This window comes from Geodermatophilus sp. SYSU D00691 (assembly GCF_054050275.1).
Map to the genome: position 1 here is coordinate 1 of NZ_JBJGYZ010000027.1, position 88,323 is coordinate 88,323.

General features: G+C 74.4%; 100 protein-coding genes. 48 read left to right on the forward strand and 52 right to left on the reverse strand.

What is annotated here, in order from left to right:
• Positions 1-169 precede the first annotated feature (169 nt).
• Positions 170-802: a TasA family protein gene (locus ACI797_RS18505; protein WP_456860209.1), complete on the reverse strand. Its 633-nt coding sequence runs from the start codon at positions 800-802 to the stop codon at positions 170-172.
• A 421-nt stretch (positions 803-1,223) separates the two neighbouring features.
• Here ACI797_RS18505 and ACI797_RS18510 point away from each other — a divergent pair, with 421 nt between their 5' ends.
• From ACI797_RS18510 to ACI797_RS18520, 3 genes are all read left to right on the forward strand, one after another.
• Entirely contained in the window at positions 1,224-1,574 is a 351-nt protein-coding gene (locus tag ACI797_RS18510) for a hypothetical protein (protein WP_456860210.1), read from the forward strand.
• Positions 1,575-1,871: 297 nt separating this feature from the next.
• Positions 1,872-2,711 carry a trypsin-like serine protease gene (locus ACI797_RS18515; RefSeq protein WP_456860211.1) on the forward strand — a complete coding sequence of 280 codons (840 nt, stop codon included), beginning with the start codon at positions 1,872-1,874 and terminating at the stop codon, positions 2,709-2,711.
• Between the two features lie 564 nt (positions 2,712-3,275).
• Entirely contained in the window at positions 3,276-3,488 is a 213-nt protein-coding gene (locus ACI797_RS18520) for a hypothetical protein (RefSeq protein WP_456860212.1), read from the forward strand.
• Positions 3,489-3,511: 23 nt separating this feature from the next.
• Here ACI797_RS18520 and ACI797_RS18525 read toward each other — a convergent pair whose 3' ends face one another.
• A complete protein-coding gene (locus ACI797_RS18525; protein WP_456860213.1) occupies positions 3,512-3,820 on the reverse strand; it encodes a hypothetical protein in 309 nt (102 codons plus the stop codon).
• A 166-nt stretch (positions 3,821-3,986) separates the two neighbouring features.
• Between ACI797_RS18525 and ACI797_RS18530 the strand changes: the two genes are divergently transcribed.
• The gene (locus ACI797_RS18530; RefSeq protein ID WP_456860214.1) at positions 3,987-4,940 is read left to right on the forward strand and encodes a patatin-like phospholipase family protein; all 954 of its coding nucleotides are present in this window, start codon (positions 3,987-3,989) and stop codon (positions 4,938-4,940) included.
• Positions 4,941-4,973: 33 nt separating this feature from the next.
• Here the strand turns inward: ACI797_RS18530 and ACI797_RS18535 are convergent, their stop codons facing one another.
• Complete coding sequence (locus ACI797_RS18535; RefSeq protein ID WP_456860215.1) at positions 4,974-5,387, reverse strand: hypothetical protein; 414 nt, start codon at positions 5,385-5,387, stop codon at positions 4,974-4,976.
• Positions 5,388-5,487: 100 nt separating this feature from the next.
• Here ACI797_RS18535 and ACI797_RS18540 point away from each other — a divergent pair, with 100 nt between their 5' ends.
• Positions 5,488-6,363, forward strand: coding sequence for a hypothetical protein (locus tag ACI797_RS18540; protein WP_456860216.1), 876 nt, complete (start codon positions 5,488-5,490; stop codon positions 6,361-6,363).
• Positions 6,364-6,376: 13 nt separating this feature from the next.
• On the opposite strand, the gene ACI797_RS18545 is transcribed toward ACI797_RS18540, so the two are convergent.
• The 3 genes from ACI797_RS18545 to ACI797_RS18555 all read right to left on the reverse strand — a co-directional run bounded on the left by ACI797_RS18545 (position 6,377) and on the right by ACI797_RS18555 (position 8,336).
• On the reverse strand, positions 6,377-7,720 hold the full coding sequence (locus tag ACI797_RS18545) for an adenylate/guanylate cyclase domain-containing protein (RefSeq protein ID WP_456860217.1): 1,344 nt from the start codon (positions 7,718-7,720) through the stop codon (positions 6,377-6,379).
• 25 nt (positions 7,721-7,745) lie between these two features.
• A complete protein-coding gene (locus ACI797_RS18550) occupies positions 7,746-7,898 on the reverse strand; it encodes a hypothetical protein (RefSeq protein ID WP_456540696.1) in 153 nt (50 codons plus the stop codon).
• Between the two features lie 243 nt (positions 7,899-8,141).
• Entirely contained in the window at positions 8,142-8,336 is a 195-nt protein-coding gene (locus tag ACI797_RS18555) for a hypothetical protein (RefSeq protein WP_456540695.1), read from the reverse strand.
• 173 nt (positions 8,337-8,509) lie between these two features.
• Between ACI797_RS18555 and ACI797_RS18560 the strand changes: the two genes are divergently transcribed.
• A complete protein-coding gene (locus tag ACI797_RS18560) occupies positions 8,510-9,331 on the forward strand; it encodes a class I SAM-dependent methyltransferase (RefSeq protein WP_456860218.1) in 822 nt (273 codons plus the stop codon).
• Here the strand turns inward: ACI797_RS18560 and ACI797_RS18565 are convergent.
• Both ACI797_RS18565 and ACI797_RS18570 read right to left on the reverse strand, forming a co-directional pair.
• Positions 9,328-9,528 (reverse strand): DUF6186 family protein, encoded by a 201-nt coding sequence (locus tag ACI797_RS18565; protein WP_456860219.1) that lies wholly within the window; start codon positions 9,526-9,528, stop codon positions 9,328-9,330. The two genes, ACI797_RS18560 and ACI797_RS18565, sit on opposite strands and share 4 nt — an antisense overlap.
• On the reverse strand, positions 9,525-9,908 hold the full coding sequence (locus ACI797_RS18570) for a hypothetical protein (protein ID WP_456860220.1): 384 nt from the start codon (positions 9,906-9,908) through the stop codon (positions 9,525-9,527). The genes ACI797_RS18565 and ACI797_RS18570 overlap by 4 nt, the downstream gene beginning before the upstream one ends.
• Before the next feature lie 2 nt (positions 9,909-9,910).
• On the opposite strand from ACI797_RS18570, the gene ACI797_RS18575 reads away from it, so the two are divergent.
• The gene (locus tag ACI797_RS18575; protein WP_456860221.1) at positions 9,911-10,675 is read left to right on the forward strand and encodes a CPBP family intramembrane glutamic endopeptidase; all 765 of its coding nucleotides are present in this window, start codon (positions 9,911-9,913) and stop codon (positions 10,673-10,675) included.
• Here the strand turns inward: ACI797_RS18575 and ACI797_RS18580 are convergent.
• The 5 genes from ACI797_RS18580 to ACI797_RS18600 all read right to left on the reverse strand — a co-directional run bounded on the left by ACI797_RS18580 (position 10,611) and on the right by ACI797_RS18600 (position 15,592).
• Positions 10,611-11,171: a hypothetical protein gene (locus ACI797_RS18580; protein WP_456860222.1), complete on the reverse strand. Its 561-nt coding sequence runs from the start codon at positions 11,169-11,171 to the stop codon at positions 10,611-10,613. The genes ACI797_RS18575 and ACI797_RS18580 overlap by 65 nt on opposite strands.
• Positions 11,172-11,225: 54 nt before the next feature.
• Positions 11,226-12,428, reverse strand: a complete 1,203-nt coding sequence (locus tag ACI797_RS18585; RefSeq protein WP_456860223.1) for a hypothetical protein — start codon at positions 12,426-12,428, stop codon at positions 11,226-11,228.
• A gap of 107 nt (positions 12,429-12,535) precedes the next feature.
• Complete coding sequence (locus tag ACI797_RS18590) at positions 12,536-13,222, reverse strand: PilZ domain-containing protein (protein ID WP_456860224.1); 687 nt, start codon at positions 13,220-13,222, stop codon at positions 12,536-12,538.
• Between the two features lie 87 nt (positions 13,223-13,309).
• Positions 13,310-13,996 (reverse strand): PilZ domain-containing protein, encoded by a 687-nt coding sequence (locus ACI797_RS18595; protein WP_456860225.1) that lies wholly within the window; start codon positions 13,994-13,996, stop codon positions 13,310-13,312.
• Positions 13,997-14,140: 144 nt separating this feature from the next.
• Positions 14,141-15,592 (reverse strand): protein adenylyltransferase SelO, encoded by a 1,452-nt coding sequence (locus ACI797_RS18600; RefSeq protein WP_456860226.1) that lies wholly within the window; start codon positions 15,590-15,592, stop codon positions 14,141-14,143.
• A 116-nt stretch (positions 15,593-15,708) separates the two neighbouring features.
• On the opposite strand from ACI797_RS18600, the gene ACI797_RS18605 reads away from it, so the two are divergent.
• A complete protein-coding gene (locus ACI797_RS18605; protein ID WP_456860227.1) occupies positions 15,709-16,377 on the forward strand; it encodes a hemerythrin domain-containing protein in 669 nt (222 codons plus the stop codon).
• Between the two features lies 1 nt (position 16,378).
• Here the strand turns inward: ACI797_RS18605 and ACI797_RS18610 are convergent, their stop codons facing one another.
• Positions 16,379-19,660, reverse strand: a complete 3,282-nt coding sequence (locus ACI797_RS18610; protein ID WP_456860228.1) for a BTAD domain-containing putative transcriptional regulator — start codon at positions 19,658-19,660, stop codon at positions 16,379-16,381.
• Between the two features lie 64 nt (positions 19,661-19,724).
• Positions 19,725-20,402, reverse strand: coding sequence for a hypothetical protein (locus tag ACI797_RS18615; protein WP_456860229.1), 678 nt, complete (start codon positions 20,400-20,402; stop codon positions 19,725-19,727).
• 77 nt (positions 20,403-20,479) lie between these two features.
• Here ACI797_RS18615 and ACI797_RS18620 point away from each other — a divergent pair, with 77 nt between their 5' ends.
• Complete coding sequence (locus ACI797_RS18620) at positions 20,480-20,827, forward strand: putative quinol monooxygenase (protein ID WP_456860230.1); 348 nt, start codon at positions 20,480-20,482, stop codon at positions 20,825-20,827.
• Here the strand turns inward: ACI797_RS18620 and ACI797_RS18625 are convergent.
• The 7 genes from ACI797_RS18625 to ACI797_RS18655 all read right to left on the reverse strand — a co-directional run bounded on the left by ACI797_RS18625 (position 20,800) and on the right by ACI797_RS18655 (position 25,922).
• Positions 20,800-21,957 carry a YihY/virulence factor BrkB family protein gene (locus tag ACI797_RS18625; protein ID WP_456860330.1) on the reverse strand — a complete coding sequence of 386 codons (1,158 nt, stop codon included), beginning with the start codon at positions 21,955-21,957 and terminating at the stop codon, positions 20,800-20,802. The two genes, ACI797_RS18620 and ACI797_RS18625, sit on opposite strands and share 28 nt — an antisense overlap.
• Before the next feature lie 71 nt (positions 21,958-22,028).
• Complete coding sequence (locus ACI797_RS18630) at positions 22,029-22,361, reverse strand: DUF6221 family protein (protein ID WP_456540681.1); 333 nt, start codon at positions 22,359-22,361, stop codon at positions 22,029-22,031.
• 73 nt (positions 22,362-22,434) lie between these two features.
• Entirely contained in the window at positions 22,435-22,719 is a 285-nt protein-coding gene (locus ACI797_RS18635; RefSeq protein WP_456860231.1) for a DUF4287 domain-containing protein, read from the reverse strand.
• An 83-nt stretch (positions 22,720-22,802) separates the two neighbouring features.
• Positions 22,803-23,402, reverse strand: a complete 600-nt coding sequence (locus tag ACI797_RS18640) for an ATP-dependent Clp protease proteolytic subunit (RefSeq protein WP_456860232.1) — start codon at positions 23,400-23,402, stop codon at positions 22,803-22,805.
• Between the two features lie 183 nt (positions 23,403-23,585).
• Positions 23,586-24,140 carry a cysteine hydrolase family protein gene (locus ACI797_RS18645; protein ID WP_456860233.1) on the reverse strand — a complete coding sequence of 185 codons (555 nt, stop codon included), beginning with the start codon at positions 24,138-24,140 and terminating at the stop codon, positions 23,586-23,588.
• Between the two features lie 74 nt (positions 24,141-24,214).
• A complete protein-coding gene (locus ACI797_RS18650) occupies positions 24,215-25,234 on the reverse strand; it encodes a hypothetical protein (RefSeq protein WP_456860234.1) in 1,020 nt (339 codons plus the stop codon).
• A 178-nt stretch (positions 25,235-25,412) separates the two neighbouring features.
• A complete protein-coding gene (locus ACI797_RS18655) occupies positions 25,413-25,922 on the reverse strand; it encodes a DinB family protein (RefSeq protein WP_456860235.1) in 510 nt (169 codons plus the stop codon).
• Positions 25,923-26,059: 137 nt separating this feature from the next.
• Between ACI797_RS18655 and ACI797_RS18660 the strand changes: the two genes are divergently transcribed.
• The gene (locus ACI797_RS18660; protein WP_456860236.1) at positions 26,060-26,890 is read left to right on the forward strand and encodes a nuclear transport factor 2 family protein; all 831 of its coding nucleotides are present in this window, start codon (positions 26,060-26,062) and stop codon (positions 26,888-26,890) included.
• Here the strand turns inward: ACI797_RS18660 and ACI797_RS18665 are convergent.
• Positions 26,874-27,494, reverse strand: coding sequence for a DUF1989 domain-containing protein (locus tag ACI797_RS18665; protein WP_456860237.1), 621 nt, complete (start codon positions 27,492-27,494; stop codon positions 26,874-26,876). The genes ACI797_RS18660 and ACI797_RS18665 overlap by 17 nt on opposite strands.
• A gap of 114 nt (positions 27,495-27,608) precedes the next feature.
• Between ACI797_RS18665 and ACI797_RS18670 the strand changes: the two genes are divergently transcribed.
• The 4 genes from ACI797_RS18670 to ACI797_RS18685 all read left to right on the forward strand — a co-directional run bounded on the left by ACI797_RS18670 (position 27,609) and on the right by ACI797_RS18685 (position 31,748).
• A complete protein-coding gene (locus ACI797_RS18670) occupies positions 27,609-29,018 on the forward strand; it encodes a TonB-dependent receptor (protein ID WP_456540672.1) in 1,410 nt (469 codons plus the stop codon).
• Positions 29,019-29,456: 438 nt separating this feature from the next.
• Positions 29,457-29,822 carry a group I truncated hemoglobin gene (locus tag ACI797_RS18675; RefSeq protein ID WP_456540670.1) on the forward strand — a complete coding sequence of 122 codons (366 nt, stop codon included), beginning with the start codon at positions 29,457-29,459 and terminating at the stop codon, positions 29,820-29,822.
• Between the two features lie 19 nt (positions 29,823-29,841).
• Positions 29,842-30,981: a globin domain-containing protein gene (locus ACI797_RS18680; protein ID WP_456860238.1), complete on the forward strand. Its 1,140-nt coding sequence runs from the start codon at positions 29,842-29,844 to the stop codon at positions 30,979-30,981.
• Positions 30,978-31,748: a DivIVA domain-containing protein gene (locus ACI797_RS18685; protein ID WP_456860239.1), complete on the forward strand. Its 771-nt coding sequence runs from the start codon at positions 30,978-30,980 to the stop codon at positions 31,746-31,748. The genes ACI797_RS18680 and ACI797_RS18685 overlap by 4 nt, the downstream gene beginning before the upstream one ends.
• A gap of 7 nt (positions 31,749-31,755) precedes the next feature.
• Here ACI797_RS18685 and ACI797_RS18690 read toward each other — a convergent pair whose 3' ends face one another.
• From ACI797_RS18690 to ACI797_RS18700, 3 genes are all read right to left on the reverse strand, one after another.
• Complete coding sequence (locus ACI797_RS18690; protein ID WP_456860240.1) at positions 31,756-33,087, reverse strand: multicopper oxidase family protein; 1,332 nt, start codon at positions 33,085-33,087, stop codon at positions 31,756-31,758.
• 112 nt (positions 33,088-33,199) lie between these two features.
• Complete coding sequence (locus ACI797_RS18695) at positions 33,200-33,649, reverse strand: hypothetical protein (RefSeq protein WP_456860241.1); 450 nt, start codon at positions 33,647-33,649, stop codon at positions 33,200-33,202.
• 119 nt (positions 33,650-33,768) lie between these two features.
• Entirely contained in the window at positions 33,769-34,158 is a 390-nt protein-coding gene (locus ACI797_RS18700; protein ID WP_456860242.1) for a VOC family protein, read from the reverse strand.
• Positions 34,159-34,307: 149 nt separating this feature from the next.
• Here ACI797_RS18700 and ACI797_RS18705 point away from each other — a divergent pair, with 149 nt between their 5' ends.
• From ACI797_RS18705 to ACI797_RS18720, 4 genes are all read left to right on the forward strand, one after another.
• Positions 34,308-34,928 carry a hypothetical protein gene (locus ACI797_RS18705; protein ID WP_456860243.1) on the forward strand — a complete coding sequence of 207 codons (621 nt, stop codon included), beginning with the start codon at positions 34,308-34,310 and terminating at the stop codon, positions 34,926-34,928.
• 59 nt (positions 34,929-34,987) lie between these two features.
• Positions 34,988-35,398 carry a response regulator gene (locus ACI797_RS18710; RefSeq protein WP_456860244.1) on the forward strand — a complete coding sequence of 137 codons (411 nt, stop codon included), beginning with the start codon at positions 34,988-34,990 and terminating at the stop codon, positions 35,396-35,398.
• Positions 35,399-35,459: 61 nt separating this feature from the next.
• Positions 35,460-36,446: an LLM class flavin-dependent oxidoreductase gene (locus tag ACI797_RS18715; protein ID WP_456860245.1), complete on the forward strand. Its 987-nt coding sequence runs from the start codon at positions 35,460-35,462 to the stop codon at positions 36,444-36,446.
• A 68-nt stretch (positions 36,447-36,514) separates the two neighbouring features.
• On the forward strand, positions 36,515-37,519 hold the full coding sequence (locus ACI797_RS18720) for an adenosine deaminase (RefSeq protein WP_456860246.1): 1,005 nt from the start codon (positions 36,515-36,517) through the stop codon (positions 37,517-37,519).
• On the opposite strand, the gene ACI797_RS18725 is transcribed toward ACI797_RS18720, so the two are convergent.
• From ACI797_RS18725 to ACI797_RS18735, 3 genes are all read right to left on the reverse strand, one after another.
• On the reverse strand, positions 37,510-37,776 hold the full coding sequence (locus tag ACI797_RS18725) for a hypothetical protein (protein WP_456860247.1): 267 nt from the start codon (positions 37,774-37,776) through the stop codon (positions 37,510-37,512). The two genes, ACI797_RS18720 and ACI797_RS18725, sit on opposite strands and share 10 nt — an antisense overlap.
• A complete protein-coding gene (locus ACI797_RS18730) occupies positions 37,757-38,371 on the reverse strand; it encodes a hypothetical protein (protein WP_456860248.1) in 615 nt (204 codons plus the stop codon). Before ACI797_RS18730 ends, ACI797_RS18725 begins: the two co-directional genes overlap by 20 nt.
• A 125-nt stretch (positions 38,372-38,496) precedes the next feature.
• A complete protein-coding gene (locus ACI797_RS18735; protein ID WP_456540659.1) occupies positions 38,497-38,883 on the reverse strand; it encodes an MmcQ/YjbR family DNA-binding protein in 387 nt (128 codons plus the stop codon).
• A 106-nt stretch (positions 38,884-38,989) separates the two neighbouring features.
• Between ACI797_RS18735 and ACI797_RS18740 the strand changes: the two genes are divergently transcribed.
• Positions 38,990-41,281 (forward strand): putative bifunctional diguanylate cyclase/phosphodiesterase, encoded by a 2,292-nt coding sequence (locus ACI797_RS18740; protein ID WP_456860249.1) that lies wholly within the window; start codon positions 38,990-38,992, stop codon positions 41,279-41,281.
• A 4-nt stretch (positions 41,282-41,285) separates the two neighbouring features.
• Here ACI797_RS18740 and ACI797_RS18745 read toward each other — a convergent pair whose 3' ends face one another.
• The 5 genes from ACI797_RS18745 to ACI797_RS18765 all read right to left on the reverse strand — a co-directional run bounded on the left by ACI797_RS18745 (position 41,286) and on the right by ACI797_RS18765 (position 46,055).
• Complete coding sequence (locus tag ACI797_RS18745) at positions 41,286-41,819, reverse strand: PaaI family thioesterase (RefSeq protein WP_456860250.1); 534 nt, start codon at positions 41,817-41,819, stop codon at positions 41,286-41,288.
• Positions 41,809-42,321: a winged helix-turn-helix transcriptional regulator gene (locus tag ACI797_RS18750; protein ID WP_456860251.1), complete on the reverse strand. Its 513-nt coding sequence runs from the start codon at positions 42,319-42,321 to the stop codon at positions 41,809-41,811. The genes ACI797_RS18745 and ACI797_RS18750 overlap by 11 nt, the downstream gene beginning before the upstream one ends.
• Before the next feature lie 280 nt (positions 42,322-42,601).
• Positions 42,602-43,393, reverse strand: a complete 792-nt coding sequence (locus ACI797_RS18755) for a succinate dehydrogenase/fumarate reductase iron-sulfur subunit (protein WP_456540744.1) — start codon at positions 43,391-43,393, stop codon at positions 42,602-42,604.
• A gap of 2 nt (positions 43,394-43,395) precedes the next feature.
• Positions 43,396-45,342, reverse strand: a complete 1,947-nt coding sequence (locus ACI797_RS18760; protein ID WP_456540654.1) for a fumarate reductase/succinate dehydrogenase flavoprotein subunit — start codon at positions 45,340-45,342, stop codon at positions 43,396-43,398.
• 8 nt (positions 45,343-45,350) lie between these two features.
• Entirely contained in the window at positions 45,351-46,055 is a 705-nt protein-coding gene (locus ACI797_RS18765) for a succinate dehydrogenase cytochrome b subunit (protein WP_456860252.1), read from the reverse strand.
• A 147-nt stretch (positions 46,056-46,202) separates the two neighbouring features.
• Here ACI797_RS18765 and ACI797_RS18770 point away from each other — a divergent pair, with 147 nt between their 5' ends.
• Genes ACI797_RS18770 through ACI797_RS18780 form a run of 3 tightly spaced genes read left to right on the forward strand, consistent with a single transcriptional unit; the run spans position 46,203 to position 48,684 of the window.
• The gene (locus tag ACI797_RS18770; protein ID WP_456540653.1) at positions 46,203-46,811 is read left to right on the forward strand and encodes a sulfite oxidase-like oxidoreductase; all 609 of its coding nucleotides are present in this window, start codon (positions 46,203-46,205) and stop codon (positions 46,809-46,811) included.
• Positions 46,804-47,520, forward strand: coding sequence for an FAD-binding oxidoreductase (locus tag ACI797_RS18775; protein ID WP_456860253.1), 717 nt, complete (start codon positions 46,804-46,806; stop codon positions 47,518-47,520). The genes ACI797_RS18770 and ACI797_RS18775 overlap by 8 nt, the downstream gene beginning before the upstream one ends.
• Positions 47,521-47,556: 36 nt before the next feature.
• Entirely contained in the window at positions 47,557-48,684 is a 1,128-nt protein-coding gene (locus ACI797_RS18780) for a serine hydrolase domain-containing protein (protein WP_456860254.1), read from the forward strand.
• On the opposite strand, the gene ACI797_RS18785 is transcribed toward ACI797_RS18780, so the two are convergent.
• The 3 genes from ACI797_RS18785 to ACI797_RS18795 are packed head-to-tail and all read right to left on the reverse strand — an operon-like array spanning position 48,681 to position 51,065.
• Positions 48,681-49,103 (reverse strand): protein-tyrosine phosphatase family protein, encoded by a 423-nt coding sequence (locus tag ACI797_RS18785; protein ID WP_456860255.1) that lies wholly within the window; start codon positions 49,101-49,103, stop codon positions 48,681-48,683. The genes ACI797_RS18780 and ACI797_RS18785 overlap by 4 nt on opposite strands.
• On the reverse strand, positions 49,100-49,798 hold the full coding sequence (locus ACI797_RS18790; protein ID WP_456860256.1) for a monooxygenase: 699 nt from the start codon (positions 49,796-49,798) through the stop codon (positions 49,100-49,102). The genes ACI797_RS18785 and ACI797_RS18790 overlap by 4 nt, the downstream gene beginning before the upstream one ends.
• Positions 49,799-49,808: 10 nt before the next feature.
• Positions 49,809-51,065, reverse strand: a complete 1,257-nt coding sequence (locus ACI797_RS18795) for a BtrH N-terminal domain-containing protein (protein WP_456860257.1) — start codon at positions 51,063-51,065, stop codon at positions 49,809-49,811.
• A 246-nt stretch (positions 51,066-51,311) separates the two neighbouring features.
• On the opposite strand from ACI797_RS18795, the gene ACI797_RS18800 reads away from it, so the two are divergent.
• Genes ACI797_RS18800 through ACI797_RS18810 form a run of 3 tightly spaced genes read left to right on the forward strand, consistent with a single transcriptional unit; the run spans position 51,312 to position 53,810 of the window.
• Positions 51,312-52,133 (forward strand): formate/nitrite transporter family protein, encoded by an 822-nt coding sequence (locus ACI797_RS18800; protein ID WP_456860258.1) that lies wholly within the window; start codon positions 51,312-51,314, stop codon positions 52,131-52,133.
• 49 nt (positions 52,134-52,182) lie between these two features.
• Positions 52,183-53,085, forward strand: a complete 903-nt coding sequence (locus ACI797_RS18805; RefSeq protein WP_456860259.1) for an ABC transporter ATP-binding protein — start codon at positions 52,183-52,185, stop codon at positions 53,083-53,085.
• The gene (locus tag ACI797_RS18810) at positions 53,082-53,810 is read left to right on the forward strand and encodes an ABC transporter permease (RefSeq protein ID WP_456860260.1); all 729 of its coding nucleotides are present in this window, start codon (positions 53,082-53,084) and stop codon (positions 53,808-53,810) included. The genes ACI797_RS18805 and ACI797_RS18810 overlap by 4 nt, the downstream gene beginning before the upstream one ends.
• Here ACI797_RS18810 and ACI797_RS18815 read toward each other — a convergent pair.
• A complete protein-coding gene (locus tag ACI797_RS18815) occupies positions 53,807-54,343 on the reverse strand; it encodes a DUF1990 family protein (protein ID WP_456860261.1) in 537 nt (178 codons plus the stop codon). The two genes, ACI797_RS18810 and ACI797_RS18815, sit on opposite strands and share 4 nt — an antisense overlap.
• 36 nt (positions 54,344-54,379) lie before the next feature.
• Between ACI797_RS18815 and ACI797_RS18820 the strand changes: the two genes are divergently transcribed.
• From ACI797_RS18820 to ACI797_RS18835, 4 genes are all read left to right on the forward strand, one after another.
• Positions 54,380-55,237: a HipA family kinase gene (locus ACI797_RS18820; protein WP_456860263.1), complete on the forward strand. Its 858-nt coding sequence runs from the start codon at positions 54,380-54,382 to the stop codon at positions 55,235-55,237.
• Positions 55,234-55,626 carry a DUF3037 domain-containing protein gene (locus tag ACI797_RS18825; protein WP_456860265.1) on the forward strand — a complete coding sequence of 131 codons (393 nt, stop codon included), beginning with the start codon at positions 55,234-55,236 and terminating at the stop codon, positions 55,624-55,626. Before ACI797_RS18820 ends, ACI797_RS18825 begins: the two co-directional genes overlap by 4 nt.
• Before the next feature lie 125 nt (positions 55,627-55,751).
• A complete protein-coding gene (locus ACI797_RS18830; RefSeq protein WP_456860267.1) occupies positions 55,752-57,683 on the forward strand; it encodes a PhoX family protein in 1,932 nt (643 codons plus the stop codon).
• A gap of 76 nt (positions 57,684-57,759) precedes the next feature.
• Positions 57,760-58,134 carry a VOC family protein gene (locus ACI797_RS18835; RefSeq protein ID WP_456860269.1) on the forward strand — a complete coding sequence of 125 codons (375 nt, stop codon included), beginning with the start codon at positions 57,760-57,762 and terminating at the stop codon, positions 58,132-58,134.
• Here ACI797_RS18835 and ACI797_RS18840 read toward each other — a convergent pair.
• The 6 genes from ACI797_RS18840 to ACI797_RS18865 form a co-directional block, all read right to left on the reverse strand.
• Complete coding sequence (locus ACI797_RS18840) at positions 58,131-58,427, reverse strand: 4a-hydroxytetrahydrobiopterin dehydratase (RefSeq protein ID WP_456860271.1); 297 nt, start codon at positions 58,425-58,427, stop codon at positions 58,131-58,133. The genes ACI797_RS18835 and ACI797_RS18840 overlap by 4 nt on opposite strands.
• Before the next feature lie 52 nt (positions 58,428-58,479).
• A complete protein-coding gene (locus ACI797_RS18845) occupies positions 58,480-59,190 on the reverse strand; it encodes a phosphoadenylyl-sulfate reductase (protein WP_456860273.1) in 711 nt (236 codons plus the stop codon).
• Entirely contained in the window at positions 59,187-59,357 is a 171-nt protein-coding gene (locus ACI797_RS18850; protein WP_456542938.1) for a hypothetical protein, read from the reverse strand. Before ACI797_RS18850 ends, ACI797_RS18845 begins: the two co-directional genes overlap by 4 nt.
• Positions 59,354-61,027 carry a nitrite/sulfite reductase gene (locus ACI797_RS18855; protein ID WP_456860275.1) on the reverse strand — a complete coding sequence of 558 codons (1,674 nt, stop codon included), beginning with the start codon at positions 61,025-61,027 and terminating at the stop codon, positions 59,354-59,356. Before ACI797_RS18855 ends, ACI797_RS18850 begins: the two co-directional genes overlap by 4 nt.
• A 237-nt stretch (positions 61,028-61,264) precedes the next feature.
• Positions 61,265-61,795 (reverse strand): adenylyl-sulfate kinase, encoded by a 531-nt coding sequence (gene cysC / locus ACI797_RS18860; protein WP_456860277.1) that lies wholly within the window; start codon positions 61,793-61,795, stop codon positions 61,265-61,267.
• A gap of 34 nt (positions 61,796-61,829) precedes the next feature.
• Complete coding sequence (locus ACI797_RS18865) at positions 61,830-62,306, reverse strand: RrF2 family transcriptional regulator (protein ID WP_456860279.1); 477 nt, start codon at positions 62,304-62,306, stop codon at positions 61,830-61,832.
• Positions 62,307-62,365: 59 nt separating this feature from the next.
• Here ACI797_RS18865 and ACI797_RS18870 point away from each other — a divergent pair, with 59 nt between their 5' ends.
• Complete coding sequence (locus ACI797_RS18870; protein ID WP_456860281.1) at positions 62,366-63,124, forward strand: (deoxy)nucleoside triphosphate pyrophosphohydrolase; 759 nt, start codon at positions 62,366-62,368, stop codon at positions 63,122-63,124.
• 110 nt (positions 63,125-63,234) lie between these two features.
• Positions 63,235-64,128 (forward strand): endonuclease domain-containing protein, encoded by an 894-nt coding sequence (locus ACI797_RS18875; RefSeq protein ID WP_456860283.1) that lies wholly within the window; start codon positions 63,235-63,237, stop codon positions 64,126-64,128.
• A 64-nt stretch (positions 64,129-64,192) separates the two neighbouring features.
• Here ACI797_RS18875 and ACI797_RS18880 read toward each other — a convergent pair whose 3' ends face one another.
• Positions 64,193-64,363: a CsbD family protein gene (locus ACI797_RS18880; RefSeq protein ID WP_456860285.1), complete on the reverse strand. Its 171-nt coding sequence runs from the start codon at positions 64,361-64,363 to the stop codon at positions 64,193-64,195.
• Between the two features lie 364 nt (positions 64,364-64,727).
• Here ACI797_RS18880 and ACI797_RS18885 point away from each other — a divergent pair, with 364 nt between their 5' ends.
• The 7 genes from ACI797_RS18885 (at position 64,728) to ACI797_RS18915 (ending at position 72,379) form a co-directional block, all read left to right on the forward strand.
• Positions 64,728-66,467 carry an ABC transporter family substrate-binding protein gene (locus ACI797_RS18885; protein WP_456860287.1) on the forward strand — a complete coding sequence of 580 codons (1,740 nt, stop codon included), beginning with the start codon at positions 64,728-64,730 and terminating at the stop codon, positions 66,465-66,467.
• A 247-nt stretch (positions 66,468-66,714) separates the two neighbouring features.
• Positions 66,715-67,704 (forward strand): ABC transporter permease, encoded by a 990-nt coding sequence (locus tag ACI797_RS18890; RefSeq protein WP_456860289.1) that lies wholly within the window; start codon positions 66,715-66,717, stop codon positions 67,702-67,704.
• A 29-nt stretch (positions 67,705-67,733) separates the two neighbouring features.
• Positions 67,734-68,699: an ABC transporter permease gene (locus ACI797_RS18895; RefSeq protein ID WP_456860291.1), complete on the forward strand. Its 966-nt coding sequence runs from the start codon at positions 67,734-67,736 to the stop codon at positions 68,697-68,699.
• A gap of 11 nt (positions 68,700-68,710) precedes the next feature.
• On the forward strand, positions 68,711-69,985 hold the full coding sequence (locus ACI797_RS18900) for an ABC transporter ATP-binding protein (protein ID WP_456860293.1): 1,275 nt from the start codon (positions 68,711-68,713) through the stop codon (positions 69,983-69,985).
• The gene (locus ACI797_RS18905) at positions 69,982-71,043 is read left to right on the forward strand and encodes an ABC transporter ATP-binding protein (RefSeq protein WP_456860295.1); all 1,062 of its coding nucleotides are present in this window, start codon (positions 69,982-69,984) and stop codon (positions 71,041-71,043) included. Before ACI797_RS18900 ends, ACI797_RS18905 begins: the two co-directional genes overlap by 4 nt.
• A gap of 47 nt (positions 71,044-71,090) precedes the next feature.
• The gene (gene mshB, locus ACI797_RS18910; protein WP_456860297.1) at positions 71,091-71,978 is read left to right on the forward strand and encodes an N-acetyl-1-D-myo-inositol-2-amino-2-deoxy-alpha-D-glucopyranoside deacetylase; all 888 of its coding nucleotides are present in this window, start codon (positions 71,091-71,093) and stop codon (positions 71,976-71,978) included.
• A complete protein-coding gene (locus ACI797_RS18915; protein ID WP_456860299.1) occupies positions 71,975-72,379 on the forward strand; it encodes a hypothetical protein in 405 nt (134 codons plus the stop codon). The genes mshB and ACI797_RS18915 overlap by 4 nt, the downstream gene beginning before the upstream one ends.
• Positions 72,380-72,391: 12 nt before the next feature.
• On the opposite strand, the gene ACI797_RS18920 is transcribed toward ACI797_RS18915, so the two are convergent.
• Positions 72,392-75,274: an EAL domain-containing protein gene (locus ACI797_RS18920; protein WP_456860301.1), complete on the reverse strand. Its 2,883-nt coding sequence runs from the start codon at positions 75,272-75,274 to the stop codon at positions 72,392-72,394.
• A 145-nt stretch (positions 75,275-75,419) separates the two neighbouring features.
• On the opposite strand from ACI797_RS18920, the gene fdxA reads away from it, so the two are divergent.
• From fdxA to ACI797_RS18935, 3 genes are read left to right on the forward strand one after another with little or no spacing between them, the layout of a single operon-like run.
• Positions 75,420-75,746, forward strand: a complete 327-nt coding sequence (gene fdxA / locus ACI797_RS18925) for a ferredoxin (protein ID WP_456542027.1) — start codon at positions 75,420-75,422, stop codon at positions 75,744-75,746.
• A 32-nt stretch (positions 75,747-75,778) separates the two neighbouring features.
• The gene (gene dapC / locus ACI797_RS18930) at positions 75,779-76,864 is read left to right on the forward strand and encodes a succinyldiaminopimelate transaminase (protein WP_456860332.1); all 1,086 of its coding nucleotides are present in this window, start codon (positions 75,779-75,781) and stop codon (positions 76,862-76,864) included.
• Positions 76,861-77,751, forward strand: coding sequence for an aminoglycoside phosphotransferase family protein (locus ACI797_RS18935; RefSeq protein ID WP_456860304.1), 891 nt, complete (start codon positions 76,861-76,863; stop codon positions 77,749-77,751). The genes dapC and ACI797_RS18935 overlap by 4 nt, the downstream gene beginning before the upstream one ends.
• Before the next feature lies 1 nt (position 77,752).
• Here the strand turns inward: ACI797_RS18935 and ACI797_RS18940 are convergent, their stop codons facing one another.
• Entirely contained in the window at positions 77,753-78,418 is a 666-nt protein-coding gene (locus tag ACI797_RS18940; protein WP_456860306.1) for a hypothetical protein, read from the reverse strand.
• Positions 78,419-78,539: 121 nt separating this feature from the next.
• On the opposite strand from ACI797_RS18940, the gene ACI797_RS18945 reads away from it, so the two are divergent.
• Positions 78,540-79,646 carry an alpha/beta fold hydrolase gene (locus tag ACI797_RS18945; protein ID WP_456860308.1) on the forward strand — a complete coding sequence of 369 codons (1,107 nt, stop codon included), beginning with the start codon at positions 78,540-78,542 and terminating at the stop codon, positions 79,644-79,646.
• 57 nt (positions 79,647-79,703) lie between these two features.
• On the opposite strand, the gene ACI797_RS18950 is transcribed toward ACI797_RS18945, so the two are convergent.
• Both ACI797_RS18950 and dapD read right to left on the reverse strand, forming a co-directional pair.
• Complete coding sequence (locus ACI797_RS18950) at positions 79,704-81,071, reverse strand: TrpB-like pyridoxal phosphate-dependent enzyme (RefSeq protein ID WP_456860310.1); 1,368 nt, start codon at positions 81,069-81,071, stop codon at positions 79,704-79,706.
• Between the two features lie 90 nt (positions 81,072-81,161).
• Positions 81,162-82,145: a 2,3,4,5-tetrahydropyridine-2,6-dicarboxylate N-succinyltransferase gene (dapD, locus tag ACI797_RS18955; protein ID WP_456860312.1), complete on the reverse strand. Its 984-nt coding sequence runs from the start codon at positions 82,143-82,145 to the stop codon at positions 81,162-81,164.
• A 73-nt stretch (positions 82,146-82,218) separates the two neighbouring features.
• On the opposite strand from dapD, the gene dapE reads away from it, so the two are divergent.
• From dapE to ACI797_RS18975, 4 genes are read left to right on the forward strand one after another with little or no spacing between them, the layout of a single operon-like run.
• Positions 82,219-83,325, forward strand: coding sequence for a succinyl-diaminopimelate desuccinylase (gene dapE / locus ACI797_RS18960; RefSeq protein WP_456860314.1), 1,107 nt, complete (start codon positions 82,219-82,221; stop codon positions 83,323-83,325).
• Complete coding sequence (locus ACI797_RS18965) at positions 83,322-84,170, forward strand: LOG family protein (RefSeq protein WP_456860316.1); 849 nt, start codon at positions 83,322-83,324, stop codon at positions 84,168-84,170. The genes dapE and ACI797_RS18965 overlap by 4 nt, the downstream gene beginning before the upstream one ends.
• 1 nt (position 84,171) lies before the next feature.
• Positions 84,172-84,531, forward strand: coding sequence for a DivIVA domain-containing protein (locus tag ACI797_RS18970; RefSeq protein ID WP_456860318.1), 360 nt, complete (start codon positions 84,172-84,174; stop codon positions 84,529-84,531).
• Positions 84,524-84,982 (forward strand): SRPBCC family protein, encoded by a 459-nt coding sequence (locus ACI797_RS18975; RefSeq protein WP_456542036.1) that lies wholly within the window; start codon positions 84,524-84,526, stop codon positions 84,980-84,982. The genes ACI797_RS18970 and ACI797_RS18975 overlap by 8 nt, the downstream gene beginning before the upstream one ends.
• 20 nt (positions 84,983-85,002) lie before the next feature.
• On the opposite strand, the gene ACI797_RS18980 is transcribed toward ACI797_RS18975, so the two are convergent.
• From ACI797_RS18980 to ACI797_RS18990, 3 genes are read right to left on the reverse strand one after another with little or no spacing between them, the layout of a single operon-like run.
• On the reverse strand, positions 85,003-85,497 hold the full coding sequence (locus ACI797_RS18980) for a Clp protease N-terminal domain-containing protein (protein WP_456860322.1): 495 nt from the start codon (positions 85,495-85,497) through the stop codon (positions 85,003-85,005).
• A 14-nt stretch (positions 85,498-85,511) separates the two neighbouring features.
• A complete protein-coding gene (locus ACI797_RS18985; protein WP_456860324.1) occupies positions 85,512-85,730 on the reverse strand; it encodes an RNA polymerase subunit sigma-70 in 219 nt (72 codons plus the stop codon).
• Between the two features lie 10 nt (positions 85,731-85,740).
• On the reverse strand, positions 85,741-86,388 hold the full coding sequence (locus tag ACI797_RS18990; RefSeq protein ID WP_456860326.1) for a TetR/AcrR family transcriptional regulator C-terminal domain-containing protein: 648 nt from the start codon (positions 86,386-86,388) through the stop codon (positions 85,741-85,743).
• 37 nt (positions 86,389-86,425) lie between these two features.
• Between ACI797_RS18990 and ACI797_RS18995 the strand changes: the two genes are divergently transcribed.
• The gene (locus tag ACI797_RS18995; RefSeq protein WP_456542040.1) at positions 86,426-87,445 is read left to right on the forward strand and encodes an ATP-binding cassette domain-containing protein; all 1,020 of its coding nucleotides are present in this window, start codon (positions 86,426-86,428) and stop codon (positions 87,443-87,445) included.
• Positions 87,442-88,290 carry an ABC transporter permease gene (locus ACI797_RS19000; RefSeq protein WP_456860328.1) on the forward strand — a complete coding sequence of 283 codons (849 nt, stop codon included), beginning with the start codon at positions 87,442-87,444 and terminating at the stop codon, positions 88,288-88,290. The genes ACI797_RS18995 and ACI797_RS19000 overlap by 4 nt, the downstream gene beginning before the upstream one ends.
• The last annotated feature ends 33 nt before the right edge of the window (positions 88,291-88,323 follow it).

Below are 88,323 nucleotides of genomic sequence, written 5' to 3' on the forward strand. Positions count from 1 at the left end.
GCCAACCGCCTCGTCGGCATCCTCCACGGCTGCCTCAAGACCACAACCACATACGACGAGAGCACCGCTTGGCCCGAGGTCACGACCGCGGCGGCTTGACCCGAGGAACCATGGGATGTCTGAGCCCCTCGCGGACAGAGGTATGTCGGCGGGGGGCTCAGCGCGCCTCTCAGCGAGCGGTGCCGGCCGCTTGGACTCCGGTGAAGCCAAGGTTCACGTTCGCGGTCAGGCCCTGCATCGCGTCGATCGCTCCAGCGCTGGTGGGTAGGGAGATCGTGAAGATCATGTTGTCGGTACCACCCGGCTGCAGGCTGTTCGGCGACGGCAACGCCGCCGTGCTGAGGATCGGTCCGGAGTACAACGTCCGTTGCGTGCCGTCGCAGGTGTAGGTCGGTAGCTGATCGGTGCCGCCCCGCGTCCAGGCCCGGGAACACTGCTGCAGGGTGAGTTGCAGCCCGTTGATTCGGTCGGTAGTGAGTGCGCTCGAGGAGCCGGCGGTGGTGGCCAGGTTGACCGAGGACAAGGCCACGGTGCCGTCGTTCTCGAGGTTGAGTGCCCGGGTGAGAGAGTCGCCCGGCACGAACCCGGTCGTGGACACCGGAATGGTTTGCGGGATGCCGCCCGGCGCGCCTACGTCGAGCGACAGGATGCCCGACTGCACGGTCGTGGCGACTGAGGTGCTGTCAGTGAAGGCGCCGTAGGTGGCCAGTCCGGCAACAGAAGCGGCAACCCCGACGGCGGCCAGAACGGCGAGGACCTTACGGGTCTGACGGCGGTGAGCGCGCCTTGTCTGGACGGTCACGGTGCTCCCCTCGGGCTGGTCCGGCCTCTCCGGCGCCAAGGTCAACCGTGAGGCCGAGGACGCACGCCGAGCGCCACGAAACCGCAAGAGATCCTCAACAACCCGGGTGGACAGTTCTGACTGGTCTCCCCGGGTCTAGTCACGCGTGGAGCAGGGGGGCGGGCCTCGTCCGGTTGCGCCCGGACGGGGCCGTCTCCGTTTCAGAACTTGTGTAGCAGGTGGCGGCTCGGCGTTCGCCGATGGCACATCCATGGCACAGGACGTCGATAGATCGCGGGAAGCGATGACAACTGCCGGAAGGGGTTCACCCAGGTCAGCGGGCCCCTACGAGAGTTCGCGCAGTTCAGTGACCTGGGGTGATCAGTTCCGCTTCAACGTCTGACGGCGGGGCATCCATGATCCGGCGGGACGGAGGTCGTCGATGGTGGAGGACGCCGCGCGGCGCCGGGCCGAGCAGTCGGAGCGGGCCGCGCACCACGCGCAGGCGCAGCGCCGCCGTGAGCAGGAGGAGTCGGACGAGGCCCAGGTCCTGATCGACCGGTCCGTCGAGCAGGTGCAGCAGATGGGCCTCCCGACCGAGGAGCTGACCGCCCGCCCATGGTCGGGCGTCGGCCGCCACAGCACCGGCGTCGTCGGCTGGTACCTCAAGCGCTACTGCTCCGTCGGCATCGACACCGACGGCAGGCTCCACGTGCTCAACGTGCCGCCGGTGCAGTTCGGCCGCTGGCGGACGGCGCACGTCCACCCGGCACCCCCCGCTGGTCGTCGGTAGGGGAGCCGGGGACGGCGAGGTGTTCGACCTCGACGTCCTGCTGCGCCGGCGACTGGAGTGGCGCGCTGCCGGAGCGGGCTGACAGAGCCGGAAGCGGCGGCCGCGTCACCGTCGGTGAACGACGCGCGTCGCTCGTGCCCACGCCCCTGAGGGGTGGTCCGTCCCCCCGGCGCGTCGCGTGCTTCTCCGGCTTACCGTGCGCCGGGCTGCGGCGGCTCGACCGCCGTGGCCCGTCTACTCCGTCGCGACTGGAGCGAAGGGCGTCCGGGCGGGCGGCTGATCTCGAGGGGGAGATCCATGCGTCGATTGCTCGTACCGGCCATTGCAGGAGCGGCCCTGCTCGTCACCGGCGTCATTCCGGCAGCCGCGGTGGTCGGAGGTCAGCCGGACGGCGAGGGCCATCCGTACAGCGGCTTGGTGCTCGTTCCCGGAGTGGGCTTCTGCTCGGGCACGCTCATCGACGAGGACGTCGTCCTGACCGCAGGGCACTGCACCGACTTCTTCGACGAGGAGAACGTGGGCACGGTGTACGTCACCTTCGACACGGAGGCGGCGGTCGACCTGGAGACGTGGGAGATCATCGAGGGCGAGGGCAACTGGTACACCTCGACGGACTGGGTGACTCACCCCGAGTACGTGGAGGAGGAGTGGCCGTTCACCTACGACTACGGCCTCGTGTTCCTCGACGAGCCGGTCACCGGCATCGAGCCGGCCGACCTGCCCGAGCCCGAAGTGGTCGACGAGCTGATCGGCACCACCGGGCAGACGGCCGTCCGGTTCAATGACGTCGGTTACGGGGTGAACGGCAAGGCCCACATCGGCAACGGATTCGACCCGACAGTCGACTTCGTCCGCCGGGTGTCGACGCAGCGCTACAACCCGAGCCGCGGTGCGGTCGGCACCCTCGACCCGCTGTGGCTGATCCTCGGGCAGGCGCCGTCGCCCACCAAGGGCAGCGGTTGCCCTGGCGACTCCGGGTCGGGGATCTTCGTGGCGGAGACCGACACGATCGTGGCGGTGCACACCGGTGGCTACGGAGTCGGTTTCGAGGGCAACCTCTGCGGTCGGATCACGTCGCTGAACCACCGCATCGACGTGCCCGAGGTCCTCGACTGGATCAGGTCGTACATCGACTGACCGAAGGTCGTTCCAGCAAGGTGGCGGGCCGGCTCGGGCCGGCCCGCCCCCGTCCGGCAGGCGCTGCCTGTCCACGCTGAGGACGTTGCCCTTGATGGGCTGATTCGTGCGGGCCTCTCCCAACCGCGAGCCGGCGAAGAGCATGGCGTAGCCCCAGCGGCGGTACGTGGAGTCCTCCAGGGCAGCCCTGGATTCGGTGAGGGCAGGGACGGTCGGGTGCGCTGTGGGCGAGGACGAGTCCACCACGGAGCGGTGTAGTTGCACGGCGAACTCCTGAGCCGGGTGACATGCAGGACGGCGACGTCGTGGACGTGGTCGTCCCTCAGCTCACACGCCATGCCTCCGCAGTCGACCGGTCCCCGCCGTCGGCGACCGACCGGACGCGGTTGCGTCACCACTCGGCCCGGTGCCGGAGCAGGTCGCGGTGGGGGGCGCCGGCGGCAGCCGGTCACCGTCGAGCGCTCGATGGGGTGAACCGGTGCGCGGTCCGCAGCAGGCGGACGCCCCTACGGCGATGCTCGTCCGACCGGGACGACCGACGCACGACCGAGGAAGGCGTACTCCATGAGCGAGGCGAAGCGCAGGGCGCAGGACGCGTTGTTCACCGCGATCGCGGGCCAGGCGGAGACGAACATGAAGGCTGCCATGCGGCCGGGCGAGAAGGCCGCGCTCCTGCACGAGCTGGCCGAGGCGTACCGCTTGACGGCCGGCACCAGCTCCGTGCCCAACGTGTGGACCGCACGCAGTGGTCAGCCTGCGGGCGACGCGGAGAGCTAGGCAGCGGCCGTGGCGGGGCCGGCCTACGACGCCGGCAGGCCCGGCCCGAACAGCCGGGGCAGGAGCGCGGAACCCCAGCGGGGCCGTCGGTGCCGAGGCCCTGCGGTCGGCGGCGCGCCGCCCACCTCGGGCGCCCGGACGCCCCGCGAGACGGTCAGCGGCGGCTTGGGGAGCGCCACGTCGAGCGCGATCGTGTCCGGGACCCCGCCGTCGACCTCCTCCGTGGCGGTGGCGCTCGCGATGTGCGCCTTCGCCAGCTCGTAGCCGTGCTGGATCGCCGCCAGCTGGGGCTCCTCGCCGTCCTGGGTGCTGCCCCACGTCTGATCCGGCATGCGTGCCCTCCCTGAGTCGGTCAGCTCTCCTCCCGTCATCCCCTCCGAGCGCCTCAGGGGTCCGCCGGTCGTCACTCCCGCACCACTGGACCCACACGTCCCGGGGTGGAGCTGTCACCCTGGCGGGGTGACGCCTGCCGAGACCGTGCAGGACAGGGTCGGCGCCGTGCCCGCACACGGAGCCGTCCCGCGCCGCCCACGCGTCGCCGTGGCGCTCGGCGGCGGGGGCGCCCGGGGGTTCGCCCACATCGGGGTGCTCCAGGTGCTGGAGGACCGCGGCTACGACGTCGTCAGCGTCGCCGGCAGCTCCATGGGCGCCCTCGTCGGGGGCGTCTACGCCGCCGGCACCCTCGACGGGTTCGCGGCCTGGGTGCGGAGCCTGACGCACCGCGACGTGCTGCGCCTCTACGACCTCGCCCCCGGCGCGCCGGGTGCCATCCGGGCCGGGCGGCTCTTCGCCAAGCTGGGCGACTTCACCGGCGACGCGCGGATCGAGGACCTGCCGGTCGCGTTCACCGCGGTCGCGACCGACCTCCGGACCGGCGAGGAGCGGTGGTTCCGGGACGGCCCGCTCGACGCCGCCCTGCGTGCCTCCGTCGCGCTCCCGGGTTTCATGACCCCGGTGGTCGTGGACGGCCGGGTGCTGGCGGACGGCGGCCTGGTGAACCCGCTGCCCATCGCGCCCACCCTCGCGGCCCGGGCGGACCTCACCGTGGCGGTCGCGGTGACCGGCGCGCACCGCGTCCCCGCGGAGGTGCCGCACGCGGCCCCCCGGCGCCGGAACGGCTCCCGCCGGGACGTCGTCCGCCCCTGGCGCACGTCCCCGCCCGACCGGGCCGCGAGCGAGGCGACGGGCCCCGTCGCCGACGCGCTGCCCCCCGGGCTGCGGACGCTCGACGTGATCGAGCTGTCCCTGAACGCCCTGCGGACGACGGTGCTGCGGCACACGCTCGCCGCCCACCCGCCCGACGTCCTCGTCAGCGTCCCCCGGTCCGCCTGCCGGACCCTCGACTTCCACAAGGCCGGGGAGCTGATCCGGCTCGGCTCCCACCTCGCCGCCGAGGCCCTCGACCGCCTCGAGGGCCGATCGGTCACCTACGCCGCGGGTGAGGGGTCCTGACGTTCCCGGCATCCGCTCGCGCCCTGCACCTCGTCAGGCGACCAGCAGGCCGATCCCGAGGGTGATCGCCCCCACCGCGAGCACGGCACCTCCTGCGTACACGAGCGCGATCGCACCGTTCGGGCGCTGCGCATCGGGGGAGGTGACCGAGAGGAAGAAGCCGAGCGGCATCAGGATGGGGGCGGCCGCGAAGCAGATCCGCACCACCCAGGCCAGTCCTGACCCGAGGTCTGCCTGGTCGACGTAGAGCATCGCCACCAGCGCCAGCACGATCCACACCCCGGCGTGCGCGTGCCCGGCGCGGAACATCCCCTGCCGCAGCGGGTTGCCGACGAAGCCGGGATCGCGGCGCGTGAGCATGGCCAGCAGCGCCAGACCGCCGAGCTCGACGGTGGGGACGGCGATCAGGAGGACCGCGGCGAGGATCCGTGACTCGGTGGACAGCATGGGCGTCCCTCCCGGAGATCGGCCCCCGCGGTTCCGCATGATGCCGCCGCACCCGCCGGTGCGACACCCTGATGAGCCCGACCCGACTGGACGGCGTGCGATGGCTGATGCGGCCGCGGCAGCGACCCGGGCCGTGGCGCGGGTCCGGGACGAGCCGGCCGGCCGGTACGAGGTCGCGGCGCGGTTCTACCGGGACGCCTCCGGGCCGCGGAGACGGTATGCCGCGGCCGAGCTCGGTTTCCTGCGGTGGGAGTTGAGCAGGGGCGTGCTCGCGCCGGTTGCCGGCCGGCGGCCGGGCAGCCCCTGGTGGCGGGCGGTCAACGACCGGTTGCTGCGGGACAAGGTGGAGGCCGACCTGCTGACCGCCGGCGCACCCGGGACACCGAGCGCGGTCAGCGTCGAGCTGTGGGGACGGTTCCTCCGTGCCCCTGGTCCCGCGGCCTGGTACCGCGCCCACAACGCCAGCATCGTGGGCGCCTACCTGGCGCACGAGGACCTCGCGGCGGCCGAGCTCCCGGCGGAACGCTTCATGATGAACGTGGCCCTGCTGCGCGTCCTCTACACCCACGCGCTCGTGGCCCGACCGCGTCTCGCCCTGGGGCCCCTGGCGGCTCTGGGACCGGTGCTGGCCGATCCGCGCGGGCCCACCGTGTGCCTGTTCCTCGACCTGCGCCGCTCCTTCCCGAGCTCGTACCCGCTGCAGGTGCCGCTGACGGACGCGATCGCCCGCGAGCAGCCCCTGGCCCGCGCGCTGGACTACGGGGCGATCGCGCCCCGGCTCCCGGACCTCTACGAGTTCTCGGCCGCCGCGTTGGGGGAACCGGGGCTGACCGACCTGCTGGACGACGGGGCGCCGGCGTACGCCTGGCCGCACGCCGAGCGGGGGGTCTGGAGCGAGGGCGTCACCGGGCGGCACCTCCGGGTGGTCGCCGCTGTGACCGGGGTCCGCGAGGCGTTCGACCGGCAGTTCGGCTGAGGCCGAGCGCGGATCAGGACGCGACGGAGAACAGCTCCCACTCCTGCGGCACGCCCTTCAGCGCACGCCGGCCCCGTTCGTCGAGGACGATGCCGGATCCGACGAGCACGTCGCGCACGGTCCGCGAGACCAGGATCTCGCCGGCCCCGGCCGCCTGCATGACACGTGCCGCGATGTGCACGGCGATCCCGCCGATGCCGGGCCCCCGCAGCTCCACCTCGCCCGTGTGCACGCCGATCCGCACGTCCAGGCGCAGTTTGCGCCAGGCATCGCGGAGGGCGAGGGCGGCCTCGATCGCGCGACCGGGACCCGGGAAGGTGGCCAGCACACCGTCGCCGGCGGTCTCGACGAGCCGGCCGCCGAATGCCGTCACCACCTGCCGGGCGGTGTCGTCGTGCCGGTCGAGCAGTTCGCGCCACCTCTGGTCCCCGAGACGGTCCGCGATCCCCGTCGAGCCGACGACGTCGGTGAACACGATGGTCAGGAGGGCCCTCTCCGCCGAGGTGCTGCCGCGTGCGCCGGTGAGGAACTCCTCGATCGCGTCCACCGCCGCCTCGGGGTGCTCCCAGGCCAACGGACCGTCGCGGCCCGGGAGCTCGACGAAGGTCGCGCCGGCGATGGTGTCGGCCAGGTACCGGCCATGCTCGATCCGGTACATGGCGTAGTCCCTGCGGTGCATGACGAGGGTCGGCACGCGGACGCTGCCCAGCGCGGGGCGCGCGTCCACCTCCAGCATCGCGGTCAGGTACGCGCGGACGGCGCCGGGGCTGGCGATGCTGCGGGTGTAGCGGGCGAACCACCGGCGGAACCGCTCGTCGGAGGACCGGCTGGGCACCTGGAGGTGCACCTGCTCCTCGGACCCCCACGTGGCGGCCACCTGGTCGACCACGGCGGCGGCGCGCTGCGGATCGGTGCCGATGGGGTAGTCGTCGGAACGGAGGATCCGTGCGGCGGTGTTCGCGAGCACGAGCGCGACCGTCCGGTCGGGGTGCGTGGCGGCGAACAGGGCCGCCATCGGGCCGGCGTCGAACACGCCCATCACGGCCGCCCGGCGTGCGCCGACGGCGTCCATGACCGCGAGGACCTCCTCCGTGTACGACTCCCAGGGCGGCAGGGAGCGCAGTGGCAGCGGATCCGAGGCACCCGAGCCGCGGCGGTCGAACCGGATCAGCCGGCAGAACCGGCTCATCCGGTGGTACATGGCGGCCGTCGCCGGGTCCTCCCAGTCCAGGTCGATGCTGGTGAAGGTCCCTGCCGACAGGACCAGGTCGGGCGGTCCACTGCCCACCACCTGGTACGCGATGCGTTCGGCGCCGAGGCGCGCGTACCGCGTGTCGGGTTCCTCGGGGACGCTCACGGGTGGCGGACCGACGGCCGGTCGGTCAGCTCTGCTCGAGGACGTGCAGGTGGCGCACCCTCAGGTCGTCGATCTCGAGCGAGCCCACCCTCATCCGCTCGATCGCGAGCCTGCGGATCGCCAGGTGCCAGATCGCCACGGCGCCGAAGGCCGAGGCCCCCGAGGCGAGGGCGAGCACGGACGCGAAGGCGATGCTCCGGGCTCCTGTCGCCGATGCCCCGGTCGCGGTGGCTCCCGTGGCTGCCGGCCGGACGGCTCGAGACCTCATGGCGTTCCTCCTGGAGAGGTGCCCGCGCCCCTGCCGGATCGGGGGCCGAGGGAGGTCCATGATGCCTCCGCGGCGGTTGCTCGGGCACTCCCTCCGACGCCGCCGCGGCGGTCCACGCCCCGTGAGGGGGCTGGACCGCCGGGCGGCCCCTGCTCAGCCGTCGCCCTCCCCGCCGTCGGTGCCCTCCTCGACCTCCCGCTCGGCGTCCTCGACCGTGTCCTCGACGTTCTGCTCGACGCCGTCGTCGACGACGTCCGATCCGCAGGCGACCGTCGTGAGCGACGCGGCGGCGATGGCGAAGGCGGCCGCGGTGGCGCGCAGCGGGCGGACGCGGGTGGACCGGGTCATGGCATCTCCTGGATCGACGAGCTGGGTCGCCAGGAGTTCTGCCCGCGCAGCGCGCCGGCCAACCGGGACAGGGTCTTAGCGCCCTGCCCCGGGGTGCGCCGGCTGCGCTTGGGTGGCCGTGCAGGAGAGGCGGGAGGGGGCCGCAGCCGCGACGACCGGGAAGGGCCGGACCCATGGCCACCACACTGCCGGCGTTCACGCCGCTCGAGGACAGCTTGTTCGTGACGCTCTGCTGCCGGGCGCTGGACAACCGCTCGCCGAACCCGGTGCTCGGCGACGCGATGGCCGACGAGATCGTCCGCACGCTGGGCTACGACCACGAGCGGCTGCACATCGACACCAACCTGCGGCTCAACGCCGCCCTCCGGGCGAAGAAGATGGACCAGGTCGTCTCGGCGTTCCTCGCCCGGCACCCGGACGCCGTGGGGCTCGACCTCGGCGCGGGCTTCGACACCCGTGCCGTCCGGCTCGACCCGCCGTCCACCGTGGACTGGTACGACGTCGACCTCCCCGCGGTGGTCGAGGCCCGGGCGGGCCTGGTCCCGGACCGCCCGAACGCCCACGCGATCAGCGCCGACGTCACCACAGCGGGGTGGCTGGACGCCGTCCCGACCGGCCGCCCGGCCGTGGTCGTCGCCGACGGCCTGATCGGGTTCCTGGACCGGGAGGAGGTCGTCACCCTGCTCGACCGGCTGATCGACTACTTCCCCAGCGGGGAGGTCGTCTTCAACAGCTACCCGAAGTTCGCCATCTGGGCGACCAGGCACACCCCCGGCACCAAGGGGGTCTCCGGTCTGCTCCGGTTCCCCGGCATCGACGACCCCAGCGAGCTCGAGGGCTGGAACCCCCGGCTGCGGCTGGTCAGGGAGATACTGCTCAGCCGCGAACCCGAGATCGCGCAGTTCCCGCCCGTGCTGCGCCTGTACTACCGGCTGTCGGCGCACAGCACGGCCTGGTCGCGCAAGGGCACCATCGTCCTGCACTACCGCTTCTAGCGTGCGAGGAAGTGCACGCCGAGCCAGAGCCAGCCGGCCAGCACCACCAGCCGCCCGGGAGCCGTCCGCATGGCGGCCCCCGCAGCCTGACCGGCCGTCGGCGTCCGCCCGGGCCGGCGGCGGCCCGCGACCTCCAGCGCGACGGCTGCCGCGAGCAGCACGGCGAACCCCGTCAGGCTGACGGCGGATCCGCTCACGGCCGGTCCTCGTGGCCCGGCCTGAGGAGCAGCCACGAGCCGAGCACCAGCCAGCCGACCGTGGCCGTTCCCCGGACGGCGGGGTGCGCGAGGACCGGGTCCAGCAGGTCGCTGAGCGTCGGGAGCCCGTCGACCCCCAGCAGCACGAGTTCCCAGCCGACCGCCGCCAGGAGCAGGACCAGCCACGGGACGCCGCGCCGACCGACCGGCGGGGCAGCCCGGCCGGCCCGCTGCGCCAGCCCGACGGCCGCCAGGGCGAGGCCGGCGCCGGCCACCGCGATCAGCGCGCCCGTCGACAGCTCGCCGGCGACGGCCACCGCCGCCGTGCACGGCACGCCGAGCAGCGTGGTGAGCCGACGCGTGCCGCGGGAAGACACCACCGGTGCATGCTCGCGCACGAGGCCGACGCCGGGTCCTCGGTCTGGCCGGCGGGCTCGCCGTCGTCCTGACCGCGTGGAACAACCTGGTCGTCCCGCGGCTGCCCGGGTCGTACGTGGTCGCCAACCTGGCGGCGGCGACCGCGGTGGGAGCGGCGGGCCGGGCGGCCGGGCTGACCTGGCACGAGCTGGGGTTGTCCCGGCGACGGCTGCGCGCCGGGCTCCGCGGAGGTGGACCCCCCGCCGCCGCCGTCGCGGCGGGCTACGCGACCGCGCTGGCCGTGCCGGCGCTGCGCCCGCTGCTCGCCGACGCGCGGGTCGGCGCGCTCGACGGCGCGCAGGTGGCCCACCAGACGCTCGTCCGCGTCCCGCTCGGCACCGTCCTGTGGGAGGAGGTGGCCTTCCGCGGGGTGCTGCTGGCCGCGCTCGAGCGCCTGCTGACGCAGCGCGCGGCCGTCGCGGCGGACTCCGCGCTCTTCGGGATCTGGCACGTCCGCCCGACGTACGAGGCGCTGGCCGCCAACGACGTCGTCCGCGGGCCGGTCCGCACGACCGGCGCGGTGCTGCTGGGCTGCTCCGGGACGGCGGCCGCCGGCGTCCTCTTCTGCCGGCTGCGGCTGCGCAGCGGCAGCCTGCTCGCCCCCGTGCTGCTGCACCTGGCCACCAACTCGCTGGGCACGCTGGCGGCCGCGGCGGCCGTCCGCCTCAGCCGACGCCGTCGAGGAACCGGGCCAGGACGGCGGCCCAGCGCTCGCGGGCCTCGTCGTTGAGCCCGAGCGTCTGCAGCCCGATCTGGGTGGCGATGATCGAGGCGGTGCCGTTCTTCTTCGGCTCGCTGGTGACCGTGACCGCCGAGCCGTCCGCGGCCTTGGCCCGCCAGGTGATCCGCCGGTCGGTGCCGCTCACCCGCAGCGTCCCGCCGACGATCACGCCCTGCACGGTGTCGTCGGCCGCCGCGAAGGCCGTCCAGCGGTCCATCAGCTCGTCCATCCCGAGCCGGGTCGCCCTGCTCACGCTCATCTGGAAGGTGCCGTCCGGGCGCTGGCCCGGGATCCGCCGGCCGATGTGCTGCTCGTACGCCACCGTCACGGCCTGGGTCCACCAGCCGAGCTGGTCGATGGTGCCCTCGAGCTCCGCGTAGACCTTCAGCGCGATCTCGTGGTGGTCGAGGTCCCGGGCGCCGATGCCGTCCATGAACGCCAGCCAGTCGTCCCACGACCGGTTCGTCGCCCGCTCGACCGGCCCGATCCGCGCGTTCGCCGCCATGCGTCCTGGCACCCCTCCGTCGACACGGTCGCGGCGCCGGACGTTACCTGCAGCTCAGCTGCCCGGGGGAGTTCCGGGAGGTCCGTCGAGGGGGTCGGGCGGCAGCAGGGGCTCGACCGGGGTGACCACGGCGGTGCCGTCGTCGACCAGCGGTGGCCCGCCGACGACGTCGATGGTGGTGGCGCCGGCCCCCGGCCGCGGCCCCCTCCCGACCCTGCCCAGCACCTGCTGGACCTCCGGGCGTTCCGCTAGGCCGACGGCGGCCTGCTTGATCTGCTCGAACCGTTCCCGCCCCGCGCGGGCGCCGAGCACGTACCCCGTGCCGAGCCCGAGCCCCAGCGAGACGCGGCGGGTCAGCTTGCGACCCTCCTTCTGCAGCCGCTCACCGGTCTCGGCCACCGCCTCGGGGACGACGTCGACGGTCCGGCCCAGCCGCTGGACGGCCTCCACGCCGGCGTGGCCCACCTCGGCCGCGCGCGCCGCCACCACGGGTGCGACCGCCCCGGCGAGCCGGGTGGTCGCACCGGCGGCCTGCACCACGCCGGCCGCCCCGGCGTCGGCGCCCCGGGCGAGGAGCCGGCCGGTGGCCGACAGCAGCGGCAGGGTCGCCGTCCCGAGCAGCTGGCCCAGCGCCACGGCCGAGGCCGCCGCGGTGACGGCACCCCGGCCGGTCGCCCCGGCGGCACGACCGAGGGCCGTCGCCACCGGCAGCGCGAGGGCCCGCACGTCCGGCCGGCCGCCCGACGGCCGGGGCCGCCGGCGCAGCCGGAGCACGACGGCGACCAGGGCGGCGAGTCCGGCGAGGCCCGCGAGGCCGGCCAGCGCGGCCGCCACCGCCCCGCCGCGCCGGGCGCCGCCGGGACCGGTGGGCCCGCCGGCGGGTCCGCCGGCGGGTTCGCCAGCGGGTTCGTCGGCGGGCAGCAGGGTCTCGGAGACCTCTTCGGAGTACTCGATGCCGTAGTGCCGGTAGAGCGCCGCTTCCTCGCCGGCGGAGAGGTGCTCGGTGTCGCCGGTGGGCGGCGGCGCCTCGCGGACGACGTTCCCGCTGAACGCCACCCGGACCCGGTCGCCGTCCTCGGTCGCGTCGACCAGCGGGACCACCACGGTGGCCTCGCCGACCTCGGCGTAGAGCCACTCCGGCAGGCCGGTGGCGTCGTCGGTCAGCAGCGCCCGGCACACGCCGAGCTCGGCGCCGTCCTGGTCGACCACCGTCCTGCCGACCCACTTCGGGACCACGTCGGGTCCGGGCAGTGCCATAGTCGTCCCCCTCGGCATAGGGCGTGCCGGGCCGCCGGTGGGCGGTCCGTCCCCGTGCCAGGCCCCGTACCCCGCGACCCGGCTGCCAACCGAGGAGTCGCGCGGGGTCAGCGGATGCCGCGGGCCCGCTGCTCGCGCAGCTCGGCGAAGACGCGGCGGCGGATGACGTCCTCCCGCCGCTCGTCCAGCCCGGCGAACCGGATGGAGAGCTCGAGGCGCTCGCCCTCGCCCTCGCGCCGCCGGATGACCACGCCCTCGCACTCGACGGCGGACTCGCCCAGCCGCAGCGTCATCGCGATCGCGGCCCGCTCGGCCAGCACGGGCCCGGTCTGCCCGGGCCCGCCCGCGTCGGCGGCGCGGGCGGGGAACGACGCCAGCGGCAGCCAGCAGCGCACGCCGGCCTCGCTGAGGTCCACCCCGGTCGCCTCGACGAACGCGCCGTCGAACCGCAGGGTCAGCGGGAAGGTGAACGGGGCGCGGACGGCCGACCGGCGCTGCCCGCTCGCGGCCGGGCCGGTCGGGCGGACCTCCCAGGTAGGCCGGGTGCCCGTGCGCACCGCGACCAGCTCGGTGGGGACGACGCGCATCCCGCTCGGCCCCTGCCAGAGCAGTTCCAGCGACTCGCCGGGCTCCAGCCGGACGCGCAGGCGGTCGCGGTCCTCCCCGACGGTGAGGACGAGGCTGTCGTCGCCCACCCGGTCGACGAAGCTCTGCACGAGGTCGTCGCGGCTGCCTGCAGCCACGTCGACGCTCTCGCGCTCGGCGGGGTAGTCGACCCCCGGGTTCCCCTTCACGTCCTTCCCCTCGGCCGGCAGCTGCCCCCGCTGATCGTCGAAGCACCCCGCCACCACCCGAACGGGTGACGGGGACCGGTGACCGGATCAGCGCAGCTCGCGGGCCCGGGACTCGCGCAGCTCGGCGAACACCCGGCGGCGGATGGCGTCCGCGAGGCGGTCGTCGAGGCCGACGAACTTCAGGGACAGCTCCAGGCGGTCGCCCTCACCGGTGCGCTGTCGGACGACGGCGGCGTCGGCGGGGACCTCGTGCGAGCCCAGGTGCACGGTGGCGACGACGGCGGTCCCCTCGGCGGGCCCGGCTGCGGCGGTGCTCCCGCCGTCCTCGCCCGAGGCCTCCGCGAGCGACGCGAGGGGCAGCCAGCAGCGCAGACCGGTCTCGCTCAGGTCCACGCCGGTGGCCTCGACCTCCACCTCCCCGATGCGCAGGGCCACCGCGAAGGTGAACGCGGCACGGACGGCGGACCGGCGTTGGCCGGTGCCGGCCGGCCCGGTCGGCCGCACCTCCCAGGTGGGGCGGCTGCCCGACGGCTGCACGCCGACCAGCTCGGTCGGCAGGACACGCATCTCACCCGGGCCGCGCCAGATCAGCTCCAGCTGCTCGCCGGGCTCCAGGCGGACGCGCCGCCGCGTGCGGTCCTCGCCCACGGTCAGCACGAGCACCCGCTCGTCCACCCGCTCCACGAAGCTCTGCACGAGGTCGTCGCGGCCCGCTGCCTGGACGTCCACCGCCTCCCGCTCCTCCGGGTAGTCGATCCCTGCTTCGCCCTTCACGTCCCACCTCCGCCGTCAGCTGGTCTCGCTGCGGGGCCAGAGAGTGGGCCACGGGGGCTCCGGCGTCGAGTACCTCGCGCGGGAGCGTCGCCACCGGTGTCACGGGAGCACCACCGGCCCGAGGGGCGCGCACCCGTCGGGGACCTAGGTCCCGCAGAACGTGCGGTAGGTGGCGGCGAAGTTCTCCGGCCCGGGGACGGCGTAGCGCTCGAGGCCGGGGCGCTCGTCGAACGGCCGGGTGACCGCCTCCAGCAGCTCCCGCAGCGGGGTCAGGTCGCCGTCGGTCGCGGCGGTCAGCGCCTCCTCGACCAGGTGGTTGCGCGGGATGTAGACGGGGTTGACCCGGTCCATGGCGTCGGCGTCCGGGCCGAGCGCGCGCCACCGGGCGGCCCACGCGTCGAACCCGGCCAGGTCGAGGAACAGGTTGCGCGCCGGGTCGGCGTCGCCGCGGGCGGCTGCCCCCAGCGACCGGAAGAAGGAGGTGTGGTCGACGTGGCCGGCCCGCAGCAGATCGGTCAGCTCGTCGACCAGCCCGTCGGCGACCTCGTCGGCCAGCCCCTCGGGCAGTCCCAGCTTCGCCCGCATGCCGGCCGACCAGGCCGCGCTGTACTGGGGCCGGAACCCGCCCAGCGCCGCCACGGCCAGCTCGATCGCCCGCGACTGGTCCTCGTCGATCAGCGGCAGCAGCGACTCGGCGAACCGCGCCAGGTTCCACTCCGCCACCACCGGCTGGTTGCCGTAGGCGTACCGGCCGGTCTCGTCGATGGAGCTGTAGACCGTCGCCGGGTCGAACGCCTCGAGGAACGCGCAGGGCCCGTAGTCGATGGTCTCGCCGGAGATCGTCATGTTGTCGGTGTTCATCACGCCGTGGATGAAGCCGACGAGCATCCACCGCGCCACCAGCGACGCCTGCGCCGTCACCACGGCCTCGTACAGCGCGAGGTACGGGTTGGCGGCGGAGGCGGCGGCGGGGTGGTGCCGCGCGATCGCGTGGTCGGCCAGCCGGCGCAGCAGGTCGACGTCGCCCGTCGCCCGCGCGTACTGGAAGGAGCCCACCCGCAGGTGGCTGCTCGCCACGCGTGCGAGCACCGCGCCCGGCAGCGCCGTCTCCCGGAGCACCGGCCGGCCGGTGGCCACCACCGCGAGCGACCGCGTCGTCGGGATGCCGAGCGCGTGCATCGCCGTGCTGACCACGTGCTCGCGCAGCATCGGACCGACGGCGGCCAGGCCGTCGCCGCCGCGGGAGAACGGCGTCCGCCCCGAGCCCTTGAGGTGCAGGTCGTGGCCGCCGATCTCCCCGAGCAGCAGCGCCCGCCCGTCGCCGAGCCGCGGCGAGTAGAAGCCGAACTGGTGCCCCGCGTAGGCCTGCGCCACCGGGGTGGCGCCTTCCGGCACCTCGTTGCCGACCAGGAACCGGACGCCGGCCGGGCTGCGCAGCCAGTCGGGGGAGAGGCCCAGCTCCGCCGCCAGCTCCTCGTCGAGCACGAGCAGCTGCGGGTCGGGGGCCTCGTCGGCCTGCCACCGCAGCGCCAGTTCGGGCAGCTCCCGGGCGAAGCGGTCGTCGAGGGGCACGGTGGACGGCGGTGCGGCGGTCACGCCCTGTGTAGTGCCCGCGGGGTGCCCGCGCATTCCGTCCAGCCGTCTGCAAGACGGGTGCAAACCGGGCGGACGACGGTGTGCGCAGGCAATCCCGACGCACCGAGGAGACCGCGATGACCGCCACCACCGCCCCGATCGACACCAGCGAGATGAACACCGTCCACACGCTCTTCCGCCGCGAGTTCCGGCTCGCCGGCGGCGTCGTCCGCCGCGTGGCCGACGGCGACGTGGCGCGCGCCCGGGTGGTCGACGCGCACCTCGACCTCATCGGGCGGGGCCTGCACCAGCACCACACCAGCGAGGACGAGCTGCTCTGGCCGGTGCTGCTGGAGAGGGTGCCCGATGAGCTGGCGCCGATCGTGCGGCTCATGGAGGCGCAGCACGAGAAGGTCGACGCCCGGCTCGCGCAGATCGGCGAGCTCCGCCCCCGCTGGGTGGCCACCGCCACGGCGGCCGACCGCGACCGGCTCGCCGCCCTGTTCGACGAGCTCTACGTGCTCCTCGCCGAGCACCTCGACGCCGAGGAGGAGCGGCTGCTGCCGATCGTCGCCCGCACCCTGACCGCGGCCGAGTGGGCCGAGATGGGCGTGCGCGCCCGCGCCAGCACGCCCCGGGCGGAGAGGTCGCTGGTCATGGGCATGATCCAGTACGAGGGCGACCCCGCCGTCATCGCGCACATGCTCTCCGCGGCGCCGCCGCCGGTGCGCTGGCTGGTCCCGAAGCTGGCCCGCCGCGCGTTCCGCAGGCACGCCCTGGTCGTCCACGGCACGGCGACGCCCTGACTCAGGCCAGCCGGGCCAGCAGCTTCTCCGTCCGGTCCGCCCACTCCGGCAGCCCCGCGTCGCGGTGCCGCCGCAGCGCCAGCTCCCCGAACTCCCGCGCCGCGGCGAGGTCGCCCTCGGCGGCGGCCAGCTCGGCCAGGGTGTGCGCGACGCTGCCGGAGAACAGCGCCGACATCCCGCCCACGGCGAACACGTCGGCGAACGGGGTCAGCGCCCGGCGCAGGTCGCGGACGGCGTCGCCGTCGCCCAGCGCCAGCCACACCCGCGCGCGCAGCACGGTGAGGCTGGTCCACAGGTAGTCGTCGAGGATCGGTGGCTGCTCCGCCCACGGGCCGAGCAGCCGCCGCACCTCGTCGTCCCGGCCGGTTGCGAGCAGGGCCAGGGCGTGCAGGTCGCGCAGCGGGCTCAGCGGGTGCGCGGCCACCTGCCGGAGCGTCGGCTCCATCTCGGCGAGGCGGCCCTGGGCCTCCCGGATCGTGGCGAGCTGCCCCTCGGTGATCCCGCCGCCGGGCATGGCCAGCGTCTGCTCCAGCCGCGCCAGCCGGGCGAGGTCCTGCTCCGCCCCGGCCAGGTCGCCGTGCACCTGCCGCAGCAGCGCCAGCGCCCAGCCGGCGATGAGCAGCACCTGGGGCAGGCTGTGCTGCTCGGCCAGGTGCTCGGCGCGCAGCAGGTCCGCCCGCGCCTCGGCCAGCCGGCCGACCTCCCCGCGCGCGACCGCGCGCTGGGTCAGCGCCACGGCCAGACCCGGTCCGTCCCCGGTGCGCGTGAGCAGCTCGACGAGCTCGTCGACGACGGCGGTCCGCCGGTGCACCAGGCCGGGCCGGGAGAGCGGCGCGGTCACGAGGTGCAGGACGGCGATCCGGTCCACCGTGCCGACGTCGTCGCGGCGCGCCCGCGCGAGCGCCGCGTCGGCCAGCGCCGTCCCGGCGGCGGCGCCGTCGGGGGCGTAGAGGTGCTCCAGCGCCAGCGCCGCCTCCACCCGCGCCCGCAGCGCCGGCGGCAGGTCGCCGTCCAGCACCGCCCGCCACAGCTCGATCGCCGACCGGTCCACGTCGGCCCGCATCCGCCAGCCCCACACCGCGCCGTCGGTGATCTCCAGCAGCACCTCCGCGGCGCGGCGCAGCTCGCCGCGGCGCAGCCGCAGCTCCCCGGCGGCCGCCAGCGGCGGCCACGCCTCCAGCGGCCGGCCGAGCCGGCGCAGCGCCCGCGACAAGCCGAGGGTCACGGTCTCCCGCTCGGCGTCGGTGACGGCGCCGTCCTGCTCCTGCAGCTGCGCGGCCGAGGCGAACAGCCGTCGCGCCTCCTCGTGCGCCGACCGGGCGGCCGCCGCCTCGGCCGCGCGGCGGGCGAAGGTCCAGGCCGAACGGGCGTGCGCCGGACCGGCCAGCCGGTAGTGCTCAGCCAGCTCCGCGGCGTGCTCGGCGACCCGGCTGGCGTGCCGGTCCTCGAGGGCGGCCGCCACCTGGGCGTGCGCCCGGGCGCGGGCCGGCGCGCGCAGCGTCTCGTAGACCGCGTCGCGCACCAGGGCGTGGGTGAACCGGTAGCGGCCGGGGTCCGACTCCTCGACCAGGCCCAGCACGAGCGCGGTCTCCACCGCCTCGTCGACCTCGGCCCCCGACCGCCCGGTCGCCTGCTCCACCACGGTCACGTCGAAGGCGCGCCCGGCCACCGCGCCGACCGCGAGGACCTCGGCGGTGGCCGGCGGCGTCTGCGCCAGCCGCTGCCGGACGACGTCCCGCACCCCCCGCGGCACCGACCGCCAGGCCGGCGCGTCCGGACGGGAGAGCGCGCCCTCCGCGGCCAGCAGGCGCACCACCTCGGTGACGAAGAACGGGTTGCCGCTGGTCCGCGCGACGAGCTCGGCGGCCACCTCGTCGGAGACCTCGACCCCGGTGGTCGCCCCCACGTGCGCCACGACGGCGCCGGCGTCGATGCCGGCCAGCTCCACCCGCAGCGGGTCGAGCCGGGCCAGGGAGCCGAGCAGGTCGGCGACGGCGGCGTGGGTGTCGGCGGTCGTCGTCCGCAGCGCGACCACCAGCACGGCCGGCACGGTGGCGAGCCGGGCGGCCACCCGGCGGACCAGCCGGAGGCTGTCGGAGTCGGCCCAGTGCACGTCGTCCAGGACCAGCAGCACCGGCGGACCGGCGGCCACCGCGTCGACCAGCGACTCGGCGAGCCGGTAGCTCTCGGCGGCGGCGTCGCGCTCGGCGCCGCGGGTGGGGGAGAGGACGTCGTCGCGGCCGAAGGCGCCGCGCGCGGCCGCGGTCCAGCCCTGCAGCGGCGGGCCGCCGTCGGGCTCCCAGGTGCCCCGGCCGACGCGGAAGCCCGCGGCGGCGCCGCGGGTCAGCAGCTCCTCGGTGAAGCGGGTCTTGCCGATGCCGGGCTCACCGCTGACCAGGACGACACGGCCGCGCCCGCGGGCGGCGCCGGCCAGCGCCTGCCCGGCGGCGGTGAGCTCGGCGTCGCGGCCGACCAGGCCGAGGGCGCCGACCGGCTCGTCCGGCACGCGCTCCGGGGCCGGCGCCGGGCGGGGCGCCAGCTGGGGGTCCTGCCGGAGGACCGCCGCCTCGAGGTCGCGCAGCGCGGGGCCGGGGTCGATGCCCAGCTCGTCGGCCAGGTGCGCCCGCGCCCGCCGCAGCGTCTCCAGCGCGTCGGCCTGCCGGGCGGCCCGGTACTGGGCGAGGGCCAGCAGGCCCCAGAGGCGTTCCCGGGAGGGGTGCAGGCGCACCAGCTGCTCGAGCTCGGCCGCCGCGGTGCGGTCGTCGCGGCCCAGGCGCAGCTCCCACAGCTCCTCGAGCGCGGTGAGGCGCAGCTCGGTGAGCCGGACCGCCTCGGCGGCCAGCGACGGGGAGCTCTCGGTGAGCCCGGCGTAGGGCTCGCCCCGCCACAGCGCGAGCGCCTCGTCGAACAGCGCCTCGGCTGCCGCGCCGGTGGCCCCGCGGGCGCGGCGCACCAGGTCGGCGAACCGCCGCGCGTCGACGTCCTCGACCCCCAGCGTCAGCGAGTAGCCACCGGGGTGGGTGCGCAGCCGGTCGGCCGTGGCACGGGCGCGCCGCGCGGGCTCGAGCACCCGGCGCAGCCGGGCGACGTAGGACTGCAGCGACGCCTCGACGCGGGCGGGCGGGTCCTCGCCCCAGATCTGGTCGACCAGGTGCGCCACCGAGACCGGCCGGCCCTCCGCGGCGACCAGCAGCGCCAGCATCGCCCGCGGCTTGGGCCCGCCCAGGTCGGGCGTCGCCCCGTCCAGCGCGACGTCGAGCCCCCCGAGCACCCGGACCTGCACGGCGCGGATGCTAGGGGCACGACGACGGCGCCGGACCCAAGTCCGGCGCCGTCGTCGCCCTCGGTCAGCCGACCGGATCGAGCTCCCGCACGGGCGTCGGCGCGCGGCGCCCGGCGCCGACCAGGCCGGTCGCGATCGCCCAGACCGCCATGAGCACACCCGCAGCGGCGAAGACCGGCGTGAACTCCGTGTCGGGCAGGAGCAGGGTGAGGGGCACCGACGCCGCGTGCGCCAGTCCGGCGACGACGCCCGGGACGGCGGCGAACCGCGCCGCGCCGCCGAGGGCCCGGCCCAGCGTGACGGCCAGGACGACCAGCGCCGCGCCGCTCAGCGGGTAGAGGACGGCGGCCAGGCCGATGTGCGCGAAGGCGACCGGCGCGGCGTCCCCGTGGTGCAGGGCGTGCGCGTCGGCGGCCGCCGCCAGGTGGACGACCGTCTCGACGGCGTACAGGGCGAAGGCGACGACCGCGACCACGAGCGCGCGGTCGGTCGTGCGCGGCCAGACCCGCTGCCGGTACGCCGTCCAGAGGCCGGTGAGCACCAGCACGATGCCGACCACGAGCAGCGCGTGCCCGGGCACCCACGCCGGGTCGGCGGTCATGGTCGCGAGCTCCTCGCGCAGGGAGTCGCGGGCCTCGGCGTCGGGGTGCAGGGCGCCGCCGGCCAGCAGGGCGACGCCGCCGGCCACGAGGGCGAGCCGCCAGCCGAGGGTCCGGGTCGGGGGGTTCGGGGTGTTCGTCATGGCGCCACGGTGGGGCGGCGCTCTTGCAACCCGGTGGACGACGACTGGACACGGCGGGCGCCGCTAGCGTGGCCGGCGTGGAGATCCTGATCGTCGGCACGATCCAGGTGGAGCCCGCGCGGCGGGAGGAGCTGCTGGCCGCGATCCGGCCGCTGGTGCACCGCACGCGAACGGAGGAGCCGGGCTGCCTGGCCTACGCCTTCACCGCCGACACCGTCGACGACGACGTCGTCCAGGTGGTCGAGCGGTGGCGGGACGAGGCGTCGCTGGCCGCCCACTTCGAGCACCCGAACTTCGCCGCGACCAAGGAGGCGCTGCACGCCCACGGGTCGGGCGCGTCGGCGGTGGAGAAGTTCCGGGTGGACCGGCGCGAGCCGGTCCGCGACGAGCAGCGCCGCTACCGCGCCGACTTCTCCACCGGCTGATCCCCCGCGTCGCTCGGCGGCGGCTCGACCCGCCAGTGGAGCTGGCGGAGCAGGGCCGCCGCGGCCGCGGGGTTCTCGTGCACCGCCCGCCGCAGCGCGGGCGTCCCGGGGCCGAGCTTCTCGCAGCGGCCGCGGCGGTCGCGCAGCTGCGCCGGCCACAGCGCCTGGACCGAGGCGTTGAGGTGCGCGCCCAGGATGATCGCGAAGGCGATGAAGAAGGTCACGAGCAGGAAGGCGATCGGGGCGCCCAGCGCGCCGTACGTGTACCCGGTGGAGGCGATCCAGTCGAGGTAGAGGCGCAGCCCGGTCGTCCCGGCGAGGAACACCAGCGCCGCCAGCAGCGCGCCGGGCAGCCCGCGGTACCACGGCGGCTTGAGCGGCAGCGCGACCTTGTAGAGCGTCGTGAGCGCGAGCAGCAGGACCAGGCCGGTCAGCGGTGAGTAGAGCGCGTTGCCGACGGCTTTGACCGGGCCCTCCCAGGAGTCGGGGAGCACGGGCACCAGCCGCTCCGGGCCGAGGGTGAGCACGGGGATGGCGATGATGCCGGTCAGGAGGCTGACCAGGTACATGACCGCCGCCAGCACCCGCTGCCAGAGCAGGTTGCGGATCTCGTACTGGTCCCAGGCCCGGGTGATCGCGTCGACGAACGCGGCCATCGCCGACGAGCCGAACCAGAACGAGAGGACGAAGCCGACCGAGACCACACCCGCCTGGGTCGTGTTGAGGATGTCGGCCACGGTGGGGACGACGATCTCGTCGAGCGCCTCGCGGCTGAAGAAGCCGCCGGTCAGCTGGATGATCCAGCGCTGCACCGCCTCGACGGCGTCCGGCCCGAAGATCCCGCCGACGAAGCCGAGCGTGCCGAACATCCCCAGCAGGAGGGGCGGCACCGACAGCGTCTGCCAGAAAGCCGCGCCCGCCGACTCGCTGAAGATGTCGTCGTTCCACGCGCTGTTCAGCGTGCGGCCGAGCAGCCGCCGCGCCGCGCCCGGCCGGGACGGCGCTGCTTCCGGGGCCGGCTGCTCCTGCGCCGCCGTCCCCGGCGCTGCCGGCCCGGCCGCGGGCGTCGGCGCCCCGGGCGCCTCCGGGGCGGCGGCCTCGGCGCCGGTCGTCTCCCGGTCGCTGCGCATCTTCGGCACCGGCACAGCATGCGCCGCCCGGGGCCGCGGTGTTCACCGAGCACGCGCGGGCGCGGCGATCGTCAGGGTCGCCAGTCGGCCTGGTAGTCGGGGTGGGCGGCGTAGCCGAGCCCGATCAGCCGCAGGGTCGGGCAGGGCTCGGCCGGGGGACGGGCGGCAGCCGAGACGCAGCACTGCTGCGCGGCCGAACCGTGGATCTGCACGAGCTGGCGGCGGATCGAGTTCTCCAGGCGGACGCGTTCGGTGCCCCAGCGCACCGCGTGGGCGAGCCGGGCGTCGGTCGTCGAGCCGGCGAAGTTCCCGAGCGGGCCGTACTCCTCCTCGACCATTGCGGCGGTGAGCGCGATGAGCTCGTCCTCCGCGATGCGCGCGAGCAGGAAGTCGGCCAGGTCCACGAGCGACGTTCCTACTGGCTTGAGGGTGTAAAGCCAAGCAGGATCCGCACGATCCCGTTCCTCATTACCCGGTTCAGGGACGGGTGGCGATCCCGTCGAGCCAGAGGGTGTCCGTCGGGTCGCGGTGCGTGCCGGTCGTGCCGACGTGCCGGTCGCTGATCCGCGGGCCGTTCTTGATCACGTGGACCAGCGCCATCGCGTGCCCGCGGCCGAGGCCGTGCTCCTCCTTCAACCAGTCGACGATCGGTGTGGCCTTGGTGGTCGAGTCGAACCCGCGCTCGTGCGCCTGGGCGACGAGCTGGCGCGGGGTCAGGCCGGTCTTCACCTCGATGGTGTCGAGGTACGCCCGGAAGCTCACGGGGACTCCGCCGGTCGGTCGGTGTCGCCGGGTAGACCGGCGCCGAGCGTCGGACTCATCGGTGCCCGGACAGGCGGGCGGGGTCAGTCGACGAGCGGGTTGTCGCGGGCCGGCAGTGCGGAGGCCGAGGCGACCACCCGGTCGATCAGCCCGTAGGCCAGCGCCTCCTCGGGCGTGAACCAGCGGTCGCGGTCGGAGTCCTGCTCGATCCGCTCGACCGGCTGGCCCGAGTGCCGGCTCTGCAGCTCGTTGACCTCGCGCTTGAGCCTCCCGAACAGCTCCGCCTGGATCGCGATGTCGGACTGCGTGCCGCCGACCCCGGCCGAGGGCTGGTGCATCATCACGCGCGTGTGCGGCAGGGCGTAGCGCTTGCCCGGCGTGCCGGCGGTCAGCAGGAACTGGCCCATCGAGGCGGCCATGCCCATCCCGTACGTCGCGACGTCGCAGTCGACGAACCGCATCGTGTCGTACAGGGCCATGCCGGCGCTGACCGAGCCGCCGGGCGAGTTGATGTACAGGTGGATGTCGCGCTTCGGGTCCTCCGCCGACAACAGCAGCATCTGCGCAGCCAGCTGATTGGCGATGTCGTCGTCGACCTGCCTGCCGAGGAAGATGATCCGCTCCTGCAGCAATCGGTCGTAGATCGCGTCCGACAGGCTCGAGCGCCCACCCCCCTCCAGCATACGCGCGGGAACGGTGCTGCTCAGAGGGGTGCTGTGCATCTTCCGGAACCTCCGGTCGCTCGGGTTGCCGATGCCCCGGGAGTCTGGCGGAAATGGCTGCGGAAAACGCGCCGAAATGGCACTTTCAGCCGACTGCTGAAATGTTGCGCTCTCCGTGAAAGGGGATTGACGAAAGGGCTCTCGTCACCCGCCGAAGGTGACCTCCTGCGTGCCGGTGACGGCGGCCGTGCGACCGGGCGCCGACTGGAACCGCCAGTAGAGGTTCGTGTGCGCGATGACCTGGTCGGGCGCGGGCGCGCCGTAGACGCTGAGGTCCTCGGTGGTGTGCGCGTCGGCGACGAGGGTGACGTCGTAGCCACGCGTGAAGGCGCCGTGGATCGTCGACCGGATGCACGCGTCGGACTGCGCGCCGCTGACCACCAGGTGCCCGACACCGGCCGCGGCCAGGACCTCCTCGAGGACGGTCCCCTCGAACGAGTCCCCGAACGTCTTGTGCACCAGCGGCTCGGACTCCCGGCGCGGCAGCTCGGGCACCTGCTCCCACGCCTCGCTGCCCTGCGGCAGGTCGTCGGCGGAGTGCTGCACCCAGACGACCGGGACGTCGGCCTCCCGCGCCCGCTCGACGAGCGTGCCGATGTTGGCCACGACGGCGTCGCGGTCGTGGGCGCCGCCCACCACCCCGTTCTGCACGTCGATGACCACCAGCGCGGTGCAGGGGCGGTCCGGCAGCGTCGTCACGCGGGTCTCCTCGGTCGGTGGACGTCGAGCCCACGGTAGGGCCGACCACCGACAGGAACCGCAGGTCGCCGGGGCTATCGGTCGCCGTGCGCCGCCTGCGCGGCGTCGGCCGCCTGCTCGGGGAGGGCCGGGGCGGTCTCCGCGGGGGCGGCGGCCCGCTCGGGCAGCTCGTGGACGACCGGAGCGGTCACCTCCTCGGCCACCGCGGCCGCCTGCTCGGGCAGGTCGGGCACCACCCGCGGGGACACCTCGCCCGCCGCCGGCGCGGCCGGCGCGGGGGTCGCCTCCGGCTGCGGGGCCGGCTCCGGCTCGGGGACCGGTGCCGGCTCGGGGACCGGTGCCGGCTCGGGGACGACCTCCGGCTCGGGGACGACCTCCGGCTCGGGCGCCGCCTCCGGGGCGGACGGCGCCGGCGCGGGCGCGGGCTCGGCGGCCGGCTCCGGCAGGGTCGCGACGGCCGGGGCGGCGCGCCGGTCGATGCTCGGCGCCGCATGCGCCGCGGACCGGGTCGCGGACGCGACGACGGGCACCTCCACCGCCGGCCGGGTCCCCTCGGTGGCCGGCGCGGCAGCCGTGCCGACCGGTGCGGGAGCCGGGGCGGCCGCGGCGGGCACCGACGGCGTCGCCCCGGGCGCCTGGCCCACCGGCGCCGCCGGCGACGCGGCGACCACGGGCGCCGCGCTGGTCACCGGCGTGGTCGCCGGCGCGCTCACCGTCGCCGTCGACGGCGGGATCCCCGGCAGCTGCACCCGGAACACCGCCGGCAGCTGCGCCACCTCCACCGGCTCCTCGACCACCGACGCCACCGGGGCGGGCAGCAGCGCGGCGACCGCGGGGGAGGAGGGGGACGGGCCACCGCCGGAGGAGCAGTCGGTGCACGCCGTCCCGCCGTCCTGGGGGAGGAGCAGGTCCAGCGGCGGCGGTGCCTCGGACGGCGCCGGCAGGTCGCCCGGCGCGGTCACCCCCGGGCGCGCGGCGAGCGCGCCGTCCTCGTCCGGTGCGTCCGACGGGGCGTCGGTCCCGGCCAGGACGACGGCGGTGAACGCGGCGGCCGCGAGCGTCCCGCCCGCACCGAGCACGCCCGGGGCGACCACGCGCGAGCGATGTCGTCCGGTGCCCGCCCGGTGGCGTCCCTGGTTCTGCCGCATCAGTGCTCCCGAGTCGCTGAGCCGTCACTCCCCCCGTGACGTGCGGCGTGGTGGTGTCGCCGGTGCAGCATTACCGGCCTGCGCGTTCCCGGAACACCCCCAGGTCAGGGCGCGTGTCCGCAGCTCACCAGTACCCCTTGGTGCCGTCGAGCTGCTCGCGCAGCAGGTCCAGGTGGCCGACGTGCCGGCCGGTCTCCTCCAGCATGTGGTGCAGGATCCACCGCAGCGTCTCCCCGCCGTGCTCGCCGTGGGCCGCCACGTCGTCGAACGACGCCGCGGCCACGATCTCGTCCGACCGCGCGCACTCCCGCGCGTACGCGTCGAGCAGCTGCGCCAGCGGCACGCCGGCCGCCCCCGCGAAGTCGGCGCCGGGCACCTCGCCGAACTGCGGGTTCGCGTCCGACGGGCCGCCGGCGAAGATCACCTCGAACCAGCAGTGCTCGGTCCACCGCAGGTGCGCCACCAGCCCCGCCACCGTCATCAGCGGCGACGTCGGCAGCAGGGCGCGGTGCGCGTCGTCGTCCGAGAGCCCCTCGCACTTGTAGTGCACGATCGCCCGCTGCAGGTCCAGCCAGCCGAGCAGCTGGGTGCGCTCGTCGGCGACGACCGGTGGGCGGCGGCGGGGCGGCGTCATGCCGGCGGACGCTAGCCACCGACCGCCGGATCGTCCCGCCGTTTCCGGCCCGAACCGCTACCGGCGCCCGTCGCGCGGGTCTACCTTCGACCGCCTATCTATCGGAAAGCCCCGGTGCCGGTGAGGGGGCAGGGGTCATGGACGAGGCCGCGGTGCGCGCCGCCCTGCAGCACTACATCGACTGCAGCCGCGTCGGCGACGAGGACCGGGCGCACGAGATCTACGTCGAGGACGCCGTCCTGGAGTTCCCGCAGTCCGGTGAGCGCTTCGACGGCGTCCCCAACTTCCTGGAGTGGCGGCGCGCCTACCCGGCGGAGAGCGTCGACATCGTCCCGCGCCGGCTGCGGGGCCGGGACGACGTCTGGGCCGCCGAGCTCGGCATCCGCTACGACGACGGTCCCTGGGACTTCGGCATCGACATCGTGGAGTTCCGCGGCGGGCTGGTCTCCCGCGAGACCATCTACTGGGCCGAGGCGTGGGAGGCCCCCGACTGGCGGATCCACTGGCGCGCGCCCGACGGCATGCCCGTCCCGACCTCCGCGCCGGCCGGCGAGCTGGACGCCGCGACCGTCCGGGCGACCCTGCAGCGCTACGCCGACCTCGCCGCCACCGATCCCGCCGCCGCGCACGCGGTCTACACCGAGGACGCCGTGCTGGAGTTCCCCCAGTCCGGGGAGCGGTTCGTGGGCCTCGAGAACTTCCGCGAGTGGCGGCGCCAGCACGCCGCGCGGGTCGACGTCGCGATCGACCGGGTCCGCGGCGGCGGCGCGGTGTGGTTCGTCGAGCTCCGGCGGCGCTCGGCCGGCGGGCCGTGGCGGTTCGCCGTCGACATCGCGGAGTTCCGCGACGGCCGGGTCTGCCGCGAGACCGACTACTCGATGGAGCCCTGGGACGCCCCCGGGTGGCGCGCCCGGTGGCGGACCCCCGACCCGACGGCGGAGATCGCCGACCTCAGGCGCCCGGGCTGAGCGCCGGGGGATCCACCACCAGCTGCAGGCCGGTGCAGCGCCCGCCGTTGCACGGGCCCGTGTCGGCCGCGCAGGCCGAGACGCCGACGACCAGGTCGGTCAGCGCCCGGAGCTCCACGAAGTCGCCGGCCGCGGTGAGCGGCGCGGCGATCACCGGCCGGCCGTCGCCGCCGACCGCGGTGTTCATGAACAGGTTGAACGGGTCGGTGACGACGTCGAAAGGCACGCCCAGGGGCTCGAGCGCCGCGGCCAGGTGCTCCCGGCACCCGGTCTTGCCGACCAGCCCGTGCACCTCGCGGTAGTACAGCTCGTTGCACGGCGGGTAGAGCAGGTCGTGCACGCCGAGGGGGTCGGTCACGATCTCCAGCAGCGGCCGGCCGAGGTCGGAGTACAGCCGGGCGCCCGGGCCGCCGACCCGCGTCGACCCGTGCAGCATGCGGGTGAACCCCTGCGACAGCCGCTCACCGAGACCGGGGCCGGCGTAGGCGACGAGGTCGGCCACCTGCTGCCCCTCGACGTCCACCACGCGCAGCACGTCGCCCTCGGCGAGCCGGACGGCGCGACCGGACATGGCGGGGACGTCGACGACCTGCGGCTCGCTCACCCGGGGCACGGTAGGGCCGGCAGGTTGCGGTCGCGTGAACGCTCCCGGATGCGCGGCGGGACGCCCCGGTCGGCACTACGCTGCCGCCACCGGAAGCCCCGAGGGGAGCCCGCCATGGACGCCGGCGTCGACACGCTGCAGAAGGCGCTGCAGATCAACCTCGACCCCCGCTGGTACGGGACGATCGCCGAGATCGGGGCCGGCCAGGAGGTCGCCCGCTGGTTCTTCCGGGCCGGCGGCGCCGCCGGCACCGTGGCGAAGACGATGTCGGCCTACGACATGGCGGTCAGCGACGCCATCTACGGCAAGTCCGACCGGTACGTCTCCAAGGGCCGGCTGCAGGCCATGCTCGACCGCGAGTTCGAGCTCGACGTCGACCGCCTCGGCGACGAGCGCGGGGACGACACGGCGTTCTTCGCCTTCGCCGACACGGTGGTGGCCCGCAGCTACCGCGGCGGCAACGAGTGCCACGGCTGGATGGGCGTGAAGTTCCAGTCCCACCCGCGGGACGAGCCGAGCCAGATCGTCCTGCACGTGCGCATGCTCGACGCCGAGGCGGCCATGCAGCAGGAGGCGCTGGGCATCGTCGGCGTCAACCTCCTGCACGCCGCCTTCTTCCACCACCACGAGCCCGACCGGCTGGTCGAGAGCCTGCTGGACCGGCTCACCACCGGGCGCATCGAGATCGACATGATCGAGATGAGCGGCATCGAGTTCCGCGCCGTCGACAACCGGCTCATGGCCCTCAAGCTCGTCCAGCTCGGCCTGTCGGGCGCGGCCATGTTCGGGCCCGACCGGCGGGTCCTGCAGCCCAGCGAGGTGCTGCGCAAGAAGGCCATCCTGGTCGAGCGCGGCAGCTTCCGGCCGCCGACCGTCGTCAACATCGACATGCTCGAGTCCGCCCGGACCGCCTTCGCGGCCGACCCCGCCGTCGCGGGCCGCGAGATCCTCACCCTCACCGAGCTGACCATGGCCAACCTGCGGGCCGGCGGGGACGTCGTGGACCGCAAGGACTTCCTGGCCCGCGCCGACCTGCTCGCCGCCTGCGGCATGACGGTGCTCATCTCCGACTTCCTGGCCTACCACCGGCTCGCGGCCTACCTGGCGTGGCGCACCGACGGGCGGATCGGGATGGTCATGGGCGTCCCGAGCCTCGTCGACCTGTTCGACGAGAGCCACTACGTCGAGCTGCCGGGCGGGATCCTCGAGAGCTTCGGGCGGCTGTTCAAGAACGACCTGCGGCTGTTCGTCTACCCGATGCTCGCCGACGGCGAGGTCGTCACGGTCGACACCGTCCGGGTGGCCGAGGAGCTGCGGCCGCTCTACGAGTACCTCAACGCCCGCGGCAGCTTCGTGGCGCTGCAGGACTACAAGCCCGACTACCTGCCGATCCTCAGCCGCGACGTCCTCCGGCGGATCCCCACCGAGGACACGACCTGGGAGTCGCAGGTCCCCGTCGAGGTGGCCGAGCTGATCAAGAAGCGCGGCTTCTTCGGCTTCCCGCGCGAGCGCGGGCTGCCCTGACGCCTCAGCGCGCCTCAGCGCGCCTCGGGTGGCTCGTCCGACGTGTCGGTGCGGTCCACGGTCGCCTGCCGGAACGGGTGCACCCAGCGCGGCAGCCCCCGGCTCGCCGGTCGGCGCCGCGCCGACGGGAGGCAGACGACCGGACGCCGCGTGCAGGCACGGATGTGCACCGTCGTCCTCCTTGCCGTCGTCCTCGTCGCCGCAGCCTGCGGCGACGAACGATGATGCGGTCGGGGTCCCCGGACGGCGGCGGTGCCACACGTCCACGATCTGACGAACTGGCCGCGACGCCTTCTCGCGGCGTTCGGGTTGAGTCCGGGAGGCGCCTGCCGAGTCGCCCGGACAGGTGGTGACCGAGGGACCTCGGGTAGTGATATCGAGACCCTTCTGACAAGGTGTGGGACCAGCCGACATCACGGGGGAGAAGGCGAGAGGGTGATGTCGATATACGAGCGACTGGGCGAGGAGCAGGGCATCCGCGCGGCCGTCGACGACTTCTACGAACGCGTCGTCGGGGACCCGCAGCTGGCGCCCTACTTCGACGGCGTCGACCTGCGCAAGCTCCGCGGGCACCAGACGGCGCTGCTCGTCCAGGTGACCGGTGGGCCGGCCGCCTACTCCGGGCGCGACCTCGCCTCCGCGCACGCCCGTCTCGGCATCACGCCCGAGGACTTCGACAAGGTCGTCGAGCACCTGGTCGCCACGCTGACCTCCTTCGGCGTCTCGGCCGAGGACATCGGCACGGTCGGGGAGGTCCTGGGCGCCCACCGGGACGAGATCGTCACCGCACCCGCGCCAGCCTGAGCTCGGAGGAACCAGCAGCGTGGACATCCCCGCCATGCGGGCCAACTTCGCCAAGGCGGCCGCCGCCGGCGACGAGGCCCCGCTGTACTTCTACTCGCACCTGTTCCTGAGCCACCCCGAGACGCGGCGGCTGTTCCCCGTCTCCATGGCCCACCAGCGCGACCGGCTCTTCCAGGCGCTCGGGGACGTCGTCAACTACGTCGACGACCTGGACGCGCTCGTGCCGATCCTGCAGGCGCTGGGCCGCGACCACCGCAAGTTCGGCACGGTCGCCGAGCACTACCCGGCGGTCGGCGCCAGCCTGCTGGCCACCCTCGAGCACTTCGACGACCAGTGGAACGCCGACCTCGCCCGCGACTGGACGGCGGCCTACCAGCTGGTCGCCAAGGTCATGGTCGACGCCGCCGAGGAGGCCGCCGACCAGCCGGCCTGGTGGGACGCCGACGTGGTGGGCCACGACCGCCGCACCTTCGACGTCGCCGTCCTGCAGATCAAGCCGCACGCCCCGTTCGGCTACCAGCCCGGGCAGTCGATCTCCCTCGAGACGGAGCTGCGGCCGCGGCTGTGGCGCTACTACTCGCCGGCCAACGCCCCCCGCCCGGACGGCGTCATGGAGCTGCACGTCAAGGCCCGCGACGGCGGCCCGGTCAGCTCCGCGCTGGTGCGCCAGGTGACCGTGGGCGACGTGATCCGGCTCGGGCCGCCGCTGGGCCACCTCGGTCTCGACCGGGAGTCCGACCGCGACCTGCTGCTCGTCGCCGGCGGCATGGGGCTGGCCCCGCTCAAGGCCCTGGTCGACCAGGTGGCCCGGTTCGGCCCGAAGCGGCGGGTCGACCTCTACGTCGGCGCCCGGATCGAGGACCAGCTCTACGACCGGCCCGACCTCGACCGGCTGGCCGCCGAGCACGGCTGGCTGACGGTGACCTACGCGGTGTCCGACGACAAGGAGTCCCCGCTCGAGCACGGCGACGTCGGCGACGTCGTGGCCCGGCACGGGCCCTGGCGCAGCCGGGACGTCTACATCGCCGGGCCGGGTGCGATGGTGGAGGACACCGAAGCGAGGCTCGCGGCGGACGGCGTGCCGCCCGAGCGGATCCGGTCGGAGGTCTTCGCCCCCAGCCGGCCGAGCCCCAACGTCGACGGAGAGGTGACCGAATGACCAGCGACGCCCAGGGGGCCGAGGACCGGGGGAGAAGGATCACCCCGGCCGACGTGCAGAGCGTGCGGTTCAACCGCGGCACGATGCTGCACCCCGGTTACAACGAGGAGGAGGTCGACCGCTTCCTCAACCGCACGGCGCAGGAGCTCGCCCGCCTCTACGCCGAGAAGGCCGAGCTGCGCGACCAGGTCCACTACATGCAGCAGCAGGTGGAGGACGCCTCCACGCCGGTGCCGCCGAGCGACCAGGCCGTGCGGCTGCTGGCCACCGCCCAGCAGACCGCCGACGCCTACGTCGCCGAGGCCGAGGACTTCAGCCGGCAGATGACCGCCGACGCCCGGGCCCGCTACGAGGAGCAGCTCAAGCACGCCCGCGAGGCCGCCGGCAGCATCATCCAGGCCGCCCAGGAGGCGGCGTCGCGCATGGTCGGCGGCGAGCCGGCGGGCGTGGCCGAGGCCGCCCCGCAGCGCAGCGCCACCACCGAGGAGCTCGAGGAGCAGGTCGCCTACCTCAAGGCGTTCGCGCAGGCCTGCCGCACGCAGCTGCGCGCCTACCTCGAGGCGCTGCTCACCGACGTCGAGACCGAGTGGGGCCGGGCCGAGCCGTCCGCCCTCCCGCAGGCGCCGCTGCGCGCGCCCGCCCAGCGCACCGCCCCGATCTCGGAGGCGCGGCCGGCGCCGGGCAACGTCGCCCGCGAGATGCCGCTGTCCGACAGCACCTCGGAGCACCCGGTCGTGACCGCCGAGGTCATCGAGCACCGGAACTGACGCCGGGTCACTCCGGGTCGTTGGCCGCGTCCCCGCCGACGACGTAGGGCGTGTCGACGCCGGAGTAGGCCAGGTGGGCGACCAGGCCGTCGCTGGCGTGCTCCAGGTTGTGGCAGTGGTCCGCCCAGATGCCCGGGTTGTCGGCGACGAACGCGATCTCGTAGGTCTCGCCGTCCTCGACGTTGAGCGAGTCGACCTCCCACGGGCTGCCGGTGACCGGCTCGCCGTCGCGCGAGAGCACGTAGGCGTGGTGGCCGTGCAGGTGCATCGGGTGGACGTCGCCGCTGTCGTTGCTCACGGTCATCAGCACCACGTCCCCCTCGGTGACGTGGTACATCGGGATGTCCGGGTACAGGCCGCCGTTGACCGTCCACCAGAACCCGGGCCGGCCGTCGAGCAGCCCGATCCGGCGGCCGATGTCGTAGGTGAACCGCCGGTCGGGGTGCTCGGCGTCGAACGGCAGCGGGGCCGGGGTGCCGTAGCTCAGCAGGTCCAGCTGCTCGTCCGGCTGCTCGTCGGCCGCCACGTCGTCGCCCGGCGGCCCCACGACCAGCGCCGCCCCGCCCCCCACGTCGACCCGGGCCGGCGCGGTGACCAGCAGGTCGACCCGTCCGCCGGCGGTCACCACGACGCGCTCGCCCTCGACGTCGGTCGGGCCCACGAGGTCGGTGCCGTCGACGGCGAGGACGCGGAACGGCGACCCGCTGACCCACGCCCGCAGCGGGCCGCTGTCGGTGTTGACCACCCGCACCCGCACCTGCTCGCCGTCGCCGGCCTCGACGCTGCTCACGCCGGTGCTGCCGTTGACCGTCCGGTGGCCGGAGTAGGTGTGCACCGCCGCCACCACGTCGCCGCCGCCGTCCGCCCCCGCCGGGTGCACCACCAGGGTGCCGAACAGCCCGCCGCGCACCTGGGGGTCGGAGACCTGGTGCGAGTGGTACCAGTACGTGCCGGCGTCCTCGGCGACGAACCGGTAGACGTGCTCCTCGCCCGGGCCGACGGCGTCCTGGGTGATGCCCGCGACGCCGTCCTCGGCGTTCGGCACGTCGACGCCGTGCCAGTGCAGGGTGACCCCGTCGGCGACGTCGGCGTTGACCAGGGTGACCTCGACGAGGTCACCCTGGGTCGCCTCCAGCGCCGGCCCCGGGGAGGAGCCGTCGAGGGTGTAGCCCTGCACCTCCTCGCCGCTGGCCAGCCGGACCTCGCCCTGCCGCGCCTCGACCTGGTAGGCGATGTCCGGCTCGCCCTCCCGCGGCTCGGTGAGGTCGGCGACGCTGGTGCCCGCGCCGCCGTGCTCGTGCTCCGGCCCGCCGCCGAAGTCGGCGAGGCCCATGTCCATGACCGAGTAGGTGCCGGGCAGCAGGCTCGCCGCCCAGTACCAGCCCGCCCCGCCCAGCGCGAGGACGAGGACGGCGAGGCCGGCGATCAGCCGCCAGCGGCGGCGGGGGCGCTCAGACAGGGAGCGACGTCCCCGCCGCGACGTCCGTGCGCTCGGCGGCGGGGGTGCGGGCCAGCGCCATCGCCCGGCCCGCCGCGCCGGCGATGACGAAGGCGTTGATCCCGTGCAGCGCACCGATCGCCGGCAGCCCGAACGACACGAACGCCAGCACCACCTGCACGACGACGGCGCCGAACACGATGCCGGCCCAGGTGCGCCCGTGGGGCACCTGCTTGACGGCGAAGAACGAGACGATCAGCAGGATCAGGGACAGCGCCGGGATCACGATCAGGCCGACGACGCCGTGCAGCACCTGCCCGAGGTTGAACTCGGTGTTCTCGTCGAACACCGCACCCTCGTCGACCTCGCTGATCACCTCGAACCAGCCGAAGGCGACCGACGCCGCCTGGAGGACCACCCCCAGCGCGATGAGCCCCGCCAGGACTCGGTACGTCTGCCTCACGTCGTGCCTCCTCCGCCCCGCCCGGACGGCGCCCGGGACCGCCGGGTGTTGTACACCCGGGGCCGGAGGCGCCGACAGGGACTTGCGCGCGGTGCTCCGCGGCGGGCGAGGTGCCCGGCTCAGCCCTCCGGCTGGTCGATGCACATGGTGTTGCCCTCGCTGTCCTTGAACCAGGCCGCGCGGCCCATGCCCGGCAGCGAGGCGATCTCGCCGTCCCAGGTCACGCCGGGCATGTCCTCGTAGACCTCGAAGGCGACGCCCTTGGCCTGGAGGTCGTGCACCTCCGACTCGATGTCGGCCACGTGCCACTGCGCGATCGTGTGGCCGGCCTGCCCGGCGTAGGCGGTCTCGTAGACGTTGAACCGCGTGCCGCCCGCGGTCTCGTAGGCCAGCTGGACGCCCTCGATCTCGTGGACCGGCGTCAGGCCCAGCTTCCCGGCGTAGAAGTCCTTCGCCCGCGCGAGGTCCGCCGCGGGGATGTTGGCCTCGACTCTGCTGTCGGTGAGCATCGCTGCCTCCCGGAGGGGTGGGGTGGGATCGCGTCGTCCCCCGCACCGGTGCGGCGGCCGAAGTTAGTCCTGCGCGGCGGCACGGACAACGGAGACGGGCGCGTCCGCCAGGATGGGCACGAGCACCGTCGTCACCCCTGGAGGAGCCCGTGTCCGTCCCCGCCGCTGGGCAGCCGTCCGCCCCCATGGTCGTGCCGCACTTCTTCATCAGCCAGCGCATCACCGTGATGGTCAACCGCTACGAGATCCGCGCGGCCAACCCCGACGGCAGCGAGGGGCAGCTGCTGGCGTTCGCCGAGCAGAAGCGGATGAAGCTCAGGGAGGAGGTCGACTTCTTCACCGACGAGACGCGCACCCGGCGGGTGTTCTCGTTCAAGGCCCGCCAGCGGCTCGACGTCCACGCCGAGCACGACGTCTTCGACGAGAACGGGGTGCCCCTCGGCAGCTTCAGCAAGCAGTTCGGGGCCAGCCTGCTGCGCTCGACCTGGAACCTGTCGGCGCCGGGGCTGACCGCGGTCGGGCGCGAGCGGCGACCGGTGATCGCGATCCTGCGCCGCATCTGGGAGTTGATCCCCTACCTCGGCGACATCTGGGTGCCGTTCGTCTTCCACTTCGACTTCGTCGACACCGCCACGGGCCAGACGGTGCTGGTCAGCGAGCGGATCAAGGCCGTCCGCGACCGGTACACGGTGACGGTGCCCGACCCGCGGCTGGACTTCCGCGTCGCCGCGTCGATGGCCGTGGCCCTGGACGCGCTGCAGAGCCGCTGACAGCCACTTCCATCCCGGCACCCAGCCGGCCCCCGGGCACGGGGCGGACGGTCGGCGGCATGACGATCTCCGCCCCGCACCCGGACACCACCGACCTCGACCGCAGCGCGGCGCGCGTGCTCGTGGTCGACGACGAACCGGCCATCCGCGAGCTGCTGTCGCTGGCCCTGCGCTACGAGGGCTGGGCGGTCTCCACGGCGGCGTCGGGCGCCGAGGCGGTGGCGGTCGCGTGCGACGTCCGCCCGGACGTCGTCCTGCTCGACCTGATGCTGCCCGACCTCGACGGCTTCACCGTCCTGCGGCACCTGCGCGCCGAGCAGCCGCTGCTGCCGGTCGTGTTCGTGACCGCCCGCGACGACGACGCCGACCGCCGGGCCGGGCTGGCCTCCGGCGCCGACGACTACCTGACCAAGCCCTTCCGGCTCGACGACGTCACCGCGCGGCTGCGCCGCCTGCTCGAGCGCGGGTAGCGCGGGAAGCCTCCGGCCGTGCGCGGGGTTGCGCCCGGTGCACCCTCGCGAAAGGCACCCCATGAGCATCCCGCTGTCCGTCCTCGACCTCGCCCCGATCGCCCGCGGCAGCACCGTGGGCGAGAGCATCGCCGCCAGCGTCGCGCTGGCGCAGCGCGCCGAGGAGACGGGCTGGGACCGGGTCTGGTACGCGGAGCACCACAACATGCCGAGCATCGCCTCGTCGGCGACCAGCGTGCTGATCGCCCACGTGGGCGCGCAGACCCGCAGCATCCGGCTCGGCGCCGGCGGCGTCATGCTGCCCAACCACGCCCCGCTGACCATCGCCGAGCAGTTCGGCACGCTCGAGGCCATGTACCCGGGCCGGATCGACCTCGGCCTCGGCCGGGCCCCCGGCTCCGACCAGAACACCATGTACGCCCTGCGCCGCGACGAGCGCTCGGCCGACCGCTTCCCGCAGGACGTGCTCGAGCTGCAGGCCTACCTGGCCGGCGAGTCGCGGGTCCCCGGCGTCGACGCCATCCCCGGCAAGGGGTCGCACGTGCCGCTGTACGTCCTGGGCTCGTCGATGTTCGGCGCGACGCTGGCGGCCGCGCTCGGCCTGCCCTACGCCTTCGCCTCCCACTTCGCGCCGCAGATGCTGGAGCCGGCGGTGGCCGCCTACCGCTCGGAGTTCCGGCCCTCGGCGCAGCTGGACCGGCCGTACGTGATCGCCGGGGTCAACGTGCTCGCCGCCGACACCACCGAGGACGCCCAGCGGCAGCTGGGCGAGACCCGGCGGGTCCGCGCGGTCGGCCTGTTCGGCCGCCGCGACCGGTCGTACACCGACGAGGAGGCCGACCTGCTGCTGCAGTCGCCGGCCGGCCGGCACGTCGAGCAGATGCTCACGCACAGCGCCGTCGGCACGCGGGACGAGGTGCGCGACTTCCTGGAGGGGTTCGCCAAGCAGGCCGACGCCGACGAGCTGATCGTGGCCCACCAGTCGCCGACGGTGGAGCAGCCCCTGCGGTCGGTCACCCTCACCGCCGAGGCCAGGCACCTGACCTGACCTCTCCCCTTGCCGCGCCGAAAGCGGGACCGCTTTCGGCGCGGAAAGCGGTCGGTGAGGATGCGGGCGTGACCGAGGACGACGTCGCCCCCCTGCCCACCGCCGAGCTGCACGTGCACGTCGAGGGCACGCTCGAACCGGAGCTGGCCCTCGAGCTGGCCGCCCGCAACCGGACGCCGCTGCGGTTCGCCGACCTCGACGAGCTCCGGCGGGCCTACGCGTTCACCGACCTGCAGTCGTTCCTCGACCTGTACTACGAGCTGTCGGCGGTGCTGCAGCGCCCGCAGGACTTCACCGACCTCGCCGAGGCCTACCTGGCCCGGGCGGCGGCGCAGGGGGTGCGGCACGCCGAGGTGTTCGTCGACCCGCAGGCCCACCTGGTCCGCGGGGTGCCGCTGGAGGTCGTGCTCGACGGGCTGGGGGAGGCGTTCGCCGCTGCCGAGGAGCGGCACGGCCTGTCCGCCCGGCTGATCGCCTGCTTCCTCCGCGACCGCGACCCCGCCGAGGCGGAGGCGCTGCTGCCGCGCCTGCTGCCCTACCGCGACCTGGTCATCGGCGTCGGCCTCGACAGCGCCGAGGCCGGCCGCCCGCCCGAGCTGTTCGAGCGGGTCTTCGCCCGGGCCGCCGACGAGGGGCTGCACCGGGTGGCGCACGCGGGGGAGGAGGGGCCGCCCGCCTACGTGGCGGCGGCCCTCGACCGCCTCGGCGCCGAGCGGGTCGACCACGGCATCCGCAGCCTGGAGGACCCGTCGCTGGTGGCCCGGCTGCGGGACGAACAGGTGCCCCTCACCGTCTGCCCGCTGTCGAACGTGGCGCTGCGCTGCGTCGACCGGCTCGCCGACCACCCGCTGCGCGCCATGCTCGACGCCGGCCTGGTCGCCACCGTCAACTCCGACGACCCGGCCTACTTCGGTGGGTACCTCCACGACAACGTCGCGGCGGTGACCCGTGCCCTCGGCCTCACGCCGGCGCAGCGCCGGCTGCTGGCCGAGAACAGCTTCCGTGCCAGCTTCCTCCCCGACGGGGAGAAGGAACGGCACCTCGCGGCGGTGGCCGCCGTCCGTCACGTCTGACGGACGGCGGCCTCCGCACCGGCCGGCCCGCGGACGGCGGCCGTGTACTCGAACCAGTCGCGACCGAGCCGGTCGGTCACCGCCACCGGGCCGGTGAGCACGAGGCTGTCCCAGTCGGCGTCCCCGCCTCCGACGGCCGCGACGCGGTGCCGCAGCTCGGAGCGCAGCCCCCGCGCTGCACTCCGCACGTCGTGGTACGGCAGGACGACGGTCGCGAGGTAGGTCACCTCGGCGCGCTCAGCGGTTGCTGCCCCCACGCTGCACCCCCTCGAAGGTCAGGCTCAGGGTGCTCGCCCGGCCCTGGAAGGACGACGAGGTCGCCGACGCCGGCAGGCTGGCGGTCAGCAGCAGGTGGTCGGTACCGCCGGGCGCGAGGCTGGCCGCACCGGACAGCGCGCGGGTGACCACCATCGGGCCGTCGTAGAGCGTCGACTCGTCGCCGGTGCACTGCGCCGACGCGCCGGGCCCGGTCCACGGCACGCTGCACGAGCGCACCTCGAGCAGCAGCCCGTCGGCGGTGTCGGTGTCGAGGATGCTCGACGAGGTCGCCGACATGCGCATCGTCACCGAGCCGAAGGCCGTCGTCCCGTCGTTGACCAGGTCGAGCCCTTGGCTGACCGAGTCACCGGCCAGCAGGGCACCGCCGGCGAAGGGCTGGGTGGCCACCGCGCCGCCGCTGTTCAGCGACAGCGAGAGCACGCCGGTGGCGACCTGCGTGCCGACCGGGCTCGTGCTGTCGGTGAAGGTGCTGTAGGTGCCGAGGCCGGCGACGGCCGCGGCGACGCCGAGGACGGCGACCGAACCGGCCACCCTCTTCGTCGTGCGCGCCCGGCCGGGAGTGAGGACCCGCATCCCGAGATCTCCTTGTCGTTCCGCTCCGCCCGGGCGGTTCGCCGGCCGGCAGGACGGACTCTGCGCGGCGCACCGCAGTGCACCCGCGAGGACGGCGCAAGAGAACCGCAAGACCGCGAGGGTGCTCAGGCCTCCCGGTGCTCGGCCAGCAGCCGCTTCGGGGCCCGGCAGGCCCAGGCCTCGCCGACCAGCTCGGTCAGCGTCGCGGCGGGGAGGGCGTCGAGGCGGCAGAGCACGGCCGCGTAGCCGTCGAAGTGGTGGGTGGTGAAGAAGACGGCGGGCTCGTCGGCGACCAGCGCGAACTTCGCGCCCTCGTCGGGCACCGACGCGGCGAGCACCGGGCCCTCCGGAGCGGCCCCGGCGAGCTCCTCCACGTCCCGGCGGCGCAGCGGCCGCTCCCACGCGAAGGCCTTGCCGCGCACCCGCCACTGCCGGTGGCCCTCCCGCGAGACGACCTCCTCCGCCTCGGGCAGCGCCAGGCACGCCCGGCTCACGTCGTCCCACGTGGCCATCTCGTCCCTCCAGGTCGGGGGAGGGATTCTCGCACCGACCGACCCCATGGGGTGGGCCGGTGCTGCAGTGCGGGAAGCGAGCGGTCGATGGCATCGCATGGTCTCGATGCGGAGCGGCGTCCTGGAGCGCCGCCACGACCGGCGCCAGGCCGACCGGCCGCTGGCCCCCGTGCGCGCGATCGCCGCCGCGTTCGGCGGGACCTACCTGCTCTCGCTGGTCGCCACGGCGCTCGGCGCCACCGGCGTCTGGGGCCTGCTCGCCGGCGGTGGCCACGTGCTGTTCCTGGTCGGGCTCGTGGTCACCCTCGTGCTGCGCTCGCGCGCGGCGCGGGAGGACCGCGCCGCGTGGCTGTTCCTGGCTGCCGGTGCCGCCTCCTACCTGGCCGGCGCCGTCGTCCACCAGCTGCTCTACCGCGACGCCGCGGCCGTCCCCCGGCCCTCGTGGGCCGACCTCGGCTTCATCGGCTTCTACCCGCTGACCTACGTCGCGCTCGTGCTCATGCTGCGCTCGCGGGTGCGCCGGCTGACCACCAGCATGCTGCTCGACGGCGTGGTCACCGGCCTCACCGCCGCGGCCTTCGCCGCCGTGCTCGCCCTCGGCGCGGCGCTGCGGCTCACCGGCGGGAGCGTCGCCGTCGTCCTCGCCGGGGCGGCCTACCCGATCGCCGACCTGCTGCTGCTCGTGCTGGTCGGCGCGGCCCTGGTCATCATCGGGCGGGGCGCCGGCGGCTCGTGGTGGTGGCTGGCCGGCGGCGTCGCCGTCTTCGCCGTCACGGACACGCTGTTCCTGTACGGCATCGTGCACGGCGGCTACGAGTCCGGCTCGCTCGACGGCGGCTACGGGCTGGCGCTGGTCTGCTTCGGCGTCGCCGCCTGCCTGCCGCGGGCCCAGGGGGAGGCCTACCGCCCCGACGGCATGACCGCGCTCGTCGTCCCGGCCGCGTGCGCGTTCGCCGCGCTGGGCCTGCTCTTCCACGGCTACCAGAACGGCGGCGACCCGCTGGCCGGCGTGCTCGCGCTGGGCGCGGTGCTGGCCGCGCTCGCCCGGACCGCGCTGACCTTCCGCGACGTCCGTGCCCTGGCCGACAGCCGGAGGCAGGCGCGCACCGACGACCTGACCGGCCTGGCCAACCGGCGCACCGTGTACGAGGCCCTGCGGGCGGCCGACGCCCGCCTGGCCACCGGCGCCACCATGGCCGTCGTCGTCATCGACCTCGACCGGTTCAAGGAGATCAACGACTCGCTCGGGCACGCGGCGGGCGACGCCGTGCTGCGCCAGGTCGGGCCGCGGCTGGCCGGTCACCTGCGCTCCGGCGACCTGCTCGCCCGCCTCGGCGGCGACGAATTCGTCGTCCTGGCCGAGGACCTCGACGGCGACGGCGCCCTGGCGCTGTCCGAGCGGCTGCGCCGCGAGCTGCAGCGCCCGTTCCGGCACGGCGTCATGGGCCTGACCGTCGACGCCAGCTTCGGCATCGCGGTCGGCCCGGGCCACGCCGCGTCCGCGGAGGAGCTGCTGCAGCTGGCCGACCTCGCCATGTACTCGGCCAAGGGCAGCCGCACCGGCGCCGCGGTCTACGACGAGGAGCGCGACGGCTCCGGCCGGCACCGCCTCGAGGACGTCGCCATGCTGCGCCGCGCCATCGAGGAGGACCAGCTCGTCCTGCACTACCAGCCCAAGCTCACGCTCTCGACCGGCGAGGTCGACGGCGTGGAGGCGCTGGTGCGCTGGCAGCACCCGACCAAGGGCCTGGTCTACCCCGACCGGTTCATCGAGCTCGCCGAGTCGGCGGGCCTGATGGCGCAGCTGACCACCCGGGTCATCGACCTGGCGCTGGGGCAGTGCCGCCGGTGGGCCGACGCGGGCCGCTGGCTGACCGTGGCGGTCAACGTGAGCCCGTCCAACCTGATCGACGAGCAGTTCCCCTCGGACGTCGCCCGGCTGCTGACCGAGCACGACCTGCCGTCGGGCGTGCTAGTCCTCGAGGTGACCGAGAGCCTGCTCATGGCCGACCGCGAGCGCGCGGCCGGCGTGCTCGGCCGGCTGCAGGCCTACGGCGTGGGCGTCGCGATCGACGACTACGGCACCGGCTACTCCAGCCTCGAGTACCTGGCCACGCTGCCGGTGAGCGAGCTCAAGCTCGACCGGGCGTTCGTCGGCGGCATGGCGGGCAGCCCGCGCGCCGAGGCGATCGTGACCTCGACGCTGCAGTTGGCGCACGCGCTCGGTCTGGTCTTCGTCGCCGAGGGCGTGGAGGACCAGGAGACGGTCGACGTGCTCACCTTCCTCGGCTGCGACGTGGTGCAGGGCTACCACCTCAGCCGGCCGCAGCCCCCGGACGCGCTCTGGGCATGGCTGGAGGAGCACCACCCCGCCGACACCGCCGTCCCGTCGCCGTAGGCGGCTACGTCGGGATCGGGAACACCAGCAGCGAGCTCGACGCCGTCGCGACGGTGCGGCCCTCGTTGTCCAGGACCTCGCCCTCCGCGAAGGCCACCCGCCGCCCCGGCTTGACGACCCGGCCGATCGCGGTGAGCGGGCCGCTGGTCGCGTGCACGGCCCGCAGGTAGTTCACCTTCAGCTCGATCGAGGTGTAGGCGGTGCCCTGCGGCAGGGTCGTGTGGACGGCGCAGCCGAGGACGGAGTCCAGCAGCGTGCAGACGACGCCGCCGTGGACGACGCCGATCGGGTTGTAGACCGACTCGTCGAGCGAGCAGCGGAACTCGACGCGGCCCTCGGCGACGTCGGCGAACTCCATCTGCAGCAGCCGGGCGATGGGCGGGGGCGGCAGGACGCCGTCGCGGATCGCCTGCATCGTCTCCAGGCCGGAGCGCTCCAGCGCGCCGGCGGCGGTGAGCATCGGGTCGTGCCAGCTCACCGTCCGGGAGCGCGGCTCGCCCCAGGCGTCGGGTTCCCCGGCGGCGAGCTCAGCGGTCACGGACGTCGTCCTCCTCGGTGGGCAGGCCGGTCAGCGCCCGCCCGGCCGGGGTGAGCACGCGCTCGGCGCGCGAGCCGCGCACGGGTTCGCCGCACGTGCGGCAGACCCACTCGGCGTCGATCACGTGGTCCTCGTGGCCGGCGGGTGCGTGGTGCAGCTCCACCGGCGGCTCCTCGGTCAGCCAGCGGTTGCCCCACTGCAGCAGCGCCTGCAGCACCGGCAGCAGGTCGCGGCCGGCGGCCGTGAGGTGGTAGCCCGAGCGCGGGGGCGCGGTGCTGTACGGGCGCCGCTCCAGCACGCCGGCGTCGACCAGCGCCGACAGGCGGGCGGACAGCCGGTCGCGCGGCGCCCCGGTGCCGCGGGCGATCTCGCTGAAGCGGTGGTTGCCGAGCGAGACCTCGCGGATCACCAGCAGCGACCAGCGCTCACCGACCAGCTCGAGGGAGGCCGCGATCGGGCACGGCCGGCCCGGCAGCGTGTCGAAGGCGAAGGACTGCAGCACGCCGTCCAGGTTTGCACATCAAACCGACAAGTGCGACCACCGGCCCGTCACCGCTCCCGGCCGCTCAGCCGCAGCACCAGCCGGTGCAGCCCGTAGCGGGCGAGCAGCACCACCGCGGCACCGACAGCACGACCAGGACCGCGAGGACGAGCAGCCGGACCGACAAGGCCGGGCGGGGGAGTGGACCACGGGCCGCCCGGACGTGGCTTCCGCCGCCGGACGCCGCGAGGGCGGGGACCCCGGTGGGGGTCCCCGCCCTCGTCAGTCGGTCAGGACGGCGTCAGCTCTTGGGACGGGCGCCGGCGCGCAGGGCGCCGAGCAGGTCGTGGTTGAGCCGGGAGATGGTCTCCATGGAGATGCCCTTCGGGCAGGCCGCCGAGCACTCGCCGATGTTCGTGCAGCCGCCGAAGCCCTCGAGGTCCTGCTGGGCGACCATGTTGACCACCCGGTCGTTGCGCTCGGGCTGGCCCTGCGGCATGAGGCCGAGGTGGGTCACCTTGGCCGCGGTGAACAGCATCGACGAGCCGTTCGGGCAGGCCGCGACGCAGGCGCCGCAGCCGATGCAGGTGGCGGCGTCGAAGGCCGCGTCGGCGGACTTCTTGTCGACCAGGATCGAGTGCGCCTCGGGCGCGGTCCCGGTCGGCGCGCTGATGTAGCCGCCGGCCTGGATGATCCGGTCGAACGCCCGCCGGTCGACGGCGAGGTCCTTGATCACCGGGAACGCCCGCGACCGCCACGGCTCGATGACGATCTCGTCGCCGTCGCGGAACGAGCGCATGTGCAGCTGGCAGGTGGTCGTCTGCTCGGGGCCGTGCGCCTGCCCGTTGATCATGACGCCGCACATGCCGCAGATGCCCTCGCGGCAGTCGTGGTCGAAGGCGACGGGGTCGTCGCCGTCCATGATCAGCTTCTCGTTGAGGACGTCGAGCATCTCGAGGAACGACATGTCCGGGGAGATGTCGCTGACCCGGTAGGTCACCAGCTGCCCCTTGACCGACGGGCCCTTCTGCCGCCAGATCTTCAGGGTCAGGCTCATGGTCCGCCGCTCGGTGTGCGGTCCGGGGGCCGTCATCGTCACTTGTAGCTCCGCTGCGCGAGGTGGACGTACTCGTACTCGAGGTTCTCCCGGTGCAGGACCGGGGGCTGGCCGTCCGGCGTCCACTCCCAGGCGGCGACGTAGGCGAAGTTCTCGTCGTCGCGCAGCGCCTCGCCCTCGGGGGTCTGGCTCTCCGCGCGGAAGTGGCCGCCGCAGCTCTCGTTGCGGTGCAGGGCGTCGATGCACATGAGCTCGGCGAGCTCGATGAAGTCGGCGACCCGGCCGGCCTGCTCGAGGTTCTGGTTGAACGAGCTCCAGTCGCCGACGACCTTGACGTTGGTCCAGAACTCCTGCTTGAGCTCGGGGATCCGGTCCAGCGCCTTGCGCAGGCTCTCCTCGGAGCGCTCCATGCCGCACAGGTCCCACATCAGCCGGCCGAGCTCGCGGTGGAAGGAGGCCACGCTGCGGTTGCCGTCGATGGTGAGCAGCTTGTGGATCTGCGCCTTGACGCCGTCCACGGCCTCGACGGCGGCCGGGTGGCTCTCGTCGACCTTCGGGAACGGACCGTCGGCGAGGTACTCGCTGATCGTGGCCGGCAGCACGAAGTAGCCGTCGGCCAGGCCCTGCATGAGGGCGCTGGCGCCCAGCCGGTTGGCGCCGTGGTCGGAGAAGTTGGCCTCGCCGATCACGAACATGCCGGGGATCGTCGACTGCAGGTCGTAGTCGACCCACAGCCCGCCCATCGTGTAGTGCACGGCCGGGTAGATCCGCATCGGGACCTCGTACGGGTCCTCGCCCGTGATCCGGGCGTACATGTCGAAGAGGTTGCCGTACTTGGCCTCGATCGCCTTGCGGCCCAGCCGCTGCATCGCCTCGCCGAAGTCGAGGTAGACGCCCAGGCCGTTCGGGCCGACGCCGCGGCCCTCGTCGCAGACGTTCTTGGCCTGCCGGGAGGCGATGTCGCGCGGCACCAGGTTGCCGAACGCGGGGTAGATGCGCTCGAGGTAGTAGTCGCGCTCGTCCTCGGGGATCTGCCGCGGGTCGCGGGTGTCGCCGCGCTCCTTGGGCACCCACACGCGGCCGTCGTTGCGCAGCGACTCGCTCATCAGCGTCAGCTTCGACTGGTAGTCGCCGCTGACCGGGATGCAGGTCGGGTGGATCTGCGTGTAGCAGGGGTTGGCGAAGTACGCCCCCCGCTTGTGCGCCCGCCAGATCGCCGTGGCGTTGGAGCCCTTGGCGTTGGTCGACAGGTAGAAGACGTTGCCGTAGCCGCCGGTGGCCAGGACGACGGCGTCGCCGAAGTGCGTGCTGATCTCGCCGGTGACCAGGTCGCGGGCGACGATGCCGCGGGCCCGGCCGTCGACGATGACCAGGTCGAGCATCTCGGTGCGGGCGTACTGCTCGACGTTGCCGAGCGACATCTGCCGCTCCAGCGCCTGGTAGGCGCCGTAGAGCAGCTGCTGGCCCGTCTGGCCGCGGGCGTAGAAGGTGCGCGAGACCTGCGCGCCACCGAAGGAGCGGTTGTCGAGCAGGCCGCCGTACTCGCGGGCGAACGGCACGCCCTGGGCGACGCACTGGTCGATGATGTTGACGCTGACCTCGGCCAGCCGGTGCACGTTGTTCTCGCGCGAGCGGAAGTCGCCGCCCTTGACCGTGTCGTAGAACAGCCGGTGCACGCTGTCGCCGTCGTTGCGGTAGTTCTTCGCGGCGTTGATGCCGCCCTGCGCGGCGACGCTGTGCGCCCGGCGGGGGCTGTCCTGGTACCAGAACGACTTGACCTTGTAGCCGGCCTCGCCGAGCGTCGCGGCCGCGGAGCCACCGGCCAGGCCGGTGCCGACGACGATGATCGTCATCTTGCGGCGGTTGGCCGGGTTGACCAGCCGGCCGCGGAAGCGCCGCTCGCTCCAGCGCTCGTTGATCGGGACATCGGTGGGTGCCTTGGTGTCGGCGATCGGGTCGCCGACGGTGAAGAGCTCGAGAGGCATGACGTTCCTTACTCGATGATCCCGAAGAGGATGGCGAAGGGGACCAGCAGGTAGCCGCCGATGAGCAGCACCGAGAAGCCGAGCGCGAAGAGGTTGACCGTCTTCTCGCGGCGCCGGTTGCTCTGGCCGAGGGTCTGCGTGGCGCTCCAGATGCCGTGCCGCAGGTGCATGCCGACCAGGATCAGCGTGATCGTGTAGACGGCCACGATGATCGGGTTCTGGAAGCCCTCCACCAGCCGCTCGAACGGCGTGGACTCGCGCCCGGCGGGGTTCGCCACCCCGACCGTGAGGTCGAGGACGTGGTAGACGATGAACAGGGCGATGATCACGCCGCCCCAGCGCATCGTGCGCGACGCGTAGCTCTGCGCCGCCGCCTTCTTCACCGCGTACCGCTCGGGCCGGGCCAGGCGGGCCTGCTTCCACAGCGAGACCGCCGCGGCGATGTGCGCGACCACCGCCAGCACGAGGCCGGCCTCGATCAGGGTCAGGACGGTGCGCGGCGGCAGGGCCGGTTCACCGAAGGTCCGCAACCAGTGCGAGTAGTGGTTGAAGGACTCACCGCCCTGGAAGGCGTGCAGGTTGCCGATCATGTGCGCGATCAGGAACAGCACCATGATGATGCCGCTGACGGCCATGATGATCTTTTTCGCGACCGAGTTCGTCTTGGCCGCCTTCGGGGTCCGTCGTTGGCCCGCGGAAGTCACCGTCACCACAAGCCACCACGCTAAGCCGCACCGAAGGTTGCGGCCATGTCAACACGAGGTGATCGCGCTCTCGTAAGGGGAGCCTTACCTGGGGTCTGCCGATAGGGTTCGGCGAACCCTGACCGCCCGGGTCGGGGTGGGGGGAGGATGCCCGCCATGACCACACCGACCCGCGGCTTCTTCGGTCGCCGGCGCGAGCGCGACCCCCGGCTCCCTCCCGGCCAGTACGACGTCGGCCGCGACTGGCCGGTGCTCACCGCCGAACCCACGCCGCGCATCGCCCCGGAGACGTGGAGCATCACCGTCGACGGCAAGGTGGCCAACCCGACGACGTGGACCTGGGACGAGGCGCACGCCCTGCCCCGGTCCGAGTACCGCGGCGACATCCACTGCGTGACCACCTGGTCGAAGTTCGACACCTGGTTCGCCGGGGTCAGCGTGGACACGCTGCTCGAGGCCGCGCAGCCGACCGAGGACGCGCACTTCGTCATGGCGACCTCCAAGACCGGCTACACCACCAACCTGCCGCTGGAGCACGTCACCGGCGGCAAGGCCTGGGTGGTCTGGGAGTACGACGGCAAGCCGCTGCCGGTCGAGCACGGCGGCCCGGTGCGGCTGCTGGTGCCGCACCTGTACTTCTGGAAGAGCGCCAAGTGGGTCTCGAAGCTGACGCTGATGACCCGCGACCAGCCGGGGTTCTGGGAGCAGAACGGCTACCACGACCTCGGCGACCCGTGGCGTGAGCAGCGCTACCAGGGTGACTGAGCTCGCGACCCGCCCGTCCGCCCCGGCCGGGGGCTGGCGGACGGCGACGGTCGCCACGGTGCGCCACCCGATCCCGCGCACGGTGGAGCTGCGCCTCGACGTGCCCGACCGGGTGGAGCACCTCGCCGGCCAGCACTACGTCGTCCGGCTGACCGCGCCCGACGGCTACCGGGCGCAGCGCTCGTACTCGGTGGCGTCGGCGCCCGGTGACGGGTTGGTCGAGCTGTTCGTGGAGCGGCTCGACGACGGTGAGGTGTCGACCTACCTGGCCGACGCCGTCGAGCCCGGCGACCAGTTGGAGGTGCGCGGCCCGATCGGCGGCTGGTTCGTCTGGGACGGCGAGTCCCCGGCGCTGCTGGTCGGCGGGGGCACCGGCGTGGTCCCGTTCCTGGCGATGCTGCGCCACGCCCGCCGGCTGGGGCGCACCGACCTGCTGCGCGTCGCCGTCTCCAGCCGGACGCTGGTGGAGCTGCCCTACGCCATGGAGCTCATGGACGCCGGCGCGCTGATCGTGCTGACCCGCGAGCCCTACGGCGACCGGGCCGCCGCGCGGCTGATGGCCGAGGAGCTGCGGTCGCTGTGGGAGCCGGGGCGGACGGCGTACGTCTGCGGCTCGGCCCGCTTCGCCGAGGCGGCCAGCCAGCTGCTGCTCGACGTCGGCGTGCCCGACCACGACATCCGGGTGGAGCGGTTCGGCCCCAGCGCCTGACCGATGACTTCCGGGCCGCCGCCCGGTCGGACCGGCATGCGCTTCGAGCACGTGGCACGGCTGCTGCAGGGCCAGGTGGACGACGGCCGGGTGCCCGGCTGCGTGGCGGCGGTCCGGCACGGCGACCGGACCGAGGTGATCGCCGTCGGGCGGACCTCGGTCGACGGCGGCCGCCCCATGGAGCCGGACACGCTGTTCCGGCTGGCGTCGGTGACCAAGCCGCTCGGCGGCGCGCTGGCGCTCGCCCTGGTCGAGGACGGCGTCCTGGGCCTGGACGACGGGATCGCCCGGTGGCTGCCGGAGTTCGCCGAGCCGCGGGTGACCGCGCGCCGCGGCGGGCCGCTGGACGAGACGGTGCCCGCGGAGCGGCCGCTCACCGTCCGGGACCTGCTGACCTTCACCGCCGGCCTCGGCTGGGCGCCCGACATCGGCCCGCTGGCCGACGCCATGGACGAGCGCGGCGTCGGCCCGAGCGGCTTCCCGCCCGAGCTGGCCCCCGACGAGTACCTCGAACGCCTCGCCGGGCTGCCGTTGTCGGCGCAGCCGGGCGCGACGTGGAACTACCACACCTGCAGCGACGTGCTCGGCGTCCTGCTGGCCCGCGCCACCGGCCGGTCGGTGGGCGAGCTGCTGGCCGAGCGGGTCACCGGCCCGCTGGGCCTGACCGACACCGCGTTCGTCGCGGTGGACCCGGCGCGGCTGGCCGTGCAGTACTGGCCCGAGGAGGGCGGGCTCAAGGAGGTCGACGGGCAGGACGGCGTCTTCGCCCGCCCGCCGCGGTTCGAGAGCCTGTCCTCCGGCCTCGTGAGCACCGCGCCCGACGTGCTCGCGTTCCTCACCGCGATCGCCTCCGGCGGCGGGCCCGTGCTGCCGGCGGCCTCCGCGGCCGCGATGACCCGCGACGCCCTGACGCCGGAGCAGCGGGCGCCCGTGCAGGACTTCCTGGGCGCGGGCCGCTCGTGGGGGCTGCACGTCGGCGTCGACGTCGAGGCGGTGCGGCCGTGGCAGACCCCCGGTCGGTGGGGCTGGGACGGCGGCACCGGCACCTCCGCCTGGGCGGACCCGTCCCGCGACCTGGCCGCCGTGCTGCTGACCCAGCGGTTCATGCTCGGCGCCGACGACGAGCCGACCGGGTTCTGGGCCGCGGTGCACCGCAGCGTCTAGAACCTGCGCACGAACCGGGCCTGCGCCGGCGTCTCCACCGCGCGGCGGTGGTAGCGCGCCCGCACCCAGGCGACGGCCTCCTCGGCGGGCACGCCGTCGAGGACGGCGAGGCAGGCCAGCGCGGTGCCGGTGCGCCCGCGCCCGCCGCCGCAGGCCAGCTCGACGCGCTGGTCGCCGCAGCGCCGCAGCGCGTCGGCGAGGGCCGTCCGCAGCGCCGCCGGGTCCGCCGGCAGCCGGAAGTCCGGCCAGCGCACCCACGTCGACTCCCAGGGCACCGGCTGGGGCGGGCGGCCCAGCAGGTACACCCCGAACTCCGGCGCGGGCCCGTCCACCGCCGGCCGGCGGACACCCCGGCCGCGCACCAGCCGGCCGGAGGGCAGCCGGACCACGCCCGGCCCGTCCGGGTTCCAGCCGCTCACGTCAGCGGGTCGCGGCCGCCGACCGTGCCGGCGGCGTCGAGCAGCGCGAAGCGGGCGAACAGCTCCTCGGCGTACCAGCCCTCCCGGGCGGTCGCGGCGACCGCCGCCGCGTGCGCCGGCCGGTCGTAGGCGAACGCGTTGAGCGCGGCGGCCGACTCCCAGACGCTGAACGTGCCCTGCAGCCCGAGCGGCGCCTCGCCGATGCCGAGGGCGAAGCGCAGACCCGGCCCGGCGTGCAGGTCGGTGGCGACCGGGGGCACGGCCCGCCAGAACGTCACCGCCTTGCGCGGGACCAGCCGGGCGCGGGTGACGGCGGCGACCGGACCGTCCCAGCGCCGGGGGCGCGGGCTGCCGAACGGCTCGCGGCGCGACCACCGGCCCCGCGCGGCCAGGGGGCGCAGCCGCGCCCGCCACTGCTCGTCGGCCAGCCGCAGCCAGCCGGCGACGGTGCGCCCGCGGTCGAAGGCGTCGGCCGCGGCGTCGTCGTCCCAGACGGCGAGCACCGCCCACCGGCGCGGGTCGGCGTCGCGCACCGTGAAGGTGCGGCCGCTGCCGGTGCCGAGCAGCTTGGCGAAGCGCAGGCCGGGGGAGCGGCGCAGCGGACGGCGGTCGGTCGCCATGCGCGCGACCGCCGCCGGCACCGCCCGCCCCGGCACACCCCACACGTGCAGGGTCACCACCGGGTCGCCGCTCACCCGCCCGAGGCTAGGCGCCCGCCACCTGGGCGAGGGCCGCGCAGGCCTCGCGCTCCACCGGGACGACGGCCGCGGCGAGCTCGGCGATCGCGTCCAGCCGGGTCTGCCGGTCGGCCTGTCCGGAGTACCCGTCCGCGATCAGCTCGGCCGCCTCCGCCGCCACCGCCCGGATCTCCTCGACGCGGTCCGGCGTCGTCAGCAACGCCGTCCGCCGGTCCCACAGCTCGCGGTACGGGGCCAGCGGCCCGCCGACCGCCTCCTCGGCGATGCGCGTCCACAGCCGGCCCGCCTCGGCGTACCGCGCGGCGGTCTCCCGCAGCGCCGGCTCGTCCAGGAGGTCGGCCGCCGTGGTCAGGAACGCGGCGTACAGGGGCCGCGTCGCGCCGGGCGAGGAGTACTCGGCGGTCAGGCAGTCGTGCAGCCGGTGCATCGCCGAGTGGAAGGCCGGGCGGCTGTCGAACAGCCGCGCCCAGCCGTTCCTCGAGCGGTGGTCGGCGACGGCGTCGGCCCACTTCGCCATGCCGCGCAGGCCGAAGTTGCCGGCGAAGTTGCCGGCGATCACGTCCTCCGTGAGGTCGTGCACGGTGACCGCCAGCGCCGCCCGGATCGCCGGGACGAGGTCGACGGGCTGCGACGGCTCGACGACGACCATCCGGTGCTTGCTCTGCCGGTGAGTGCTGCGCGCGGCGGCGAAGGCGTCGCCGGGCAGGCGCACCGGCTCGGCCAGGGCGTCGTCGAGCAGCACCGCCCCGTCCTCGCGGCCCAGCACGGCGACGTCGTGCGGGGACGCGCCGGGCACGTCCACCACCCACCGCCGGTGCGGCAGCGCGGCGAGGTCCACGGTGCAGACCGGGGTGCGGCCGGCGGCGAGGGCGGCGTCGAGCTCGCGGGCGGCCTTGGCCGCGCTCGTCGTCCCGACGACGCGGTGCGCGATCCCGGCCCGCTCCAGCGCCCCGGCGACGAACGGCCGCGGGTGGATCCGCGGCACGATCGTCATGGTCGGCAGCTGCCCGGCGTAGCTGAACGAGAAGTACATGAACCCGATGCCCCCGGCGAGTCCGGCCACCAGCGGCTCGGACAGCGGCCGGCCGTCGCGGTCGGCGACCCCGGCGGCCTGGAGCACGCGGGTCAGCAGCAGGCTGTCGTGCTCGGAGCCGGGGTCGGGCTCGGGCGCGCCGGCCAGGTGGCGCCGGGCCGTGCTGTAGCGCTCGCCGGTGCGCTCCATGCGCGCGCGGACGAGGTCCTTCAGGTGCTTCTGGCGGGTCATCGGGGTCTCCCTCGGCGGCCCGGAGCCCGCCGGACCCCACGCGTCGAGCGGACCGGGCCGCGGCGAAGGGTGGACGACACCGACGGTTCCTGGTCGCCCCGAGGACATCGATCCCCTTTGCCCTCGCGGGGCCGGCGGCGTGGGCGACCGGTCAGAGGGTGCGGCGGGGGGCCCGCCGGGGTGGACCGTACCGCACCCGGCCGCGCGGGGAGGCGTGCTGGTGCGCGGTCCGGGTACCGCAGCGCCGTGACGACCTACGACACCCGGGCGGAGCTCGGCGAGTCCGACGCCCCCGCCGAGGACGAGGTCTCGCAGGCGTTCGAGACGATCGTCAGCGAGGGCGCCCAGCGGCTGCACCGCACCTGGCGGGAGGTCCTCGCGACCGGGCTCGCCGGCGGTCTGGAGGTGGCCACCGGCGTCCTGGCCCTGCTGGCGGTGCTGGCCGAGACCGGCAGCCACCTCCTGGCCGGCCTGGCCTTCAGCATCGGCTTCATCGCCCTGCTCCTCGCGCGCAGCGAGCTGTTCACCGAGGGCTTCCTGGTGCCGGTGACGGCGGTGGTCGCGCGGCGCGCCTCCTGGCCGCAGCTGGGAAAGCTCTGGGGCGGCACGCTGGTCGCCAACCTCGCCGGGGGCTGGCTGGTGATGTGGCTGATCATGACCGCGTTCCCGCAGCTGGCGCCCACGGCGGTCGAGTCGGCGGTCACCTTCGTCGACGCGCCCCTCGACCTGCGCGCCGTCTGCCTGGCCCTGCTCGCCGGCAGCACGCTGACCCTGATGACCCGCATGCAGCACGGGACGACGTCGGACCCCGCGAAGATCGTGGCCGCCGTCGCCGGCGCCTTCGTGCTCGCCGGTCTCTCGCTGTTCCACTCGATCCTCGACTCGCTGATCATCTTCGGGGCCCTGCACGCCGGGGCCCCGTTCGGCTACGCCGACTGGCTGAGCTGGTTCTGGTACACGGCGCTGCTCAACATGGCCGGTGGGCTGCTCGTGGTGACGTTCCTGCGCCTGCTGCGCAGCAAGGAGCTGATCCAGCGCGAGCGGGCGGCGGCTGCGCAGGGGCGCTGACGGCCGCGCCTCCCGCCGGTCGGGTCGGTCCCCGGCGATCCTGTCCGGCGTGATCGAGCTCGACGGGCTGACCAAGCGCTACCGCGCGCGGGTCGCCGTCGACGACCTCACCGTGCGGGTCGAGCCCGGCCGGGTCACCGGCTTCCTCGGGCCCAACGGCTCGGGCAAGACGACGACGATGCGCTGCGTCGTCGGCCTCACCCGCCCCACCGCGGGGACGGCGACGGTGCTGGGGGTGCCGTACCGCGAGCTGGACTCGCCGATGCGCCGGGTGGGCGCGCTGATCGACCCGCGGGGCCGGCACCCCCGCCGGACGGCGTCGGCACACCTCCGGGCGCTGGCGCGGAGCAACCGGCTGCCCCGGTCGCGGGCCGACCAGCTGCTGGAGCTGGTGGGCCTGGGCGAGGTGGCCGACGAGAAGGTGGGCGGCTTCTCCCTGGGCATGGGCCAGCGGCTGGGCATCGCGGCGGCGCTGCTCGGCGACCCCGACGTCCTGCTGCTCGACGAGCCGGTCAACGGCCTGGACCCCGAGGGGATCCGCTGGGTGCGCGAGCTGCTGCGCGACCTGGCCGCCGAGGGCCGCACGGTGCTGGTCTCCAGCCACCTGATGAGCGAGATGGAGGACACAGCCGACCACCTGGTCGTCGTCGGCCGGGGGCGGCTGCTGGCCGACCTGCCGATCGACGAGCTGCTGGAGGCCCGCGCGGTGGTGCGGGTGCGCACGCCGGGGCCGCGCGTGCTGGCCGCCGCGCTCGCCCGCTCCGGCGCGCAGGTCGACCCCGGGGACGGCGGGGCGCTTTTGGTGACCGGCCTCGAGCCGGCCGCCGTCGGCGAGGTCGCCTTCGCCGCGGGCGTGCCGGTGCACGAGCTCACCCGGGTCACCGCGTCGCTGGAGCAGGCGTACCTGGCGCTGACCGGCGACGAGGTCGAGTACCGGGCGGTGCCCCGGTGAGCCTGCTGGCGTCCGAGTGGACGAAGCTGCGGTCGTTGGCGTCGACCTGGTGGTGCGCGGCGGTCTACGTGGTCGTCGTCCTCGCGCTGGGCCTGCTCGGCGCCGCGATCACCGACGACGCCCCGCGCGCCGACTTCGCCGTCGCGGTGGCGCTCACCGGGTTCGGATTCGGCCAGCTGGTGCTCGTCGTCCTCGGGGTGCTGACCGGGGCGGGGGAGTGGACCTCGGGGTCGGCGGTGTCGTCGTTCACCGCCGTCCCGCGCCGCACGCGGCTGCTGCTGGCCAAGACGGTGGTGGTGGCGCTGTTCGCCGCCGTCCTCACCGTGCTGGCCGAGATCGGCTGCGTGTTCGCGGCGCGGACGCTGACGGCGGTGCCCGGCGGCATCCCGCTGCTCGACGCCGGCGTGGTGCGGGCGCTCGGGCTGCAGGTGGCGGCGGCGGCGCTGGTCGTCGTCCTCTCCGTCGCGCTGGGGGCGGCGCTGCGGTCGAGCGCCGGCGGGATCGGGCTGGCCGCCGGCCTGGTGCTGCTGCTGCCGCCGATCCTCGCCGCGGAGGGCGGCCGGGTGACCCAGCTGCTCAGCGAGGCGCTGCCGGCGCTGCGGGTGGGGGAGGACGCCTTCCTCGCCGGCGCCGAGGGCTGGCCGCTCGGCACGGCCGTGGTCGCGGCGTGGGCGGCCGGCGGCTGGCTCGTCGCCGCGCTGCTGCTCGAGCGGCGCGACGTCTAGGCCCGCCGCACCGCCGACACGTACCGGTCCAGCGCCAGCGACTGCACCAGGCGCCCGGCCGGACCGGCCAGCCGCGCCCCGGGCGTGGCCAGCCGGGAGAACACCCGCGTGGTGAAGACGACGTTTCCGTCCGGCCGGCGGGTGACGACGAACGCCTCCTCGCCGCTCTCGGGGTGACCGGGCAGCGTGCCGTAGCCGAAGCCCTGCTCGTCGCCGTCCGCGCTCGCCCAGACGACGCGGCAGGGGATGTCGTAGCCGAAGCGGGGCAGCCCCGCGGTGAGGACGACGACGGTGCCGACGTGCCGCGGCGACCCGGTCGCGCGCACCCGCAGACCCAGTGACCGCTGCATGCGCCAGTCGAACACCGCGGCGACCGCCCGCTCGAACGCCGCGTCGCCGTGCCCGACGACGGCCTCCCGCCGGCCGTGCACGTAGCCGGCGGGCAGCGCGTCGCCCCGCGTGGCCCCCACCTCGGCGTACGTCAGCGGCGCGGCGGCGAGCGCGGCCGGGTCGGCGGCGCGGAACAGGCCCACGGGCCCAGCCTCCCTGCCGGTAACGTCCTGCGCACTGTGCTGCCCGCCGTCACCGCCACCCGCTACGTCACCCCGCTGCGCGAGGGTGGCTCGCTGCCGGGGCTCATGGAGGCCGACGACCTGGGCACCTACGTGGTCAAGTGGCGGGCCGCCGGTCAGGGCGTGAACGTGCTGGTCGCCGAGGTGGTCTGCGGCGAGCTGGCCCGCGCGCTCGACCTGCCGGTGCCCGCGCTGGCCACCGTCGACGTCGCCGCCGAGCTGGCGGTGGGGGAGCCCGACCCCGAGGTGCAGGAGCTCATGCAGCGCTCCGCCGGGCGCAACCTCGGCCTGGACTACCTGCCCGGGGCGCTGGACTTCGAGGCCGGCGTCGCCTCGGTCGAGCCGGAGCTCGCCGGCCGGGTGCTGTGGTTCGACGCGCTGGTCGGCAACGTCGACCGCTCCTGGCGCAACCCGAACATGCTCTTCTGGCACGGCGGGCTGTACCTGATCGACCACGGCGCGGCGCTCACCTTCCACCACCACTGGCCGGGCGCCGCGGCCGCCGTCGCCCGGCCGTACGACGCGAGCGCGCACGCCCTGGTCGAGTGCGCGCCGGACGTCGGGGCGGCCGACGCCGCGCTCGCGCCGCGGGTGGCCCGCCCGCTGCTCGACGAGGTGCTCGCGCAGGTGCCCGACGGATGGCTGGCCGGCCCGTCGCCGGAGGAGGGCCCGGACGACGTCCGCGCCCGCTACGCCGTCCAGCTGCTGGACCGGCTCGCCGCCCGCGACGCGTGGCTGCCGGGGCTGGTGGCCGCGGCCGCCGCCGGGGGCGCGGGGCGCCGGAAGGCGCCGCGCGGGGAGAACCGGCCCGGCTGGCTGGGCCCGCCGCCGCCCGAGGGGGTGACGCAGCGGTGAGGGACACGTTCGAGTACGCGGTGCTGCGCGTCGTGCCGCGGGTCGAGCGGGGCGAGGTGCTCAACGCCGGAGTCCTGGTCTACTGCCGGCAGCGCGACTACCTCGGCTCGCGGGTGCACCTCGACCCCGACCGGCTGCGGGCGCTGGACCCGACGGCCGACGCCGAGGCCATCGGCCGCGCGCTGCAGGCCGCGGCCGACGTCTGCGCCGCCGACCCGGTCGCGGGCGCGGCCGGGCGCGAGGCGCTCGGGTCGCGGTTCCGCTGGCTCACCGCTCCCCGGAGCACCGTGGTCCAGCCCGGTCCGGTGCACACCGGGCTCACCGACGACCCCGACGCCGAGGCCGATCGGCTGTTCCGGTTGCTCGTGCTCCCCGTCGGCGGCTCCTAGCCGCACTCGGTGAACGGAGGGTGACGGCAGAGGACACGGAGAGTCCGATCCACCGTCGCCTGGCGGTCACGCGGGCTTCCTAGCGTCCCGGTGACCGTCCTCCGAGACCCCTGTGGAGTCCCTGCATGACCGTCTGGGCAGACCCGGTCGTCGACGTCCCCGACCCCGACGACCACCCGTCGAACACCACCAGCAGCACGCCCCTGTCGGACCTGGTGGACGCCCGCCTGTCCCGGCGCGCGGTGCTCGGCGGGGGCCTGCTGGCCGCCGCCGGCTTCCTGACCACGAGCCTGATCTCGCCCCCGGCCGCGCAGGCGGCCCCGGGCGGCGGACGGCCGCTGCTCGGCTTCCAGCCCATCGGCCCGAGCACCGACGACGTGGTCCAGGTCCCGCCGGGTTACACGGCCCGCACGCTCATCCCGTGGGGGACGCCGCTGCTGGGCTCCTACCCCGAGTTCGTCCCGGGGACCCCGGGCGAGGCGGGCCGCACGGCCGGCAACACCGCCGACCAGCAGGCCCAGCAGGTCGGCATGCACCACGACGGCATGACGTTCTTCCCGCTGGAGAACGGCCCCCGGGGCAGCGAGCGCGGCCTGCTCGTGCTCAACCACGAGTACACCGACGAGTTCTACCTGCACACCGCCGGCTACGTGGCCGGCTACAAGCCGACCACCGCCGAGGGCGTGAGGAAGTCGCAGAACGCCCACGGCGTGAGCGTCGTCGAGATCGAGAAGAAGCGCTCCGGGGAGTGGGGGCACACGCGCTCGTCGCGCAACCGGCGGATCACCGCCACCACCCCGATGGCCCTCTCCGGCCCGGCCGCCGGGCACCGGCTGCTCAGGACGAAGGCCGACCCGCAGGGCCGCACGCCGCTGGGCACCATCAACAACTGCGGCAACGGCGAGACGCCGTGGGGCACCTACCTCACCTGCGAGGAGAACTTCAACGGCTACTTCCGGGTCGACGGCCCGCTCGACCCCGAGAGCGCGGCGCTGGTGAGCCGCTACGGCGTCGGTGGCGACCGCAACGGCTGGGCGGCGCACGACCCGCGGTTCGTCGTCACCCGGGACGACCCCAACGAGCCCAACCGCTTCGGCTGGGTGGTCGAGATCGACCCGTTCGACCCGCGCTCGACCCCGGTGAAGCGGACCGCGCTCGGCCGGCTCAAGCACGAGGACGCCACGGTCCACGTGAGCAAGGGTGGCCGCGTGGTGGTCTACATGGGCGACGACCAGGTCTTCGAGTACCTCTACAAGTTCGTCAGCGAGGACAACTGGACGTCGATGCGGGCCCGCGGCCGCAGCCCCCTGGACGAGGGCACCCTCTACGTCGCGCGGTTCGACGCCGCCGGGCAGGGCATCTGGCTGCCACTGGTGCACGGCCAGGGCCCGCTCACCGCCGCCAACGGCTTCGCCGACCAGGGCGCCGTCCTGGTCAACACCCGGCAGGCCGCCACCCTGCTGGGGGCGACGCCGATGGACCGGCCGGAGTGGACCGCCGTCGACCCGCGCACCGGGACCGCCTACCTGACCCTGACCAACAACGCCGACCGGAAGACGCCCGACCCGGCCAACCCCCGCGCGGCCAACCCGTGGGGCCACATCGTCCGGTGGGACGAGCAGGGCGGGGACCACGCCGCCACGTCGTTCGCCTGGGACATCTTCCTGCTCGCCGGGCCCGGCGGTGCCGACGGCTCGGACATCGCGGCCGAGGACGCCTTCGGCTCGCCCGACGGGCTGTGGCTGGACCCCGACAGCCGCGCGTGGATCCAGACCGACGGCACCCAGCCCGGCGGGGCCAACAACCAGATGCTGGCCGCCGACCCGTACCGGGTGGACGCCCAGGGCCGCCCGGAGGTCCGCCGGTTCCTCACCGGGCCGAAGCAGTGCGAGATCACCGGGATCGCGATGACCCCCGACCAGCGCACGATGTTCGTCAACGTGCAGCACCCGGGGGAGAACGGGCAGAGCGTGTGGCCGGCCGAGGACGGTCTCGCCACGCCGCGCTCGGCGACCGTCGTCGTCACCAAGGACGACGGCGGCGTGATCGGCACCTGACCCCCGCTCCCAGCGCCGGGGGCAGACCTGCTCCCGGCGCCGGGAGCTGTCGGGGGTCGGGTGTAGACCGGCGGGCATGCAGATCGCCGCCGTGGGCGTGTGCGCCACCGACCTCGCCCGGACCGTCGCCTTCTACGAGCTCCTGGGCTTCTCGTTCCCGCCCCTCGAGGCCGACACCCAGCACGTCGAGGCCGACGCGGGCATCCGGCTGATGATCGACAGCGCCGCGCTCATCGAGGGCATGTCCGGCGAGAAGCCGCGCGCGGGGAACACCTCGGCGTTCGCCGTGCTGTGCGACTCCCCGGCGCAGGTCGACGAGGTGGCCGGGCGGGTGCGCGCCGCCGGGCACACCGTCGCCCTGGAGCCGTTCGACGCCCCGTGGGGGCAGCGCTACGCGACCGTGGCCGACCCCGACGGGTACCGCGTCGACCTGTTCTGCCCGCTCGCCTAGGAACCGGGCAGCAGGGCATCGATGCGGCGGGCGAGCTCGAGGTCGTTCGCCGTCACGCCGCCGGCGGAGTGGGTGACCAGGTGCAGGTGCAGCGTGCGCCAGCGCAGGTCGACGTCGGGGTGGTGGTCGAGCTCCTCGGCCACGTCGGCGATCGCGGTGATCGCGCCGACGGCGTCCCGAAAGCTGGGCAGCTCGACGGTGCGGTGGATGCCCTCGCCGTCGCCGGACCACAGGGGCAGGCCGTGCAGGGCTGCCGACAGCTCGTCGGGCGAGAGGCGCGGAGGACGGGCCATGCGGCCATCGTGCCGTGCTGGAACGGCCTCGTTCCAGCGTCCCGCTCCTCTGTCAGGTGTGGAGGCCGCACTCCGTCTTGCCGCGGCCCGCCCAGCGCCCGGCGCGGGCGTCCTCGCCCGGCGCCACCGGGCGGGTGCACGGCGCGCAGCCGATCGAGCCGTAGCCGAGCTCGAACAGCGGGTTCACCGGCACCTGGTGGCGCTCGACGTAGCCGTCGACGTCCTCCTGGGTCCAGGCCGCGATCGGGTTGACCTTGACCATGCCCCGCTTGGCGTCCCAGTCGACCAGCCGGGTGCCGGCACGGGTCGGCGACTCGTCGCGGCGGATGCCCGAGCCCCAGGCGGTGAAGCAGGCCAGGGTGGCGGCCAGCGGCTGCACCTTGCGCAGCGAGCAGCACAGGTCGGGGTCGCGCTCGTGCAGCGCCGCGCCGTGCTCGGCGTCCTGCTCGGCGACGGTCTGCGGGGGGGTGACGTTCACCAGCGTGATCGGCAGCGCGCTGGCGATCCAGTCGCGGGTGCCGATCGTCTCGGCGAAGTGGTAGCCGGTGTCGAGGAAGACCACCCGGACGCCCGGGATCGCGGTGCTGGCCAGGTGGGTGAGCAGCCCGTCGGCCATCGACGAGGTGATCGCGAAGTCGTCGCCGAACGTCCGCCCGGCCCAGGAGAGGACGGCGAGCGCCTGCTCCACCGGGTCGGCGATGCCCTCGAAGCGGGCGTTCGCCTCGTCGGCCAGCTCCGGCGTGGGCCGGACGGCGGTCGTCATCGCTGCACTCCCGTGTCGATCAGTCGGACGGCGAAGGCGCGCAGGCACGCCTCGCACTGCCAGGCGCCGGGCTCCTCCTCGTACGGCACGAGCTCCTCGTCCCCGCAGTACGGGCAGTGGAACACCGGCAGCTGCCGGCTCCTTCCCCCGCCCGTCCCCTCCGTCACAGCAGCCAGGCCTCCTCGGCCCGCGCGACGTAGGCGGCGAAGCTCTCGCCCGGCTCGCGCCGCTCCTGGAAGCCGCGCAGCACCCGCTCGCAGTAGTCCGCCGTCTCGGCCTTGGTGACCTTGTGCCCGCGGAACTTGCGGCCGAACGCCGCGTCGACACCGAGGTGACCGCCGAGGTGCACCTGGAAGCCCTCGACCATCTCGCCGTTGTCGTCGCGGACCATCGAGCCCTTGAAGCCGATGTCGGCCGTCTGGAACCGGGCGCAGGCGTTCGGGCAGCCGTTGACGTTGATCGACAGCGGGGTGTCGAACTCCGGCAGCCGCTTCTCCAGCTCGGCGTAGAGGTCCTGGGCGTGCTGCTTGGTCTCGACGATGGCGAGCTTGCAGAACTCCAGACCGGTGCAGGCCATGGTGCCGCGGCGGAAGGCGCTCGGCCGCACCTGCAGGTCGTGCGCGGCGAGGGCCTCGACCAGCGGCTCGACGTTCTCGTCGGGCACGTCGAGGATGACCAGCTTCTGCTGCGCGGTCGCCCGGACCCGCCCCTCGCCGAACTGGTCGGCGAGCTCGGCGACGCGGGTGAGCAGCGAGCCGCTGATCCGGCCGGTGCGCAGGGCGAAGCCCAGGGCGTTGCGCCCGTCCTTCTGGCGCACGACGCCGACGTGGTCGCGCTGGTCGTTCTTCGCGGGCGCCGGCGCCGGGCCGTCGGGCAGCTCGCGGCCCAGGTACTCGTCCTGCAGCACCTGGCGGAACTTCTCCGGGCCCCAGTCGGCCATGAGGAACTTGATCCGGGCGTGGTTGCGCGAGCGGCGGTAGCCGTAGTCGCGGAACACCGCGGTGCAGGCGGCCCACACGTCGCTGACCAGCTCCGGGCGGACGAAGACGCCGATCCGCTGGGCCAGCTTCGGGTTGGTCGACAGGCCGCCGCCGACCCACAGGTCGTAGCCGGCCTCGCCGTCGGCGTTGACCACGCCGACGAAGGAGACGTCGTTGATCTCGTGCCCGGTGCAGTGGTCGACGCAGCCGGACATCGACGTCTTCCACTTGCGCGGCAGGTTGCTGAACTCGCGGCTGCCGATGTACTTGGCGACCGTCTCCTGCACCGCCGGCGTCGCGTCGATGACCTCGTCCGCGAGGATCCCGGCGAGCGGGCAGTTCAGCATGACGCGCGGGGTGTCGCCGCAGGCCTCGGTGGTGGAGAGGCCGACCTCCTCGAGGCGGCGCCAGATCTCGGGGACGTCCTCGATGCGGATCCAGTGCAGCTGCACGTTCTGCCGGTCGGTGACGTCGGCGACGTCCCGGCCGAACTCGGTGCTGATCGCGCCGATGACCCGCAGCTGGTCGGCCGAGAGCTGCCCGCCGTCGATGCGCACGCGGAGCATGAAGTACGGGTCCTCGAGCTCCTCGGCCTCCAGGACGGCGGTCTTGCCACCCGGGATGCCGGGACGGCGCTGCGTGTAGAGGCCCATCCACCGCATGCGGCCGCGCAGGTCGGTCGGGTCGATGCCGTCGAACCCGGTGTGCGCGTAGATGTTCAGGATCCGCTCGCGGACGTCGAGCCCGTCGGAGTCCTTCTTGAAGCGCTCGTTGGGGTTGAGCGGCTCGCGGTAGCCGAGCGCCCACTGGCCCTGGCCGCGCTCGGGCCGCTTGCTGGTGCGGGGAGGGGTGGTCACGAGGGAACTTCCTTCTGCGCCGGTCCGCGCGCGGGTCTCACCGCCCGGGCGGAGTGGGGCGCTGTGGCCGGAGGGGCGCAGCCGCGTCGCTGCGAGGGGGGACCGGTGTCAGCGCGCGGCGCGACAACCGGCGCTGGACACGAGCGCCAGATCGATGTGCAGACGCGCGACGAGGAGGGCGCCACGGTCCGACATGGGGACCATGGTGTCACACCCGCGCAACACGACCGACGTGGTTCAGCTCACTCCGCCGTCCATGGCCGCGCGGATGCGGGCCACGGACTCCTCCAGCGGGGTGACGCTGGTGTCGATCGTGAGCTCGGCGCGGGTGGGCACCTCGTAGGGGTCGCTGATCCCCGTGAACTGGGGGATCTCACCCGCGCGGGCCTTGGCGTAGAGGCCCTTGACGTCGCGCTGCTCGACCACCTCGAGCGGCGTCGACACGTGGACCAGCAGGAAGCGGCCGTGCTCCTCGACCAGCGCGCGGGCGTGCGCACGGGCCTCCTCGAACGGCGCGATCGCGGCCACCACGACCGTGCCGCCGTGCTTGACCACCTCGCCGGCGACGAAGCCGATCCTGCGGATGTTGAGGTCGCGGTGCTCGCGGCTGAAGGTCAGCTCGCTCGACAGGTGGGTGCGGACGACGTCGCCGTCCAGGACCGTCACCGGGACGCCGTCGGCCTCCAGGTCGGCCACGAGGGCGTCGGCGATGGTCGACTTGCCGGCCCCGGACAGGCCGGTGAGGAACACGGTGACGCCGCTCGACATGGCGTCAGTCTCCCCGAGCGGTCCCCGCCGGTGGTCAGCCGGTGGTGCCCTCGTCGCCGAAGGAGCGCCAGGCGCTCTCCATCGCGATGAGGTCGGCGACGTGGCCGGGGAACTTGCCGGCGACGACGTCGGCGAGCGTGACGTCCTCCAGCACCCGCCGGTACGCCTCGCGCGCGGCCACCCAGACGCTCGCCAGCGGGGCCGCCGTCCCCGGGTACTCGACCTCCTCGGGCCGCCGACCGTGCACCTCGGCGAGGAAGCCCTGCTCGACGCGCATGACGCGGGCGACGGAGATCTCCGACGGCGGCAGCGCCAGCCGGTAGCCGCCCTCGCGGCCGCGCTGGCTGGTGACCAGCCGGGCGTGCTGCAGGTCGCCGAGGATGGCCTGGAGGAAGCGGTTCGGGATGTTCTGCGACGTGGCGATGCGATCGCAGGTCAGCGCGTCCGGTGCCACCGCGGCGAGCTCGAGGGCGGCGCGGACGGCGTAGTCGACCCGGGCGGTGATGCGCACTGGAGTCCCTTCTGCCGAGTCCTGCCGCCCCATCCTGCCCTGTTTGGCACAGTGTTCCGGTGTACCAGCTGCGATTCACCACTCTGGTGGAGGCGCCGCTGACCGTCGCCTTCGACGTGGCACGCGCCCTCGGCCGGCCGTGGCGACGCCCGCTGGAGGAGGTCCTGTCGGTCCGGCCGGAGCGCGACGTCTACGCCGTCCGGTGGGGCCGGGGGTGGCTGACCCACTCCCGCCGGTACTCCGCGACCGGCGCCGGCACGCTGCTCCTCGAGCAGGCCGACTGGGAGTCGGGGCTGCCCGGCCCGCTCGGCGCGTTCGTCGACCAGGTGGTGCTGCGCCCCCGGGTGCTGCGGGCGATGCAGGCCCACCTCGACCTCTACGCCGCCGCGGCCGCGCGGCGGGCGCTGGACGTCGTGCAGGTGGTGGGCGCGGCGATCGTCGACGGCCCGCGCGTGCTGGTGGCCCAGCGCTCGGGCGGGCCCTACGACGGCTGCTGGGAGTTCCCCGGCGGCAAGGTGGAGCCGGGGGAGTCGGACCTGTCGGCGCTGGTCCGCGAGCTGCACGAGGAGCTCGGCGTCGACGTCGTCCCGCAGGCGTTCGTGGGGGAGGTGCTGCTCGACGGCGTCGTCGCGGGCGGCGAGCCCGGCGCCTCGACGCTGCGGGTGTGGTGGGCGCGGCTGGCCGAGGGGGGCGAGCCGGTGGCGCACGAGCACGCGGAGCTGCGCTGGGTCCCGGCCGACGAGCTCGACGACCTGGAGTGGATCCCCGCCGACCGCCCCCTCCTCCCCGCCGTCCGAGCCCTCCTCACCCGCCTCTGAGTGCTTCATCGCGATCAAGCACCCGCGCTTGATCGCGATGAAGCACCGTCGGGGCTGGTGCCTGTGGAAACGGCCGTCGCTGCGCTGCTACCACGCGCCACTCTGCCGCCGTGACCTCGCACCGTCGCTTCTCCGGCGCCCTGTTCATCGGCTCCCACGCCGTTGCCGAAGGCCTGCTCACCCGCCGGCAGCTCGCGGCGGGGTACCGGCGGGTGCTGCACAACGTCTACGCGGATCCGTCTCTCGTCCACGATCACGAGCTCAGGACGCGGGCCGCAGCGCTCCTCATGCCGGCGGAGGCCGTGATCGGCGGCCGCTCCGCCGCGGTGTGGTTCGGCGCGCCGTTCAGCTCGGCGGTCGACCCGGTCCTCGTCCTGGCTCCGCCCGCTCACCCGTGGCAAGGGCCTCGTGGCGTCCAGGTGCACCGCTCGGAGTTCCGCGAGGACGAGGTGTGGGCGACCGGTGACGGCGTTCGGCTCACTACTGCTGTGCGCACAGCGTGGGAGATCGCCACACTCGAGCCGCTCCTGACGGCCGTGGCGCTGCTCGACGGCATGCTCCGGCAGGGCAAGGTGGAGGGCGGCGGACTGACCGAGGCCGATCTCGTGGGGGAGGTGCTCCGCCGGCGGGGGCAGTGGCGCAGCAGACGTGCGAACGCAGTGCTGCCGTTGGTGGACAGCAGGGCCATGAGCCCACCGGAGTCGAAGGTGCGGGTGATGTGCCACCTCGGCGGTCTGCCGCACCCGGTGCCGCAGTACGAGGTCGTCGAGGACGGCGAGTTCCTCGGCCAGGTCGACCTGGCCTGGCCGGGAGCCAAGCTGATCGTGGAGTACGAGGGCGAATACCACTTCGACGAGCTGCAGATCCGCAGGGACGACAGGCGCTACGAGCGCCTCGTGCGGGCGGGATGGCGGGTCATCCGCCTCAGCGCCGTCGACCTACGCGACCTCGACGGCGTCGTGGAGCGGATCCGCGCCGCCCTCGGGGAGGGGGCCCGCCGGTGAGCGGACGTGCTTCATCGCGATCAAGCACCTGCGCTTGATCGCGACGAAGCACGGTAGGTCGGGCCTACTTGAAGGCGTCCTTGACCTTCTCGCCGGCCTGCTTGAGGCTGCCGGCCGCCTTGTCCTTGGTGCCCTCGGCCTGCAGGTCGCGGTTGTCCGTGGCCTCGCCGACCCGCTCCTTGCCCTCGCCGGAGAGCTCCTGCGCCTTGTTCTTCAGCTTGTCCATGTCGCTCATCCCGAAGACCTCCTCTGGTCCGCCCCGTGCCAGGAGGACGTACCCGCAGGTGGGCGCTGTGACACCCAACCGGAACCGAAAGGTCTGCGGGCAGGCGGGTCCGAGGCCGCAAGGGGTCTCGCCAGGCGCGTGTTACCGCTGGGTATGTTGTGCGCTCGCGGGACGATCGTGAGCCCAGGTCACAAATCGGTGTCGGTCGTGGACGCCTCTTCGAGGCCGTGCCTAGGGTCGCCCCGACGCGCGGAGCAGGCGTCAGTCCGCTCTGCGCGCCTTTCCGATCACAGCCAGCGACGGGTCAGACAGGCCCGGCTCTGGCCGACCAGTCCGTTCCCCCCGCGACCGCGGGACGAGGGAGGCATCGCACGTGAAGTTGAGCAAGCGCTCCTCTGCGCTGATCGCGACCGGCATCGCCGGCGCGATGGCGCTGACCGCATGTGGCGGAAGCGACGGTGGCGGGGGTGACGAGGGCGGCGAGGCGGCGCAGGGCGGTCGCGTCGTCTTCGGTGAGTCCACGGACTTCCCCGAGAACCTCTTCCCGAACATCGCCTCCGGCAACGCGACCTCGACGGCGAACATCCTGTCCGGCATCCTCCCGGGCGCCTTCATCGTCGAGCCCGACTTCACCGTCGTGCACAACCCCGACCTGCTCACCGAGGAGCCGACGCTCTCCGAGGAGGGCGGCACCCAGGTGATCACCTACTCGATCAACCCGGACGCGGTGTGGAGCGACGGCACCCCGATCACGGCCGACGACTTCGAGTTCACCTGGCGCTCGAGCCGCAGCACCGACCCGGCCCAGGGCGGCTGCGCCTCGCTGCTGTCGACGACCGGCTACGAGAACATCTCCTCGGTCGAGGGCTCGGACGAGGGCAAGACCGTCACGGTCACCTACGAGACGCCCTTCGCCGACTGGCAGTCGCTGTTCAGCGGTGACTTCGGTGGCGGCATCCTGCCGGCGCACCTCATGGACAACGAGGACCCGGTCGCGCTCTGCGAGACCATCACCACCGGCTGGCCGATCGCCGAGGGTCTGCCCGAGGACATCTCCGGCGGCCCGTGGCAGCTCAAGGCCGAGAACATCGACGTCGGCGGCCAGATCGTCGTCCTGACGCCGAACCCGGAGTGGTGGGGCGAGGGCCCGAACCTGGACCAGCTGATCATCCAGAACATCGGCAACGACCCGACCACCGCGGTCCAGGGCATGCAGAGCGGCGAGCTCGGCGTGATCTACCCGCAGCCGCAGCTGGACCTGGTCGACCAGATCGAGGGCCTCGAGCCGAACGTCGGCAGCGACATCACCTTCGGTCTGTCGTTCGAGCACCTCGACCTCAACGCCCAGGACCCGCACCTGGCCGACATCAACGTCCGCAAGGCGTTCGCCATGGCGCTCGACCGCCAGGAGATCGTCGACCAGACGGTGGGCCAGTTCTCCTCGGACGCCGAGGTCCTGCAGAACCGGATCTACTTCAACAACCAGCCGCAGTACGAGGACACCGCTCCTGAGGAGTACAAGGAGCAGAACATCGACGAGGCCAAGGCCCTGCTCGAGCAGTCCGGGTACACCCTCGGTCCGGACGGCGTGTACACGCACCCGGAGCGCGGGCGGCTGGCGATCCAGATCGACACGACGGCGAACAACCCGCTCCGTCAGACGACGATCGAGGTCATGATCCCGCAGCTGGCCGAGGCGGGCATCGAGGCCACGTTCAACGCCAACCCGGACATCTTCGCCGGTGCCGAGCAGCCGACCTCCCTCGAGGCCGGTGGCTTCCAGGCCGCGCTGTTCGCCTGGGTCGGGTCGCCGTTCCGGTCGGCCACCCAGTCGATCTACTGGTCGCCGGCCAACGGCCTCGGCCAGAACTACTCCCGCCAGGGCACCCCGGAGATCGACGCGCTGTTCGAGCAGTTCGTCGCCGAGCCGGACCCCGACGCGCAGGCCGAGCTGGGCAACCAGATCGACGCGGCGCTGTGGGAGCAGGTCGCGACCATCCCGCTGTACCAGAAGCCGACCTTCATCGCCTGGCAGAGCTCCATCCAGAACGTGGAGGACAACTCGACGCAGGCGGGTCCGCTCTGGAACTCGGAGACCTGGTCCGTCCAGTGATCCCCGGTCGGTGCCCCGGCGACGGGGCACCGGCCAGGACCGGTTCCTGACTGCACGACCGCCCGCACGGGCGGGTACGACCGCGGCCCCCGGCGCAGTTGCCCCGGGGGCCGCGGCGTACGACCCTCGATCCATCACGATCGCGATCGCAGCGACGGATCGCCGACCCGCTCCGGTAGCTGCGTGGCTCGTCCGAGCGGTCCGCTCTCCCACAGGAGGGTGTCCGCTCCCGACGTAAGGTGCCCCGGTGCTCTTCTTCACGATCAGACGGATCCTCGGATCCGTTTTCGTGTTGCTGGCCAGCTCGTTCCTCGTCTTCGCGCTCTGCGCGGCCAGCTTCGACCCGCTGGCCAGGTACTACACGCTCCAGCCCCGCCCCCCGGAGTCGTTCTTCGCCAACCTCCGCGAGGAGCTCGGGCTCAACGACAACTTCTTCGTCCGCTACTGGAACTGGCTGACCGGTGTCGTCACGGGTGACTTCGGCCAGACGGTGAACGGCACCCCGGTGGCGAACGAGCTGCCGGGCCGGCTGCTGGTCACCGGCCGGATGATCCTGCTGGCGATCGTCATCGCGATCGTCCTGGCGATCATCGTCGGCGTCATCGGCGCCGTCCGCCAGTACCGGCCCTCGGACTACGCCTTCACCTTCCTGGCCTACCTCCTCATCGCGCTGCCCACGTTCTGGTTCGCGGCGCTGCTCAAGGAGTTCGTCGCCGGCGGGATCAACGACCTGTTCGGCAAACAGGTGCTGTTCACCATCGGCGAGCAGACACCGGGCATCGAGCTCTACGCCACCGGCAGCGAGATCTGGATGGACCGGCTGGGGCACCTCGTGCTGCCCACGCTCAGCCTGGCGCTGCTCACCTTCGCGGCGTGGAGCCGGTTCCAGCGCGCGGCCATGCTCGACGTGCTGGGCTCGGACTACATGCGGCTCGCCCGCGCCAAGGGCCTGACCTTCCGCCGCACCGTGTTCCGGCACGGCCTGCGCAACGCCCTCATCCCGCTCACGACCGTCGTCGCCCTGGGCATCGGCACGCTCTTCGGCGGCGCCGTCATCACCGAGCAGGTGTTCGTCTGGCACGGCATGGGCGAATACCTGCTGAAGAACGGCATCGGGAACAACGACATCAACGTGGTGCTGGGCTGGCTGCTGGTCAGCGCCGTGTTCGTCGTCCTCTTCAACCTGATCGCCGACATCCTCTACGCGGTCCTCGACCCGCGCATCCGTCTCGCCTGACGCGCCGCGGACCAGAGAGAGAGACAGACATGGCCACCACCCAGGCCGCCACCGACTCGGCCGGCTCCGCCCTCCCGGCCGAGCCCGGCCTGCCGCCGGACCGCGGCGTCGACCGGGAGTTCACGGTCAAGGCGCGCAGCCAGCGGCAGCAGATCGTCCGGCACTTCCTGCACAACAAGGTCGGCATGGCCGGCCTGGTCATCTTCGTGCTGATGCTCCTCTTCGGCTTCGTCGGGCCGCTCATCACCGGCGTCGACTACGGCACGCAGAACCGCGACGCGCAGTCCGTCCCCCCCGGGACGGCGGGCTATCCGCTCGGCAGCGACGAGATCGGCCGCGACGTCCTGGCCGGGCTCATGCAGGGCGTGCAGCGGTCGCTGTTCATCGTGCTGCTGTTCGTGGCGATCGCCCTGCCGCTCGGCGTCCTGATCGGCTCGTTGTCGGGCTACTTCGGCAAGTGGATCGACAACGTGCTCATGCGGATCGTCGATCTGATCCTGACCGTCCCGCTGCTGGTCGTGCTGCTGGTCGTCGCGAGCAACTTCCCCGGTGCCCGCACGCCGCTGGGCGTCGGCATCATCCTCGGCCTGTTCGGCTGGCTGGACCTCGCCCGGATCGTGCGCAGCCAGTTCCTCTCGCTGCGCGAGAAGGAGTACGTGGAGGCCGCGCACGCCCTCGGCGCCTCGAACAAGCGGATCATCTTCAAGCACCTGATCCCGAATTCGCTGGGCGCGCTCATCGTCTGGACGACGCTGGCCGCGGCGACGGCGATCATCCTCGAGGCGTCGCTGACCTACCTCGGGTTCGGCGTCAACGGGGCCAACCAGACCTCGCTCGGCCGGCTGGTGTCCGACGGCGTCCAGGCCGCCAGCACCCGGCCGTGGCTCTTCTACTTCCCAGGCATCACGCTGCTGGTCATCGTGCTGTCGATCAACCTGATCGGCGACGGCATCCGTGACGCCTTCGACCCGAGCAACCGCCGCGTGCGGGCCTGAGAAGGAGCTCCATGGTTACCCAGGACGGCGCGTCGACCGGCGCGACCTCCGTCGGCACCCTGCAGCCGGAGCGGGCGCACACCCTGCCCGGCTTCGACCCGGGCGCACCCCTGCTCGAGGTCAGCGACCTGCGGGTGTCGTTCCCGACTCAGGACGGCCTGGTCAACGCCGTCCGGGGCGTCGACTACACGCTGCGCTCCGGTGAGGTGCTCGGGATCGTCGGCGAGTCCGGCTCCGGCAAGTCGGTGACGTCGCTCGCGGTCATGGGTCTGCTGCCGAGCAATGCCCGGATCACCGGGTCGGTGCGCTACCGCGGTCAGGAACTGCTCGGCCAGAAGGACCCGGCGATGTCCCGGGTCCGCGGCAAGGGCATCTCGATGATCTTCCAGGACCCGATGACCTCCCTGGACCCCGTCTACCGCGTGGGCTACCAGATCGAGGAGACCCTGCGGGTCCACGACAAGCGGTTGTCCAGGCAGGCCGCCGGTGCCCGGGCCACCGAGCTGCTCGAGCTGGTCGGCATCCCGAACGCCGCCGCGCGCACCCGCTCCTACCCGCACGAGTTCTCCGGCGGCATGCGCCAGCGCGTCGTCATCGCGATCGCCATGGCCAACCAGCCGGACGTGATCATCGCCGACGAGCCGACGACGGCGCTCGACGTGACCGTCCAGGCGCAGATCCTCGAGGTGCTCGACACGGCGCTGGAGGAGACCGGCGCCGCGATGGTGCTCATCACCCACGACCTAGGCGTCGTCGCCGGCGTCGCCGACCGCGTGCTGGTCATGTACGCCGGCCGGCCGGTGGAGGTCGGCAGCGTCGAGGACATCTACTACGAGCCGCGGATGCCCTACACCCTTGGCCTGCTCGGCTCGCTGCCGCGGCTGGACAGCTCCACCCGCGAGCGGCTGACGCCGATCGTCGGCTCCCCGCCGTCCCTGGTGAACATGCCGCCGGGGTGCCCGTTCGCCCCGCGCTGCCCGCTGCACATCCCCGAGTGCGACGCCGCCGAGCCGCCGCTCTACGACGTCGGCCGCGACCACACCGCCGCCTGCATCCGCACCGAGATCGTGGAGCAGGCGCACGGCCACGCCGCCGAGGTGTTCGAGGAGACCAGCGCCGACACGCTGCTCGGCGACGGCGCCTACCCGGTGGACGCCGCGACCTCGCCCGAGGCGGGCCGCGACGGCGACGTCCGCGGCACCCCGCCGCACGACCAGACCGAGCCCGCGGCGCACGCCGGCGGCGAGACCGGCACGGTGACCAGCCCGAGAGGAACCCAGCAGTGACCGCCCCCACCACCGACCGCGCCGCCGCCCCGCTCCGCGACGGCGAGCCGATCCTCTCGGTGCGCGGCCTGGAGAAGCACTTCCCGATCAAGGGCGGCGGGCTGATCAAGCGCACGGTCGGCGCGGTCCGCGCGGTCGACGGCGTGGACCTCGACATCTACCCCGGCGAGGTCCTCGGGCTGGTGGGCGAGTCGGGGTGCGGCAAGTCCACGACCGGGCGGGCGATCCTCAACCTGCAGCCGGCCACCGGCGGCTCGGTGAAGTTCCAGGGCCGGGAGTTCGTCGGCCTGGACCGCAAGGCGATGCGGCCGCTGCGGCGCGACATCCAGATCGTCTTCCAGGACCCCTACGCCTCGCTCAACCCGCGGCTGCCGGTGTTCGACATCGTCGCCGAGCCGCTGATCATCCACGGGCTGACGAGTGGCAACCAGGAGCTGCGGGCCCGCGTCCGCGAGCTGGTCGAGCAGGTCGGGCTCAACCCCGAGCACACCAACCGCTACCCGGCCGAGTTCTCCGGCGGGCAGCGGCAGCGGATCGGCATCGCCCGCGCGCTGGCCCTGGAGCCCAAGCTGCTCGTGCTCGACGAGCCGGTGTCGGCACTGGACGTGTCCATCCAGGCCGGCGTCATCAACCTGCTCGAGGACCTCAAGAACCGCCTCGGGCTGTCCTACCTGTTCATCGCGCACGACCTGTCGGTGGTCCGGCACATCTCCGACCGGGTCGCGGTGATGTACCTCGGCCGGATCATCGAGGTGGCCGACCGCGACGAGCTGTTCGAGCGGCCGGCGCACCCCTACACCCAGGCGCTGCTCTCGGCGATCCCGCTGCCCGACCCGCGCCGCGAGCGCCAGCGGCAGCGGATCATCATCGGCGGCGACGTCCCCAGCCCGGCCAACCCGCCGTCGGGCTGCAAGTTCCGCACCCGCTGCCAGAAGTTCGCCAACGTGCTCAGCGACGCCGAGCGGCAGCTGTGCATCGACCAGGAGCCGGTCCTCGAGGACCGCGGCGTCGGCCACGACAACCGCTGCCACTACGCGGAGACGCTCAAGGTCCTGTAGCAGGGGACCGCGCCCGGCAGCGCGGTGCGATCCGGCAGGATCGCGCTGTGAAGAGCATCCTCCTCGTGCACGCCCACCCCGACGACGAGTCGATCAACAACGGGGCCACGATGGCCCGCTACGTCGCCGAGGGCACCCGCGTCACCCTGCTCACCTGCACGCTGGGCGAGGAGGGCGAGGTGCTCGTCCCGGAGCTCGCGCAGCTGGCCGCCGACCAGGCCGACCAGCTCGGCGGCTACCGGATCTGGGAGCTGCGGGCGGCGATGGACGCGCTCGGCGTGACCGACGTGCGGTTCCTCGGCGGGGCCGGTCGCTACCGCGACTCCGGGATGATGGGGACGCCGGCCAACGAGAACCCGCGCGCCTTCTGGAACGCCGACCTCGACGAGGCGGCCGCGCACGCGGTCGCCGTCGTCCGCGAGGTGCGGCCGCAGGTCGTGGTCACCTACGACGAGAACGGCGGCTACGGCCACCCCGATCACATCCAGGCCCACCGCGTGGCCATGCGCGCGGTCGAGCTGGCCGGCGCCCCCGGCTTCCGCCCCGACCTCGGCGAGCCGTGGGACGTGGTGAAGGTCTACTGGTGCGCCATGCCGCGCTCGGTGATCCAGCACGGCATCGAGGCGATGGCCGCCCTCGGGCAGGACTCGCCGTTCGAGGGGCTGGGCGACATCGAGGAGGTCGACTTCGTCGTCGCCGACGAGGTGGTCACCGCCGCCGTCGACGCCCGGCAGTACGCCGGGCAGAAGGACGCCGCCCTGCGCGCCCACCCCACCCAGATCACGGTCGACGGGCCGTTCTTCGCGCTGTCGAACAACCTCGGCCTCGAGGTGCTGGGCACCGAGTACTACCGGCTGGTCCGCGGTGAGCGCGGGCCCGCCGGGGACACCCCTCAGGGCTGGGAGGACGACCTCTTCGCCGGTCTCACCCCGTGAGGGCGCTCGCGCTGCTCGGCTGGGGGCTGCTCGCGGTCGCGGTCGCCGGCTGGCTGGCGCTGGTGGAGGTCTTCTGGCTGCCGCTGCGCGTCGGCGGCGTGCTCGTGCCGGTGTCGCTGCTCGCCGCCGTCGTCGGCAACCTGCTCCTGGTCGCCGCCGCGCACCGGCTGTCCGGCTCCCGCGTCGTCGCCGTCCTGCCCGCCCTGGTGTGGGGGACGGTCGCGCTGGCCGCCGCCCAGCGGCGACCCGAGGGCGACCTCGTCCTGACCGGCGGCGGGGCGCTCGGCGTGCTGAACCTCCTGTTCCTGCTGGCCGGCGTCGTCGCCGCGGCGTTCGCCGTCGGCCGGGTGCTGACCATGCCCCCGCCGCGACCGGCGGTCCCGGACGCCGCCGAGCGCTGAACGCGCCGCCGCTCAGCGCGGCGCGGCGGCGGGGACGGTCCCGGCGACCAGCCAGGCGAGGAACTGCTCGGCCGGCATCGGCCGGGCGACGTGGAAGCCCTGCGCGACGTCGCAGTCCCACGCGGCCAGCGCGGCGAGCGCGTCGGCGTCCTCGACGCCCTCCACGACCATGGTCATCCCGAGGTCGCGGGACAGCTGCAGGGTGCTGCGCACGATCGCCGCGGCCCGCGGGTCGGAGGTCAGGTTCCGCACGAAGCTGCGGTCGAGCTTGAGCTCGTGCACCGGCAGCGCGCGCAGGTAGGCCAGCGAGCTGTAGCCGGTGCCGTAGTCGTCGATCGACAGCCGCACGCCCAGCGCGCGCAGCCCGGTGAGCACCTGCTGCGTGCGGGCGGCGTCGGACATCAGCACGTCCTCGGTGATCTCCAGCGTCAGCGCCGCGGCGGGGACGCCGAGCGTGTCGAGCAGCAGCGCCACCTGCTCCGGCAGGGCGACGTCCTGCAGGTTGGAGACCGAGAGGTTGACCGCCAGCGACAGGTCGTGCCCGGCCGCCCGCCACGCGCGCAGGTCCGTGAGCGACCGCTCGAGGACGCGCATCGCCAGCCGTCGCATCAGCCCGGCCTGCTCGGCCAGCGGCAGGAACACGTCGGGGGTGAGCAGCCCGCGGGTCGGGTGCTGCCAGCGCACCAGCGCCTCCACCCCGACGACGGCGCCGGTGCGCAGGTCGAGCTGCGGCTGGTAGTGGGGGACCAGCTCCTCGGTGTCGAGAGCGGCGCGCAGCTGCTCGAGGGTCTCCAGCCGGTCGCGGGAGTCGGGCGTGCCGTCGGGCGCCCACACCTCGAAGCCGCGGCGGTCGCGCTTGGCGGCGTACATGGCGGTGTCGGCGCGGGCCAGCAGCAGCGAGCGGTCGCGGCCGTGGTCCGGGCACAGCGCGATGCCGATGCTGGCGTCGACGTGCAGCGGCATGCCGTCGAGCACGAACGCCTCGCGCAGCGCGGTGGCGATGCCGTGGGCGACCTCGACGGCGCGGCAGCGGTCGGCGTCGGGCAGCAGGACGGCGAACTCGTCGCCGCCCATCCGGGCCAGCAGGTCGCGCGGGCCCAGCGCCTGCTCCAGGCGCGGGCCGACCAGGCAGAGCAGGTCGTCGCCGACGCTGTGCCCGAAGCTGTCGTTGATCTCCTTGAACCGGTCGAGGTCGATCATCAGGACGGCGCTGCGCCGGCCGGCGGCGCCGTAGACGCTGCGCTCCAGCTCCTCGACGAACCGGCGGCGGTTGGCCAGCCCGGTGAGCGCGTCCTGGTGCGCCTCCTCGGCGAGCTGCTGCAGCCGCTGCTGCTCGACCGCGCGCAGCACCGCGTTCTCGATCACCAGCGAGCCCTCGAGGGTCACCTGGCGCACGGCCTCGCGGACCTCCGGCGACCAGTCACCGGTCGCGCTGGTCGACCCGGTGATGACCAGCCCGAGCAGCCGGTCGCCGGCGAGCAGCGGGATGGAGACGTAGGAGCGCAGGTCCAGCGCCCGCGCGAGGGGCGCGGGGATGAGGTCGCAGCTGGCGACGTCCTCGACGAACACCGGTGCCCGGTGCTCCACGGTGTGCCGCCACAGCGGGACGTCGGCCGCCGGGCGGCCGAGCAGCCGCTCCCGCACGACGAGCTTGTGCTCGTCGGCCCAGCCGACGTGCCGGACGTCCTCGATCAGGCCCGCCGCGTCCACCTTGTAGGCGGCGCTGCGCTCGGTGCCGACCAGGTGCTGCACGGCGCGGGCGAGCACCTCGGCGGCGTCCGGGACGCTGGTCGCGGAGGCGCCCTCCACCAGCAGCCGGCGCACCACCCGGGCCGTGCGCAGCGACGCGTCGCGCGCCTGCGCGGCGCGGGCCTGCTCGAGGGCGCCGCCGAGGTAGGCGCCGGCCGCGGCGGCCATGCGCCGGACCTCCTCGGAGAACGGGCGCAGCCGCGGGCTGTCGAGGGTGAGGACGCCCACCGGCTCCGGCCCGCGGCCGAGGGGCACGGCCAGCGCCGAGGCGATGTGGAAGGTCTCCGCCCACCAGCCGGGGAGCTGGTCGGAGTCGCGGTCGGCGGCCCGCGGCTCGCCGGTGCGCAGCACGGTCTCGACCAGCGGCAGCGGCTCGGGCGCCGTCCGGAACCGCTCGAAGCTCGCGCGGTCGCGGCGGCCGTCGGCGAACCCGGCCATGCTCGGCACCAGCCGGCCGTCCTCCACCAGGAAGACGCAGGCGCGCTCGACCTCGCCGAGCTCGGCGAGCTGGCGGCACGCGGTGGCGAGCAGCGCGTCCACGGTCGGTGCGGAGGTGGCCTGCTCGACCAGGGCGAGCAGCACCTCGGCGGTGTGCAGGCGGCGCCGCTCGCTGCGGCGTCCCCAGGCCTCGACGAGGGCCTGGCCGAGCGCGGGCAGCGCGGTGCGCAGCGGGACCGGCGCGACGGCCGCGGCCGGCTCGACGGTGAGGATGCCGACCACCGCGCCGTCGCGGACCAGCGGTTCGACGTGCGCGGACCGGATGCCGTAGCCGGCCGCCTCCCGGTCGGCCGCCCGGCGCCCGCCCTCGCGGACGACGACCGGCTCGCACCGGCCGACGGCGGCGGACAGCAGCGCGGAGCGGGCGATGGTGACCGGGCTGGTGAGACCCGCGTGGTCGGGCACCTCCGCCCCGGGAGCGAGGGAGCGCCGGAACGGGACCGCGGTGCCGGTGGTCTGCTCGTGCACCCACACCGAGAGGCGGGTGGCGCCCAGCCCGACCCGCAACCGGTGCAGCAGGGAGTCCAGCGCGGCCTGCGCGTCGTACGGCGAACCGGGCAGGACGGCCCGGCGGCCGGGCAGGGCGGCACGCGGCACCGGCGGGCGGAGGAACGCCCCCGGTGCGCCGTCGTGCCGGGCACTGATCACGGGGACCGTTTCGGCAGTGGCGCGCGCCACATGAAGCCGGTGCGGCGCAGGCCACCCCTCCGGGGGAGAGGCGGACCGGTCGCGCCGGGGCGGTACGCGCAGGTGATACTTATGGCGGCAACAACGCGCCCCGGGAGGACCCACCGTGACCTACGTCATCACCCAGCCCTGCGTCGACGTGCTCGACAAGGCGTGCATCGACGAGTGCCCGGTGGACTGCATCTACGAGGGCGACCGGATGCTCTACATCCACCCCGACGAGTGCGTGGACTGCGGCGCCTGCGAGCCGGTCTGCCCGGTGGAGGCCATCTACTACGAGGACGACGTCCCGGACAAGTGGAAGGACTTCTACAACGCCAACGTGGAGTTCTTCTCCGACCTGGGCAGCCCCGGCGGCGCCGCCAAGACCGGCAAGATCGCGAAGGACCACCCGCTGGTGGCCGCGCTGCCGCCGCAGGGCGAGGGCCACTGACCAGGGCTGACGCCGGAGCGGCCGCCCGCCGGCTGCCCGACTTCCCGTGGGACGCGCTCACCGAGGCGCGGGCCCGCGCGGCCCGGCACCCCGGCGGGGTGGTCGACCTGTCCATCGGGACGCCGGTCGACGACACCCCCGCGGTCCTCGAGCACGCCCTCGGGGCGGGCGCCAACGCGCCCGGCTACCCGACGGCGCTCGGGACCGCGGCGCTGCGCACGGCGGCCGCCGACTGGCTGCGCCGGCGGCTCGGGGTCGTCGTCGCCGACCCGCAGGGCCCCGACCCGTCGGTCATCCCCACCGTCGGCTCCAAGGAGCTGGTCGCGCTGCTGCCCACGCTGCTCGGGCTGCAGGGCAGCGGCACGGTCGTCGTCCCCGAGGTCGCCTACCCGACGTACGAGGTCGGCGCTGTGCTGGCCGGACTGGCGGTGCGCCGCTCGGACGTCCCGCCGGACGACGCGACGGGCGTGGTGCTCGTCTGGCTGAACTCGCCGGGCAACCCGCACGGACGGGTGCTGGGGGACGACGAGCTGCGGGCCTGGGCGGCCTGGGGCCGGGCGCACGGGGTGCCCGTCGTCGCCGACGAGTGCTACGTGACGCTCGGCTGGGACGTCGAGCCGCGCTCGCTGCTGCACCCGTCCATCGCGGGCGAGGACCACACCGGCCTGCTGGCGGTCCACTCGCTGTCGAAGCAGTCGACCGCCGCCGGGTACCGCGCCGGCCTGCTCTCCGGCGACCCCGCCCTGGTGCGGCGGGCGTGGGAGGTGCGCCGCCACCTGGGGCTGCTCGTGCCCGGTCCCGTGCAGACGGCGATGACCGCGGCGCTGGCCGACGACGCGCACGTGGCCGACCAAAAGGAGCGCTACCGGGCGCGCCGGTCGAAGCTGCTGGCCGCGGTGCGGGCGGCGGGCGCGCGGGTCGACCACTCTGAGGCCGGGCTGTACCTCTGGGTCACCCGCGACGAGGACTGCTGGACGACGATCGGCTGGCTGGCCGACCGCGGGATCGTGGCCGCGCCCGGGACGTTCTACGGCCCGGCCGGCGCCCGCCACGTCCGCCTGGCGCTGACCGCGACCGACGAGCGGATCGACGCGGCCGTGGAGCGCCTCACCGCGTGAAGGTCGTCGTCCCGCCCCGGCTGCGGGCGGCGATGACCGCGCTGCACGGCGCGCGCGGCGCGGAGTGGTGCGACCGCCTGCCGGCGCTGGTGCACGAGCGGGCCCGCGCGTGGGGGCTCGCCCTCGACGCCCCCTTCCCCGCCGACTACCACTGGGTCGCCCCCGGCCGGTGCGGGACCGAGGAGGTCGTGCTCAAGGTCGGGATCCGCAACGCCGACCGCGACGTCGAGCGGGAGGCGGGCATCCTGCGCGCCTGGAGCGGGTCGGGGGCGGTGCGCCTGCTGGCGGCCGACCTCGACTCGCCGGACGCCGTCGCGCTGCTGCTCGAGCGGGTGCGGCCGGGCTCGGACCTCGACGGCGCGCCGGACGACGAGGCGTTCCCGCTGCTCGGGGCGGTGGCGCGCGCCCTGCACGCGGCGGTCGGGGTGCGGCCGGCCGCCGCGGTCGGGCCCGCCGAGCTGGCCGACCTCGCCGCCGGGCACCCGCTGCTGCCGGCCGGGCTCACCGCGGCGGCGGCCCGCCTGCGCGAGCAGCTGCTGGCCACCGCCGGCCCGTCGGTGCTCTGCCACGGCGACCTGCACCACGGCAACGTGCTGCGCGGCCGCGACGGCGCGGTGGCGATCGACCCGCGCGGGGTGTGGGCCGAGCCGGCGCTGGACGTCGCCGTCGCGATGCTCAACCCGCTGGGCACGCTGCCGCGCGAGCCCGCCCGGCTGGCGGCGCTGCTGGACCGGCGGCTGGAGCTCGTCTGCCCCGCGATGGGCGTCGACGCCGACCGCGCCCGGGCCTGGACGGCGGTCTACGCGGTGACGTCGGCGCTCTGGTCGGCGCACGACGGCCTCGGCGTCGAGGAGGAGAGCCTGGCCGTCGCCGCCGTATTGCTCTGAGTCAGCCCTCGGTGCACAGCGGCTGGTCGGCCGCCAGAGCGCTGGTCAGCTCGACCGCCAGCGGGCTGTGCTGCTCGTAGGCTTCCGGAAATCCAGAGCGCTGCACACGCTGCGCGGCGTCCGTGACCCTCAGTGACTGCCAGTCGGGGACCTGGACGAGGCCGTCGTAGAACTTCCCGGCCGCGTAGACCGGGTCCTGCACCTGCTCCGGTGTGCCCCAGCCCATCGACGGCCGCTGCTGGAACAGGCCCAGGGAGTCGCGGTCGCCGTAGTCGAGGTTGCGCAGCCGCGACTCCTGCATGGCGGTGGCCAGCGCGATGACGACGGCCCGCTCGGGCAGGCCGCGCTCCCAGCCGACCTGGGCGATGGTGCGCGCGTTGGCGATCTGCTCGGCGGTCAGCGTGATGCCGGTGGCGGGCAGGGTGCACTGGGCGGTGGCCACGGGCACGTCCTGCCCGTCGGCGTCCCAGGCGAACCCCAGGAGCACGACCAGCGCGATGAGCAGCGGCGGCCACCACTGGGCGGGCTCCAGCCTGCGGAGCGAGAAGCCCTTGCCGCGGCCCTTCGCCGCCCGGCGCACCGGACGGCGGCGGACCCCCGGCCGCGCCGCCGTCCTCTTGCGGGGGCCGGCCGAGCTGCGGCGGGTCACCGTGCGTGCGGGGCTCATCACCGTCGACTGTAGGTGCGGAAGCTGTCAGTCCCGGGCACCGCGGAGGTCGCGCCGGACACCTGTCGCCCGGCGCCGGCGGTCGTTACGGTGGGCCGCCGTCCACCGACGAGGAGCCCGCATGAGCGACCACCTGCTGCCCGGCATCACCGCGACCCGGGTCGAGACCCCCCGGCTGACCCAGCAGGTACTGGCCGCCGAGGGCACCGAGATCGCGGGCCCGGGGGAGGCGGTGCTGCTCGTCCACGGCAACGTCAGCTCGTCGCTGTTCTGGCAGCAGCCGCTGCTCGCCCTGGCCGAGACCGGCCGGGTGCGGGCGCTGGCGGTCGACCTGCGCGGCTACGGCGACACCGACCCGCTGCCGATCGACGCCCGCCGCGGGCTGCGCGACTGGGCCGACGACGTCGCCGCCCTGGCCGACACCCTCGGCCTGGACCGCGTGCACCTCGTCGGCTGGAGCATGGGCGCCGGCGTCGTCCTCCAGTACCTGCTCGACCACCCCGAGCGGGTCGCCTCGGTGGCGCTGGTCGCCCCGGTCTCGCCCTACGGCTTCGGGGGGACGGCGGGCGCCGAGGGCTGGCGTGTGCACGAGGACGGCTGCGGCTCCGGTGCCGGCGCGGCCAACCCCGACTTCGTCGCGGCCATCGCGGCGGGCGACACCACCGCCGACAGCCCCACCAGCCCGCGGTCGATCCTGCGCGCCTTCTACGTCGCGCCGGGCTCGCTGCCGCTGGACCCCCGGCTCGAGGACGTGTTCGTCGCCTCGATGAACAGCACGCGCACCGGCGTCGACCACTACCCGGGCGACGCCGTCGCGACCGGGACGTGGCCGGGCGCGGCGCCGGGGGAGCGGGGCGTGCTCAACACGATGGCCCCGACGGTCTGCGACCTCTCCGGCATCGTCGACCTGGAGCGCAAGCCGCCGGTGCTGTGGATCCGCGGCGACGCCGACCAGATCGTGTCGGACACCTCCGCCTTCGACCTGGCCTTCCTGGGCTCGCTCGGCGCCGTCCCCGGGTGGCCGGGTGCCGAGGAGTTCCCGCCCCAGCCGATGGTCACCCAGACCCGCGCGGTGCTCGACCGGTACGCGGCCACCGGCGGCGCCTACCGCGAGGTCGTGCTCCCCGACGTCGGCCACTCGCCGCACGTCGAGCGCCCGCAGGAGTTCGTCGTCGCGCTGCTCGAGCACCTCGACGTCCCCGCCCAGCAGCCCGCCCACCTCACCTGAGTGCTTCATCGCGATCAAGCACCCGTGCTTGATCGCGATGAAGCAACGTCAGGCTCTTCAGACCGGGACGTTCGGGAGCTCGCTGAGGGGGCCGGCGAAGCGCTCGTCGGGGACGTCCTCGTCGACCATCCGCCCCGACAGGTAGGCGTCGTAGGCGGCCAGGTCGAAGTGGCCGTGCCCGCACAGCGCGGTGAGGATGACCTTCTCCTCGCCCGACTCCTTGCAGGCCAGCGCCTCGCGGATGCAGGCCGCCAGCGCGTGCGTCGGCTCGGGGGCGGGCACGATCCCCTCGGTCCGCGCGAACTGCAGCGCCGCCGCGAAGCACTCCGTCTGCGGCAGGGCGAGGGCCTCGATCAGCCCGAGCTCGTAGATGTGCGACAGCAGCGGCGACATGCCGTGGTAGCGCAGCCCGCCGGCGTGGATCGGGTCGGGGACGAACCGGTGGCCGAGGGTGTGCATCTTCATCAGCGGCGTCATGCCGCTGGCGTCGCCGAAGTCGTAGGCATAGGTGCCGCGGGTCAGCGACGGGCAGGACGCCGGCTCGACCGCGCGGATCGTCGGCGACATCCGGCCGGCCATCTTCTCGCGCAGGAACGGGAAGGCCAGGCCGCCGAAGTTCGAGCCGCCGCCGGTGCAGCCCACGATGACGTCGGGCCGCTCGTCGACCGCGGCCAGCTGCAGCAGCGCCTCCTCGCCGATCACCGTCTGGTGCAGCAGCACGTGGTTGAGCACGCTGCCCAGGGCGTAGCGGATCGACGGGTCCTGCGCGGCGACCTCCACCGCCTCGCTGATCGCGATGCCCAGCGACCCGGGGTGCTCGGGGTCGCCGGCGCGGATCGCCTTGCCGGCCTCGGTGAGGTCCGACGGCGAGCGGTGCACCTGCGCGCCGTAGGTCTGCATCATGATCCGCCGGTAGGGCTTCTGGTCGTAGGAGGCGCCGACCATCCACACCTCGCACTCGAGCCCGAACAGCGAGGTGGCGAACGCCAGCGCGGTCCCCCACTGGCCGGCACCGGTCTCCGTCGTCAGCTTCCGGACCCCGGCCTGCGCGTTGTAGTACGCCTGCGGCACCGCGGTGTTCGGCTTGTGCGAGCCGGCCGGCGAGACGCCCTCGTACTTGTAGTAGATCCGCGCCGGGGTGCCGAGCGCCTTCTCCAGCCGGTGCGCCCGGTACAGCGGCGAGGGCCGCCACAACTTGTAGACGTCGAGCACCTCACCGGGGATGTCGACGTAGCGGTCGCCGGTGACCTCCTGGGCGATGAGTTCCATGGGGAACAGCGGCGCCAGGTCGTCCGGTCCGACCGGCTGCAGCGTGCCGGGGTGCAGCGGTGGCGGTGGCGGGCTCGGCAGGTCGGGGACGACGTTGTACCACTGCGTCGGCAGCTGCGACTCGTCCAGCAGGATCTTGTGCTGCGTCCCGGCCATGGGTGCCCTCCGTCCACGAGTGGCGGCGAGCCTAGGGCCACTGCTTTCGGTGCGGAAAGCGGTTCCGCTTTCCGCACCGAAAGCGGGGCTTCAGTTGGCGTGGAGGGCGGCGTTGAGCTCGCCCCAGCTGCCGGTGCGGGGGAGCACCTCCAGCGCGCCGCTCACGCTGTTGCGGCGGAACAGCAGGCCGTCGCGGCCGGAGAGCTCCAGCGCCTTGACGACCGACCCGTCGGGCAGCGTCACCCGCGACCCCGCCGTCACGTAGCAGCCGGCCTCGACGACGCAGCCGTCGCCGAGGGAGATGCCGATGCCGGCGTTCGCCCCGAGCAGGCAGCCGCTGCCGATCGAGACGACCTGCTTGCCGCCGCCGGACAGCGTCCCCATGATCGAGGCGCCGCCGCCGATGTCGCTGTCCGGGCCGACGACGACGCCCGCGCTGATCCGGCCCTCCACCATCGACGGGCCGAGCGTGCCGGCGTTGTAGTTGACGAAGCCCTCGTGCATGACCGTCGTCCCCTCGGCCAGGTGCGCGCCGAGCCGCACCCGGTCGCCGTCGGCGATCCGCACCCCGGCCGGGACGACGTAGTCGACCATCCGCGGGAACTTGTCGACGCCGAAGACGGTCACGTGGCCGTGCGCGGCGCGCAGGCGGGCCGCGCGGGCCTGCACCTCGGTGGCCAGCACCGGCCCGGCGCTGGTCCAGGCGACGTTGGTGAGCAGCCCGAAGACGCCGTCCATGTTCGCACCGTGCGGCCGGACGAGCCGGTGCGAGAGCAGGTGCAGCCGCAGCCACACGTCGTAGGTGTCGGCCGGGGGAGCGGAGAGGTCGGCGATGCTGGTGCTCACCGGGATGACCTGCACGCCGCGGGCCTCGTCGCTGCGCACGAGCCCGGAGTAGTCCGGCCCCAGGGCACTGCCCAGCTCGAGGGTGCCCATCTGGTGCGTGCCGGTCGGGCCGTCGTCGGCGCCGAGCCGGGGGGAGGGGTACCAGACGTCGAGGACGGTCCCGTCGACGGTCACGGTGGCCAGGCCCACGCCGGAGGCGGAGGCGGTCGCTGCGGCGGCGTTCGTCACGGGGGACGACGCTACCCAGGCGCACCGGGAGTCCTCCGGCCGGAGCCCGGCGGCGCCCGTAGGCTCGGCGGTCGTGGGTGACATCGCGAAGCTCGACCTCTCCGCCGACGTCCTCGAGCTCACCCGCGCCCTGGTCGACGTCCCGTCGGTGTCGGGCAGCGAGCAGGCGCTGGCCGACGCCGTCGAGGCGGCCCTGCGCGACCTCGGCGGCCTGGAGGTCGAGCGGGTCGGCGACGCCGTCCTCGCCCGCACCGATCTCGACCGGCCCACCCGCGTCGTCCTGGCCGGGCACCTCGACACCGTGCCGATCGCCGACAACGTGCCCAGCCGGCTCGAGGACGGCGTCCTGCACGGGTGCGGGACCTCGGACATGAAGTCGGGGGACGCCGTGATGCTCCGGCTGGCCGGCCGCTTCGGGGTGCCCGGCGCCGAGCCGGCGCACGACCTCACGTTCGTCTTCTACGACAACGAGGAGGTCGAGTCGGCGCGCAACGGCCTCGGCCGGGTGGCCCGCGAGCGGCGGGGCTGGCTCTACGGCGACCTCGCCGTCCTGCTCGAGCCCACCGACGGCGAGGTCGAGGCCGGTTGCCAGGGCACGCTGCGGGCCGTGCTGGAGGTGCCCGGCCGGCGCGCGCACAGCGCCCGCAGCTGGCTGGGGGTCAACGCCATCCACGGCGCCGCGCCGGTCCTCGCCACGCTGGCCGCCTACCAGGCCCGGCAGGTCGAGATCGACGGCTGCACCTACCGCGAGGGGCTCAACGCCGTCCGGATCGAGGGCGGCGTGGCCGGCAACGTCGTCCCCGACGTCTGCCGGGTCACCGTGAACTTCCGCTACGCACCCGACCGCGACGAGGACGCCGCCGAGGCGCACGTCCGCGAGGTGTTCGCCGACGCGCTCGCCGCCGGGGCCACCCTGGAGGTCGTGGACAACGCCGGCGGGGCGCTGCCCGGGCTGGGCGAGTCCGCGGCCGCCGCGTTCGTCGCGGCGGTCGGCCGCCCGGCGCGCGCCAAGCTCGGCTGGACCGACGTCGCCCGGTTCGCCGCCTTCGGCATCCCGGCGGTCAACTACGGCCCCGGCGACCCGCAGCTCGCCCACACCCGGGAGGAGCACGTCCGCGTCGACGCGCTCCAGCCCGTCGAGGACGCCCTCACCGCCTACCTGTCCGGGAGCAGTGCATGACCGAATCACCCGACGGCCGCCGTCCCCGCCCGACGCGGCACCGCGGCCCGATCATGCTGCGGGGCGGTGAGCCGGACCCGACGATGCAGGGGACGACGACCGACCAGCGGCTGCTCGACCGGCGCGGGCCGACCGACTGGGTGCACACCGACCCGTGGCGCGTGCTGCGCATCCAGTCCGAGTTCGTCGAGGGCTTCGGGCTGCTCGCCGAGCTGCCGCGGGCGGTGAGCGTGTTCGGCAGCGCCCGCACGCCGCGCGACCACCCGCACTACGCGGCCGGGGTGCAGCTGGGCGCCGCGCTGGTGCAGGCCGGCTACGCGGTCATCACCGGCGGCGGCCCCGGGGCGATGGAGGCGGCCAACCGCGGCGCCTCGGAGGCCGGCGGGCTGTCGGTCGGCCTGGGCATCGAGCTGCCGTTCGAGCAGGAGCTCAACGAGTGGGTCGACGTCGGCATCTCGTTCCGCTACTTCTTCGTGCGCAAGACGATGTTCGTCAAGTACGCGCAGGCGTTCGTGATCCTGCCCGGCGGGTTCGGCACGCTCGACGAGCTGTTCGAGGCGCTCACCCTGGTGCAGACCCGCAAGGTCACCCGCTTCCCGGTCATCCTCTACGGCTCGGAGTACTGGACCGGGCTGGTCGACTGGGTGCGGACGACGCTCGTCGAGCAGGGCACGATCAGCCCGGGGGACGTCGACCTGCTGCACGTCACCGACGACGTCGACGAGATCGTGCGGGTCATCCAGGAGGCCGAGTCCGCCCGCGCGGCGGCCGGCGACAACGGCGGCGGCATGCGCGCCCCCGCGCGGATGGACCAGATGCCGGCCGGGGGGCCGGTCGAGGCCTGACGTGCTCTCGTTCCTGCTCTTCGTCGTCGGGGTGCTGCTGGTGGGCGGCCTGCTCTTCCTCGGCGGCTCGGTGCTGCTCGGGCGCGGCGAGACGCAGCCGCCGGCCGAGCTGGACCGCTCACCGGTGGAGCTGCCCGACGACCGGCCCGTCGTCGGCGACGACGTCCGCGCGCTGCGCATCTCGGTGGCGCTGCGCGGCTACCGGATGACCGAGGTGGACTGGCTCATCGACCAGTTCGCGCAGACCCTCGACGAGCGCGACGAGGAGATCGCCGCGCTGCGGGCCCGGCTGGCCGAGCGGGACGACGACGGCGAGCAGCCCGCGGACGGCGGCGACGACGAGGAGCACGCCGGTGCCTGAGCTGGTGGAGAGCATCGACGTCGACGCGCCGCCCGAGCGGGTGTGGGCGGCGCTGACCGACTGGGTGCGGCAGGGGGAGTGGATGCTCGGCACCGACGTCCGCCCCGTGGTGGGGCCGGCGCGGGGCGTCGGCGGGCGGCTGGTCGCGGTGACCGGCCCGCGGCTGCCCCGCGGCCGGCGGGTCGGCGTCGTGGACACGTTCGAGATCACCCGCTGGGAGCCGCCGACGCGGGTCGACGTGCTGCACACCGGCCGCGTGGTGCGCGGGCCCGGCAGCTTCGAGGTGCACCCGCGCGGCGAGCACTCGACGTTCGTGTGGTCGGAGCAGGTCGACCTGCCCCTCGGGGCGCTGGGCCGGCTCGGCTGGCCGCTGGTCGCGCCGGTGATCCGCGCCGGGTACCGGGCGTCGCTGCGCCGGTTCGCCGAGCTGGCCCGCACCTACCCCGGCTGAGGCCCCGCCCGCGCCGCCGGTCAGCCCAGGCCGACCTCGGCCAGGGCGGCGGCGCGCAGCCGCGCGCGGTCGACGCCGAGCTCGGTGAGCGCCCGGGCCGCGGTGCCGCGCTCGAGGTCGCACACCGCCGCGACGACGTGCGCCCCGCGCAGCCGCGCCGGCCGGGCCGACTTCGCCAGCCGGACGGCCTCCTGGAAGACCTGCTGCGCCTGCGGCGTCGACCGGAACGGACCGGCCGCGGGTGCCTGCAGCCCGTCGTCGACCGGACCGGCGTCGACCCCCACCGCGGCCAGCGCGCGCTCGTGCGCCCGCTCGACCGCGGCGCGCAGCCGCGCCGGGTCGACGCCCACCTGCACGAGCGCCCGCGGTGCGGTGCCGTCGGGCAGCGCGGCCGCGGCGAGGAGCAGGTGCTCCGGGCCGGGCAGGTCCTCCCCGGCGGCGCGGGCCTCGGCCTCGGCGCCGGTGAGCAGCTGCTTGATCGTGCGCACGTCGCGGACGGCGTCGACGAGTCCCATGGGGACCTCCCGGTTCATCGGCCGCGGCGCGCGCGGACCTCGGCGGCGAACTTCTTGTGGGCGGCCTGGGCGCTGATCCCGAGGGCCTCGCCGACCTGCGCCCAGGTCCAGCCCTGGGCGATCGCCTCGGCGACCGCGGCCGACTCCAGCCGGCCGGCCAACCGCCGCAGGGCGACCACCGCGGCCAGCGCGGTCCCGGGGTCCTCCGGGCTCGGCAGCGCTCCCGGATCCACGGTCGTCAACTTAGGTTGATGACGCGGGGTTGTCAACCTGGGTTGATGAGGCGCGGCGCTCCAGGCGCACCCGCAGGCCGTCGAGCATCAGCGCCAGGCCCTCCTCGAACCGCTCGTCGTCGTCCCCGACCGTGCGCGCGGCCGCGCAGATGAGCGGGAAGCGGGTGTGGTCGCCGGTGGGGAAGTCCTCGGCCGGGCGGTCCTGGGCCGCCTGCGTCTCGAGGGCGTCGCCGAGCAGGTAGGAGCCGAGTGCGGTGAGCACGCGCACGGCCTCGCCCGGCTCGAGGCCGGCCGCCACCAGCACGCGCAGCGTGCTCTCGATCCCGGGCAGGGCCTCGTCGGTGGGCCGGTTGCCGGCGACCACCTGCACGCTGTCGCGGTGGGCGAGCAGCAGCGCCCGCCGCAGCCGGATGCTCTCGGCGAGCCACTCCCAGACCGACTCGCCCTCCCGCGGGGCGCGGGCGCTGTCCGGCACCTCGGCCAGCACCTGCTCGGCGACCAGGTCCAGCAGGTGGCGCTTGTCCTTGACGTGCCAGTACAGCGTCGGGGCGCTCACCCCCAGCCGGGCGGCCACCGCGCGCAGGGTGAGCCCGGGCAGCCCCTCGTCGTCCAGCACCTCGACGGCGGCGCGGACGACGTCCTTCCGGGACAGTGGCACGGTTGACACTCTAACGGTGTTAGAGGACGCTGCGGGAGTGACTCTAACGGCGTTAGGGAGCCCGACGGGTGATGCGGCGGTCGACCGGCCACCGGCCGTCGAGGCCAGCGGGCTGGTCAAGACCTACGACGAGGTGGAGGCGGTCCGCGGCATCGACCTGGCCGTCCGGGCCGGGGAGGTGTTCGGCTTCCTGGGCCCGAACGGCGCCGGCAAGTCGACCACCATCAAGATCCTCTGCACCCTGCTGCGGCCCACCGCCGGCACCGCCCGGGTGGCGGGCTTCGACGTCGTCCGGGAGCGGGACGACGTCCGCCGGCACATCGGCCTGGTCTTCCAGGAGACGACGCTCGACGACCACCTCACCGCCGAGCAGAACCTCCGCTTCCACGCCGACATCTACGGCATGCCCAAGGCCGCCGTCGGCCCGCGGATCGACACGGTGCTCGAGATGGTCGGCCTGACCGACCGGCGCGGCTCGAAGGTGCGCACCTTCTCCGGCGGCATGAAGCGGCGGCTGGAGATCGCCCGCGGGCTGCTGCACTCGCCGCGCGTGCTGTTCCTCGACGAGCCGACGATCGGCCTGGACCCCGAGTCCCGGGCCACGCTGTGGCGCTACGTCGACCAGCTGCGCGCCGAGGAGGACATCACGGTCTTCCTCACCACGCACTACATGGACGAGGCCGAGCGCTGCGACCGGATCGCGATCGTCGACGCCGGGCGGATCGGCGCGCTGGACACGCCGTCGGCGCTCAAGGCCAGCGTCGGCCACGACCGGGTACGGGTCGTCACCTCGGACGACGACGCGGCGGAGGCGCTGGTCCGGGAGCGGCTCGGCGTCGAGACCACGCGGGAGGGCGGCGCGCTGGTCGTCCTCACCCCCGACGGCGAGGAGTTCGTGCCGCGGCTGTTCGAGCTCGGCCTGACCGTGCGCTCGGTGAGCGTCTCGCGACCCACGCTGGACGACGTCTTCCTCGCCTACACCGGCGCGCGGATGGCCGACCGCCAGGCCGCCGCCGGCCCGCACTGGATGGCCCGGGCCATGGGAGGACGGCGATGACGACGACGATCGCACCGGTCCAGGTCGCCGCCCGCGGGCTGCGGCACGAGCTGCGCGCGGTGAAGGTGGTCTGGTACCGCGACCTGCTGCGCTTCCGCACCGACCGCGGGCGGATCCTCTCCTCCTTCGCGCAGCCGCTGCTCTTCCTGTTCGTGCTCGGCCAGGGGCTGGGCGCCACGCTCGGCGCCCGCGGGTTCGGCGGCGCCGACTACTCGACGTTCCTCTTCCCGGGCGTGCTGGCCACCTCGGTCATGTTCACCGCCGTCTTCTCGGCGATCTCCATCGTGTGGGACCGCGAGCTGGGCTTCCTCCGCGAGATGCTGGTGGCGCCGGTGAGCCGCACCAGCATCGTGCTGGGCAAGGCGCTCGGCGGTGCGACCGTGGCCACGCTGCAGGCGCTGGTGCTGCTGGCGCTGGCCCCGCTCGTCGGCGTCCCGTACGCGCCGCTGGTGCTGCTCGTGACGGTGCTGCTGCTGTTCCTCGTGGCGTTCACGATCACCGCGCTGGGCCTGGTGCTCGCCGTCCGGGTCGACCAGATCCAGACGATCATGCCGCGGGTGCAGCTGCTGCTCGCGCCGCTGATGTTCCTCTCCGGGGCGTTCTTCCCGGTGAGCGCGGCGCTGCCGACCTGGCTGCACGTGCTGGCGCTGGTCAACCCGGTCACCTACGGCGTGGACGCCGTGCGGCGGGTAGTGCTGAGCTCGGTCGACGGCACGCAGGAGGCCGACATCGCGCTGCAGTGGGGCTCCTGGACGGTGCCCGTCTGGCTCGACGTCGTCGTCGTGGCCGGCACCGGCGGGCTGCTGCTCGCGTTCGCCGCCTGGCTGTTCAGCCGCCCGGAGTGAGTGCTTCGTCGCGATCAAGCACGCGTGCTTGAT

What these genes read in the sequence shown, in the direction of transcription:
- ACI797_RS18770 (WP_456540653.1), top strand. Translation starts at nt 46,203, where the DNA reads ATGACCACACCGACCCGCGGCTTCTTCGGTCGCCGGCGCGAGCGCGAC.
- ACI797_RS18735 (WP_456540659.1), bottom strand. Translation starts at nt 38,883, where the DNA reads ATGGCCACGTGGGACGACGTGAGCCGGGCGTGCCTGGCGCTGCCCGAG.
- ACI797_RS18510 (WP_456860210.1), top strand. Translation starts at nt 1,224, where the DNA reads ATGGTGGAGGACGCCGCGCGGCGCCGGGCCGAGCAGTCGGAGCGGGCC.
- ACI797_RS18830 (WP_456860267.1), top strand. Translation starts at nt 55,752, where the DNA reads ATGACCGTCTGGGCAGACCCGGTCGTCGACGTCCCCGACCCCGACGAC.
- ACI797_RS18715 (WP_456860245.1), top strand. Translation starts at nt 35,460, where the DNA reads ATGAGCATCCCGCTGTCCGTCCTCGACCTCGCCCCGATCGCCCGCGGC.
- ACI797_RS18675 (WP_456540670.1), top strand. Translation starts at nt 29,457, where the DNA reads ATGTCGATATACGAGCGACTGGGCGAGGAGCAGGGCATCCGCGCGGCC.
- ACI797_RS18900 (WP_456860293.1), top strand. Translation starts at nt 68,711, where the DNA reads ATGGTTACCCAGGACGGCGCGTCGACCGGCGCGACCTCCGTCGGCACC.
- ACI797_RS18625 (WP_456860330.1), bottom strand. Translation starts at nt 21,957, where the DNA reads ATGCGCAGCGACCGGGAGACGACCGGCGCCGAGGCCGCCGCCCCGGAG.
- ACI797_RS18965 (WP_456860316.1), top strand. Translation starts at nt 83,322, where the DNA reads ATGACCGAATCACCCGACGGCCGCCGTCCCCGCCCGACGCGGCACCGC.
- ACI797_RS18730 (WP_456860248.1), bottom strand. Translation starts at nt 38,371, where the DNA reads ATGCGGGTCCTCACTCCCGGCCGGGCGCGCACGACGAAGAGGGTGGCC.
- ACI797_RS18980 (WP_456860322.1), bottom strand. Translation starts at nt 85,497, where the DNA reads ATGGGACTCGTCGACGCCGTCCGCGACGTGCGCACGATCAAGCAGCTG.
- ACI797_RS18605 (WP_456860227.1), top strand. Translation starts at nt 15,709, where the DNA reads ATGACCGCCACCACCGCCCCGATCGACACCAGCGAGATGAACACCGTC.
- ACI797_RS18795 (WP_456860257.1), bottom strand. Translation starts at nt 51,065, where the DNA reads ATGACCCGCCAGAAGCACCTGAAGGACCTCGTCCGCGCGCGCATGGAG.
- ACI797_RS18670 (WP_456540672.1), top strand. Translation starts at nt 27,609, where the DNA reads ATGGACGCCGGCGTCGACACGCTGCAGAAGGCGCTGCAGATCAACCTC.
- ACI797_RS18540 (WP_456860216.1), top strand. Translation starts at nt 5,488, where the DNA reads ATGGCTGATGCGGCCGCGGCAGCGACCCGGGCCGTGGCGCGGGTCCGG.
- ACI797_RS18710 (WP_456860244.1), top strand. Translation starts at nt 34,988, where the DNA reads ATGACGATCTCCGCCCCGCACCCGGACACCACCGACCTCGACCGCAGC.
- ACI797_RS18640 (WP_456860232.1), bottom strand. Translation starts at nt 23,402, where the DNA reads ATGCTGGAGGGGGGTGGGCGCTCGAGCCTGTCGGACGCGATCTACGAC.
- ACI797_RS18535 (WP_456860215.1), bottom strand. Translation starts at nt 5,387, where the DNA reads ATGCTGTCCACCGAGTCACGGATCCTCGCCGCGGTCCTCCTGATCGCC.
- ACI797_RS18700 (WP_456860242.1), bottom strand. Translation starts at nt 34,158, where the DNA reads ATGCTCACCGACAGCAGAGTCGAGGCCAACATCCCCGCGGCGGACCTC.
- ACI797_RS18880 (WP_456860285.1), bottom strand. Translation starts at nt 64,363, where the DNA reads ATGAGCGACATGGACAAGCTGAAGAACAAGGCGCAGGAGCTCTCCGGC.
- ACI797_RS18845 (WP_456860273.1), bottom strand. Translation starts at nt 59,190, where the DNA reads ATGACGACCGCCGTCCGGCCCACGCCGGAGCTGGCCGACGAGGCGAAC.
- ACI797_RS18685 (WP_456860239.1), top strand. Translation starts at nt 30,978, where the DNA reads ATGACCAGCGACGCCCAGGGGGCCGAGGACCGGGGGAGAAGGATCACC.
- ACI797_RS18655 (WP_456860235.1), bottom strand. Translation starts at nt 25,922, where the DNA reads ATGACGCCGCCCCGCCGCCGCCCACCGGTCGTCGCCGACGAGCGCACC.
- ACI797_RS18525 (WP_456860213.1), bottom strand. Translation starts at nt 3,820, where the DNA reads ATGCCGGATCAGACGTGGGGCAGCACCCAGGACGGCGAGGAGCCCCAG.
- ACI797_RS18895 (WP_456860291.1), top strand. Translation starts at nt 67,734, where the DNA reads ATGGCCACCACCCAGGCCGCCACCGACTCGGCCGGCTCCGCCCTCCCG.
- ACI797_RS18940 (WP_456860306.1), bottom strand. Translation starts at nt 78,418, where the DNA reads ATGAGCCCCGCACGCACGGTGACCCGCCGCAGCTCGGCCGGCCCCCGC.
- ACI797_RS18760 (WP_456540654.1), bottom strand. Translation starts at nt 45,342, where the DNA reads ATGCCTCTCGAGCTCTTCACCGTCGGCGACCCGATCGCCGACACCAAG.
- ACI797_RS18755 (WP_456540744.1), bottom strand. Translation starts at nt 43,393, where the DNA reads ATGACGGCCCCCGGACCGCACACCGAGCGGCGGACCATGAGCCTGACC.
- ACI797_RS18945 (WP_456860308.1), top strand. Translation starts at nt 78,540, where the DNA reads ATGAGCGACCACCTGCTGCCCGGCATCACCGCGACCCGGGTCGAGACC.
- ACI797_RS18660 (WP_456860236.1), top strand. Translation starts at nt 26,060, where the DNA reads ATGGACGAGGCCGCGGTGCGCGCCGCCCTGCAGCACTACATCGACTGC.
- ACI797_RS18740 (WP_456860249.1), top strand. Translation starts at nt 38,990, where the DNA reads ATGCGGAGCGGCGTCCTGGAGCGCCGCCACGACCGGCGCCAGGCCGAC.
- ACI797_RS18515 (WP_456860211.1), top strand. Translation starts at nt 1,872, where the DNA reads ATGCGTCGATTGCTCGTACCGGCCATTGCAGGAGCGGCCCTGCTCGTC.
- ACI797_RS18950 (WP_456860310.1), bottom strand. Translation starts at nt 81,071, where the DNA reads ATGGCCGGGACGCAGCACAAGATCCTGCTGGACGAGTCGCAGCTGCCG.
- ACI797_RS18580 (WP_456860222.1), bottom strand. Translation starts at nt 11,171, where the DNA reads ATGGCGGCGAACGCGCGGATCGGGCCGGTCGAGCGGGCGACGAACCGG.
- ACI797_RS19000 (WP_456860328.1), top strand. Translation starts at nt 87,442, where the DNA reads ATGACGACGACGATCGCACCGGTCCAGGTCGCCGCCCGCGGGCTGCGG.
- cysC (WP_456860277.1), bottom strand. Translation starts at nt 61,795, where the DNA reads ATGTCGAGCGGCGTCACCGTGTTCCTCACCGGCCTGTCCGGGGCCGGC.
- ACI797_RS18585 (WP_456860223.1), bottom strand. Translation starts at nt 12,428, where the DNA reads ATGGCACTGCCCGGACCCGACGTGGTCCCGAAGTGGGTCGGCAGGACG.
- ACI797_RS18615 (WP_456860229.1), bottom strand. Translation starts at nt 20,402, where the DNA reads ATGACGAACACCCCGAACCCCCCGACCCGGACCCTCGGCTGGCGGCTC.
- ACI797_RS18840 (WP_456860271.1), bottom strand. Translation starts at nt 58,427, where the DNA reads ATGGCCCGTCCTCCGCGCCTCTCGCCCGACGAGCTGTCGGCAGCCCTG.
- ACI797_RS18690 (WP_456860240.1), bottom strand. Translation starts at nt 33,087, where the DNA reads ATGGACATGGGCCTCGCCGACTTCGGCGGCGGGCCGGAGCACGAGCAC.
- ACI797_RS18780 (WP_456860254.1), top strand. Translation starts at nt 47,557, where the DNA reads ATGCGCTTCGAGCACGTGGCACGGCTGCTGCAGGGCCAGGTGGACGAC.
- ACI797_RS18835 (WP_456860269.1), top strand. Translation starts at nt 57,760, where the DNA reads ATGCAGATCGCCGCCGTGGGCGTGTGCGCCACCGACCTCGCCCGGACC.
- ACI797_RS18560 (WP_456860218.1), top strand. Translation starts at nt 8,510, where the DNA reads ATGGCCACCACACTGCCGGCGTTCACGCCGCTCGAGGACAGCTTGTTC.
- ACI797_RS18555 (WP_456540695.1), bottom strand. Translation starts at nt 8,336, where the DNA reads ATGACCCGGTCCACCCGCGTCCGCCCGCTGCGCGCCACCGCGGCCGCC.
- ACI797_RS18520 (WP_456860212.1), top strand. Translation starts at nt 3,276, where the DNA reads ATGAGCGAGGCGAAGCGCAGGGCGCAGGACGCGTTGTTCACCGCGATC.